Raw genomic sequence first — 106,460 nt, forward strand, 5'->3', positions numbered from 1 at the left:
CCCGATCTTACAGGCAGGTTGCCTACGTGTTACTCACCCGTCCGCCGCTAAGCTATCCCCGAAGGAATAACTCCGCTCGACTTGCATGTATTAGGCACGCCGCCAGCGTTCGTCCTGAGCCAGGATCAAACTCTCCATAAAAGTGGTCCGAAGACCTTTCATGAATTTGCTTGTTAGCTCATTCAAAAAACTAGCTTGTTTTAGACCTTTTGACAGGTCGCTCATTGTTCAGTTTTCAAGGAACAAATTTGTTTCATTTGTTCGCCCATGTCTCAGCGGCGACTTGATTAATATATCACATTCGGCCACTTTATTGCAAGCATTTTTTTAATTTGTTTTTGCAGCCCATAACCTTCTGTGACGCGAGATCTAATTTAACATATCCACTCCTGTAAGGTCAAGGCTTATCCTCAATTTGTTTAGTTGTAAAGTATTCCAGCTAAAACAACGTCATCTGCAACCCAAGTACGAGCATAATGCCTGGCAGGCCGAGCAACACAACGGTACCTATCGTTACAGGATTGAGAGGCACTTCCATACCGGATATCAGTCCTGAAAAGTTAAGCACATAAAGAACAAGAGCAGCCGCGATGAGATGAAGCGCGAACCGCCTTACCCATTGCAGCGGTAGCTTATTACGGAACATGACTACAATAAGAAGTATCGAGGATACAATTAGACTAACCAGCCATACCGTTTTCATCCGGATATCCCACCTTTCAGATTTGACCATTTCACTGGCATACGTTTGGCTTTGCGAATCAACATCTCATAACGCTTCTCTGCTGCAGCCATTGCAAATACTGCATAATCAATTTGATCCTTACCGAGCGCATATTCGAAATACCGCTGCGCATTATCCCATTCCTGCTTCGCCGTCTTAATCTCCGCAAACAGCTCGATCTGTTCCTCCACCTCGGTCTTCTTCAGTTTCAATGCCGCAGTCTGCTTCTTCGAACGCAGCCATAATCTCCACATGTCCAAACGCCCCTCTCTCCGATCGGATTGCCACACCAGCAAAAGGCATATAGTTGTATGTATGAGCAGACTGCAAAAATAGAACAAGCCCCTGCCAGATAAACCACTTCAAAAAGCAAATAACCCCGCAGGAGACCTTCCTCCTGCGGGGTTAGAGATTAATGTAATTAATTTAGTTCCCTGCGTCCTTCGAGCGCCTTAGAGAGCGTCACTTCATCCGCGTATTCCAAGTCTCCGCCTACAGGCAGACCGTGGGCAATTCGAGTCACTCGTATGCCGAAAGGCTTCACGAGACGCGATAGATACATCGCAGTCGCTTCACCTTCAATATTGGGATTCGTAGCGAGGATCATCTCTTGAACCGTCTCGTCACTAAGCCTTCGGAGCAGCTCTGCTATGCGAATCTCATCCGGACCAATCCCCTCCATCGGAGATATCGCCCCTTGGAGAACGTGGTATTGCCCTTGAAATTCCTTTGTCCTCTCCATTGCGACGAGGTCACGGGATTCCTGCACCACACAGATGACCGAGTTGTCTCTGCTTTTGTCTTGGCAAATCCGGCACGGGTCCGTGTCGGTAATGTTGCAGCAAACCGAGCAGTAATGCAGATTTCGTTTCACACTGACAAGCGCCTTCGCAAAATCAATGACGTCATCTTCTTTCATTTTCAAAGCATGAAATGCCAGTCTGGCTGCCGTCTTCGGACCGATGCCCGGCAAGCGGCTAAAGGCATCTATCAGTTTGGCTATCGGTTCGGGATAATACAAGGCGGAAGCTCCTCTACTAAATCACAATTAGAACAGGCCTGGAATTTTCATACCGCCTGTGAATTTACCCATATCTTTGTTCGCCAGTTCATCGGCTTTGTTCAGCGCATCGTTGATTGCAGTTAGCACAAGGTCTTGCAGCATTTCGATATCATCCGGATCTACTGCTTCCGGCTTGATTACGATGCTTTGTACATTCTTGTGGCCGTTAACTTGCACCGTAACTACGCCGCCGCCAGCAGAACCTTCAATCAGCTTCGTGCCTAGCTCCTCTTGCGCTTTCAGCATTTGCTCTTGCATCTTCTTCACTTGCTTCATCATTTGGTTCATGTTGTTCATGGTTAAAGTCACTCCTTATGTGTAGTTAAATTTATTGGGATACATTACTTGTCTTCAATTATAACGAGATCTTCGCCGAACATCCTCACTGCCTCTTCAACCCATTCCGGCTCCTTCGGTGCGCTGCCTTCCTCTTCTTGCTCAAACAGCAGCTCCCCTGCCGGCGCCGGACCTTTCTCCGCTGCGGTCTGCCATTCCTTCAGCATAACGGTTGCCAAGCGAACCTGTCGACTGAACACCTCATTGAACACCCGCTCGATGACTTCGCGGTTAGCCGGTTTCTCCGTGGTTTCACGGTGGATGGAGTTCTTGAATGCAACCAGGATCGTATTGTCCGCCGCGCTGACCGGATCTCCGTTCACGAACCAGGCGTGAGTGGAAATATTGTTCCCTTTCACACGCTGCAAAATGTCACTCCACTTCATCCGCACCTGACCAGTAGCCTGACTCTCGGCTGCTGCTAGGAACGGATCCAGCTTCACGCGTGCAATGACAGGCGAACCGCTGCCTCCCGCTGCGCCACCCTTGGCGCCGAAGCCCGAATTACGGTTGCCCCGCGCACCTCCGCCTGCTTGCTCAACTGAAGCAGCGCCTTGCCCGTCCGGACGCACGCCGGATTGGAGCAGTTGTTCGATCTTGCGCTCTAGCGTATCGATGCGCTGTTGCAGACGCTGTACTTCTCCGGCTGGCGCACCGCCACCGCCTCCAGCAGCGGAAGAAGAAGCAGAATCTGCTGTAGCTCCAGCCGCCGCGGTTGCTCCGCCACCAGTTTCCTGCATCGTACAAATCTTCATAAGCGCGATCTCGAAGATGGTCTGCGGCAGGGCAGCGTGCCGGATCTCCAACTGGTACTGATTGAGCACGTCAATCATCCGGAAGAGCAGCTCGCTGCTAAAGGAATTCGCCATCTCGCGGTACTTCTCCTGATCGACAATTCGTTCCGTCGACACCTTGCCGCCGGGAGCGAGCTTAAGCACGAGCAAATCCCGGAAGTAGAAGATTAAGTTCTCGAGACATTTGTCAGCGCTCTTGCCCGCCTGCATGAGGCCTTCAACAAGCGGCATCACCGCCGCCGCATCCCGATCTCTTATAGCATCGGCGAGCTGTTTGAACTGCTCCGTCGCAAGACCACCCGTAACATCAATTGCATCGCCTAGCGTGATCCGCTCTCCACCATATGCAGATACTTGCTCGAGCAAGCTGATTGCATCACGCATCCCGCCGTCGGACAATCTAGCTATATAAGCAAGCGCATCGTCCTCCGCTTGAATGCCTTCTTCGTCGCAAATCTGGCGAAGCCGCTCGGTCTGCTCCGGCATGGAAACTTGCCTGAAATCGAAGCGCTGACAGCGAGAAATAATCGTTGCCGGCAGCTTGTGCGGCTCTGTCGTCGCCAATATAAAGATGACGTGAGCCGGCGGCTCTTCGAGCGTCTTCAAGAGCGCATTGAACGCCTCGGAAGTCAGCATGTGCACTTCATCAATAATGTACACTTTGTAGCGTACTTCAGACGGCGCATAACGCACCTTGTCGCGTATATCCCGAATCTCGTCGATACCGCGATTGGATGCAGCATCAATCTCCACAACATCCATGATCGTGCCGGCGGTTATGCCTCGGCATGCATCACAGACGTTGCAGGGCTCAGGCGTCGGACCGCGCTCGCAGTTAATGGCTTTAGCCATAACTTTGGCTGCAGTCGTCTTCCCTGTTCCTCTCGGACCATTAAATAAATAGGCATGCGATACCCGTTGCTCGCGAATCGCATTCTGTAACGTTTGAATAATATGCTTCTGGCCGACCATATCCTGGAACGTCTGCGGACGCCAAGCACGGTATAAAGCGATATGTGACATACGATCCGTTCCTTTCCTTTCGGCTTAAGTAACTCTATTATACACGATGCAGACAGCCTAGCAAAACGGCTACATCGTCTAAAAAGAGATGAAATCCAGTTAAGCGCCAAGGAACGCGGGTGAATGAGAAAGCGTTCTCTAACAAGGAAGCATGACTGTGAACAGTGCTCCTTTCTCCCTTGTCGCCGCCGAGATCGTACCGCCGAAGTCATGCAAGATCCGCTGGCAGACGGATAGGCCGAGCCCGGTACCATTTTGCTTCGTCGTTACGAAAGGATCAAAGATCTTATTAAGGAGTTGAGACGGTATCCCCGGGCCCGTATCCTCAATGTCAATGACAAGCCTCGACGACTTGCCCGATTGGAGCACAGACCCGCGAACAGTCAGTGTCCCACCTTCCGTCATCGCCTCAATCCCGTTCTTGCATAAGTTTAAAAATACCTGCTTCAGCATCTCTCCATCTGCAAGAACACGCGGCAGCTCCATCTGATCGTCCCAGTTCACCATCACGTTATGCAGCAGCGCTTCACTCGAAATAACCGGCATAATATCTCGCAGCACGCTATCGACACCGATCCAGCTGGTCGTCATCTGCTTCGGCTTGCTGAGTAGTAGAAACTCCCCGACGAGATGATTAATCCGATCGAGCTCGCTGAGCATGATATCCGTGTATTCTTTCTCTTTGTTCATATTGTGTTCAATCATCGTTTTTCGGAACATCTGCAGGAAGCCGCGAATTGCTGTGAGCGGATTACGAATCTCATGCGCGGCGCCTGCTGCAATCTGCCCGATCATCGCCAGACGGTCGCTTCGCTGCACCTGCGTTTCGAGCGAGCGCAGATTCGTCACGTCTTTAAAGATAATATAGGCGCCTTCCCTGGCGAAGATTGCACTGTGCAGCAGCCCAACGTCCATGAGCAGCTCGCTTTGCTTATCTTCGTATCGCCAGGTCAGCGGGTAATTTCGAACCGTCTCGCCGCTCGCGAGCGCTTCACATATAATCGTATACTCCTTCTCCGCCTCGGCAAAGAAGGATGAAAGCTCCACATTCACAACAGCCGATTGTTCAACGCCGAGCAATTGGCATGCGAGCGGGCTTATATCTAATATTTTTAAGGATTCGGGTTGCAGGAGAATGACGCCGATATGCTCATCACGCAGCATCGTCTCTCCAAAGCGCTCAATGAGATTTCCGCTGCGCATACCGCTTTGACCGTACAGAAAAAGCAGACACCGAATGCCTTGCTCCGTCTGGACAATTATTGGCGAAGCAGTAGTAGAAATACGGTATCCCTCGACCGCAATCAACTGCAGGGGAAGCCCCTCATTCACCGGACGCTGCAGACGACTCGCAATTGTCTCGAACATCACGGCTGGGTCCGTCCATTGTACGGCTCCGTCCGTAATTTTGCTGAGCGGATGCTCAAGCAAATCCGACTCTGCATAGCTTGTTTCTTTTAAAAATCGTGCATTCACATGGACGATCTTCGTGGTCTCGTCCAGCATAACAATTATCGTATCTGCGAATTGGCCGCAATAGCTTTCAAGAGCTTGAAGGCTGAGACGTACAATGGATGCTGAAGGAATATCGGGCATGCTCTTGTCTCCTTTACGTAGATCCGATCCGATTCTATTCCATTTCGGCTACGAAAGTAGATAATCCTGCCAGAACAGAAAAAAACATCCTATTCATGGTTCACAATGAACCACAAAAGGATGTTAGCTTCAATAATAGGTGACCGTGCACCTACCTTCGATAAATGCGACATGAGCGGCACTTCCACTCCCAGCTCAGGCCAAGCACTCCTCCGGCACATGGGCAGACCTGCTTATGGCTGCTTCCTTCCGGACCTGACCCGTTCACAGGCGTCCATTGCGGAGGACCCAGCCGTCAACACTGTTCATGAACTCCAGCCCCACATCGGCATAACCTCAGAGTAGGGATTCAACCTCGCTACAGCGGATTGCGAGCTACAGGGCACCGCTACCTCCCCGTCTAGCACGGCAAAAGTAAGTATAGCTTGTTCTATCGCAAAGTGCAAGCGCCGATTATCTGGAAATCCGTGAAGCCTAGGGATACACCTTAAACCGCTTTATGCTTAGGTTACCTTCACATGGACGTTATAACGAGGCATGTTCTTCTTGAGCACCGCTGTAGCTTCCCGTTTCAAGCGCGCCTTGTTCACTCCCGGCTTAGGCGTTATGGTCACATCCATATCCGGTGTACGGAACATAATGTTAACCCGTTTAATTCCGCTGACCTGCTGCAGCAGCTGACGCTGCGCGAAATTCCCATCATCGTTCTGATTGAGAAAGTTGCCGTTGCGATTAGGCAAGTGCGGGTTGCTGTTGGACAAGCCCAAGTAGCCATCATGTCCGTACGAGTTCGCATTATAATGATTCGTGGCATCTTTGTTGCCGCCACACGCTGTCAGTGAAATGGCCGTCATTAACGTAATTGCACATAACAAGCTTCGCATAAAAAAACCTCCCTTTAACCAATAGGATGGCTGAGGGAGGTTCTTGTATTCTGCTAAATTCCGGCAGATTAGATACCGTATTTCTTTTTGAATTTGTCGACGCGACCGCCAGCATCCAGGAACTTCTGCTTACCCGTAAAGTGCGGGTGGCAAGCGGAGCAAATCTCAACGCGCAGGTTCTGTTTAATCGAACCAGACTCGAAGCTATTGCCGCAAGCGCAAGTTACTGTAGTGACGTGGTATGTCGGATGAATACCTTGTTTCATCTCGTTCACCTCTTTCCGCCCTGGATCAACATGCGGACCCAGAGTAATTACACACTAGGAGAGTATAGCATGGTCACTCTCGATAAAGCAATGCTTTTGTATGCTGCAAAGCTGGAAAGTTCAGTATGCGATCAACCTACAGCGGTTGCTTCAGCGGTGCTGGCGGCACATGCGTGTAGGAACCAATAACGACATCCGGAACTTCATCAGCGAAAATCTCCAGCATCTGCTTCATGCCATAAATCTCGCCTTGCGCCTTCGGAATGAGCTCCAAATAGCTCTCTGGATCGATATTCAGGTTACGCATCTGGATGAGCTTCAGCCCCGTCCGCTTAACGAAGCCGAGCATCGCTTCAATCTCTTCTTCACGGTCAGTGACGCCTGGGAAAATCAAATAGTTGATCGACGTGTAAACGCCTTTGTCTGCCGCGTAGCGGAGCGACTTCTCCACATTCGCAAGCGTGTAGCCCCGAGGCTTGTAGTACGCATTATAATGATCGTCCAATGCGCTAATCGTACTTACGCGCATCAGATCAAGTCCGGCATCCACGATGCCGCGTATGTGATCCGTCAAGCCTGCATTGGTATTGATATTAATGTAGCCGAGGTTGGTCCGCTTCCGCACTTCACGCATTGCATCGATGATGATCTTCGCTTGCGTCGACGGCTCGCCTTCACAGCCCTGGCCGAAGCTAATAATGGATTCCGGCGTCACGAGATGTTCCATCATGACGTCGATGATCTCTTCTACAGTCGGCTTGAAGTTCATCCGCGTCTGCGGTGCAGGGAAGCCGCTGTCATCGGGTTGTTCCGAGATGCAGCCATAGCAGCCGGCGTTGCAGGAGAACGATACCGGAACCGCACCTTCCCAGCGCTGAAGGAATGTATTGGACGCGGTCAAGCACTCGTAGCCGAGTGCGCAGTTGGACAGATGCTTGTACAGCCGGTTCTCCGGGTACTTTGCAAGCAGCCGCTCAACACCGACGTTCAACTCGTTCGTATCACAATTCATCGGATTCCAGCGTTCCGGATCGTCGCATTTCTGCGCCGCCACGTAGAAGCCGCCATCCTTCCATACGACGGCAGAGTAACCGAAGAGCGGCAGCTTCTGCGTCTTGTCCGACTTCATGTAGCCTGGAATGCATAGGCGAGTGTAGCCCTGCGGAAGCAGTGCCCCAACCGCTTGCACATTGCCTGGCAGCGGGCGCATCTCGCCGCTTTCGTTATGAATGCCGATTGGCCGTGTATGCGGCAAGCCTACCATCGTTGCCCCATCGGGCAGCGGAATAAGCTCGTCCTCCATCAGCTCGACAACCATATCGCCGCTGCGGCCAAGCCCTGTCCAATCGGGATGATCGAACAAATTGCCATGTTCATCTGCGTAAACGAGATTCATGATGTAACTAACCTCCTAAACATTTTGCTCGAGGCAAAATGTCACTTCGTAAAGCAATATCTAAGTCACGGTCGTCGAGCGTGTCGCTGGTCTTCTCGGTGCAGTCGAGCCGCTGCTTGAAGAACTGCTGCCCGTCCGAGCGCTTCCGCTTCCGCTTGAGCTCGGTCTGCTTCTTGGTGGCGGCACCACAGCAGACGTGTCGAGCGACATCAGGAACTCTTCGTTCGTCTTCGTCTCGCCAAGCTTCTTCAAGAAGCCATCCACGAACTCCATCGAATCATTCATGCTCTTGCGGATTGCCCAGACTTTATCAAGCTGCTCCTTCGACATGAGCATCTCTTCGCGGCGCGTGCCGGAGCGGCGAATATCGAGCGCCGGGAAAATACGGCGTTCCGCGAGCTTCCGATCAAGATGAAGCTCCATATTGCCTGTACCTTTAAATTCTTCATAAATAATATCATCCATACGCGAGCCTGTCTCGACAAGAGCCGTTGCCAAAATTGTCAAGCTGCCGCCTTCCTCCACATTACGAGCTGAACCGAAGAATCGTTTCGGACGATGGAACGCAGCAGGGTCGATACCACCGCTAAGCGTACGGCCGGACGCCGGCACAACAAGGTTGTATGCACGAGCCAGACGTGTAATGCTGTCGAGCAGAATAACGACATCTTTCTTGTGCTCTACAAGGCGCAGCGCTCGCTCAAGCACAAGCTCCGCAACTTTAATATGATTCTCCGGCAGCTCGTCGAATGTCGAAGCGACGACCTCGCCTTTCACGGAACGCGACATATCGGTTACTTCCTCAGGACGCTCATCAATGAGGAGTACAAACAGTTCGATCTCGGGATGATTGGTGGAAATGCTGTTTGCAATTTCTTTCAGAAGCAATGTCTTACCAGCCTTAGGCGGCGCAACAATCAAACCACGCTGACCGAGCCCGACAGGCGCAAGAATATCCATAATTCGTGTAGATAGCTTAGGAGTGGCGGTTTCGAGCACCAATCTCTTCTCGGGATAGAGTGGAGTAAGAGCAGGAAAATGAAGACGTTCAGCAGCGTGTTCGGGGCTTTCTCCATTAACGGCATTTACTTGAAGCAATCCGAAAAATCGTTCGTTTTCTTTAGGGGCGCGGCATTTACCGGAAACTAAATCACCTGTACGGAGGTCGAATTTGCGAATTTGCGAAGCGGAAATATAAATATCCTCCGGACTTGGCAAATAGTTAATCGGTCGTAAAAAACCGAAGCCTTCGGGCAAAATTTCGAGTACGCCTTGCATAAACATAAGTCCGCTCTGCTCAGCTTGCGCACGCAGAATCGCAAAAATCAGTTCTCTCTTCTTCAATTGGCCATAGCCCTGAATCTGGTGCTGTTTGGCCAGCTTATACAGCTCTGTGAGCTTCATCACTTCAAGATCGGCGATCTGAAGTTCTGACATAATATCACCATCTTTGTCAATGTTCCAAGCAAAGACGACTATGCCGTCTTTGTGCTGGCAAAACAGGAGAAATCTAAGCAAAGTATATCGCGAAAACTTATACTCTCTTAGATTTCAAAAAAGTCCAAGCCTCAACCATCATTGCCGGAATCGGCCCCCTCTATTCCAAGGCCGACCCGAAATGTACCGACTATTCACGCCAAACGTCGGCTCCAAGCAAACGCAAATTTTCAACGAGGTTATCATAACCGCGATCAATATATTCGACGCCTGTAATCTCAGTCACGCCGCCATCTACAGTCAGAGCTGCAACAACAAGCGCTGCTCCTGCCCGCAAATCCGCTGCGCGTACTTTAGCTGCATTGAGCTTTCCGCCGTCGACGATTGCAGAACGACCTTCCACACGAATGTTTGCGCCCATCCGCGTCAGCTCCGGCACATGCTTGAATCGATTGCTGTATACATAGTCACTCAAAATGCTGACGCCTGTCGCTTGAGTCAGCAAGCTGGTCATTGGGGATTGCAAATCTGTGGCAAAACCGGGGTATACGAGCGCCTTCACATCAATGGCTTCATAACGCGGCTGGCCCACGATACGAATGGACTCATCCATCTCGTACACATGTACGCCCATCTCTTGAAGCTTCGCTGTAACAGCTTCCATATGCTTCGGAATAACGTTATCAATTAATACATCGCCGCGCGTTGCCGCTGCAGCAATCATATACGTCCCTGCTTGAATGCGGTCGGGAATGATAGAATGGCGGCAGCCGTGCATCCGATCGACACCTTCGATTCGAATCGTCTCGGTACCGGCACCTTTAATTTTGGCGCCCATGGAATTAAGGAGTGTAGCTACATCTATGATTTCAGGCTCTTTTGCCGCATTTTCAATAATGGTGGACCCTTTGGCCCGAGAGGCCGCGAGCATAATGTTAATCGTCGCCCCAACACTGACGACATCCAAGTAAATTTTCGCCCCGCGCAGCTCTTTCGCCACAATCCGTACGGAGCCGTGGTCATTCGTCACTTGCGCGCCAAGCGCTTCAAACCCTTTAATATGCTGATCAATCGGACGAGGCTCGAAATTGCAGCCGCCCGGGAGACCGATTGTTGCTTCGCCGAACCGGCCAAGCAATGCACCCATCAAATAATACGATGCACGCAGCAGCTTCACTTTGCCATTAGGCATCGGAATCGATTGCATAGCAGCGGGATTAATGACGATGGATTCACCGCTCCATTCTACCGTGCCGCCAAGTTCTTCTAAAATTTCACTATACACCGCAACATCACTCAAATGCGGCAGGTTGTCCAGCGTTACCGTTGATTCTGCCAATATTGCAGCCGGAAGCAGCGCCACCGCACTATTCTTCGCGCCGCTAATCTGCACGGTGCCACGCAGCGGTTGTCCGCCACGGATCATCAGTTTTTCCATCTGTAGTCCATATCCTCCTATCCGAGAAGTGAACAGAAGAATCAAACGGCCGCGAGAGGCGCGCGGACTGCCCCTAGAGATACGGTTAAATGCCACAAAGCAAGCGCTCCATCTTTCAACAACTTCTTGAAGGACGAGAGCGCCTGCTTTCGATCGGCCCGCGCGCATGACGCGGCTGTTTGTTTGATTCTTAGTTTGCTCCGGAAGTTACGCTTGGTTGCTGCTGCCGAACAAACGGATTTTTTCTTGAACGACTGCTTTCATTGCAGAACGAGCTGGCACTAGGTATTTACGAGGATCGTAAACCGAAGCGTTTCCGCCCAATACTTCGCGGATTGCGTTCGTGCAAGCCACTTGGTTTTCTGTATTTACGTTGATTTTGCCTACGCCAGCTGCGATGGAAAGGCGAATTGCTTCGTCAGGCACACCGGAACCGCCGTGCAATACAACCGGAACTGGAATGGCATCGGATACTTTTTGGATGATATCGTAGTGGATCTTTGGCTCGCCTTTGTACATGCCGTGAGCAGTACCAACAGCAATTGCCAAGCAGTCAACGCCAGTTTCTTCGTAGAAACGGATCGCTTCTTCTGGCTTAGCAAGGGAAGCGTGCTCTTCGTCAACGCTGATGTCATCCTCAACGCCGCCGATTGTACCAAGTTCGCCCTCAACGGAAACGCCCATAGCACGCGCTGCTTTAACAACTTGCTTCGTCAGCTCGATATTCTCTTCAAGTCCATAGTGGGAACCGTCGAACATAACGGACGAGAAACCTGCACGGATACATTTCATCGCAACTTCGAAGCTGCTGCCGTGATCAAGGTGAAGCGCGATTGGCAAACCGGATTTCTTCGCAGCCGCTTCAGCGATTGCAACTGTGTACTCGATACCCATGTATTTCAGGGCACCCTCAGATACACCGAAGATAAACGGGGATTTTTCTTCCATAGCGGCTTCAGTGATCGCTTGCGCGAACTCCAGGTTGTTCATATTGAACTGGCCTACCGCGAATTTGTTAGCTTTTGCCTGTGGCAGAAATTCAGTCATTGAAACGAGTGGCATGGTTCTCTACTCCTCCTAAGGTGTTATGAAGCGTTTGGCCTCATAAGGTTGTCTTTGATAATAATCACGCATCTGATACGCACCAAATTAGTATACCACAATCATGTTTCGTTTGGTACAAGCGCCTGAAAATCGTCGTTTTCCCTTACATGCCCAAGCGACCGATTTCAACATAAAAAAAGTGAGATCCTCTGATTAGGATCCCACTGCGTACCAGCCGCTTGCGTCTCCGCCGCGCAGCTGAAGATTAACCGCCATTCGCATCTCATCGATATCAAACGGCTTTGTAAAATGCATCAGCGCCCCGTGATCGGTCGCTTCCTTAATCATGTCAAGCTCACCATAGGCCGTCATCATAATGACTTTAATATCCTTGTTAATCGCTTTGACATGCTTCAAAATCTCCAATCCGTCCATACCTGGAATCTTCATATCCAATAAAACCAGATCGGGGTTCTCGCTCTTTACGATTTCGAGCGCCAGCTTGCCGTTCGGGGCTTGAAAGGTTGTATACCCTTCGCTGCTGAACACTTCCATCAATAGGATACGAATGCCATTCTGATCATCGACAATCAAGACTTTCTTGTTTTCCAACTTGAAACCCTCCCAGAAATGCACGACAATCAATCGCCGAGATTGGATTAGAATTCCATAACCCTCGCTACTGTTTCGCGTCCGGCCATCCATATTCCTGCTTCTGTTGGAAAATTTCTTAAAAAATATTGTCTAATCGGCTTAGCGCTCCGCTTGCTCCAGTGCTGCGCGAACGAATCCGCGGAACAGCGCCTGCGGCCTGTTCGGACGCGAAGTGAATTCCGGATGGAATTGTACCGCAAGGAACCAAGGGTGCTCCGGGAGCTCAACCATCTCAACGAGGTGTCCATCTGGCGATGTGCCTGAGATTTTCAACCCTGCAGATTCAATCATTTCACGGTATTCATTGTTGAACTCGTACCGGTGACGGTGACGCTCATATACGAGCTCATCGTTGTACATACGTTCAGCAAGCGAGCCTGACTTCAGCTTGCAAGGGTAAAGACCAAGACGCATCGTGCCGCCCATGTCCTCGATATCCTTCTGGTCTGGCAGCAGGTCGATAACCGGATATGGCGTAAGCGGGTTGATCTCCGAGCTGTTCGCATCTTTAAGGCCTGTTACGTGACGAGCATATTCGATTACGGCTACTTGCATACCGAGGCAAATACCGAAGAACGGAACGTTGTTCTCGCGCGCATAGCGAATCGCTTGTACTTTTCCTTCGATGCCGCGATCGCCGAAGCCGCCCGGTACGAGAATACCATTAACGCCTTGCAAAATATCCGCAACGTTATCTTGTGTCAGCTCCTCCGCATTTACCCAGCGCAGCTTCACATCAGCGTCGGCATCAAAGCCGGCGTGGCTGAGCGATTCAACAATGCTGAGGTAAGCATCGTGCAAAGCAACGTATTTACCAACGATCGCGATCTCTGTCGTACGGCTAAGCTGCTTCACGCGGCGAACAAGATCTTCCCACTCCGTCATGTTCGGAGGTCCAACTGTCAGCTTCAGATGGTTGACGACGATTTCGTCCAAGCCTTGCTCACGCAGGTTCAGAGGAACTTCATACAATGTCGATGCATCGCGGCATTCAACAACTGCGCTTGCATCAATGTCGCAGAACAGCGCCATTTTGCGTTTCAGATCATCAGCGAGTTCGTACTCTGTACGGCATACGATGACATTCGGCTGGATGCCGATGCTTCTTAGTTCTTTCACGCTGTGCTGCGTCGGTTTCGTCTTCACTTCGCCAGCCGCTTTAATATAAGGAATGAGCGTAACATGAATGTACATGACATTGTCACGGCCGATATCGCTCTTAATTTGACGGATTGCCTCAAGGAATGGAAGACTCTCGATATCGCCGACCGTGCCGCCGATTTCCGTAATAACGACGTCTGCACCGGTTTCTTTGCCTGCGCGGAATACGCGATCCTTAATTTCATTCGTGATGTGAGGGATAACTTGAACCGTACCGCCCAAATATTCGCCGCGGCGCTCTTTGGAAATAACGGTCGAATAGATCTTGCCTGTTGTCACATTGCTGTTCTTCGACAGGTTGATGTCGATGAAACGCTCATAGTGGCCAAGGTCAAGGTCCGTCTCAGCGCCATCGTCCGTGACGAATACTTCGCCGTGCTGATACGGGCTCATCGTTCCTGGGTCAACGTTAATATAGGGATCGAATTTCTGGATTGTCACTTTCAATCCGCGATTCTTGAGCAAACGCCCGAGCGATGCTGCCGTGATACCTTTACCGAGCGACGATACGACACCGCCTGTTACAAAAATGTACTTAGTCACTGATGATACCCTCCACAGAATGTATGGTTAAAGAATAGTTTCCCCCATTTTTCGAAGAAAAATGGTTAAAAAAAAGAAAAAAGTGACACCCGTATAAACGGGGCACTTTCTGAATTTGTCTATTGCTTACATTGTCCGTACTTGAAGCCCAAACAATAGTTTACTCGCACGGAATCCCCATGTCAAGCGGACACAGGGATACCAGCACGAGCGTTTTTATTTGTCGTCTTCTTCGTCTTCATCGTCGAAGTCTTCCTCAGCATCCTCTTCGTCGTCAGCATCTTCTTCATCGACGACATCGACTTCAATGCCCTCTTCTTCGATCTCTTCATCGTCGATAACGACTTCTTCATCGACTTCGGCGTCGTCTTCCGATTCCTCGAAGCTCTCTGGATCTTCATCATAAGAATCGAAATCGTCCTCGGATGCGTAAGTATCCTCTTCCTCGTCGGCGTAAAGATCTTCGTCTTCCTCTTCATCGTTGATAATGCGCGAACGCTTCGCATTGCCAACCGGATCTTCATTACGCTCAACCGGGTACCAGCGCTTCAGTCCCCACATGTTGCTGCCGACGCACGCGAAACGTCCGTCGATATTAATTTCTGTATATACTTGCGCAATGACATCGTTGATTTGATCTTGGGACAAGCCCCGAACTTTTGCAATTTCCATCATTAGATCGCGATAGTAGAACGGCGTGTTCGCCGCTTTCAGCAATTCAAATGCGAGGTCGACCATGGGCATTTCTTTCACGCGCTCTGGATCGATCTTCAAGACAATCTCGCTGCTCATTTCGGACACTTCCTCTCATGTACAACTGCCGGGACCGGCACAAACATTTCGCCTGAAATCCAAGCAATCCATTATCAACCTATAGTAAAACCTATTTCTTTCGAAAAAGCAAGCTCCCCTATTGATAGCTGATGCCCAAAAGAAAAAGCGAAGGAGAACCCCTCGCTTTGACTGTATCCTTCCGGATAAAGCGCTGCCGCCTATTCCGGTAATAAGAGCCCGTAAATGACTCTTGGTTTATACTATGTGCCCGTACGGCGAATGACACGGTTTGCAGCCTAATTATGTGAAAAAAGGCAAGTTGCTCATACAGCTTGTTACGCTCGTTCATACAATACTGCAGCAAACGTTGTAACTGTTCACTTCCGATTCATTGCAGCTCAGTTAATAACAACGTCGCCATGGAGGGGAAGCCAAATTTGGACAAAACGACAATTCTCCGCCTGTTACACAGCGCGTTATCTCTTGGGGCCGCTAACGTTAAGCGGCGGATCGTCCGTTTCCGGCAGTTTGCCGATTACGAGCAGTTCCACAACGAATGGTCGAAAATCGACAACAGCGCGAAGCTCGTCCGCCATCTCCCATCCATTCATGGCTTCTCCCTGCCGATCGCACAAAATCTGCTCTCTTCCGCCGCCTGCTCCGACATCCGGGTCGAGAACGACCCGCTTCTGACGGTTCATTCTACCGCATTCAAATCCGTATCCCGTGAAAAAGGAATTCCGTGGGGCGTACAGGAGATTAAAGCGCCGCTCGCCTGGAGCATGACGACAGGCCACCGCGTCAAAGTCGGCGTCATCGACACCGGCGTTGACTTCAGCCATCCCGACCTGAAGCATTCGCTCGGCCGGGGCATCAATCTGCTTAGCCGCGGCATGCTACCGCATGATGATAATGGACACGGCACCCACATCGCCGGTACGATCGCCGCCGCTAACCAGCTGCACGGCATGATCGGCGTAGCGCCCCGCGCCACCGTCTATCCTGTGAAAGCATTCGATCAGAACGGGAGCGCCTTCGTCTCTGATATTGTACTCGGCATTGACTGGTGCGTGCGCAACAAGATGGACATCGTCAACATGAGCTTTGGTATGAAAACGCGAAGCAAATCGCTGCTGACCGCTGTCACGAATGCGTACAACGCCGGCGTTATCATTGTCGCTTCGTCCGGCAACGACGGCAAACGAAAAGCGATTGACTACCCGGCCCGTTATCCGCAGACCATTGCCGTCGGCGCGACGAACAGGCTGCGCCGCATTGCGCCGTTCAGCAATCGCGGCACTTATATTGATGTTTACGCGCCAGGCGACAAAATTCTGTCCTCATGGCTGCGCGGCAAATATCACGAAATGAGCGGCACTTCGATGGCCACCTCGCATGTCAGCGGCGCCATTGCTCTACTGCTTGCTCACCGACCGGGACTGTCGCCTGCCGATATTAAAACGGTCGTGAAACGATCGATGCTGCCTCTAAGAGGCACAAAAGCCCCCCGGATCGCCGGGGAGCTTGATGTGATGCGTATGCTGCAGACCGGGGACCGATGAACAGCGTCCGCGGTTTGTTTTGCTTTTGGTTGGCGCTAAGGGCGAAGGCCGCTAGGCAAGGCGAAGGCCGCTAGGCGCTAGGGGCGAAGGCCACTAGGCAAGGCGAAAGCCGCGAGGCGCTAGGGGCGAAGGCCGCTAGCCGCGGGTGGTTACATGCGCTCAGGCGCCGAAACGCCGACGAGGCGCAGCACGTTCGCGATCGCCGTACGCGTCGCGCCAAGCAGCGCGAAGCGCGCCTGGGTTTGAGCCGCGTCTTCCGTAATGACGCGGTCGGCTCTGTAGTAGCTGTGGAACAGCGACGCGAGCTCGTATACATAGCGGATGAGACGGTGCGGCGCGTATTGCGACGCAGCTTCCGCGATTTCTTGCGGCAGCTCGCCGATTCTGCGAAGCAGGTCGAATTCGTGCTCGGTTGTCAGCTTGCTCAGATCCACTTCAGCAAGCGGCAATACCGCAATGCCTTGCTCCTCCGCTTGGCGGAAGATGCTGCAAATCCGCGCGTGCGCGTACTGCACATAGAACACCGGATTCTCGTTGGATGTGGAAATCGCCAGATCCATATCGAAGTCCAGGTGTGAATCCATGCTGCGCATCGTGAAGAAGTAGCGAATGGCGTCGATGCCGACTTCGTCCATCAAGTCTACCATCGTGACGGCTTTGCCCGTACGCTTCGACATTTTTACTTTCTCGCCGTTCTGGAACAGGCTCACCATCTGAGCAATCAATACGACCAGTTTCTTCGAATCGTTGCCGAGCGCATCCATCGCTGCTTTCACACGCGGGATATAGCCGTGGTGGTCAGCGCCCCAAATGTTAATCATCTGGTCGAATCCGCGCGCATACTTGTCACGGTGGTATGCGATGTCCGGCGTCAAATAAGTGTATGAGCCGTCATTCTTCACGAGCACGCGATTCTTGTCGTCGCCGTACTCCATCGTGTTCAGCCAAGTCGCGCCTTCTTCTTCGAACACTTGGCCGCGCTCGCGCAACGCTTCAAGCGCCTGCTCTACTTGGCCGGTCTTATAAAGCGAAGTCTCGCTGTACCATACATCAAACGCTACGCGGAAATTGCCGAGATCGCGCTTGATCTTATTGAGCTCGCGCTCAAGTCCGTAGTCGCGGAAGAACGTGAAGCGCTCCTCATCCGGCAGCGACAGCAGGCGATCTCCTTCATTCGCGGCAAGCTCTTGCGCGAAGCCGATAATATCTTCGCCGTGGTAGCCGTCTTCCGGCATTTCAGCGTCTTGGCCGAGCGCTTGCTTGTAGCGCGCTTCAATGGAGTAAGCCAGGTTCGCAACCTGCTTGCCCGCATCGTTAATATAGTACTCTCTCGATACATCATAGCCGGCAAAATCAAGCACGTTGCAAAGCGCATCGCCTACTGCCGCGCCGCGAGCATGGCCAAGGTGAAGGCTGCCCGTCGGGTTCGCGCTGACGAACTCGACTTGTACGCGCTGGCCTGCCCCAGCATCAATGCGGCCATAATCATCGCCTTGTTCCAATACCTGAGCTACGACCGGATAGAGATAACTGCGGTCCATGCGGAAGTTAATGAAGCCCGGTCCGGCAATCTCAGCACTCTGGATTGAAGCTTTCTTCGTATCAAGTCCGGCAATAATCGCTTCAGCGATTTGGCGCGGGTTCTTCTTCGCCAGCTTCGTCAGCTGCATCGCAGCGTTCGTTGCAAGGTCGCCGTGCGCCTTATCCTTCGGCACCTCCAACACGAATACGGGCAGCTCTTCGCGAGTTGCAATCCCAGCGTTCACGACTGCATCTGCAATCGCTTCTTTCAGCTGATCGTGCAGCTGTTCAATAACGTTCGTTCTCATAAAAAATCCAATCCCCCTGGTTCGTAGATGTGAAAATTCAAACTGTAATGTGTCTCCCTGTAACAAGCTTACGAAGCTTCTTCTTCAGCCCGCAGCCGAATCCGAAATTCACCGGTCGGCTCGTCGTTAATGAGCAGCGTATACTGCCATTCCAGCAGCATCGGCAGCGTCGGCACGATCTGGTCAGAGGCATCCGCAGCCGTCTGCTGTTCCTGCTGCCCGGAGAAATCACCGAACTGCATCCAGAGCAGCTTCGTCTCTGTTTCCATATGGAAATTAGCATGAGCCGATGTATAATGGCCGGTGCGGCGGACTCCCGCAACAAAGATCTGCTGCGATTCCACGGCGCCATGACGCGACAAGCTCAGCTCGCCGTCGCGATAGCGAATCATCGTGCGCACCTCCGCGCTCGTGCCTGAGGCGCCCTCTACCGTCTCTTCATAGCGGATGAACACTGTGCCGCCCTTGCGAAACCATTCGCCGCTAAATGTGTTATGCTCGCGTTCCCCATCGACATCGCTTGTAAGCGTAATGGTTACTTTTGCTCTCTCCGTCATGTATCACGGTCTCCCGTCGCCTAATACTCCTGTCCTCACTATATACAGGAGCATCGTCAATTTCAATGCCCGCCGCATATGCCGCGTGAGCAGGCGGTGCTTAAATCTGTGTCGGCGTCTTGAGACCTAGCAGCGTTAGCCCTGAGCGCAAAAGATTGGCAACCGCAGCGGCTAGCAGCAGCTTCGCGGAGGTCTCCTCCTCGTTCTCCGTCAGAATGCGCTCCTGATGGTAGAAGCGGTTGAACCGCTTCGCTGCATCGAGCAGGAAGCGCGCGAGCACGGACGGCTCGTGCTGGCGAATCGCCTCCGCAATCGCTTCCGGGTAAGCCGCCAGCGCCTTCAAGCATTCCCATGCAGCTGCCCCGGTCAGATGCTGCCCGTAACGTCCTTCTACCGCGATAGCACCCGACTGGCTCAGCGCCTCCGCTTCCTCTAGGGACAGGCCGCCTTTTGCCAGCAGCTTGAACGCTCTTGCCGCTGTATATTGCACATACGGGCCGGTCTCCCCTTCGAAGCGCAGCGCTTCATCGAGCGAGAAGTCGACCTCCAGCATGCGGTGATGCTTCAAATCACCGAAGACGATCGCGCCAATTCCGACCGCTTCCGCTACGTCCTGCGCGCCTTCAAGCTCTGGATTCTTCTCCGTGATGATTGCCGAAGCTTTTGCTACCGCTTCATCGAGCACTTCATCGAGGAAGATGACCTGCCCTTTACGCGTGGACATTTTGCGACCGTCGAACTTCATGAGACCGAATGGCAGATGCAGACAGTCGTCTGCCACCTCTTCACCCATGCGCTTCAATACCGCGAACACTTGGGTAAAATGCAGCTTCTGCTCCGCGCCGACCACATACAGCAGCAGATCTCCGCCCATCTCTTTCTTGCGGTAGAGCGCCGTAGCGAGGTCACGCGTCGGGTAGATTGTCGTGCCGTCTGTCTTCAGAATGAGACATGGCGGCAGCCCTTCTTCTTCAAGACGCACGACCTGCGCGCCATTGCTCTCTTCCAGCAGTTTCAGCTCCGTCAGTCGCTCGACGACAGCGCCCATCTTATCGTTATAGAAGCTCTCCCCGAGCGTGTGATCGAACTTCACGCCGAGACGCGCGTAGACGCGGTCGAACTCCTCCATGCTGAAAGAGACAAAATACTGCCACAGTCGATGCGCTTCCTCATCGCCGTTCTCAAGCTTCCAGAACCAGCGGCGGGCTTCGTCTTCCAGCGTCGCATCATTCTCCACTTCCTCGTGAAAACGAACGTACAAGCTGAGACTCTCTTTGATCGGCGCTTCTTTCAGCTTCGCTTCATCGCCCCAACGGCGGTAAGCCTCCATCAGCTTGCCGAACTGCGTTCCCCAATCCCCGATATGATTGACGGTGACGACCTCATAACCAGACGCGCGGTACATCTGGGCGAGCGCATTGCCAATCATCGTCGAACGCAAATGGCCGACCCCGAACGGCTTCGCTATATTCGGAGAGGACAAATCTATGATGACGCGCTGCCTTGCACCTACCTGTGACTGGCCAAAATCACTTGCAAGCAGCGGGGCAAGCAGCTTTGGCGCCCATTCCTCGCGCTTCAGGAACAGGTTGAGGTACGGCCCTTTTGCCTCTGCACGGACGGGCTGACCATCTCCATTGATGCGCCCCGCAAGCTCTCCAGCGATTGCCGCCGGCGCAAGCTTCAACGAACGCGAAAGCGCAAAGCACGGGAACGCGACATCGCCAAGCTCTGGATTCGGCGGCAGCTCCAGCAGCCGAACAATCTCCTCATGCTCCAAAGTGACATACGACTGCAGCTGTACGGCTGCCCATTGCAATAACAGGCTCATCAAAAGATTCCTCCCCATTGTGATCTTCAGGAACATAAAAAACCCCCGTCTCAATAAAGAGACGGAGGTTGAAATTCCGCGGTACCACTCTTCTAGCCTTCCATCCCGGATGCCGCAGCAACGCGAGGAAAGAAGCCTCTCAAGGCACGATAACGGGGTGACCGGATGCGCCTACGGACGCCTCTTGTTCAAGCAGAAATCTGCTGCCAAGTCGCGTTTCGGTTCATCTACTCCTGGGTCCGCTTCCCTTACGTCGCTGCACCGGCTTCCACTATCCCGGCTCGCTGATAGCACCGAACTGCAAGGTACTGTCCCAATCATCGTATATTGCTGTTATTTCCCCTATTATATGCAACCTCGCTGAAATTGCAAGCGGCAATTGTTACTCCTACTACGCTTCTATTTCAGGAACGGTAGAATGACCCGCCATGCTTCAATTCGATCAGCCGTATTGCGCATATGCTTGGTCGGAATCGGGCTCGTTGACGGCAGCTTCAGCTTGGTTAAGCCATCGAAGATCGGATTATCGCGAAAATACTTCTTAAACGTGTCATGCGACTTCGTTCCGTTAAACACCAAGCAGCGTAAGCTCGGGTGCTTCTTCACAATACCGGGCAAGTCATTCGGCACCTCCGCGCGAATGTTGGCATCCAGGCTGCCCTCGCGTTCACATGACGCGATGACATCCCACATGGCAATGCCGTGTGAGGCGGCAAAAGCAAGCTTGTCCTCATATTCCTCATCCGGCTCGCGTCCAAACAAGCCATATAGCACCCGCCACATATGATTGCGCGGATTGCCATAGTACTGGTTCATCGCGATCGAGGCCTCGCCGGGCATGCTGCCAAGTATAAGCACTGTCGCGCCATCGTTCATGATCGGCGGAAAAGAGTGAACGCGCATCGTCATGTCGCCGTGCCACCTCCTTCTCCTCCGAGCTTAACCTGATGCGACTAGCTGATGCAAGCGAGTGAAATTAAGTCTGCGGCGAACCCGGCGGCTGACCGCTCAGCTTCTCCAGACGCTGACAAATTTCATGCTGCCATTCGACGTCCTGCACCATGGAGGCGGCAAGCGACAAATTGTGCAGATTGGCCAGCTGCCTAATATGCATCGCATTGACGGCAAGGCAATGCTCGAAGTCAGCCTGCTCGTCACCCGACAGCTGACGGCGAATACGGATCGTCCACAGCTCGGCGAGCCGTTCATGAATCGGTAAAATGTTCACTCGTCACCCCTCCTAATGATCAAACACTAGTAACTAGTATGACCAAAAAAGAGAAGGAGCAAAACAGTACAGGAAACATGATTAACGAATCCCCACTTCTCAGCCCGTTCTGCGTTCAGGGGAAAAGAAAAAAGCTGAGAGTGACGAATACCACTCTCAGCTTCGATAAAACAATTACTTGATGAAACCTAGCAGCATTTCGCGGATGACTTTCGCCGCGACGATCTGGGTTTGTTCCGTTGGGTCGTAAGCTGGCGCTACTTCCACGAGGTCGCAGCCGACGATGTTGATGCCTGCATTAACAATCGCATGAACCGCGTCGATCAGCTCCTTCGACGTGATGCCGCCAGCTTCCGCTGTACCTGTACCAGGCGCTGCGGAAGGGTCGAGCACGTCGATGTCGATCGTCAGGTAAACAGGACGACCAGCAAGCTCAGGCAGCACTTTTTTCAAAGGCTCGAGCACTTCGAACGGGTGGAAATTGATGTTCTCGCGAGCGAACTGCCATTCTTCACGGGAGCCGGAACGGATACCGAATTGGTAAATGTTCTTGCCGCCGATGAGGCCAGCTGCTTTGCGAAGCGGCGTGGAGTGCGAAAGCGGTTCGCCTTCGTAACTCTCGCGCAGGTCGGCATGAGCGTCAAAGTGGATGATCGCCATGTCCGGGTACTTCTTGTACACCTCTTGGAAAATCGGCCACGAGCACAGGTGCTCACCGCCAAGACCGACTGGCATTTTGCCGTCTTCAAGTACCCCTGCAACGAATTCGCCGATAATATCGAGCGAACGCGCCGCATTGCCGAAAGGCAGCAGCAGGTCGCCTGCATCGAAATAATCGATGTCTTCCAGGCTGCGGTCGAGGTACGGGCTGTACTCTTCAAGACCGATCGATACTTCGCGAATACGCGGAGGGCCGAAACGGGAGCCTGGGCGGAACGATACAGTGAAGTCCATCGGCATGCCGTAGATAACCGCCTTGGACGTATTATAGTCTTCCGAGCTTAGAATAAAGACGTTGCCGGAATATTTTTGATCGAGCTTCATAGGTCGCAGTAGTCTCCTCTTACTTTACCAGATCTTCTACAAACTTCGGCAGAACGAATGCCGCTTTGTGCAGACGAGGGGAGTAGTATTTTGTATCGATCTCAGGGATGCTGGACTCGTCCACTTCAAGTGGATCGTACTTTTTGCTGCCCATTGTGAATGTCCACAGACCGCTTGGGTACGTCGGAACGTTAGCCCAGAATACGCGCACGATCGGGAACACTTCCTTCACGTCACGGTTAACGTTCGTGATCAGTTCAGGCGTGAACCAAGGGTTGTCCGTCTGAGCAACGAAGATGCCGTCTTCCTTCAGCGCATCGTAGATGCCTTGGTAGAAGCCGCGCGTGAACAGGTTTACCGCAGGGCCAACCGGCTCTGTGGAGTCAACCATAACAACGTCATATTCATTCTTGTGGTCGTGGATATGCATGAAGCCGTCGTTCACGTGCACTTCAACGCGCGGATCGTCCAGACCGCAAGCGATTTGCGGAAGGTACTTCTTCGAGTACTCGATAACTTTGCCGTCGATATCAACAAGAACAGCCTTCTCAACGCTCGGGTGCTTTAGAATCTCGCGGATAACGCCGCCGTCGCCGCCGCCGACTACGAGAACTTTCTTCGGATTCGGGTGCGTGTACAGAACCGGGTGAGCGACCATTTCGTGATAAACCCACTCGTCCTTGTCCGTTGTCATAACCATACCGTCGAGCACGAGCATCGTGCCGAATTCTTCCGTCTCGATCATATCAAGCTGTTGGAAGTCCGTTTGCTCGCTAACATAAGTTTCTTTTACTTTCATCGTAATGCCGTACGTTGGCGTTTGCTTCTCGGTGTACCACAATTCCATCGTGTAATCCCTGCTTTCTTGTATGTAATGGTGCAATTGTTCATAAGGTCAAATGTTTCAATCTGTATTATAAGTTAACGAGGGGAAAAAGCAACCTTTTGCCATGGGTGCACAAAAATTTAACATCCCCATCCCATTCCTGAATAGTGCGCTCCAATGTTTTCCATACTAGTGGGAATAGCGTAAACAGCTGGAACCGTTCTCTATCGGCAAAAGCTAACATTAGATTGGACTACCAGGTTAGGAGTTAAAACAGATGAAACGATTCGTGTTCAGGCATGGCGGCAAAAACAGCGGCAGGAAGCTTCGAATACCGATCACCATACTATTAGAACGCTGGATGCCTCTCTTAAAACGACTGCAGCGGTGGCTGCTTTATACGGGAGCGTCGTTGCTGCTCTTGTTCGTAGCGGCGTTCTGCTTCCTCTATTATTTGCGGGTGCAGGCGCTGCCTGCTTCAGCGATTAGCCAAACGTCGCAGATGCTGGATGCGCAGGGCCATGTCATCGACACCTTCCATGCCGGCGAGAACCGGCAGTCGGTTCCGCTGAAGGAGATTTCGCCCTATCTCCTTGAGTCGACGCTGGCGATCGAGGATCAGCGCTTTTACGATCATTTGGGCTTCGATCTGAAAGGAATGGCGCGCGCCGCCTTCGTGAATGTGGAACATCTATCGCGCAAGCAAGGGGCGAGCACGTTGACGCAGCAGCTTGCTCGCAATCTATACCTGACACATGAGCGTACATGGTCTCGGAAGCTGAAGGAAGCGATGTATACCATTCAGCTGGAGATGCACTACTCCAAGGACGAGATTCTGGCGCTGTACTTGAATGAAATCTACTATGGCCACGGCGCCTATGGCGCGGAAGCGGCATCGGAGCTGTACTACGGAAAGCATGCTTCGGAGCTGACTTTGGCTGAGAGCGCAATGCTTGCGGGCATCCCGAAAGGGCCAAAGTATTACTCGCCGTATATGGATATGAAGAACGCGAAGGACCGTCAGCGGACAATCCTTCAGACGATGGCCGATCAGGGCATTATTCAGCAGACGGATGCGAAGGCAGCGGGTGCGGAGCTGCTAAAGTTCATCCCGCTTGGCACGAGCAAAGCGAGCGGATCTGCGCCTTATTTCCGCGATTACGTCCGTTACATCGCAGTCGACAAGCTCGGCATTGATGAGCGGAAGCTGAGCGAAGGCGGAATCCGGATCTTCACGACGCTGGATCCTGCCGCGCAGCGCGCCGCTGAGGAAGCCGTTGCGAATGGCATTCCCGAGGGTTCGCAGCAGCAGGCTGCTCTCGTCTCCGTTGACCCGCGCACTGGCTATATTAAAGCGATGGTCGGCGGACGCGAATACAAGACGAATCAATATAACCGCGTCTTCGCCAAGACGCGGCAGCCGGGCTCGTCTTTTAAGCCGATTCTCTATTTGACCGCCTTGCAGCAAGGTGTACTGACGCCTGTGTCGAAGTTCAAGAGCGCACCGACCATCTTCACCTACGATGAAGGGCGCAAAACCTACTCGCCAAGCAACTACAACAGCAAGTATGTCGGCGATTATATTGATTTGCGGCAGGCGATTGCGAGCTCTGACAACATCTATGCAGTGAACTCGATTATGGCTGTTGGACCGGAAAAGGTTATCGACATGGCGCGAAAGCTCGGCATCGAGAGCCCGATGAAGCCGGTGCCGTCGCTGGCACTCGGCACGTTCCCGATCAGCCCGATGGAGATGGCGTCCGCCTTCGGCACGCTCGCCAATGGCGGCGTTCGAATAGAGCCGACGGCGATCCTGCGGATTGAGGACAGCAAAGGCGAAGTGCTCTATGAAGCGAAGCCTGCTTCCTATACAGTCGTCGATGCAGCGCATGCGTATGTGCTGACGAGCCTGATGGAGAGCGTGTTCGATACCGGCGGCACAGCAGGCCGCGTATCGGCAATGATTAAGCGGCCGGTCGCCGGCAAGACCGGCACGACCGCGACCGATGCGTGGCTCGTCGGCTACACGCCGGAGCTTGCGACAGCGGTATGGGTCGGCTACGACAAGGACCGCAAGCTGTCGCAGACGGAAGCAAGGCGGGCAGCGCCGATCTTCGCTTCCTATACGGAAGCGGCGCTTTCGGCGATTCCGCCGAAGATCTTCCCGCTGCCTGACGGCGTCGTGTCCGTCTATATTGACCCAAGCAGCGGCAAGCTCGCCGGCAAGACGTGCCAAAACCGGCGGCTCGAGACGTTCGTGAGCGGCACGCAGCCGACCGAGGTATGCGGCGTTCACGGCGATATCCCTGTATCGCCGGATGGCAGCGCCGACGCGAAGTCGGAGCAGACACGCGCTTGGTGGAAAGTGTTTAAGCGCTGGTGGGCGAACTAATGCGCTAATGCGAGGGGCCCCTATACCGTGGCAGGCTGTGATGCTTGATGCTGCCGGGTATAGGGGCCCTTTTTTGCGTCCGTGCAGGAACGGTGGCGCGGCACGAATGCGCTAGCTGCCGATGGTCGATGTCTGCCGATGACATGACTACTCGAGGCTGCTCCGCTCATTTTGGCAAGGACGACACATGCTTCTAACGAACTCAGCTGCGCTTATTCGCCGCGAAATTGCTGTTTTCGAGCGCTAACGAATCACAGACACGTTATTCCCCCGTTTTCACGCCTAGGTCAGCCTTTTTAAGCCAAATAACGCTGCTGGGGTTCGTTAGCGCTTGTAAGGAGTGATTTTCGGGCAAATAAGGATATGCTGAGATTCGTTAGCCGTTCGCTGCTGCTTTTATAACGAAATATGTAATTCCGCTGCAACGCCGCGAATATAATCCGCCGCTTGCTGGTATTCCTCATTGGTGCGCAGATGCTCAATCATGAGCGGGGTATCGGGATGCAGCTTGTGCAGTTCCGTCAAGAATGCCCTGTAATCAAGCATCCCCTGACCTGGAATAACCTCGTCGAGGTGAACGGTTAAGTTGCTGCGCAGCAGAATGTCCTTGGCGTGACAATTGCGAATATAGGGTCCGAGTTTACTGAAGAAGTCGCGAATGATGTCACAGGTCCGGTAGTGCGTTCTCGGGCTGCTGATAATATTCACGGGATCGAAGTGAACGCCGAAGCCTTGACGGTCCACCGCTTTTATTAATGCAAGATACGTATCGGCTGAGTCCGGGAATACCCACGGCATCATTTCAAGCGCAAATACCGTCCGCTGCGGCTTCACCGCATCAATAATGTCACGCACCGTCTCTACGATTAACTCAAAGGTAGCCTCGCTGAAATTGTCCGGGTGCGGTCCATCCCATTGCTCGCCACGCGATCCAGCAATCGTGACGCACACGCCTGCTCCGATGCGCTCCGCGAGCGCAAGCCTCCTTCTGCAATAAGCAATGGCTTCCCGTCTAGTCTCCTCGTTCGGGCTGATCGGATTGCTCCAAGCTCCCACTTCGGAGATGACAATATCATTCTCGCTGGCTGCCTTCATGTAGAAGTCCAGCTCGGACAGCTGGTCTTCTCGATCAATTGGACACGTTGCCGCTCGGAAGCCTGCCTGCTTATGCGCCAGCGCCCAGCTCTCCGGATTTTTCTCATCTATAAATACTTGTCCGCCTAGCCGCATCGCTTCATCCCATCCCTTGAGAGCGTATTTATTAGCGCCAGTATATCATAATGCGGTAGTTATTTTTTCCTTTATTTGGCTTACAAGGAAAACTGCGCTTCGTGCCGAATAAGTGCAAGAAGACGTACTAGGCAAGGAGATTCCTCTGCCTCCAGCATGGAGTTCCAGCAAGAGATGATCTGATCTACTAATAATGAGATGGATGATGAGAGGATGGTTTCCCTAATGGCAGGATTACTCGGCAACAACTTCATCACGGCATGATATTGAAAAAGTAAGCCAGACTTACGCCGACTTCTTCGGCATCGACAAGCCGCCAATCATCATCACCGACACAGCAGATAAGGCACAGACCCAGTTTGGCGGAGAACCAAGCGGAGCACGGGCGAAGCTGGCATTCTTCAACATGGGCTCGCTCCAATTGGAGCTGATTGAGCCGGATGAGCATCCGAGCACTTGGCGGAATTATTTGAATGAGCATGGCGAGGGGCCGCATCATATTGCTTTTGTCATTGAGGGGATGAAGGAAAAGGTCGCGCTGCTCGAGAGCCGAGGCTTTCCCCTGGAGCAAAAGGGTGAATATACCGGCGGGCGTTATGCGTACATGAACACGATTCCTCAGTTGAAGGTGCTTGTCGAACTTCTCGAAAACGACAAATAAGGAGGCTCCTCGTTGATGTCGATGAACGCACTTATTACAGGCGCAAGCCGCGGACTTGGCTGCGAAATGGCAGCAGAGGCGCTGAAGCGCGGGCATTCCGTTATCGCAGGTGTGCGAGATGTCGAGATGCCTGGCAAGCTGGCTGCGTTGCGGGATACATATGGTGATGAGCGGATTCTGATTGTTCATCTGGACGTAACTGACGAAGCGAGCATCGCTGCTCTTGCGGACCGCTTGAAGCAAGAAGGGCGGACGCTTGGCGCCATCATCAACAACGCTGCCATTCTGAATGCGCGCGACACGCATATTGAAGAGCTCGATATGGACGACGTGTTGAAATCCTTCGATGTGAATGTATGGGCCGATGCGGGTCGTGAAGCATTTTCTGCCTTTGTTGACAGAGGAGAGTGCGGCGCTCATTAACGTATCGTCGGAAGCAGGCAGCCTGACCAACGCTTATCCCGGCGACTACCCGTACGCGATCTCGAAGACGGCGCTCAACATGTTCACGCTGCAGCTGCACAGCTACTTGAAAGATCGCGGCGTGCTTGTGCTCAGCATCCACCCTGGCTGGATGTTTACCGACATGGGCGGCAAGCAAGCGCCAACCGACCCGCGCGACAGCGCGCGCGGCATCTTCGATCTGATCGAGCGGCGCGTCGAAACGGACAGCCCGTGGCAGTTCGTTGATTATAGGGGCCAGGCGATGTTGATTTGAGTTGAAATGAGAAAAGCCTCGCATTCCGCTGGTTTCGGCGGAATGCGAGGCTTTTTGTTTGAGTGAGGGCAGGGATGGTTGTCCCTACCTCGATTTCGAAGCTGAGAGAGCAAATACTCTCTCAGAGGGCGAAACAGGCGATTTCGATTGTTGAGAGAGCATATATGCTCTCTCGGAGGCGAAAGCAGGCCACGATTTCGCTTATTGGATGCTGAGAGAGCAAATACGCTCTCTCAGCACATGAACTGTGCGTTTTGGGCTGTTGAGAGAGCATATATGCTCTCTCGGAAGCAAAAGCTCGCTGTGAGCCGGTGATTCCGCAGGTCGGTGGGTCAACCGCTACCCCTTCGCACGCTCATCCCCGCTCCAGAGCTCCTGGAACGTTGCGTTTGAGAGCAGCAGCTGTTCGGCGGTGCCCTCCGCTTCGATGCGGCCGTCCTTCATGACGATAATATGATCGGCATGCGTCAATGCCGCACGGCGGTGCGAGACGACGAGGCAGGTCGCATCGCCCCTGCTCTTGAACAGCCGCTCCCACAGCTTCTGCTCCGTCTCGACATCGAGCGCGCTCGACAGATCGTCGAACACATACAGCTGTGCATCTCGCACGAGCATGCGCGCTGCCGCCGTCCGCTGCATCTGGCCGCCGGACAGCTTCACCCCGCGTGGGCCGATCATCGTCTCCAGCCCATGCTGGAGATGCTCGATATCGTACTCCATCACCGCTGCGTGGATCGCTTGCTCGAGTGAACCATTCTCTTCCCGCTGCCCGAGCAAAATATTGTTGCGCAGCGTGTCGCTATACATCCGCGGAATTTGCGCGGAGTACGCGCTCTGCGCCGGCGTGAAGAACGTGGCCGGGTCTTCGACAACCTGGCCGTTCCACTTGATCGTCCCCTCATCCTTCGGCAGCAGGCCGAGCAGCGTACGGACGAGCGTCGTCTTGCCGGAGCCGATCGTGCCCGTCACAACCGTGAACGAGCCGCCCTTCAGCTGCAGCCTTATATCTTCAATACCTCGGCCCGTCTCCGGGAACCGGTACGACAAGCCGGACACTTCCAAAGCACGCAGCGGTGCAGCATCACTAGCTGCCGATTCAGCCGCAGCCGCAGCTGCTGTTGCTGTTGCAGACGAGCCACGCCCCTCGATCGACTCCCGTCCCTCCCGCAAATACAGCGTATCCTTCAGCGTCAGCAGCTTCGCCGGAGCACCTTGCAGCAGCGCCTTCAAACGATCAAGCGCGACGCCCATCTGCTTGAAGTGCGTAATAAACGTACCGACATTCGTAATAATGCTCGTAATGAACGTCAAATAGTAGACGAATAGCGAGAAATCGCCAATCGTAAACGAGCCGGACTGCATCTTCTGACCGGCGACCAGCAGAATAAGCCCCGTCCCCAAATTGACTGTGTTCGTAAATATAGCATCGAGCACACTGCCCATCATTTTATCCTTCAGCATCGTGCGGCGGCGGTCGTCATTGAACTTCCTGAACCGCTCGATAACGCGCTCCTCCGCGCCTGCCACTTGTATCGCCTGCACATTGCTGAACATCTCGCTAATGGCGCCGGTTACACGCGAGGTTGACTCTCGGCTGGCAGCCCGGTACTTCTGCAGACGCGAAGTCGACAGCTGCGCAACCGTCACCACAACGACAAGCGGCAGGAACACAAGCAGCGTCATCTGCAAATCAATGCCGACAAGAATATAGCTCGACACTGCCGCGAAGCAGGTTAAGCCGAACACGTCGACAGACCAGCTCGCCGCTTCCTCCGATTGATCGACATCGTCGCGGAAGTGGCTGATCGCCTCGCCCGGGGAGACAGGAATGGCGCGAGCGCCAGGCTGCTTCAGAATATGCTGCAGCAGATTGCGGCGAAGCATCATTCCCATGCGAAAGCGGAAATTCACGTCGGTGATGAAGCCGACGAAGAGCACCATTACGCGCGCGGCCGATGCACCCAGCAGCAGCGCAATAATCCCCCAAGTGCCAAGCTTCAGCGAATCGCTGCCGGTGAGCGAGTCGAAAAACTCTTTCGTAATAAGACCCGGCACGATCGGCACCAAATAAATAATCGTCCAAGCTAGCGCGTTAAACACATAGAGCGTCGTGCGGTATGTAATGAGCCGGATTAAATATTGAAAGGTCGTCATACGAGCACCTCCTCAAGCCCTGTCGCAAGCATCGTGCTGAAGCGCGACGTAGGATCGGTGGCGAGCGCCATCCGGCTGCCATATTCGACGACGCGGCCATTTTCCAAAATGAGTATCTTATCCGCGCGCTGCACAGTCGCAAGGCGGTGCGCGATAATGATGCAGGAGCGATTCGCGAGCAGCTTGCTGATCGCCTCTTCAATTCGCTGCTCCGTCAGCGGATCGAGCCGCGATGAAGCTTCATCCATAATAACGAGCCCGGGATCGGTCAGAAACACCCTGGCAAAAGCAAGCAGCTGCGCCTCCCCGGCTGACAACGAACCGCCGCCCGAAGCGAGCCGCGTATCTAGCCCCTCCGGCATCGACGCATACCAGCTCGCAAGACCGAGCTGCTCGAGCACTTCCACAATCCGCTCATCGCGAATGGTTTCATCGTAAAACGTCAAGTTATCCCTTATCGTTCCTTCAATAATCTCGATGTTCTGCGTGACGAGCGTCACTCGCTTGCGCAGCTGACTCAGCTTCAGCTCGCGAATGTCCGTATCCCCAAGCATAATCGCGCCTTCCTGCGGATCATAGAACCGAAGCAGCAGCCGGGCCAGCGTCGACTTCCCGCTTCCCGTCCGCCCGAGCAGCCCGAGCACTTCGCCCGGCTGGAGCTGGAGCGCCAAGCCATCCAGCGTTGGTTCCCCATCGCCATCTTCGTAGCGGAACGTGACATCGTCGAACTTCACGGCAAGAGATCCTGCCGGTAGTGTCGCACCTTGGCCGTCCACAATCGCGGAACGTGTCTCGAACAAGGCACGAATACGGGTAATGCTCGCATCGGCTTTTTGCAAATCCTCCATTTGAGTTCGGATCTTCTCAATTGGTTTGGCCAGCAGCTCCGTATAATAGAAGATCAAATAAACAGTACCAATTGTAATCGAACCCTGCTTCCACAAATACGCGCTAATCGCGAACGCCATCGCATTGCCGAATGCAAACACGACAATCGTCGTGCTCCACATGGAGGCAAAGCCGAGGAACGCTTTAATCCGAAGCGGCAGCATGACGCGCAGCATCGCATAGAAACGGCCCATCACATAACCTGAAGCGCCATTCGCACGGATATCTTCCGTCCCTTCCAGCTGCTCGCCGATAAAGCCGTACAGCTCCGCATTCGCCTGGCGCCACTTTGTCCAGAGCGGCGATGCGAGCCCCCGGATGCGCTGAATGACGAATATCGCAGCGATTACGAACAAGGTCATCCCCGTCCCGATCAGCCAGCTTTCCCGAAATAGCAGCACGAGAATGCCGATCATGAGCAGCGCATTCCCGAGAAGATTAATAATCATGCTTGAGAAAAAATTCGCCAACGCGTTCACATCGCCGTCGACCCGCTCGATAATGGCACCGGATGTATGGGACTTATGAAAGGGCATATCCAGCGACAAGCAATGTGCGGCCAGATCGCCGCGAAGCACATTCGTCGTCTTCCACCCGACGTTCTCGCTGAAATACGTCGCAACCACCGACACAATTCCTTGAATCACCGAGAAGCCAATAAACAAGCAAGCGGCCAGAAGCAGCGGCTGGAGGTCAGCTTCCGACTGTGCTTTATCAATGAAGAAGCGAATAATTTGCGGATTGACGAGCTGCAGCGCAGTGGAGAGAATAAGCAGCACGGTAAGCCCAATAAGCGTTCGTTTCTGCGGCAGCAGATAGCGCCTGAGCAGCTCGCCGTAATGCCCTCGCGAGACTGTGCGCTTCTCACTAATCAATTGAAGCCCTCCTTTTTAATAGAACAAAGACCGCCTCATCCTTCTCCTTAAAGAGACGATGAAGCGGCCTTATCATCATGACAGTTATACGCTAAGAGCTTCCTTCAGCTTATCCGGCGAGCGGTCCCACCACTCCGGATTGTTCGAGACAAGCAGGTTCTTAAGCGCCTGCTTCTCTTCCGCGCCAAGCTCATCGAGTACAAAACGGCGTTTGATCGCATAGTCGAGGTTGTTCACATGCTGCGCAAGAATCTTCCATCCTCTGCGCGCCTCGGTATCGATCAGCATCGGACAAGCTGTCGCCCCTGCGTAGCTTGCGCCTTCCTCGGTGCGATCAACAGCTACCCAAACGATCCAGCATAAGCGTCCATTCGGCACATCTTCCTTATTCGTGCTGAACTTGATGCCGCGTTCCACTTTGCTTTTGGCATGCATCGCACCTACATCAATGTACGCCTCGCCATTATCAATGATGACACAGGACACCGCACTCAGGTCGATTGTCCCCGCTCCAAATCCTTTATGCTCCTTGTTGCTCACCACGTTCAAAGAAAGGGATTTCTTCTCTTTCTTCTCAGGCGGCTGCTGCGTATTATCTTGTTCGCTCATGACACTTCTCAACTCCCTTTCAAGCCTGCCGCTACTTGCTCACAAGCCCCTAATTCCACGTCCGGCGCGGCCTCACGCGCCTGTCCGCACATTAATTCCATTTTAGCTAATAATCTCGGAAATGCAAACATATACATGCTGTAGATGCTTGTCAACGGGAGGGAATGTTTCAATGAATCTGGGTCGCGCCAAACGATTTCTACTCTTTGCCCTCGCCGCCGTGCTGATCGGGTTAACGGCACAGCAAGGGTTCGGGGATGCTTGGATCTCACACTATATATATGCCTCCGCTCCTGCTCCCGCCAAGAAAGAACCTCCGCCCAAGCCGGCAGCTCCGCCAGCTGTGCAAGAGCCCGATATTGTGATGCAGCCGAAGCCGGTTGCGCTCAGTAAACGGGTAACGGAATATCACATTGATGTGAACCTCCAGGAAGATACGCATATGCTCACCGGCGAGCAGACCGTCACTTGGACAAACCCTGGCAGGCTGCAGGTGTCCGAGCTGTACTTCCACTTGTATCCGAACGCCTTCCGCTCCAAAGACACGACGTTCATGCGGGAGTCCGGCGGTCAGCTCCGTAACGATAAAGCGACTGTGGACAGCGTCGGCTACATGAACCTGCTGTCGCTCGAAACAACCGAGGGGTATAGTCTGCTGCCGCGCCTTCACTATGTCCAGCCCGATGACGGCAATACGAATGACTTAACGCTGGCCAAGCTCCGCTTGCCCGCTGCGGTCGCTCCCGGCAAAAGCGTGACGCTGCGATTGAAGTTCGAGGTGAAGCTGCCCGAAGTGTTCGCGCGCATGGGGTATGCGGGCAACTTCGTGATGGCGGGGCAGTGGTTCCCGAAGCTCGCCGTATACGAAACAGCAGGCACGCGCGGACGAGCCGCCGATGGCTGGAATATTCATCAGTATCACGGCAACTCGGAGTTCTATAGCGATTTTGGCATCTACAGTGTCAAAATCAACGTGCCGAGCAGCTACAAGGTAGCAGCCACCGGCTTCCAGACCAAAGCATCCGTGGTCGCAGAGGGACGCAAGACGTATCAGTTCTACGCCGATGACGTGCATGACTTCGGCTGGTCGGCTTCGCCGGACTTCGTCTATGCCGAAGAGCCGTTCTCGACGGAGGGCGTGCCTGGCGTACGCATTAAGCTCTACCTGGATCCGCAGCATGCAAAGTTCAAAGACCGCTACATGCACGCAGCGAAGTCCGCGCTCGCCAAGTACGCGCAGTGGTACGGCGCTTACCCGTACTCCACCCTCTCGATCGTCGTACCGCCGAAGGGCGGCAACGGTGCTGGCGGCATGGAATATCCGACGCTGATCACCGCTTTCGCTGCGGAGAACGACAACCCGGGCTATGATCTGGAGCGTACCGTCGTCCATGAGATCGGGCATCAATATTGGTACGGCATGGTCGCCTCCAACGAATTCGAGGAAGCTTGGCTCGACGAAGGGTTCACGTCCTATTCAGAGGACAAAGTGATGGAGAGCGAATACGGAGTGGAGCCGAACCTGCCGGTGGAATCGAGCTACATGACCGATCCAGCGCCGCTGAAGCAGCTATCGTGGTCGTACCACAGCAACAATCACTATGCCGAAAATGTGTACATGCGCGCCAAACTCGTCCTCTATGGCATCGAGAAACAGGTTGGCACTCAGACGATGCGCAAAATCATGCGCGCCTACTTCCAGAAATATAAATTCAAGCACCCGTCGACCGCCGACTTCCAGAAGGTCGTCGAGACGGTCACGAAGAAAAAGTGGAACGATTACTTCAGCCACTTCGTCTACGGCAGCGATATGTCCGACTACGCCGTCGCTTCCATCCATGTACGTCCCGTCAAGCAGGATGGCAAGACGCAGTACGAATCGGTTGTGCTCATCAAGAAGACAGGCGGCAGCTTTGGCCCTGTGACAGTGGTGTTCCATTTTGCCGACGGTACCATCATGCCGAAAGTATGGGATGGTCAAGAGGACCATATCCAGTACAAACTGGTTCATTCCGCGAAGCTCGTCTGGGCGGCGGTGGACCCGCAGCATGACAACGTGCTCGACAATAAACATATCAACAACTTTATGAAAGCCGATCTGACCGAGAAGACCCGCACCCGTTGGAGCGTCGGAATCACCAAGCTGCTCGAGACGATATTCGCCGCACTCGCTTGGTAACGCCTTACTTATGAAGGAGGTGAGCAGGAGTGAAAGCACATATAAAGCAAGGCTGGCGCCTAGCAATCAAGCACTTCTATATTATTATCTTGCTGTTTCTGTACGAGCTGATCTGGGGCTTCTTCCTCTACCGCACCATCGAAGGGATTGTAGTGCCTGTCCTAAAGCGGTTTCCCGATACGTATAGCAGCGGAAGCCACGCGGTCCAGCTGTTCATGACCGAGGCTCAGTTTCAGCTGCTCAAGACGGATCTCGTCCAGCCATACGCCTGGCTATTCTGCGGACTGCTGGCCGGGCGGATGATCATCACCCCATTCCTTAACGCTGGTCTGTTCCATTCGTTGCATCATACGACAGATGAGGCCGGAACGAAGTTTCTAAGCGGCATTCGAAAAGTGTGGAAGCCAGTCGCCCTGCTCTATCTCATCGAAACTGCGCTCACCCTTCTCCCTGCCATCTGGCTGCTGCCGCGCGCGTTAACGAAGCTGCTCGCTAGCAATTCGCTGCTCGAATTCGCCCAGCACGCAGGACCGTGGGCGGCCGCCTGGCTGGCATGGGCGGTGCTCATCCACCTGCTCTTCCTCACCATGCAGTTCGGCGCCGCCAGCGGCACGGGCACACTCCGCTCGCTATGGGGCGGAATCGTAAACTTCCTGCCTTTTGCAGGCATCTCGCTGCTCATGTGGGGTATCGGCGCCTTGCTTAGCATGACGGTCGCTTCCGTATCCATGTTGTGGGCGGGACTGTTCGCACTCATCCTTCACCAAGGCTATCAGATGATGCGCACCATTATGAAGGTGTGGACGGTAGCCGCCCAGTACGATGTGTGGCAATCGAAGCAAGCTTGAGGCATAGCGGCAATCAATATGGAGTAAGGGACTGCGACCTATTGTCGCGGTCCTTTTTTGCATGTCACTGAAAGTGTTTGAACCGACACCTATCTAGCCATCCTCATATTTTTCTACAAGACAGTTCTCGCCATAAATTGCTCTAATTCGTTGCAGGAGGAATATATGCCTACTAACCGCTCAATCGCAGGCCCACCAACGAATTAGACGCCAAAAAGGTTGCATTCTAATAATTTTAATTTGTGAACAACTTGTGAACTTGGAAGGAGAAACGAGAAAATGATCGAATACTTTTTCCTCGAAAAGAAAATTTTGCCGAATTCCCTTTCTTGGGAAACGGGGGAACCATTCTGGGTGAATTGATCCCGACATCCGCAAGGCGCTTATCAAGACGCGGATGCCAGAGGTGATCATAGGGAGCCTTCAACCGAACCCCACAGCTAACCTCGTAGGCACCGGAAGGAGTTTCCTGTTTTGAAGAAAATTTCTGCACTACTGGTCGCTCTTGCGATGCTGCTATTATTCCAAGTTGGAAGCGTTTTTGCAGAATCCAAAATGGATGGTGTCATCAATGGTGTGATCGGCACCCCGTATTCGTACACGGGAACAACGACGAAAGGGTTCGACTGCTCTGGATTTACCATGTATGTGTACGGTAAACTAGGCGTCAGCATTCCACATGCATCCCGTTCGCAAGCACAGCTCGGCAAGAAAATCGCGAAAGCGGATTTGATTGCGGGCGATCTCGTATTTTTCAATACGACTGGCAAAGGAATCTCGCATGTCGGCATCTATGTTGGAGATGGCAAGTTTGCACACGCTTCCTCGAGCAAAGGTGTTACGATCAGTGCGCTAGGTGATTCCTACTATTCAAAACGCTATGTAACTGCACGCCGCGTTATGAGCCCGCAAACGTATGAGAAATACGCTGACGAGCCGTCAGATGAACCAGGCGATGGAGACTCCGATTAATTAGTACTTGCAAGCGTAAACGGCTGTCGCCGTCTTATCGGCAAAAGCTTGCGTTTCGCGGAGACATTATGTGAATTTATATAGGTGAAACCAATAAATTCAATAATGTCTAGCAAAAAAACGAGTTCACCTCAATTGAGGCGAGCTCGTTTTTTGTTTTTTGCTGCTTGATCCAAACATCGTGCTCGGCGATTAGCGTCCGGCAGCTTCTAGTTAGCGGCGTTGATAGCGGACCCACCAGAACGTGCGGCCGACCTGGACGTCGAGCGCGATGCCAAGCGGAGCGAAGAGATCATACAGCTCCACCGGTGTCGCGCAGCCCTCGCTCCTGCGATCTGCCATCACAACGGTTGCGCCGGTCGCAAGCCTCGAGTGCCAGTTCTGAAGGAACTGCGCCCGTTGCTGCGGCGATAGCTCCCCTAGGCAGAAACAAGCAAGTCCAGCGTCGAATGTCTCCGCGACAGCGGCTAGCTCCTCTTGCCGGATCGCCTTCGATACCGGCGTCGTGAGCCTTGGCGAACGCGGTCCTGCAACCCGCAGCACCCGCCTGCCGGCAAGCGTATCCGTCATTGCATACTCCAGCTTTCTCCACTCTGCTCTGCGCTTCTCTAAGCTGTCTCGCCATCCTGACATATGGCAGATACCTCCCGATCTTATTGGGCTGATAGCTACTTTTCTAAATCCTATGTCTAATAGCCCGGAAACTGACCGGATATTTTTTAGGTAGAGCGGCTTCGAAGCCGACTAAAGAGGAATCAATTGACAAAAGATGAATAGTAGGATGATAGAATGGAAGTAACAGGCTAGCGGTAAGATGAGCGAGTGATTTTAGAACAAGTGATTAAACGGCAAAGGAGCTTCGCGATGCTACCTCCCTTCGCTTCGGCAGGGTTTCACCATACATTAGCCGGCTGGTTCGCGCACAGCTTCGGCGAACCTACCCCCGTTCAGCTGGACGCATGGGCTTCGATTATGCAGGAGCAGCATACGCTGATCGCTGCTCCGACTGGCTCCGGTAAGACGCTTGCTGCCTTATTGCCGTGCATCAATCGGACTGCACTGGCGAAGGCAGATGCTGCTGATCGCAGAGTCAGCCTAACGCCAGGCGTACGAGTGCTCTATATTACGCCGCTTAAAGCGCTAAACAATGATATTCATCACCATCTCGTCGGTTTCATGGATGAAATTGAGCGCTTTGCTGGTGAACAAGGCCGCGAGTGGCCTTCCATTCGCTCCGCCGTTCGTACGGGTGACACTCCTTCCGGTGAACGGGTGCGCATGGCGAAGCGGCCGCCGGACGTCCTTGTGACGACGCCGGAGTCGCTCTATTTGCTGCTGACCTCGGACAAAGGACGAGCGATGCTCGGCACGGTCGAGACGGTAATTGTCGACGAGATACATAGCCTTGCCAGCGACAAGCGCGGCGCGCATCTGTCGCTGTCGCTTGAGCGGCTGACCGCGCTCGCGGCGAGGCCGGTGCAGCGCATCGGCGTATCGGCGACGCAGAAGCCGCTGTCGCGCGTAGCTCGGTTCTTGGGCGGCTGGGAGCCGCGGGAATCGGGCGCGGCTCGGGCGGCGACGCCAATGGGAGTGAAGCCCGATGAAACGTCGGGCTCCGAAGCACTTGGCACGGTGATCGGCGAAGCGGTGCCGAGCGGGCGAGAAGAGCAGCCTGCGCATTCGCTTAGCTATGCGCAGCGGCCTGTCGTCATCGTCGAGAGCGCGATGACGAAGCAGATGCAGGTCCGCGTTACGATGCCGGACCTGAGCCGCCCTGCGCGTACGCGCGACGGAGTGTGGCAGCCTATCATCGAGAGGATGATGGCGCTGATGGACGGCGCGCGCTCCGCGCTCTTGTTCGTGAATAGCCGCCGCATGTGCGAGCGGCTCGTGCTGCGGCTGAACGAGCATGCCGGCTATGAGATGGCGCGCGCCCATCACGGCAGCCTCGCGCGCGAGCGGCGGCTTGAAGTCGAGCGAATGCTGAAGGCGGGCGAGCTGCGCTGCCTCGTCGCCACCTCCTCGCTCGAGCTCGGCATTGACGTAGGACACGTCGACCTCGTTATTCAGGTCGACTCGCCAAAAGCCGCCGCGGCCGGCATTCAGCGCATCGGGCGAGCAGGCCATTCCGTCGGCGACGTCAGCCGCGGCTTTATCGTGGCGCGGCAGCGAAGCGAGCTGCCGGAAGCAGCGGTGCTCTGCCGCGACATTGCACGGCGCGACATAGAATCGATTGTCCTGCCGCATGAGCCGCTCGATGTGCTGTCGCAGCATATGATCTCGATGGTCGCCGCCGCCGATATGTCGGTGGGCGAGCTGCATAAGCTCATCTCTGGCAGCGAATGCTACCGGACTTTTCCGCGCGAACGGTTGGAAGCAGCGCTGAAGGTGCTGACGGGATTTTACCCTTTTGCCCGCCCGCTCATGGATTGGGACCGCAGCGCAGATCGGCTGCATAAACGCGCCAATACGTCGATGGCTGCCGTCACAGGCGCAGGCACGATACCGTCAACCTCTCACTATCCGGTTCATCATCTGGAGAGCCGCACGCTGCTGGGTGAGCTCGATGAAGAATATATTTCAGAAAGCCGCGTCGGCGACGTCTTTCAGCTCGGCACTAGCTCGTGGATGATCAGCCGTATCGACAATGACCGCGTTTATGTCAAGGAAGCACCGAACCGCTTCAGTGAAATTCCGTTCTGGAACGCGGAGGCGAGCAGCCGAAGCTATGAGATCGGCATCCAGCTAGGAGAGTTTCTGGAGGAACTGTCGACGATACGGCTTGCACTTTATTTGCCTGATGGGCAACAAGCTTGGGAACGTGAGCAGGCTACAATTGCTTGGCTCGACACGGAGTATGGGCTAGACTCTTACGCTGCTTCCGAGCTGATTGATCTCATTGGCGCGCAGCATCGGGCAATTGGCGTACCGACGTCACGGCGCATCATTATTGAACACTACCGGGATCTCATGAATCAGACCCGAATTATTATTCATAATCCGTATGGGCGGCGTTTGAACCGGACGTGGCTGCTGGCGATTCAGCGGCATTTTGAGCGCCTACTCCCCTACAGTGTTTACGGCAACGCCAAAGACAACGGCATTGAGCTGGTCGTGCCGGAATGGGACGCTTCATGGCTGCAGACGCTTTGGCAGATCACCTCGGGCAGCCTTGAGTCGCTGCTTACGGAGGCGATTACGGGCTCACCGCTGCTGGCAATTGCTTTTCGCCGGATTGCAGAGACATCGCTGCTGCTCTCGCGCAGCTTCACACGGACACCGATGTGGCAAAAGCGGTTTCGCTGCGAGGAGCTGCTGAAGCAGTCGCTTCCTTACGCAGATCAATTCCCCTACTTGCAGGAAGCGATGCGAGAATGCTTGCACGAGTATCTCGATACGAACGGCCTCAAGCACATGCTCGAAGGAATTGCTTCTGGAAATATTGAGGTTGTGGTCAAGGAATCGCAGTCCCCTTCGCCTTTTGCCTTACAGTTTATGGCTGACTATGCCAACTCCTTGCTGTATGAGGGTGACGGGCTTAGCGAGGCGACCCAGCTGCAGCTGCTTAGCGTCAGCAAATCGCTCGCGGGTCAGTTGTTCGGCGAGGACGCCGTACAGCGGGCGATCGATCCTGCAATTGCGCAGGCAGAGCAGGACCGACTCGAAGCCGGCCAGCTCATTCCGGCGAGCGCCGATGAGCTATATACGCTGATGAAGCGGCGGGGCGACATGAGCGTGGACGAGCTTGTCGCTATCGCGGGCGGCGGTGAGGTCGACGAGTGGCTGCAGCAGCTTGCGGCGAGCGATCGTGTTGCGCTGCTGCCGCTGGCCGCTGGCGTAGAGCGCTGGATTTGCGCCGAGGAACGCGAGCTGTACGCCGAGTTCCCTCAGAGCGAGCGCGCCATCGCCTTTGTGGCCGGTCGCTTCGCGGAGCACCGGATTTCGTTCACCGAAGCAGAGCTTCGGGAGCGGTATCCGCGTTTGTCTGCGAGCGATGCGGCGCATGTCGCCGACGTGCTGCTCGCGCTTGACCGGACTGAGCTTGCGCCATTCGCCGAGAGCGGCGAGGAGCGGATATGGACGAGCCGCCAAGTAGCGAGGCGGCTCATTCGGTTAACGCTGGAGCAGGCGCGCAAGCAAGCCGAGCCGGTTGATCCCATCCGCTGGTGCGCGCATATGTCCTCGCTCCAGCATGCCTTATCCGGCACGCAGCTTAGCGGCATTGACGGCTTGCGAATCGTCATTGAACGGCTGCAGGGCTTCTTCCTCCCTGCTTCGCACTGGGAATCGCTCATCTTTCCAGCCCGCGTAACAGGCTACCGCAAAGAAGATCTGGATCTGTTATGCGCGTCAGGCGAAGTGATCTGGCTCGGACGCAAGGAAGAATCGGAGAAAGAAGGCAAGATCGCCTTCTTCCTCACCGAATCGAAGCTGTTGTATGCGCCGATTATCGCGCAATCCATCGCTGCTTGGACGGCTTCCGGCACGAAGCACCCGAGGTTGCTCGGGCTGCTGCAGGATGGCGGCGCCAGCTTCCTGACGCGGCTTAGCCGCGACTATGGCAAGGTGCCTTCCGAGCTGCTGGAAGAGTTGCTTGAGCTCGTCTGGGAAGGCGCGGTCTCCAACGACCAGTTCGCGCCGCTGCGCCTGCAGCTGCTCACGAAGGGCAAGCAGCTCGCGCGGACCGGCTCCGGTCTCGGGCGCTGGTATTGGACCGGCTCGCTTGCCGATCCATCAGGCGAAGACGCAGCAATGGGCGGCGGCGCCCACCGCCCGACCACTGCCGCCGGCGGCACGCCACTCGGTGCCGCTGATGCTGCTTCTCGCCAAGTCGGCGGGGCTCACGCTAGTGACAACACCGACAACATTGCCGCCCACGCGCTGGGCACCGCAGAGCTGCGAGCTGTCGCCTCAGACCTGTCGGAGTCGGCGCTGCACTGGACGCAGCATCTGCTGGACAGCTTCGGCATCGTGTCCAAAGAGCTTGTGCAGCAGCTGTCCCCCTTCAGCTGGGATGAACTGCTCCAAGTGCTCAAGCAGCTCGAGCAATGGGGTGTCGTCACGCGCGGCTTGCTCGTGCAGGGCGTGCAGACGCTGCAATTCGCAAGGCGCGAGCATATTGACGCGGTCCGTCAGCCGATGATCAACCAGAAGAGCGACACCATTACGGTGCTTGCCTCGACCGATCCCGCCAATCCATTCGGCCTCGCCTCCGGTTGGCCTTCCGCTGTCAAAGCTACTAGCTTCGCTCGCAAAAGCGGTAACTTCCTCGTTCTCCAACATGGAAGCTGGCGCTATTGGCTGGAGAACAACGGACGAAATATTGTGGAGCTTCCGCAGGCCAGCAGCAGCGGCGATTCCGATTGGCCCGCAGCAGGCAACCCAGCTCCGCTGAAGGATATTTTCCGCACGCTGCTTCGCCAGCAGAAGCTGAGCAAGATTAGGGTCGAACGCTGGAACGGCGAGCCCATCATCGAATCCGCAGCCGCAGAGGCATTGCGGGCGCTGGGCGCCGAGCGCGACAACCGCTCACTTGTCCTGTGGCCGAGCAATCTTCAATAAATGAGAAGAACCCGCGCTGCGAAGTGCGGGTTCTTTTTGCAGCATATGCCAGCGCTAACGAACTTAGATAGCGTTATTGCGCCTAAATGCAGGTTGAAATTCTCTAACGAACCGGAGAGTCGTTTTTCGCTGCAAAAATGCATTATAAGGGACTAAATGACCGCAATAAGACCACTGGAGTTCGTTACAATTTGAAAAGCTCGTTTTCCCGCTCAATAAGCGCTTTACGATTCGTTAGAGGGGGAGGAGCGTGCAGCGATTGGTGGGGACTGTCGGCGGCTGATGAGAATCGTTCCGCGAGCGGCGGATACTGTTGGCGCTTGGTAGGCGCGGGCGGATACTTGCTAGGACTCTTTGACGGGCGGCGGAGACCGGGCGGTGACAGGCCGACACTGCAGGCGAACAACCGAGCGCCAACGACAACACCGCCTATTGCAGTCGTTGACCACTCTACCCTCTCAATAACTCTCTTCCCCTATCGTCCCCCATCCCCAATTATGTTATGGTGGAGACAGTCTGTTCCGAATCCAGAATTCCGGATTCCTGTCTTTCCTGTCTTTCCCGTCTTTCCACATTCCAGTAACCCCAGTGAGGAGAAATGAAATGTTACGGCTTGTCATCTTAGGCTGCATCGCCTATTTGATTACCGGGCTCGGCCAGCTCGTCATCGGCTCAGTCATGGAACCGATGGTCCATGCTTACGGCATTGAATACAGCGACGGCGGCCAGCTCGTTATGCATCAATTCCTTGGCGGCATGGTAGGCATACTGTTCGCGCCATGGCTCATTGCCAAACGAGGCAAAAAATTCGTATTGCTGCTTTCCATCGCTTTTATCATCATTCCTGAATTTCTCTACTCCCTGCTCCCGCCATGGGGCATTATGCTGACTATTGCTCCTTTTGCCGGGATAGGACTTGGCATGACGGAAGCGGTCGTCGGCTCGCTCATCATCGGCTACTCGGGGGAGAAAGCCAACACGGCGATGAGCCGCGTCGAAACATTCTTTGGCGTCGGCGCGCTGCTCATCCCGTTCGCTGGCGCAGCGCTGATTCAAGCTGGCCTGTGGAAGCTGTCCTTCACCTTCGTCGGCATCCTCTCCGCCATAACGTTCGTACTATGGCTTATCTGGTGGCCGAAGCTGCTCGACCGTCCAGCCGCAGGAGCAACGGCAGCGGCAGAGATAGCCGCCTCTGCGAGCCACGACATTCCTGCGGGCAGCAAAAAGACCTCGAAAGCGCAGATGCGCATCATTCTTATCTCCTGCGCGCTGTTCTTCTTCGTCTACGTTGGGCTTGAGATGAGCTATATCAACTACTTGCCTTCACTGCTAGTGAACACGAACGGCTTGCCTGAATCATCCGCGACGCTCGCCATCAGCTTGTTCTGGGGCGCTATGGTCATTGGGCGGCTAATCTCCGGTCAAATTGCGGACCGGATCGGCGGTTCGATGTACCTGATCGTCACCTGCCTCGTCTCGGCGATTCTGTTCGTGCTGATGACCGTATTTACAGGTGTCGTATCTGCGTTCATGCTTGCTTTTGCCGTCGGCTTCATGATGTCAGGCATGTTCGCGATTGCACTCGTCTTCGCCAACCGGGCGACGCCTGGCGTGACTGAGCGGACGACCAGCCTGCTCATGGCATGCGGCGGTATTGGCGGCGGGCTGCTGCCTAAAGGAGCCGGCTGGTTTCTCGACCAGCACGGACCGGATTCGGTGCGCTGGCTGTTCGCCGGTACAGCTCTGCTCTTGCTAGCAGTCATTCTATGGGCGTCTGCTTCTGCTCGCAAACATGCTTCCGCTGCAAGCAGCACACAATCAATCACCCAAACCTTTCACTAAGAACCAGGAGGCACACATACGATGACGATTAATCATGCTATTACACGCCGCGGACGCGAGCTTCAGCAGTATACGGCGGAGCTTACAATTGACTCTGCACAGCTTGATGCCTTCTGGGAAAGAGCGCTGCAAGCTTACGAGAACAAGCCGCTCTCCATTCAGCGCGAGCGGCAGGAGTCTCCTTTCCCCCATATTACAATCGATAAATTAACGTATAAAGGCTATGACGAGACGCCGATTCACGGCTGGTTCATGGTGCCGCACGCACCTGATGCCGAGAGCACATCCTCGTACCCGACCATTGTCACTTTCCCAGGCTACACCGACGATAAAGGCTACCCCGAGCGCTACGCGCAGTGGCTGCTGCTCGGCTATGCAGTGTTTGCTGTCGACGTGCGTGGTCAAGGAGGCGAGACAGGCAACTTTATGCCGGAGCAGACTGGCTCCATCAAAGGCTGGGTGTCCAGCAACCTGCTCGTGCCAGAGGGCTCCTACTATCATGCTCTTACGATGGACGCGGTGCGCGCAGTCGATGCGGCAGCGGCGCAGCCGGAAGTCGATATTACGAAGCTTGCTACTGTCGGTGGCAGCCAAGGCGGCGGTCTTGCGCTTATCTCAGCCGCGCTTAATCCGAAGGTAACCGCCATTATCGCGGACATTCCGAATATGTGCAACATGGACCATGGCGTGCTCCATTCGAGCAGTTCACTGGCAGAGATCGCCCAGCACCTGAAGCGTTACCCAGAGCGAACTGAAGCCGTGCTGCACACGCTCGCCCACTACGATATGCTGAACCTGGCTTCGCGCATCAGCGTGCCGGTGCTCATGTCGGTCGGCTGGAAAGATAGCATCTGTCTGCCGGAGACGATCTACGCGGTTTATAACCGGATTACGTCGGAGAAACTCATCTACGACTATCCGTTCAGCGGCCATGAAGTAAGCGAATATCAAAATAGGGAACGGATCGCCTTTCTCCGGAAGCATTTTAGCTAATTTTTGACAAACTAATTGGTGCATAACCTGCCTCCATCCGCTATAATCGAGATAAAAATAAGTTTCATAGATCGGTTATGAGAATCAATAAGAGCCTTTCGTTTACGCTGCCTGAAAACTGCCGGAAACAGAGGTTCTTTTGTTCTATTTGGCATAATAGACTCACTTTAGGGAGGCGGTATGTCCATGAAACAATCGATCGTCAAATGCCCAGGGTGCGGCTTGCTGCTCCCTAACCAGTACTTCGCCGAACCGGCGCGCTTCCATGCCTCAGGCGAGTGCAATGAGCTCTACAATCAGCTGTCGTTCTACACGACTTCGCACGGCAATCCGGAGTTTATCCATCAGCTCGCGCTAGACTGCTACGGCGCACAGCATTCCGGCGGTTACACAAAGCCGATTACGACCGCATTCTCGCTTATTGGACTTTACTTGGTAGAAGAGCACGGTTTCACCGGCAAACAGGTGCAGCAGGTACACATGTCGCTTGGCCGAAGCCAATCCTCATGGCCGGAGCTTACCCCGCCGAAGACGAGCGCGTCGATCACGGTGCAGGATGTGCTGAATGCAGAAGCAGGTGAAGCACGAGACGCTATGATTCGTACATGGGTAAGCGCAGTATGGGCCAGCTGGGCGCACGCCCATGACTGGGTCAAGGAAGCTGCGCAGCCACTCATTTAATAACAAAAGGTCACTTGCAGACAGCGATTAGCTGTCCGTAAGTGACCTCTTTTCTTCCTTGAAGAACAGCTTCATCATCGGCGGTGTCACAATGGTCGTTACGAGCACCACCACGACAATAACCGCGAACATGCTCTTCGAAATAAGCGCCTCTTCTAGGCCGATCGACGCGATGATGAGCGCCACTTCGCCGCGCGATACCATCGCAGCGCCTATGCCGAGCGCCGGCTTCCACCCGAATCCCGACAGCTTGGCGCCAACCGCAGAGCCGGCCAGCTTCGAGATAATCGCAATGAGGCTAAGTACGATAATAAGGACGTAGCTGCTGCCCGTCAGTCCGTGAAACTCGACCGCAACGCCAATCGACGTGAAGAAGACCGGCACGAAGATCGAATAGCTGATGCTCTCTACCTTTTCGAAGATTTCATGCTTGTAATGGGTCACGCTAATTGCAACGCCTGCAATATAAGCACCAATAATATCCGCAACACCGGTATACTCGGCAAAATAAGCATAGCTAAAGCATAGGACAAGCCCCGCGGAGATGACCGTTTCCGTGACACGCAGTGAAGAGAAGCGCTTCAAGAACCAAGGTACGGCCAGCCAGCTGAACAGCAGCGCGACCGCAAAGAATAGCCCTTTCTTCACGATAACCAGGCCGAGATTGACGTCCCCGCCGGTGAAGCTCATGACGAAGGCGAGCGCGATAATGACGACGACATCATCAATGACCGCCGCGCCTAGAATGGTCGATCCTTCCGGCGACTTCAGTTGGCCCATCTCCTTCAGTGCCTGCACCGATATACTGACACTCGTAGCGGAGAGCAGCAGACCTAGGAAAACCGCCTCGGCACTCGTCATATTGAGCATGGTTCCGGTTAAATAGCCAAGCCCGAACGGTACAATAATGCCGGAGAAGCCGACGTAGGCTGCAGACTTGCCGGTACGCTTGAACTCTGCCAAATCCGTCTCGAGGCCCGCTATAAACATGAGCAGGATGACACCGATTTTGCTAATTTCTTTCAGCACTTCCGTCTCATGAATAAGGCCAAGCATAGTCGGTCCGAGCACGATACCGATCAGCAGCTTGCCGAGCACGGAAGGCTGGCCAAGCCTAACGCTAAGATGGCCCGCCAGCTTGGAAGCAATTAGAATAATAACAAGTTGATAAGTGAGCATGCCTTATACTCAATCCTTTCCCATCAGATACAGGAGGTTACGCAAAATGGATTCCGAACAAATTATTGCCATGATCGCCGAGAAGCTTCGGAAGGTGCAGGGCATCGAAGCCGTCGTCCTTGGCGGCTCAAGAGCCAACGGCACGCATACTGCTGCTTCAGATATTGATATTGGTATTTATTATAGCAATTCGGAAGCGATTGACCTAATTGCCTTACGGGCGGCTGCATCGGAGATTCATGATGACGGGAATGCTGTCTTGACCGATATCGGCGGCTGGGGGCTCTCTGGGCTATCCGCGTATGCTGCCAAGCTGGAAGCATCGCTGCTGCAGCTTCATGCAATCATTCAAGAGACGCAGCATCTGATACAAGCAAACACATTTTAAACAATTATCACCACACTTCCTAAACACCTATTGCCTATAATTTGATTCAAAGAGATTGGATCAATGCCAAACAAAGGGGTTGCTTTCGATGTGGTTGTTAAACAATGTTTCATTAAAGAAAAAGCTTAGCGGTTTGCTTCTTATCCCGCTGGTGCTGTTTATAATCATCTGCCTTTATTTGATTCAAAGAAACAATGCGGATTTGAATGACATGAAAACCTCGATGTATGACGTCACGGACCAGTCGACATCGCTCATCCTGAATGCGGACCGTGATATGTATCAAGCGCTCGTCGCTTATCGGTCGATCGGCACCGGCCAGCTGACGGATGAAGAATTGAAGCAGCAACAGCAGGACCTAAGCGATAATATCGCACAGGCGGCCGAGCGTGTTGGCAAAGCTGGCCAAATTCTGTCGGACAATAACCTGCTGGCTCGCGAGCATCCGGAGTCGCATACCACCGTAAAGCAGAACCTGGACAAGTTCTCGGACAATTTCGCAGCTTGGTCGGGCAGCGCAGCAGGCCAGAAGAGCGATATTGCAAAGTTTGACGCGGCCCGCGAAAGCTTGAATGAGCTTGGCGAGTATCTGGACAATTATGCAATCTCGCAAGCGGAACTCATCCAGAAAGCAAACAAGGCGTCGAATCAGTTCATCTATATTCTCATCGCCTTGCTCGCGCTTGCCATTGGCCTCATCGGCTTCGGCGTCATTCGGCGCATTACGAGATCGGTTGATACGATTTTGAGCCGGACGAAGCGCTTCGCCGAAGGCGAGCTGCAAGGAAGCGCACAGACGGTTCATGACAAGGACGAGCTCGGCAGCATTGCACAAGCCATCGATACGATGGCGGATGGACTGCGCCAGCTCATCAGCCAGGTCATGTCCGCGGCGGACCGCGTAACGAATGCCGCATCGGAGATTTCCGCCACAACGGATGAAGTGGCACGCGGCAACATGTATCAGGCAGAATCAGCCCAGACCGCTGCCGAAGTCGTTACGCAGCTATCGCAAGGCGTGCAGCAGGCGCAGCTTCGTGCGCAAGAAGCGACTAAGTTGACGGTGGGCACGAACCAGGATGCGATCAACTGCAGCAAGACGGTCAGCGAGTCTCTCGCCAGCATGAACAATCTATCGCAGCGCATGTACGCGCTTGAACAGGATTCGAGCCAGATCGGCAGCATTATCGAGGTCATTGACGAGATTGCCGAGCAGACGAATCTGCTCGCGCTGAACGCAGCGATTGAGGCGGCACGGGCCGGCGAACAAGGACGCGGCTTCGCGGTCGTCGCTGATGAAGTGCGCAAGCTGGCGGAACGCAGTGGAAACGCGACAAAACAAATCTCGTCCATCATTACCGGCATGCAGCACAGCACGCAGGAGAGCGTGAAGGCCATGTCGACGACTGAAACGCTGTACCGCCAAGCGGGCGGCGCGCTGGAGAGCATCGTGCATCGCGTCGGCGAAGTCACACAGCAGACGAAGGAAATCGCCGCTTCGAGCGTTACGCAAGCCGCGCAGTCGGAGGAAGTGATGAAACAGATCGAAGCGATTGCTTCCATCAGTCAAGAAGCTGCAGCATCCGCCCAGGAGACGGCGAGCTCTTCCCAAACGCTCGGAACGCTTGCGAATCAGCTTACCGCTGTCGTACGGAAATTCCGCATCTAATTTATAAAGGCCGGACCCTATTCTTACGAGTAGGCTCCGGCCTTTCTTTATGATCTTCGCAGCAGCTCGGCTGCAAGCCGCCGCACCGCACGGAAGCGCGATTCGCGGCCATGCGCCGCAATATAGCTGTAATCCACAAGTGTCACACCGGCATCCTTCATCGCTGCATGCATATCATCATCAAGCATAAGCCGATACTCCCATACCCGCTTCTCCCAGTGCGGGATGGAAGCAACCATCGCCGGATCATCGATTCCCGGATGAATGTAGGTCTCGCTTATCCCTTCGGGCAGCTGGTACAGCTTGGCTATGATCTCCTGCTTGAAGGACTCGTATGTCTCCCCATCCACGATCTCGAACGGATGAGACAGCAAGTAATCCGGCAGCGCTACGCCGAGCGTTCCTGCCAGCGCGGACGCTTTGCTCGCCGCCCGCTCCACGCCGTCAATTGTCGCGAGCACGTCGTCCGCATGAACACGGCGAAATATCCGGAATGGCACCTTCCATTTCGCGCATCGCATCAGCACCTGCGGAATATGACTCCGCCCGGAAGCAATGCCGTATAAGCTGCCCATGTGATTGTCGGCATGCGTAATCGTAATGCCATGTCCCCGGACAAGCTCATACTGAGCATCCAGCTCCTTCATGACCGCTTTCGTATTCGCGCCGCGCTCGAACTCCAGCACCGACTTATACATATAGCCTTGTTCGTCATGCAGTGATTCATCGCCGGTCAGGCTCCTCCACCGAAGCGCGTCGAATTCGCTTGTCAGCGTGAGATGCAGCCCGATATTGGACTGCCCCCGCTTCCTGCACCATGCCGCCGCCTCTTCGAAGCCAGGCGCAGGCGCCATTAGCGTAGCGGATGATACTCGGCGCTCCTCGAGCAGATGCATAATCGCTGCGTTCATTGCCGGACTTTGGCCAAAATCATCGCAGTTGATGACCAGATACTTCATGACGCACTCCCCTTATCCCCGCCACCACGGTGCAGCCGGATATACGCCGCTGCCCGACACGACCGTCTCCCCGATGTGTGGCGCAGCTATGGTAACTCCTCGTTCCTTCGCAGCCTTCATCGCCCGTTCAATCGGATCGTACCAATCATGGAACGCGAGCGTGAACGCGCCCCAATGAACCGGAATGAGCAAGCGCCCCTGCACGTCCAGATGGGCTTGCACCGTCTCCTCCGGCATCATATGAATCGCGGCCCATCGCTCGTCATACTGCCCGCACTCCATGAGCGTCAGGTCGAATGGGCCGTACCGCTGCCCAATTTCCTTGAAATGCGGTCCATAACCGCTGTCTCCACTGTAGAACACCTTATGGCGTTCACCGGCAATGACCCATGAACTCCACAATGTCGAATTGCGGTCGAGCAAGCCTCTGCCCGAGAAATGCCGCGCTGGCGTACACGCGAGCTTCAGCTGAAACAGCTCCAGCTCCTCCCACCAATCATGCTCCGTAATCTGAGCCGGATCAATCCCCCAGCTGCGAAGTCTGCTGCCTACGCCGAGCGGCACGATGAAGCGGTTCGTTTTCTGTTGCAGCTTCAGAATGGAGCCTTTATGCAGATGATCGTAATGGTCATGGGATAGAACAATGGCGTCCAGTTGCGGAAAATCCTCCGGTTCGAGCGGCAGCGAGCCGCTATAGCGTTTGCCTCCGAAGATCGGAACAGGCGATGGCGATTTCGCAAACATCGGATCGAACAGCAGCCTCCGCCCTTCCAGCTCCAGCAGGAATGCGGAATGTCCGAACCAGGTTGCTTGAGGCTGATCAGCCTCTGTCCTTGCGGGGAATGCTGCCTGCTTGAACGGAATCGGCTGCGCCGGATTGCGCAACGAATTGCCTCGCACCGTATCGCGAAGCATGCTGACGATTGATTTAAAGCCCATCTCCATATTCGTCGGAATGCTGTTGATGTACTTGCCTCGCTCTTTCTTCGATGCCATGCGTACTCGTTCCCCTTCGCCGCTTATGTAATGGTCTATCGTTTTTTATCCCATTATAGTACAATTCGCTCCTTCAGAATAATAGGTCAGCCCCTGCAAGGGGCACAGGTATGCTACACTTAAAGGCAAACAGGCTGCAACAAGGAGAATCGACTACAGATGAAATTCGTATCATGGAATGTAAATGGGCTGCGCGCCTGTGTGACAAAAGGATTTTATGATTATTTTGCCGAGGTAGACGCGGATGTGTTCTGCTTGCAGGAGACGAAGCTGCAGGAAGGCCAGATCGAGATGGAGCTTGGAGAAGCGTACAAGACCTATTGGAACTATGCCGAGAAGAAGGGCTATTCGGGCACGGCCGTCTTCACCCGCGTGGAGCCGCTATCCGTGCGTTATGGCATGGAAGAGGATTATGAGCCGGAAGGCCGCTTGCTCACGCTCGAGTTCGAGGGCTTCTACCTCGTTAACGTCTACACGCCAAACGCCAAGCGCGATCTATCGCGGCTGGATTACCGGCTGGAATGGGAAGAACGATTCCGCCGCTATCTGGTGGAGCTAGACGCGAAGAAGCCTGTCATCCTATGCGGCGACCTGAACGTTGCGCATGAGGAAATCGACTTGAAGCATCCAAAGCCGAATCTCGGCAACTCCGGCTTTACATTGGAGGAGCGCGAGAAGATGACGCTGCTGCTCGGCGCCGGCTTTACCGACTCTTTCCGTTATTTCTACCCGGACCGTACAGATGTTTATTCATGGTGGTCGTATATGCCGAAGGTGCGTGAGCGGAATGTTGGGTGGCGGATTGACTATTTTGTCGTCTCCTCCAAACTCGAGCCCGCACTTGTGGACTCGCAGATCGACTGTCACGTTATGGGCAGCGATCATTGTCCCGTTGTACTCACGATAAATGAGGAAGCGTTATATACAAAATAACGATAAACCCTTAGCAAAAAAAGCCGGGTGTTCACTGTCACATAACGTTGACGAGGGTACTCCCGGCTTTTTGGCATACCGTGTTAGCTGTCCGTACCTTCCCATTCCAGCATGAAACGCGTAAGATATGCCTCCATATACTTGTGGCGCTCTTCCGCAATTTGCTTCGCAGCTGGCGTATTGATGCGATCCTTGAGCTTCAGCAGCTTCTCATAGAAATGATTAATCGCCGTATTTCTTCCTTCGCGGTACTCCTTCGGCGTCATTTCGTCACGAGGGGCAAGCGAGGGATCATACATGGAGTCACCCTTCCAGCCGGCATAGGTGAAGGTCCGCGCTACGGCAATCGCTCCAATCGCATCGAGCCGGTCCGCATCCTGCACGACTCGTCCTTCAATCGTCCGCATCGGCGGGTTCTTGCCCGCATTGTAGGACATAGTCGAGATAATCTCCATCACATGCGCATTGACCGCTTCGGTAATTGGCTGTCCGTTCAGCCAGCTGCTCACTTTAAGAAGCCCCGCCTCCTTCGACGGATTCAGCTTCTCATCTGCAACGTCATGGAGCAGCGCGGCGAGGACGCATAGAAACACATTCGCGCCTTCCTGCTTCGCGAGCCGCTCCGCCATCCGCGCGACACGGTGGACATGCCACCAATCATGGCCTGACGTATCTCCGCCAAGCTCAGCGCGGGCCAGCTGCTCCGCCGCTTCTAGAATATGTTGCTGCTCCATCAGCTCTGCCCCCTTGTCTGCAGGTCGCGCCATACTTTCTTATTGCTATACTCCTTCGCCGAGCTTATATCTTGCCCGAACCAGTCCGGCGGCGTAAACGCGAGCGCTTCCGCTTCGGACTTGAATTCAACCTCCAGCACCGTCAGCTGAATCTGGTCGTAAATGTCGATTTCAATCGTCGTCGTATCGTTCCAGCGCGCCGTAATGCGGTTCTTCGTCAGCGGAATGGCCTGAAGGGCTTGCATCACCTGCTCATAGAGACCTTGCGAAATATCGTATTCAATCTCTTCCCGAACGAGACCGCCTCCGGATTTAAACGTGTGCGTAAAATGCACGGTGTTCGTCGCCAAATCAACAATTCGGCGCACTCGCAGCTCCTGACCATCCGCAATGGCAAGATAGGTCTGTTCGATGCGCTGCTCTAACAGAATGACAAGCTCGCCTGATTGAACAAGCGCCTCCGGGTAGGCAGGCAGCAGAAATTTGCGTTCGACTTCAAGTGCCATCTTCTTCTCTCCTCTTAAGATACTTTTAGTCCAATGGAATATAGCTATTATAGCCCAAATTGATTCCCACTCCATATTCTGGCACACTAAAGAGGTGTCCAATTCTCCCTAAGGAGTCGATCGCTTGTGAAAATCACTTATCATGGTCATGCATGTATTCAAATTCATACCAGGGACAAATCTCTGATTATTGATCCCTTCTTGACTGGCAATCCAGCCGCTGTACTTACGGCAGATTCGATTAAGACTGACGCTATCCTGCTGACGCACGCACATGGCGATCATATCGGCGATGCCGCGCCAATCGCAACTGCAAACGATGCTCCAGTAGTGGCCATTGTCGAGCTTGCCACGTATATGTCCTGGCAAGGCGCGAAGACAATCGGCATGAACATGGGCGGAACCGTTGATCTCGGATTTGCTAAAGCGAAGATGGTCCAAGCCTTCCACAGCTCGGGCATTGTCGATGAGGCAAACAAGCAGATTCTGTACGCAGGCATGCCGGCAGGCTTCCTCGTATTTGCGGAAGGGCTGACCATTCTCCATGCCGGCGACACGTCGCTCTTTGGCGATATGAAGCTGATTGGCGACCGCCACAAGATTGATGTCGCCTTCGTTCCAATCGGGGACCACTATACAATGGGGCCGGAGGATGCGCTGCAAGCGGCAGAGTGGTACAACGCGAAGCTGGTCGTGCCGATCCATCACAGCACATTCCCGCCAATTAAGCAGGATGCCGAGCAATTCGTCAGCCAGCTCGAAGCACGCGGCCTACAAGGGAAAGTAATGGCTCCTGGCGATGAGCTTCATGTAGGAGGATAAGAAACCAATACCAATAACGTCCGTTCCGGCTGCCGATTCGGCTTCGAAACGGGCGTTTCTTTTTGTACCCAAGTATCTATCAAGTATCTATGCCAAACCGCCGTTCGCCTTATAATCGGTAATGCCATACATCGCTCTAAACTGCTCCATAGTCAGGCTAAGCTTACCGTCCTTGTTCAGCGGCAGCTTCACATCAAGCGTCAAGAAATTGCGAATCATCTGGTAGTTCTCATCAAGCAGATATAAGTACATATGACCAATGACGAATCCATTCACAACTTCGCCGCTAACCGCCGCACGTTCTCTCCGCACGTCCCCGCCGATCATTCCGTATCGTAATAGCCGCGGATGTAATCCTTGTGCGCATCGCCGTAGTATTTGACGCGAACGTCCTTCATCACGCCCTTCTCGACCACGGTCTGGTCGATCACATTCAGGTAGGACGGGTGCTCGGCTTCAATGGTATAGGTGCTAAGCTTCTCATCATGCCAGATGACCTCGGTTTGCTCTGCTTTCTTTACCTCGGCGTCCGTCAGCAGCTTCCCCTTCAAATCCGTTTGATACTTCTTCTCCTTCACCTGCTTGCAGGTATTAAAAATATAGTCATGAGTCTGCGCATCCGCAAGCGAAGTGGCAGGAACAATCATCTGGAAGGCACTGATGTCGAAATAGACAACGCCATTGATGAGCTGTACCGGTTCTGCGAGCGTCAACGTATGCTTCAGCATCGTGTACGACTTGCTGCCCACCTTGAAGGTGCCTGATGGTTCGCGTCCTTCAACACTTTATATGTACTGTTCTTTACTTTCTCGATAACCTTCACGCCGCCAGCTTGGAACATTTCGCCTAGAGGGACAAGCACTGTCTCGCCCTTCAAAATCGGTTCGTGTTTGAATACGACCCGTTTGTTGTCGATCATAATAATCGGCTTGCTCTTCGCTTCCTTCGCAAACGCCATGACCGGCATTACCAGCAGAAATACCATTACCGTTAATCCTAACTGCCACCATTTTTTCATCATGCTGCCTCCGCTGTTTGTATAATTAGGAACATACATCTGTTCATTATAGCGGAAACAAACCCCAGGTAAAATTATGTAAATGTTGGCAACTCTATTTTGTTATACTACTATTACAAAATGACCTGCACATGACTAGGAGTGACATCGCCGATGCCGGATTGGTCTTATCAAACGTTGTTCCGCCCCCTCTTGTTTCGCCTGCCGGGGCGGATGGCACGCACGCTTACACTTGGCGCGATCGGCACGCTCAGCCGCTTGCCGCTAGGCTCCTTCGTCATCCGTACGCTCGGACATATGGAGCCCTCGCCGCTGCTGCGCAGCAGCATTGGCGGGGTGGAGCTGCCCACTCCCGTCGGTCTCGCGGGCAGTGTCGATCCCGCCGGAACTGCTACCCTAGCGATGGCGCAGCTCGGCTTCGGCTTTATCGAGCTCGGCCCGATTATGGCCAAGCCTACGCTCGGCGCGGCCGGTGGGACAAGCGTTGCCGCTACGCCGATCATGCTCGATGCCGCGCGCGAGCGCATCGTCTATCCGGCGTACGCGGAGAACGCCGGCGCCGCTGCGGCAGCCGCCCGCCTCGCGAAGCCGGGGCACGCGCTTGCGCAGCTCGTGCGGCTGACGCCGCAGCCGGGAAGCACGCCGGAGCAGGCGCTCTCGCAGCTGCTGCCAATGATGCGACAGCTGCGGCAAGCAGGAGCTGCCGGCTTCTTCGTGGATGCGCTGCAGCAGCCGCTTGATCCGCAAGGGACCGTATGGCTGCTGGAGCAGCTTCGCGCCTCTGCGCGCGCGGATGACGATCTTCAAGGAGCGCTTCTGTTTCTATATATTCCTCATGACGCGGACGAAGCTCGCCTTGTCGAAATACTTGATGCTACCGAGTTAGCAGCATGGACAGGCGCGGTCATTGGCGAATCGCGAACGGTGGATTCAGGGGAGCTTGTGCTCGACCTGCATGACCGGCAATCCTGCCTTGCGAAGCTGAAGCTCCTTCGGGAGCTGGCGAGTCCTTACTCTGACTTCACACTAATCTCTGCGGCCGGCAACTATGAGCCGCAGGATGCTCTTGACGCAATAGCTGCAGGCGCCTCCTATGTCATCCTCCATGCCGGGCTTGTCTTTGCCGGTCCGGGATTGCCGAAGCGCATCAATGAAGCGCTTGTGCATGAGAAGACGAGGCTGCTTCCCGCTCCGCGGCCCGTGCCCTTCTGGCGGCATTGGGGCTGGATGTGCCTGCTCGGCATCGGCATGATCTTCGGCGGGCTGCTCGCATGGATAATCGCCGCCACCTCCGTGCTGCTTCCTTATGATGAGGCATTCCTCGGCCTGAAGCGTAGCGCGATCCATCCTATCAATCACCGTTTGCTGCATTTCATGTCGCATGACCGGATTACGCTGGCTGGCACGATGATCTCGATCGGCATCATCTATTATCAACTGGGCCGTTACGGGCTGCGGCACAGCTTGCATTGGGCGCGCATGGCGCTGCTAGTATCGGGCACAGTCGGCTTCTTAAGCTTCTTCCTCTATCTCGGCTATGGCTATTTCGACCCTCTGCACGCCGTGGTCGCACTATTGCTATTGCCTTTGTTTCTGCTTAGCATGCGCCGGAATCCCGACCAGCCGTTCCGGGGACCGGTCAATGTCAATAATGACGCCGTTTGGCGGCGAGCCATGCGGGGGCAGTGCTGCATGGTCGTGCTCGGCTTCGCGCTCGTCATTGGCAGCGTTACGATCTCGGGGTTCGGCATAACGACTGTATTCGTACCGCAGGACCTAGCTTATATGGACACAACCGCCGCTCAGCTGCAAGCGGTGAACCCACAACTCGTGCCGCTCATCGCCCATGACCGGGCCGGCTTCGGAGGTGCACTGTTCTCCGATGCGCTCGCACTGCTGATGATGTCTTTATGGGGACTCCAGCAAGGTCAGCGATGGTTGTGGTGGACCTATCTGCTCGGCGGCGCGCCGGCCTTCATCGCCGCGTTCTCGGTTCATATGCGTATCGGCTATACCGACTTCGTCCATCTGTCGCCAGCCGTCTTCGCTCTCGCGCTCTATATAGGCGGGCTTGTGCTGCTTTACCCTTATCTAATGCCTAGAAGAATGAGGCACCTGCATTGACTATTTTGCGATAGCTTACCACTGATCGCTGCATAGAGCGCTCCGTAACGGAGCGCTCTTGTGACAAGCGGTGTTGGAGGCAATCGCGCTCGTACCGGTAACTCAGCAAAGCGACGGCACCGTTGAAGGCGCAGCGTGACAACAGGCAACCAGAACGGGACGGTTACGCCAATACTCGCCAGCGATGAGATTCGTGTCGTCTTGACTTGGGGCGAGACCCCGACTGACCTTGACTCCCATGTTACAGGTCCAAGCGGGACCGCTGACAGATTCCATGTCTACTATCCTGCGTCCTACAAACATTTTACCGATGCAACATCAAGCGTCGTTCTCGATGTCGACGACACGACCAGCTATGGACCGGAAACGGTTACGATTACAAACATTCAAAGCGGCTCCTATCACTACTCCGTGCATGATTACACCAACAGATTCTCCGGCGATAGCGCTGCGCTGTCCAGCTCCGGAGCCAAAGTAACGGTGTACAAAGGCTCGAATGTGCTGAACACCTTCTTCGTTCCAACCAATACACAAGGAACACTCTGGCATGTATTTGATTTCGTAGACGGAGTCGTTGTTCCTGCGAACACGATGTCCTTCCAGGTCGACCCTTTCACCGTTCAGTAACGAGCGGCATGAAGAAGCCCCGCCTTTATCGAGAAGGCGGGGCTTCTTATCTTCGGTCGGACTGCCTCCCGGCTAACGGCACGTAAACACCTTATTGAGCCAAATATCGCGCTCAAAATATTGTAACGGACTCTAGAAGCGTTATTATCCACTTTCGCAGTCAAAAGAAGCTCATTTCTGCGGAATAGTGTCTCTGAGATTCGTTACATTCCAAAATCACGCCATTTGTGCCAAATGACACTCCTGGGTACCGTTAGCGACCGTTTGAGAGAAGCCCCGGCCCGACTTCACTAAGAAGGCGGGGCTTCAGGTTTACTTTACTCTACTCCAGGTACATCGCTTTCAGCTTCGCACGCTCTTCCTTCGTCACGCCTAGACCTTTCTCGATGAACGCGTCGATGGAGCCGTACTTCGCTTTCATTTCATCGAATGCAGCTTGCAGGAATTCCTTTTGAACGCCCATCAGAGCTGACATCGCCTTGATTACGTTCTCGTCAGGAATTTGCTTCTTCAGCGCTTCAATTGTTGCTTTGTTCGCATCCGCACGGTAGAAGTTAGATAGCAGGTAATCGTTCATAACCGTTTGCTCATCTACACCAAGCGTCATCAGGATGATCGCAGAGCCTAGGCCAGTACGATCCTTACCTGCTGTACAGTGTTGAAGAAGCGCGATGTTGTTCGGATCGTTCAGCAGCTCCATCAGCTGCACATAGAACTTCGGCGCATCTACCATTTGCTTGTTGAAGCCTGCAAGCATTTGAACGGCAGAAGCCTCATCCTTCAATACACCCGACTTGATCATCGTGTTCAGATCAGCCGTGCTTCCTGGGTTGCCTTCGTCCGTACGAACATACTTCATGCCAGCGACTACAGGATCCTTCATTGCGTTTACTTCAGCATCCGTACGGTAGTCAACGTCTGTCTTGATATTCATACGCTTCACATACTCGAGGTCCTTCGCGGTCAGATGACCAAGCTCTTCCCCACGATACAGCTTGCCCCACTTCACTGTCTTGCCGTCTGCCGTCTTGTAGCCGCCAAGATCGCGGAAGTTGAATGCGCCTTGCAGATCTACTTTACGCTCTGCAGTTGTAATAACCGCGCCGTTGCCGCCTTTCACCGCGAAGTACACACGGTAGCCTGGCTTCGGATCCGGTGTTACAAAGCCGTTAAAGCTTGTATAGGTTTGCGCCAATAGTTTGCCGTTCTTCTCGATGTTGCCAGGCGATGTGCTCCAGTAAATTTTGGCTGCGCCAAGGATAGCGTCTGTCTTCCAGTGAATAACCATGCTGCCTTTCGCGCTCCGCTCTACGCTTGCAGATACGAATTGGCCCGCCTTCTTGGAAAGCGTAGGTACCGCTACTGCTGCTGATACAGAAGATGTGATGACGGACAATGCAAGTGCTGCACCTAACACTGCAGTTGTAGCTTTAAAACCTTTAGACACGGGTATTCCTCCTAGTAATTTATAATCAATAACTTGCTTGTCCTAACGATACGGTGCGGTTGTTATGCAAGCGTTAACACCTCGTGAAGATATCGTAAATCGTGCAACCTTTGCAAAAAAGCCCCTTCTCGCTGCCCATGAGCGGGCATCAAAAAGAGGCATTGTCCGTCCTAAAGTCTTCCGCGTGCTTAGAGCTGCGCGCGCCCTTCGGCGTCCGCAATTGCCCTGCCGCTGTTTAATCGCTGGCCGAGCCGCTGGATCGGCACGCCGGACAGAATGAGCAGCGCCGCGACGCCGTCGATGGCGCTAAGCTGTTCCCCAAGCAGCAGCATAATATAGAGCAGCGTTATGAACGGCGTGAAGAAGGTAAAGCTGGCAACAAGCGATGCCGTGGAATGGCGCAGCGCTTGAAAGTAGAGGAAGAATCCAAGCACAATATTGCACATGCTGAGCCAGAACACACCTGCGAAGTCGGATAAGCGAGGGAGCGCCGGCTCCGAGAGGGCGAACATGCCGAATGCTGACAGGACGAAGGAGACGACCGTCATGTATAACGTGCTCAGGAGCATATCCTGCTTATTGATTTTCACCAGATTCGTGAATAGCCCCCAACTGACCGCGGCCAGCACCGCCAGCAGATCCCCCGTCAAATTCGTGAGCCGTAGCGTGGTGAAATCGCCCTTGGTCGTCAGCAGCACCGTCCCCATGAAGCCCATTAGAACGGCAATCAGCTTGTAGCGGTTCATCCGCTCTTTATGAAATGGAATCGCGAAAAGAACAATGAAGATCGGGAACAGATAATTCAGCATGGATGCCTCCACAGCCGGGACACGGGTGAGTGCCTCCAGATATAGAAAGTCGTACAGAAACACGAATAAGCCGCATGCCGTCAGGAGCAGCAGCTGCTTGCTCGTCCATGCCGCTAGCGCTTTTAGCTTCCCTTGGCGGAACAAGGCGATCGCGAGGAAGGACAGCACGCCGACGCCATTCATATAGAATAACAGCTGGTAGCTGTCGAGCTGCCCGAGCACCAGCTTGCTAACTGCAGCAACCGAGCCCCAGAGCAGCAGAAGGATCGGCATTAATACGTATGGATTCTGTGAAGCGCGCAGCTTCTGAGTAGGTTGTCGTTCGCTCATCGTTACCCCACATTCATTGGTATGTAATTCTCCTATTGTAAAGGATGGCTGATGAGCCGTCTACGGGCTCTAAATAACCCTTGTATTCCCTAAAACGGTAGGTTATGATGATAAAGCTGGATTAATTGATAATGATTATCAATATTAATTAGATTGATCCGAGGGGGAACCATCTTTGAAACAACCGAATATCGAGGAGCTCAAAGAGCGGTACGCAGCGTTCATGAACAGCCGCAAGTCGCTTGTAATCAGTTCGCAGGATGAACAAGGCTTGCCATTCATCAGCTACGCGCCGTATGTCCAGTCAGACGGCAAGCTGTACATTTATATTAGCCGCATTTCGGACCATTACCGTTATGTCGAGAACAATGCACACATTCATGTCATGCTCATCAACGATGAATCAGCTTCGCCGAATGTGTTCGCCCGTGAGCGTGCGCGCTGGGTGTGTGAGTCGCAGAATCTTGGCAACGAGGGTCACGAAGAGATTTTCGCCCAGTTCGATGAACGGTTCGGCGACAAAATGATGGGGATGCTGCGCGGACTCGACTTCTCGCTGTTCGAGCTTACGCCTTCAAGCGGCTGCTACGTCGTTGGATTCGGCCAAGCATTCGATGTCGATCTGTCCGGCGAGCGATTGGAGCCTGTCGTCGTTGACCGCAAAGATAAATAAAACATATGGAAGTGTATCTACGATGAGTTATGAAGCTGTACTGCCGATCTGGCGGGTTGTCCGCGATCGTCCGCAGCTGCCGATGCACATTTCACGGTAACGATGATCCAGCTCCCAAGCGACCTATGGGACGTCGAGATCACTTCGAAGATCGGGCCGTCAACGCCTTGTGAAGCGCTTGGACGCGCCATCTATCATACCGGTATCCATGCGGGCCAAATCGCACTCATCCGTAAACATGCGCCGCAAGCCGCGTCAGCAGTAAAACAGACGATCATTCAGTAAGCGTGGATTTAACTTTCTACAAAATGAGAACCAGGCCATCTATCGGCCTGGTTCTCGCGCTTTTCCTATGGCTATCTAGCGTCCTCTGCCTTCTGCATTGTCCTGCGGCGCAGGCGCGTTCTCCTGCGGAGCCGGCGCGTTATTGCCTCCTCCATTACCGCTGCTGTTGCCGCCTTGCTGTCCGCCTTTCTCTTGGCCGCCTTTTTCGCCGCCGCCTTGATTATCTTCCACGCCGCCACCTTGGCCTCCGCCTTTATTACCTTCAAAGCCTCCGCCTTGGTTGCCTTCTGCTCCGCCGCCTTGGCCTCCACCTTGACCGCCTCCCGCTCCGCCGCCTTGACCTGCGCCTTTACCGGCACCGCGGCCTCCGCCAGCGCCTTTACCACGACCGAGACCTTTCGCCTGTCCTCTGCTCTTCGCGCGCATTTGCACTTTGGCACCAGACTTCTTGCTCTCATAGGCGTAGACCATCGACTTCATCGTGCGCTTGTCGACGTTGCCCGTCACTGGCAAACCATGCGTCTTCTGATAATATTTGACGCCGCGAACAGTCGTTGCATTGTAGTGCCCGTTTATCGGCCCAGCGTAACTGCCAAGCGACTTCAACATCCCTTGGATGACGTACACATCCGGTCCACGTGCGCCTTTTCCAATCGCTGAGCCAATATCCGGCATGCTCACCATAACGGTAAGCGCAAGCACTACGATTCCTAACCATTTGGCAGCCGATGCAAGCGGATTTCTTCTTCTCGGCCCTAGAGTGCGGTAATTCTCCTCCATACAGTAAGCACCTTCCTTGATTGGATATAAAGCGTCATTTACTACCGCCATTACTATACCCAACAATGAAATTCCATTATGCTCACCGCAACCGATTACCCGCCACCCTAAAATATTCCAGTCATGCTGGCATAGATCATCAATATATTCGCCACCGTAAACACTCCCCATTCCGGTTCTCATCACTCATATTTATTGATAATGACTATCATTGTAAATTAATTCATGTGTAAAGTTGTGTCTATATGCCGAATACGCTTTAACGACAAAAGCTGCAGGCTCCCTTGTCGAGAAACTGCAGCTTAAGTGAGCTTGCTCGCGGTAATTCCAGCTTCACTGCTCGCCAATAAACTTGATCAGCAGCTGATTAAGCCTGTCATGCTCTTCTATGAAAGCGCCGTGCCCGCTAAATTCGAACGGAACGAACTGCGAATTCGGAATCATGCTATGCGTCTTCTCCCCTTGGCTGAAGGAGACGATTTTGTCATGCGTACCATGAACAATAAGTGTTGGAACATGGATTGCGCTTAGATCGCTTCCTACATTCTCATCCCGCAGCATCGCCATAATGGCCGCCGTCGAATAGCCCGCAGCAACAAGTCCGAGCTGGGAGAACCATTCCGTCATCGGTCCGCTCTGGTATTGGAAGAAGAACAAATCCGTGACGTCCCGGAGCATCTTCGGACGATCGTTCAGTGAATCCGTAATGAACTTATTCGCCACTTCCTTCGGCACGCTGTCCGGTGCAGCGGCGTCGAGAAGCACAAGCTTGCACACGCCATGGCCTTGATGCCGCGCCATGTACCGGATGGCAATCGCACCACCGGTCGAGTGCCCAACGAGTATCACATCTTTCAGCTGCAGCGCATCAACAACTGCCCGGACATCATCTGCCAGCCGGTCGAAATGATAGCCGTTGTAAGGTCGATCCGATTCGCCGAATCCCCGCCAGTCCAAGCCGACGCACCGAAAGCCAACACCCGGAAGCACGTTGTATTGGTACTCGTACTGATTATGGTTCAGCGGCCAGCCGTGAATGAACAGAATCGTCTTCTCGCCCTCCGGGTTAATGTCTTCTACGTATATGTTCACATTCTTCTCTGCTTTTACGAAAAATCCCATGCCCATATCTCCTTCGCAAGTGGTATCACACTAAGATACTCGCCTATGCGCCCAGAGGTGCTATTTGCTCAAATTCATAATCTCTATCGCATACTGCAATCCGCGAAGCTGCGAACCCGCTAGTCGCTGCTAGCCGCCGCTGCATTGCGCTCAAGCTGCCTGCGAATATCTTCACGGTCGATCTGGATCCAGTATTCGGCAATTTTGCCATCCTCGATGCGGTATACGGCGCTGGCAATTTCGATAATCGGCTTGCCGGTCGGCGCATAGCCGTCGACTTCTCCAACATGCGTCCCCGTCTGCTTCCACCTCACATAGACACGATCCTCAGAGGCGAGGAGCTCCCCGATCTGCAGATGGAACATGCCATACGCCTCGATCATCTCCCGGACATGGTCCGCATAATCGGACGGCGACCGCAGGACGGTCAGATGGAATTGACCAAAGGGGCAGTTACAAAGATATGCGCCAAACTGAAGTCCCGAGGCTGGATTGAGCGTGTTGGATGGTGTTATCGAAGGATCGCAGATGAAAAAAGATAGCTAGGATGCACCTCTGCAACGGAGGACGTGTCGTAGCTATCTTTTTTAAGTTGAGTTGCCTAGCACAACGCTACATATTCGCTGCCTATGATGCGGTCAATACAAGTACCCAATCGTTCCCTCGACCGCTAGTCGGAGGCTTGAACTTTACCGTTTCTTCTTCTTCGCTCAAAAACTCGCCAATAGCGCTGTACTCGCCGGTGCGAGGGTCAAACCAAGACGCCGATACGTGACTGCCCGCGAAGCTGCTAAGCGACGCACGGAACGGAATCCCGTTCGGGCTGTAGATGAGGCCGTAGTTCTCCCCTCGTGTCGCGACCATGTAGTTCGCGCCTTCGTAATTTTCGGCGATCAAGCTTTGGTCGGGCACACGATCCAAGTACGATCTTGATTCTATTAATGCGCGCAGATGCTGCATTTGCGTTGCACCCGGCCGATTCAGCGCATCCTGCCACGTCATGATGAAATACGGCCCAGGCTCCGTTGTCATCGACCAAATGCTGTGATGGCCGTAAGTCGTGCCGAACCCGCCTGCAAAGACGCCGTAATAAGCGCCCGTCCGTACATCTGCTTGATCGAAATAGCCGCGGGATGCGTTGAAATTGACCGGATGATCCTCATAAGCCGGCTCCGCATCCACTGTTGGCTTGACCGGCAGCCGATCATAATCGCCCTTCATGTGTTTATAATTTTCGCGTACCTGTTCATGGTGTCCGGATTGGATCATATTGAAATCGAGCCAATGCTCGTCATGCATATGACGAGAGGAAGAGGTGTTGCCGCTCGGATGGAACGTAATGAGCTGGGAATCTTGGATGGCTTCCCGCAGTCCGGCTGCAAGCCCATTGTTAACTTCGAAATGATTGCGTGTAATGAGCGACCGGTCTCCGCCAAGCACCCAGATGATGTTGGAGCGGCTGCCGTAACGTTCGCCCAGCCAGCGCCCGTATACTTTGGCATTCTCGCCGTTAAAGATTTCCGGTCCTTTGCCGAACGCAGCCTGATGATACTTGTCTCCCCACGTTGGGAGCAGCGCCACATACAGCCCGTAAGATGCCGCAAGATCAATGATGTGATCGACATGCGCCCAATAGTGATCATCGCCATCCGTATCGGGCATTGTCGGATCATATTCGCCCCCGGCATTTCGCTTTAATGGCTGCCTGCCATATGCAGAGCTTGTTGCGACGCCGTCAAACTCGGCCAGCGCGACCGCCTGCACGACGTTAAATTTCAGTAGTGCCCGATTTCGCAAATACAGCTCCGCTTCTTCACGGTTTAATTTGTGAAACAGCTCCCAGGCGGTATCGCCGAGCCAAAAGAATGTAGTGCCGTCCTCATGAATCAGAAATCGTTTATTGCTGCTTGCTTTCAAACGCTGCAACGTCGACATGCTTTACGTTCACGCTCCCGATCGATATGAATATTGAAATGATAAATACAGACGGCACTATCCACTTCGATGATACCGCTTTGCCGTAATTTCAGGCTATCACATCGACTGTTAGTGCACAATATGTATACAATTAATATACCGTTAAAAAGATAGAATAATAGCCGGGTCATTGCCTCTCTCAAAGGCATTGTCCGGCTTATGCAGCGTGCTTATAAAGCTGCTTCTGGAAGAGCTCCAGTTGCTGCTTAGAATTCGCTATCAGTATGGCATGTTGCTATGCTATGCTGATCGCATATAGCGTCCACACACCATTATTTGGAGGTGCTTGCTCATGATTCACAATCGTTCTGTCCCGGTCGATACCATCTTGCCACACCTGTTCTATGAGAATGTCGCCGCTGCCTCATCGTGGCTGCAAACCGCCTTCGGCTTAGCGGAGCACTTCCGCTTCGAGCTCCCTGACGGCAGCCTGCATGGCGCGATGATGTATCGCGGCAACGCTTGGGTGATGCTCAAGAGCCCCGGCAAATCTGCCACGAGCCCTTCTAAGCTAGGCGGTCAGTCACAGTCGGTTATGCTGTTCGTCGATGACATCGAAGCGCATTACGAGGCAGCGCGCGCTGCACAAGCTGTAATTATTGAACAGCTGGGCTTTACAGAGTACGGGGAACAGCAATATGTCGCGGAAGACCCGGAAGGCCACCAGTGGATCTTTGCGAAGCATGTTCGCGACGTTCATCCAGAATCTTGGGGCGCGAAGCTCTCCACGATTAAAGAGGCGGAGTAACGGCGGTGGAGCCGCGTCCGCGTCCCTGTCCGCCGCGCTTCTTGCGCAGTACGGTCCGAACGCTGAGATAGCCGAGCAGAGTCGCTTGAAGCATGAAGAAAACGCCCCAGAAACCGGCGGGCAGCCCGGTCTTGTTAGCCAATCCCGCTGCATCTCCGGCACCGGCTGGCGTGTACAAGCTGAGCGATAGAATCGTGAAGCTGCTCGATACCGACTCTGCCAGCACGAAGGCGAATAAGCCGATCGAGAGCGCAGCAGCCCAGTTGCCCTTGCGCCATAGCGCGAAGGCGAGCAGCCCGATGAAGAGCACCAGCCAAATGACGCCGAATGGATTGCGCACCCAGAGCAGCACATTAACGGAGGCTAGAATGACGAATAGCCAAAGCGTCACGATATGCTTGCCTCTGGAACAGAGAAGCGCTAATCCGTATGCGGCAAGCGATGAACCTACGTAGCCAGCCGCACTTGTCGCCATTGAGGCCAGATACGACGAGGACATCGTATAGGTCACGCCTTCCGTATTCGCGAAGAGTCGAATCTGCAGCACCTGCCCTTGCAGAATGAGCGATACAATCGCATGCGCTGACTCGTGGATGAGCGTATTCGCGATGCGAAAGAATAGCCCGACAAAAGGAATATGAATAACAATAAACGCGAGTACGAAATAACCAACATACTTCCAGTTCATATGAAGCCCGCCCCCTTGAATGGCGATAATTGTTCTTCTATTGTAGCACAGGCGGGCGGTGCAGCTTGCTAGTACACGCTATTGGCCAAAATGATCTCTCAGCGTCAGAACGAAGCGCAAATTGGACTGAGAGAACGTATATGATCTCTCGGGTGCGAAATGCTGGACCGATGGTAAGCAATCGGAGCTGAGAGAACGTATATGATCTCTCAGGTGCGAAATGCTGAACTGATGGTAAGAAACCCGAGCTGAGAGATTCGGCGCTTTCTCCACAGTATAGAGCCGTGCAGCCTGAGGCCGCACGGCTCTATGATAATGATCGGCTACATGAATGGCTGCTTAGGACCTCTTGCTAACCGCAGTCTCCCCGGCACGGGCGCGTCTCCATCTCGTCGCTGGGCGCGCGCACACCCGCCCGACATACTGGTCGAACAGCTCTGCCAGCACATCGTGCTGGAACTGCGTCTTCGCCCGCTTGTAGCCGCTGCGTACCAGCTGCTCTCGCAGCGCGGGATTTTGGGCAAGGCGGACGATCATATCCGCAATTGCAGCAGGTGAATGCGGGTCGACAACCATACCGGTCTCCCCGTCCAGTACCGCTTCCACTGCACCGCCAGAGCGGCCGGCAATGACGGGCACACCTGCGGATGCCGCCTCCAAATAGACGATGCCGAACCCTTCCGCATCGCCTTTCTCCAGCTCCCGGCATGCCATAATAAACTGGTCCGCCAGATTGAAGTATTCATTGAGCAGCTCGCCTCCGCCCACGCTGCCGATGAACCGCACAGCGTCCGACACGCCTAACGTACGGGCGAGGGTTTCCAATCGCTCACGGTCCGGGCCGTCGCCGACGATGACATACACCGCGTTCGGGATTTGCTCAAGAATAGCAGGCATCGCTTCGATCGTCCGGTCATTGCCCTTGCGCGTTACGAGACGACCGACAGATAGAATGACATACTTGCCTTCCAGTCCGTGCTGCTGCACAAGCTCCTTGTTTACGGCCTTCTTCTCATAGATCTTCTCCACACCGGGATTGACGATACCGATCCGATCAGGATGAACCCCATATTGCCGTACCAGACGTCTCGTATACTCACTGTTCGTCAGAACGCCATCCGCTTTTCGTAGAATGAGCTTCACAATTTGGTTCAGCCCTATATACCGCCGGAACATGAGCATATCCATTCCATGCGTCGAAATGACGTATCGCCTGCCGCTAAACACCCGCAGCAGCAGCCCGATGAAGCCGATCAGCACATAGCCATAGATCGTCACATCTGGCTCTTCGCTGCGCATCGTGCGCCGCACTTGGCGAAACAGCCTGCCCCAGCTCGTCACATCGACTTGCTCTCCACGCATAAAGGACCCCCGGACAATCGTGAACGACTGATTGCTATCGAATTCAGTACTCCCCTCATATTCCGGCGCAATGACGGTCATGCCATGCTTGGTATGCTTCGATAAATTGTAATAATAGTTCTGCATGCCGCCGATGCCAGGAGGGAAAACCCCTGTAACGAGAACGATTTTTCTACGTTTCATAGACCTTCACCTTTCTCTTCAGGTAAGTAAGCGATTGGATCACAGCCCAGAATGCAACCTCCGCCATGATGTTCCACAGCCGTGCAATCACGGAAATATGCAGCGCCACATCTGCCCCAAGCTTGAGTGATAGAAAATAAACGAGAAACCCTTCGCGGACACCAAGCCCGCCCGGGAGCGGACTGAACAAGCCAAGCAGCCATGACGTCGCGAACGTCCCTGCTGCATAGAATAGGCCGATATGCTCGCCGCTGAAGCTGCTCGTCAGCCTCCAGAAGGCGATGCCCATAATGAAATGACTACCGAGAAAGCACGCCAAATAACCGAAAAATTGATTGCGCGTGAGTACTGCTTTCGCCCCGCTTAGGTGTGCATCGCCAAACGGCCCCGAGAACCTCGCAATCGCCTTTTGCAGCAGCTTCCACTTGGAAGCCCGCTCAAACAGTCTGCCCGTCCACGCTGTAACGCGCGGGTAATAGAAGTAAACGAAGGCACCGCCGACCATCACGCCAATCAGAATGAGCTGTGGCGGAGTGCCCAATGACACAGCCAGCATCAACGCGTAGATTAGCGCAGCCGAGACAAGGAGGACATTCTCATAAATAATTGCGGAGAACTGTGCATTCAGCGGCACACCTGCACGCGATGCGAGCACGATGCGCCCGGCGTAATTCCAGAAGCCTCCTGGAATGTATTTCGCAAATTGCGAGTTAATAAAAATTTGCAGACCAGGCAGCAGCCGCAGCAAGCCGTCCCTTTCACCCGAATGCCGGCCTTCTCTGCCGACTGCATTCACGATTAACACCCAGATGCCCGCCTGCAGCATCAGGAAGAATGCAAACAGCGCCATTGAGCCGTAGAACTCCATATTCGCTTTCAAGAGAAACGAAGTAATATCCGATAGCTTGAGCGGAATATTCCGCACGATGAAGAAGACGATGACCGCCAAGAATACGGCCTTAAGCACAGCTGGCGCTAATCTTCGCAGCACCGCCACCCGTTTCACTTCCTTTCCCTATCGGTAGAAGCCATCTCTTAATTGTAAGCGGCAATTGTTAAGCTTTATGCCGTCCTTCTTACAGATATTATTAAGATTACATTGCCCGGAATACTTGCAAAATAAAAAAAGAGCACGGTACTCGGTAAGTACCGTGCTCTACTATGAACCTCTACTTGCCTGATTGCTGCTCTGCCGTAATGCTCCACGTCACGCCAAACCGGTCGACAAGCTCCCCGTAATAGATGCCGAATGGCTGCATCGCGATCGGATAACGGACATTGCCGCCAGCCGACAGCTTCACGAATACTTCACTTGCTTCTGCTTCCGTTGGATAGGACATGCTGAGTGTGATAGCTGTCCCATACTCGATCGCCTCCATCCGGTCCGACATGAAGATGGAGTTCCCACCGGCCACAACCATGCTAAGATGCATCACTTTATCTTTAAACGAATGCTGTGCGCCCATAAGCTGCTCATGGGTCATGACAGACAGAATCTCGCCTCCGAGCGCCTCAACATAAAATGCAGCGTGAGCCCGTGCGTCCTCCGACTGTATATAAGGAGTTAAGCTTCCCACCGTTCAACATCCTCTCTGCTCATAATGATATCTCTCATGATCTTTCAGTAGTATAGCCCAGTGCCGCTTGCAAGTAAGCCTTGATCAGCGGATGAACTTCATTTCGCAGCGCCGACCTCTCTGGTTGAAACAGCGCCCCGATATAGAACGGATGTGACGTGAGCTCCATAATCCGGGCGATACCGTCCGTATCAACGCCAACGACAGGCATTCCGCTGCGATCGAATCTGGAGAGGAATGCTGCGTTCAGTCCATAGCTGCATGTGCCGTATTGCTCTGTTATCTCATGCCGCCCATAGGCATTGGCCACGAGCGAGCTCGGTGTAAGGATGAACGTATCTGTTGTTTCACGCAGCGTGCAGGTAAGCGGCGTAACTAAGAGCAGTGAAGCGTCTGGATTCACTTCTTGATGGTCCGCCTCTGCAAGGCCAAGCACATTTCGCGCATATTCGATGACCATATGCTGAAACCCGCCGCAGGTGCCCAGCAGCGGAATGTCATGCTCCCGTGCGAAACGAATGCCGTTCAGCGCGCCTTGCATGCTTGCGTATGGACTTGCCGGTACCGACCATAGCGCGTTATACGAGGCAAGCTTATTCTCCCAATCCTCGTCCAGCTCCGTAGTCGGAATCCATTCATACCGCACCTCGCAGCCAACGGCCGCCGCCGCAAGCTCTAACGCGAGCGGAATCGCCACATGAGCTTTCACCTCCGGCTTGTAATCGCCTATGAGTCCAATTCTAACTAGCCGTTCAACCTCCTGCATGACAAGAAGCGTCCCCCTCTCCCATCTTGGAAAATCAGAAAGCCTGAAGCACCTTACGTCTGATAACAGCCGCCCCGCCCGGACATACTTACAACTGTTGGAATACTTACCAGCACTACAGAATCTATGGATGGAGCTGATCTTATGCATGAGAAAGGATTATCTTGGCAGCAGCTATCGTTGATTGGCGTCGGGTCCATTATCGGAGCTGGCTTCTTCCTCGGAACCGGTCTGTCCATCCGAACTGCTGGCCCCTCGGTGCTCATCGGCTACATCATCGCCGGGATCACTACGTTCATCGTCTTCGCATCGCTTGCCCAAATGACGGCGAATGATCCGCAATCCGGCTCGTTCCGAGCCTATGCAAGAATAGCGTTCGGACGCTCTGCAGGCTTCCTGTCCGGTTGGGTATACTGGCTGTCTGGCGTTCTCATTATGTCCAGCGAGATTGTCGCTCTATCGACCTTCACGGAGTACTGGTTCCCTAGCGTACCGCTCGGCGTATTCTCCGTCGCCTATGCGGCGCTCGGCTTCTGCATCAACTTTCTAGGCGTCCGCAACTTCAGCCAAGTGGAATCCATCTTCGCGATCGTCAAGCTGGCGATTCTGGTCGGCTTCATTCTATTCGGCGCGCTCTTCATCTTCGGCGCTATTCATCCGGCAGCAACCGTCGCGTCAGCTGCACCTAGCGTACAGCCTTGGTTCCCACATGGGGTCAAAGGCCTCTGGTCAGCGATGGTTATCATCTTCTTCTCCTTCGGCGGCATCGAAGTTGTCGGCGTTACCGCTTCAGAGCTAAGACGCAAAGAAGATATCATAAAGTCCGGTATAGCACTGCTCATCTCGCTTGTGCTCATCTATGTATTGGCACTATACCTGGTGCTGCGAATGGCGGATTGGCGCGGCCTCAGCGAAGCGACCAGTCCGTTCGTAACCGCACTGTCGGCCTTCTCCATTCCGTATCTCGATTCTCTGTTCAATCTCGTCATCATAAGCGCGGCCTTCTCCACCATGGTCGGCGCACTCTTCTCCATCAGCCGCATCGTCGTCTCCCTCGCCGAAGACGGCGACGCGCCGCGCGGGCTTGCCAAGCTGAACCGAAGAGGCGTCGCATGGAAGTCGCTGCTGCTGACCGCAGCCGCCCTAGCCGTGTCCATCGGCTGCTCTTATGTGCTGCCCAACACGATGTACGAATACGTCACAACGGCAGCAGGCGTCATGCTCATCCTGAACTGGATTCTCATTCTGGCTTCCTACTTGAGGCTGCAAGCCAAGCAACATCCAGCTCAAAAGCCACGCCGCACAATCGCGCATCCATACGCCGCATACGCAGGCATCGGCTTCATCCTGATCGCCATCTCGGGCGCACTGCTGCACCGCAATGAGCGTATCGGCCTTGGTCTAAGCGCAGCCCTCATCGTCATCGTGCTGCTCGCCTCTCTTCTAGTCGCCGCGAGACACAAGCACTAGAGGTCAGTCCGTGCAGTCCGTGTAGTCCGCGCTGCGCTCGAATCAGCGCGAAGCCTCTCGCTTCCAATCCTCGTGAAGCTGCCAAACCACCACGCTAGCCTCATCAATCGGCTGCGGCCTGCCAGCAACGATATCGATCGTCTGCCATGCAATGCGCGACACATGTGCCCGGTGCAGCTCATCAAGAAACGGCTTTGTTGGAGCCTGTGGACCCTCAATGCCGAGACGCTTTAAGTACTGCAACACCTGCTCTTCATCCATCAGTCTCATTGCAGGCTCTCACCACTTATTTTCTAATTTATTCCACAATAATACCAGAACGTATGATCCCCTGTAAATCGATTTCTTTCATCCACTCGAACTGATCTTCCACGATCCCGTACTGAATGCCCGTCAACGTGTCATACAGCCGCTTAGACAGCTCGCCTGTGCGACCAGCACCAATAATGAGCCTCTCGCCTTGCCAGCACAGCTCCCCGATTGGCGATACAACTGCCGCCGTTCCGGTGCCGAACGCCTCCTCCAATAACCCAGCTCGACCTGCCTCGTATACTTCTTCAATCGAGATTGCCCGCTCCTCCACCGTTATCCCCCAGCTTTCCAGAAGCTGAATGACGGAGCTCCGCGTAATCCCCGCAAGAATGCTGCCCGATAAGGCAGGCGTACTTATTTTGCCGCCTATGCAGAAGAACACGTTCATGCTGCCGACTTCTTCAATGAACCGATGCTGCGCCGCATCCAGCCACATGACTTGCGTGTAGCCCGCTTCCTTCGCAGCCCGCTGGGACATGAACGTAGCCGCATAGTTGCCCGCTGTTTTCGCTTCGCCCACCCCGCCAACGGAGGCACGGACATGGTCAGATTCAACGAAGATACGGACCGGATTAATGCCTTCGGGATAGTACGCGCCTACTGGCGACATGATGATGGCGAACTGATACTGCTCGGACGAAGCAACGCCCAGCACCGGCTGTGTTGCAATGACGAACGGTCGAATATAGAGCGAAGTGCCCGGCTCGGACGGAATCCATGCCTCATCGAATTCTATTAGCCGCTCTAGCGCGGCAAGGAATAGCTCACTGTCCAATTGCGGCACACTCATACGCGCATTTGAACGATTCATCCGTGCGATATTCGCTTCCGGGCGGAACAGCCGAATGCAGCCATCGCTGCCTCGGTATGCTTTTAACCCTTCAAAGATCGTCTGCCCGTAATGAAATACTTTGGCTGCCGGGTCCAGTGTGAGCGGCTGGTACGGAACGATACGCGCATCATGCCAGCCCTGCGACACATCGTAATCGAGCATAAACATATGGTCGGTAAAATACTTCCCGAAACCGAGCTCCCCTTCCTGCGGCTTCACTTTCAAATTCGCGCTTTGTTCGATTCGGATCATTTTGCTTGTCATGCTTCCATTTCTCCCCTCACTGTAGATTTGTGATTGCATCCTACCATTGCAAGAGGTATATATAAAATATCTATTAGGTCGATCATCCATACCTTCAAAGTATGCGATAGAGGGGGCAGCAAATGTGGATATTAGACAGCTCAAATATTTCCTGACGATTGCCCAGGAGAAGCAAATTACGCGGGCAGCCAAGCTGCTTCATATGGAGCAGCCACCGTTAAGCCGCCAGCTCATGCTGATGGAAGAGGAGCTCGGGGCGAAGCTTTTTGAACGGGGACATAAGGAACTAACGCTTACCGCGGCGGGTGAATTGCTGAAGGGTAAGGCGGAGGCGCTGCTGCTGCAGCTCGATGAAACGGTGAACGAAGTGAAGGAGCTCGAGGCTGGCGTAAGGGGAACGCTCTCGATTGGCGCTGTCGTCTCCTGCGTATCGATTCTGCCAAGGCCGATTCAGCTGTTTAGAGGGAAGTATCCTTCCGTTACGTACAAAATCGCAGAGGGCGACCATTACGCACTCGGGGAAATGCTGAGCAATCGCGCGATTGAGCTGGTCGTGTCGCGGCTGCCCTTTGAATCGGATATTTTGCCGACACGGCTGGCGGTGCATTCGCTCCCGTCTGACCCTTATGTCGCGCTTCTGCCTGCCGCTTGGGCGCCCGCTTCCAGCGATCATGCGATTAGCATCGAAGAGCTGGCCAAGTTCGACTTCATCACCTTGAAGACGGACAAGACGATTCGTATGCACGAGCACATCGTTCAAGAATTTAAGCGCAAAGGGCTTGAACCGAATTTAATCGGCGAATGCTCCAGCGTTGCGATTATTATGTCGCTTGTCGCGGCAGGGATTGGCGTCACCGTGTTCCCGAAGTCCGTTATCGCTTCCTTCCCGTCGGACCAAGTGACCGTGCTGGAGCTGCGAGATGCGCATTTTGAATCGGAGGTCGGCATCGTATGGCTGAAGGATCAGAAGCTCTCGCGCCGAGCGGAGCACTTCATTGCGTGCTTTGAATCGGAACAAGAAAAAGCTGACTCTTTGTGAAAAGAGCCAGCCCAATGCGCCTTAGCAAAAGCATAATTGCAAATATCCACTTATTCTTCCAACAATGTCGCTTTGCAAAAAAATAACTGCAATTATCCACCTATTGATCGAGCTTTCAGCTTAATTAGGCAAATCCTGACTTAATAAGTGGTTGATTGCACTTATTTAGCTTGAAACGTGCCAATGTCAGCAATATAAGTGGAATTTTGCAGTTATCCTCATCCGCCACCGCCACTACTACTACTACTACTTAGTACTGCTTCGCATAATCAACGACATTACGCATGCTTCCGAGCTCGCCCGCCAAGTAATGCTGCAGGTTTGAGATGAACAGCTTCACGAGCCGCTCTGCATTTCGCACGGTGTGGCCGCCGGAATTATGCGGGGTCAGAATGACGTTCGGCAGCGACCAGAGCGGATGACCGACCGGCAGCGGCTCCTGCTCGAACACATCGAGGCCTGCGCCCACAATGATGCCCTGCTGGAGCGCCTCCACCAGATCCTCGGTGCGCACCGTACCGCCGCGCCCGACGTTGATGAAGTACGCGCTTTGCTTCATCGCAGCGAACCTCTCCGCATGGAACAGATGCGCGGTCTCCTCTGTCAGCGGCAAAATGTTCACGACATAGTCCGCCTCCCGCAGCGCATCGTCAAGGCGGCCCGTATCGTACACCACATCGGCCTCCGGCATCGCGCCGCCCGAGCGCCGAACCGCAATGACGCGCATATCGAATGCGCGCGCAAGCCGCGCGACCTCGCGGCCGATCTCGCCCGCACCGACAATCGCGACGGTGCCGCCGTTCATCTCAGCCAGCGTATGCGGACTCTCCCATACGCTGCTCTGTTGATTGCGGACGGCCGCAGCGATGCCGCGCGAGAGGCCGAGCATCATGGCGAGGGCCGTCTCCGACACGCTCCTCGCATGAACGCCGCTGGCATCGCTGAGCATGACGCCGCGCGCCGCAAGCTGCTGAAGCGGCATCTTATCGATGCCGGACGACCAGCCCTGCACCCAGCGCAGCTTCGTCCCTTCCTGCAGCGCGATGCCTTTCACTTTCGCATCCCAGCCGAAGATGATCTCCGCTTCCTGGTAATGCACATCATCGGTTTCGGCTCCAGGCTGCCCGAATACGATCTCCGCATCCGGAGCAGCGAGCCGTATAGCCGCCTGCTGCTCTTCCGTCAAACCATCCAGGCACAACAGCTTTACACCGCTCATCGCGCTCATCGCGCTCCTTTCGCTGGCAAGGTCAGCTTGCTCGCCGATCCCTCGTCCAGAATAACCGTTACATTCGGATGGAGCTGCAGCAGCGACGCCGGAATACGAGTCGTCACCGGACCCTGAAACGCCTCCGCGACAATATCCGCTTTGTTCGCGCCGGCTGCGACGAGCACGATTGAGCGTGCCTTCATAACTGCTTCGAGACCGATCGTAATCGTTCGGCTTGGCACCTCTTCAAGTGTTTGAAAGTGAACAGAGCCCGAGGGCCGATTCTGTTCATAGATATCCGCTACATATGTGGTCACAGGAATGGCATCCGCAGGCTCAATGAAAGCGATATGCCCGTTCAGGCCAAGCCCCATCAGCTGCCAGTCGACGAATTGCAGGTCCCGCAGCACTTGGTCGAACCGCTTGCATTCCTCATCTAGATCCGCCGCTGAACCGTCCGGAATATGGGCGGCTTTGCGCTTCGTCCGCAGATGCTGGAATAGATGCTCCTGCATGAAGGTGCGGTAGCTCTCTGGATGATCTGCCGGGATGTCGATCAGTTCATCGGGATTGACGAAGGTCGCCTCTGCAAAATCCAGCTCCCCCGCTTCCTCCCTGCGAATCCACTCCTGGAAGATCCCGTATTTGATCGGTGAGGAGCCTGTCGTCATGCCCAGTACAGAATCCGGCTTCCCCTTCAGCTGCGCCGCGAGCGAATCAGCGATTCGAGCCGCGATCTCCGTTGTCGTCATTACTTCAAACTTCATCGTTCATGACCACTCCTTCACGAATTCTCGTATTCTCGCATTCACGCCTTCTCGTCTATACCTGCTGCAATCGGAATACCGCTTTGTTGGCGCCAACGATGCGGTTGTTATCATTAATGACCTTCTGCACGGCCAGCTGCAGCATGCTGTCGATTGTCTCCTGCTTGCGGTACCCGATCTGCTGCAAAATGCTCGCTACGATAAGCGGCCACTCGTCCTGGGAGCCGTCGCTCACCTTCAGCGCGAATCCGAGACGTTCCTCCTTAAGGCCGAAGCAGTACACACCCATCGCCCCGCCTTTGGCTACGATATTCGAGTCGCGCAGCAGCGTGGAGCAGATTTGGTTCGAGCCGCCGATCATCTGAGGCGCTGCATTCATCGCTTCCGTCAGACGCTGAACCGCAGCACGCAGGCTTGCGTCCTCGATCAGATCCGGGCAGGCGAGCTTCATGTACGCCGTCGCGATATTTTTGAGCGGAAGCGCAAAGACCGGAACACCGCAGCCGTCCACACCAAGCTGAATATGCTCAATCGGGTAGTCCGCAAGCAAAGAAACGGTTTGCAGAATCTCCTGCTGCGCAGGATGCTCCTTCTCCCAATAGTCATCCGTGCCAACGCCTAACATTTTGCACAACGCCATAATGCCGAAATGTTTGCCCGAGCAGTTGTGGTAAATGCGCCGCTTCGGATTGTCGTCCTTGAAGAGGCTGTCGCGCACCTCCGGGCTCAGCGGATAAGCCGGCAAGCAGACCAGGTTGTCCTCCACGAGGCCGATCTTGCGCGATAACGACTCCAGCGCCTCGATGTGAAACGACTCGCCGCGGTGCGATGCCGCCATAAGCGCAAGCTCCGCATCCGTCAGCCCGAATTGCTCCTGCACGCCGCGCGCGACGGCAGGCAGCGCCTGCAGCGGCTTCGCCGACGAACGGAAGAAGGTCGGCTGCTGTATATCGCCAACCATATAAACAACCTCACCTTTATCATTCACACCGCAAATCCGCCCGCGATGCACATTTTCCACGACTTCGCCTCTGTATTCTTCCACTAGCACGTCTGACATTTTTATTCCCCACTCCCATCGAATAGATGAATTCCCTTTTTTATTCTACCATTCTAGCATTTAAGCCTGCTGCATGCCGCATGGATCGATAAGATTTTTTTGTTCCGTAACGCCCTGCTAGGCATCTGCATAGAATGCTCCATGATCATAAACGGAGGTATCAAGCTATGAACTCCCAAGCTTCGGCAAACCAAGAAAATAAGCCGCACCACCATGAGCATAAATCGAACAACGCGTCAAAATCCCAGCATGAGCATAAATCCCATCACAGCCATAAGCCGATCTATCAATGCGATGGAAAGGTTCATAAAACGATGATGGCTGTTAAGGACCATCTCCATCAGCTGTGCGCGGAGCACGTCCATCGGCTTGTGAAAGTGGAAACTTGCGACGGCGATGTGTTCGAGGGGCATATCGTGTCCTGCCACCGCGGCATTCTGTTCATCTGTCTATCGAACGAAGGCTGCGACCGCGCCTTCTTCCCAGGCGGACCGCCAATCCATTACAACAACGTGCTGCCGCTCGTACTGTTTAACCTTCTTGCCATCTCGCTGCTGTAAGCGGCAGCCTTGATAACTAACCAGACAGTCTAATAAGGAGTGAAACAATAATGGCATTTACCCCGCCGTTTGGACCCCAAGGCGCGCAGCAAGCGCCAGCAGGACCGCCGCCGTCAACCGTCCCAATCAGGCCGCTCACATCGACGCTGGCCATTGATCCGGGAGCCATCTCCCGCTGTATGTTCCGCTATACGTATATTTGGCCGCGCAATGGAGCAGGCTTCTGGTTTTACCCGATCTTCGTCGGTCGGACCTCGGTATCGGGCTTTCGCTGGAACGGCTTCTTCTGGATGTTCTCCGGCTTCGACCTGTCCCGTATCGACGCATTTACCTGCGTATAACCTTAGTTGTAAAAAAAAACCTGTATGTCCGGGAGCGCTCAACTGAGCACGGAGCCGGACATACGGGTTTTTTGTTCATGCGACATTGGACAAGGCCGCTTGCCATACACTTTCATGGAGACATGATTCAAGGAGGCCTGGTGCTGCCCATGACAACCAAGCAGGAATTTGTCGTCGTCGTTGTTCCGATGTCTGAAATTAAGAAGTTCATCGTCATTGATATTATCGGCGGTACCGCGCTGTACTATATGATCAAGCTGCCTCTGCATTCCGTCATGGTAGGCATGTTTGGCAGCATGATCGGTCCCATGCTTATCCGTAGATCTCTTCGAGGAAGACGCTCCCGCAAGGCGCATACCGTCCTATTCTAGCGAAGCCGGTGGATGCAGCTGCAGTTGAGCCGCCGCTTGCAGCAGTGCAATCGCCGCCCGCTCCCGCCGCTCGGCATCCCCGCTTTGCATCGCTTCTTTTAGAATCGCGACCGCTTCCGAGATCGTCTCGGCGTCGATCCAGCTCGCAGCAGCAAGAGCAGCCGGCTTTATTAGCAATTGGTCCAGCTGCTCACGGCTCAGCGGGCGATGAAACTGGCCGATCTCTCCATCTTGCTCCAGGAAAGCCGTCAGCTCCGGATGAACATTGCCCGCTTCCACCTGCTGAAGCCATGTGACACCTCGCCGGTGGCCGCTGTCTTCCTCTTCCGTATCACACTCTTCGACATAGTAATAGTCGCCGAGATCGCCTAAGTACGTATGCTCGCCATCGCTGACGAGAATATAGTCACCATCTTGCATAACATGCGCGAACAACATATGCATAGCCGTCTGCTGCTGCACCTCCGTTAGCGGGCATGATTCCGCCAGCTTCGCAGCCAGCTCAGCGTAATCGGCTATACAGCCAAGGTCGCCAAGGCGCTGCCTGCCGAAGCGAACATAATGATTTTGGGCATATTCAGACAACCGATGCTTGCCTTCTGCTTGAACCTTCATGCGAAACAATTGCAACGCTAGTTCCTCCCTGCCAGAAGCTTTTATATACAGCACATCCGCTTTTGCTATAATAGAGTAGCCTTAGTAATAAATTACAACACAAGCTGGTGACCTCATCATGCCTATTTTATTCGATATGAAGACGATTACAATAGCTCTTGGCATTGGCTATCTATTAACCTTGCTGCTTATCGCCGCGTATTGGCGGGATAAACAGAAGATGGATACGATCAAGATCTTATTTCTCGCGTCAAAAGCAACCCAAACCGCAGGCTGGTTCCTATCGGTGTTTCGCGGCGATATTCCGGACTTGCTGTCGGTCTCGATCGCCAATTCGCTCATGATGCTCGGCCTGGCACTAGAGATCATCGCCCTGCTGCGTATCCAGTATGCTCCTAATCCATCGCTGGTAAAGCTATATCTATTCATAACCGCGCTTTGCATTGCTAGCTTCCAATACCTGTACCTCTTCCATAACGAGGAGCATTATCGCATCGTCTGCGCTTCGCTCGCTCTTGGCCTTCTAATGCTCCCGACCTGCCGCATTGCCATGCAGCAAGGCGCCAGCATCTTAATGCGAATCATCGGCGGTATTTATACGATTGTTATGGCGGCTTTCTTCTACAGAGGGATATCCGCTTGGCATGATACTAACTGGACAAGCCTGTACGATCCAAGCTCGTTCCAGCTCATCTACATCATGACCATTTATATTGCCCTCATTCTTGGCAGTACCGGCTTTGTCCTGCTCCTGAAGGAGCAAGCCAGCCACGAGCTTGTCCGTTTGGCGAGCTATGACAGTTTGACGAATACATTCAACCGCAGAGCCTTCACAGACTATGCAGATCATGCGATTCTTCATGCAGCAAAGCAGGGCAATCCGGTTTCCTATCTCTTATTTGATATCGACCAATTCAAACAAATTAACGATACGCATGGGCATCACGCAGGCGATCAGGTGCTGCAAGACTTGGTGAGGCAGATTGAGCCGTGTCTCAGCGAGGCTGATCTGTTCGTGCGCTATGGCGGCGATGAATTCGGAATTCTGCTGCCGGGTCATAACGAGGCGGAGTCCGACAGGCTTGCCTCAGCTATTATGCAGAGAATCCGCCAATCGTCACCGCTAGGCGCAGTTTCCCTCACCTACACGATCAGTTTGGGAATCATCACCGTCGTTCCGAGTCCGAAAACACGGATCGAGCATCTCTACACCAGCTGCGACATGGCGCTATACCACGCCAAACGAAACGGACGCAATCGTATATCCCGCAGTCAGCTGCACGTCGAACAGAAGGCCGAGCTCCTCGGATGAGGAGCCCGGCCTTCTTTGTTTCTACCAAATCGTCGGCTTCATCACCATAAATGCGAGCATGATGAGCAGAAGCGCCAGATAGATCCAGAGCGCGCGGTTCAGCAGCCGGATAATCCGTTCCTTATCCTGTCCCGGCTCTTGAAATTTGCGAATCTTCGGCGAGAATGCCCTTGCCAAGAAGAGCAGCGACCCGACCAGAAGCACAATGGTCATGACAATCCATGACGTTGACCAGGCCCACGAGCCGACAATAACGAGCAGCAGCCCGGATACGACGAGCAGATGTCCTGCGTGTTTAGCAAGACGAATAGCTGACCGAAACGTATTCAGATAGGCGTTCTGTTCCAGCACTTCCGCAGACCGCAGCCTCTTAATGACCGGTATAAAGATAAAGAAAGGTCCAATCGACATAATCGCGCTTAAAATGTGGATGTATAGCAGCAGTGAATACCAGCTAATCACCTAGCCGCTAGTCCTGCACCGGGCGAAACTCATGTACCCACACGCGCATATGCGGCAGCCACGGCATCCCTTTGTGGTAGGATAGAATCGTTTGCTTGTAATCTTCCACGTTCTCGAACCCCTCGTGCTTTGCATGCTCATCCGTCAGCTCGCCGAGAGATTGCGAATATACCTTCTCCACGACAAAACGATGCCCTTCCAGCTCCATCACTTCGCCGACATCGGCATAACGCCCGTTGCGCCGCTGCGAGGTTTTGACACCTGCAAGGACTTTCTCTACATCCGGCTTCACCGTGACCAATCGCTCAATAGAGCAGGTCTTAGGAGGAAGCTCGGTCTGCTCGACCGTATCATTCGACATCGTACTTTCCCTCCATCATGATGCAATCTCTTTATTTAACCTCAGTAGAATGCCTAATTGAATGGAGTAATATGCACGCGTCGCCCAATTTGACGCGGAATTCTTACGGCCTGCGCTTAACCGGAATCCAGATCTCGCTGCGGAAGGTCGGCGAAGTCGTATCTTTATCCGCGTTCCAGAGCATCTCCGGTCCTATCACCTGTTCATAGCTCGAAGTCGGAAACCACTCGGAATAGATGCGGCCCCATACATCCTGAAGCGTGCTTGGAAAAGGTCCCACCGCCTCGAACACAGCCCATGTCGACGCGCCGACCTCAAGCGCTGTGAGTGGCGAAGGACACGGAAGCGTCGTTGCGGCGCCGATATAATGGTCGAGCTCGCCCTGTTCCTGCATTCGTCCGTCGGAGAAATTGGTAGACGCACTAACGATGCCGCCAGGCTCCGTATTAGACAGTTCCTTCATCGTCTGAATCGTTGCGGAGTCCAAGCTCTGCCACATCTCGGCGACCTCCGGGTTCACGCCGCCGAACACAATCGGTACTCTTCGCATAATGCCTGCGATGCGGAACGCTTCTTTCTCTACAATGCGATATTGCATTTCGCTGCCTCCTCGAACGGATAGTTGAAAGGTCACCGACGAATACGCCCTCAGCGCATGACCGCCCGCTCTCGCTTCCGAGGGCGAAATGCCATGCATCGATTGGAACGCTCTCGCGAAGGAGTCTGGCGAGCCGTAGCCGTACTTGACCGCGATGTCGATCACTTTGGCGCTGCTGCCTGTAAGCTCAAGCGCAGCCAGCGTCATCCGTCTGCGGCGAACGTATTCGGACAGCGACACGCCTGCGAGGAACGAGAACATCCGCTGAAAATGATACTCCGAACAAAGCGCCAGTCTAGCGGCTGTCTTTACATCCAGCTCATCCGTCGCCAAATTCGCTTCAATATAAGCGAGGGCACTGTTCATTCCTCTGAGTGCATCCATTACGTCATGACCTCCGTGTCTTGAGAATAGCAGCGATGCTGATGGAGAACCCGACTATTCGCGTTCGGATTTTATAGTGTAGTCGCTGTTGTTATCTCAAGCGGCGGCAGCCGCTCGGCCTTCGCATGGAGGGTAAGGAACAGTTTCTCGAAATCGACGGAAGGGAAGATTTGAACTCCAATGCTAAAGCAATAATTGTTTCCGTACATGCGCTTCACTCTTCTCGAAATTGACCTCTGTGCACCGTGATCACTTGCCCAAATGCTGAGCCAGAGCACATTCGCTTTCCAATGAAACTCCGCCCGCTCAATATCCGTCCAAGCCACAACCTCATGCCCATACAGCCACCGGTATTCGATATGCGAATCGGTAAGGACGAGGTATGGTTTTCTAATCAACATGAGAAGCCAGAAGAATCCCACTACAACGGCACTCACTAAAAATATAAGGTTCGCCACTGCTTTAGCTGGATCGTCACGAAGAACCAGAATGGCTGTGATAAAGAAAGCGATAATAAGCCCAAAGCTAAAATGTGCGTACCACTTATAAATAGCCTTAGCCCGCATCGGCAGCTCGTACAGGCTCTTGTCTTCTTGATTCATCCGGATAAGCTCCTTTATGCAACGCATTCTCGCTGTTTACGTATCTTATTTTACCAGTTATCATCATACCAAGCTCATATCAGGACAACCACAGCCATACAATGAACCAAAACCTATGTAATCGGGAGGAAACCATTCATGCTCACTCGTCCACAAATCCGCGCGCAAGCAAGGCAGAGCTTATCCGGGAAATGGAAGCCGGCCGTCCTGCACTTCTTGCTATTCATGGTTGTCAGCAGCCTCATCAACATGGTCACACGCAATATCGACTACATCGGCTGGTGGATCGGAATTCTTCTTGAAGCGCCGCTTGGATACGGAATTTATAATCACTATTTGGACTATGCCCGCGGGCAGCAGCCAGATGCGAACGGTCTGTTCCGCGGCTATAAGCGGTACAAAGAGACGTTCATTCTCTACATTCTCTCGATGATATTCACCGTGCTCTGGACGCTCCTATTCATTATTCCCGGCATTATCGCAGCACTGCGGTATTCGCAAGCACAGTTCCTGCTTAGAGACAATCCGAGCCTCTCACCGCTTGAAGCCATAAGCCAAAGCAAACAACTGATGATTGGCCACAAATGGCGGCTGTTTGTACTGAACCTCTCCTTCATCGGCTGGGGGCTGCTGTGTATCCCGACGCTCGGCATCGGCTTCCTCTGGCTCGGACCGTATTACTACACGTCCATCGCGCACTTCTACGAAGAACTGCGTGCTGGGCACAATGCTAGCGGCAATAACGGCTATCTTAGCCAAGTCTAGCCGCCAAACCAAACAAAGACAGAGCACTGGCGTTCATCACGCTGTGCTCTGTCTTTGTATTTATGCACTGCAATTGCTAAAGTGGTTTGGCGATTTCCCAGTGATGGCCGAATGGATCGGCAATGCGCCCCACGCGCCAGCCGTGCGCCTCTTCCATCGGCACGACAACCGCAGCGCCGGCCGCCACTGCTTGATCGAACAGCGCGTCCGGATCTTCAACCGTCAGAATCATTCGCGCTAGTCCACGGCCAGCCGTAGCCGCAGCAGCCGGATCAAATTCGGCATCCTCTTGAATCCAGAACTCCGCGCCTTGGACGGCTAACTGCGCAAGCTCCAGCTTCCCGCCATCGCCCTCAAGCCGGTGCAATTCAACTGTGCTAAAAGCCGCTTTATAGTAAGCTGCTGCCTCTTCCGCGTGTTGGACGAGCAGCCATGGTGCAATCATCGCCTTTGCTTCTGCTGCTGACATTCGACAACTCCTTCGCCTGTTGGATTATAACCGCTGCCGTATCAATACGACATCCGCCGTCCGAATTCCTCTCCAGCTTAGCGTGATTCCGTACTCGTCTTCGAAGCTGTCAGCCGGCCATCGCCACGTGACAATCTGAACTGCGGAAGCTGCGGTATGATCATCCCCGTCAGCATGAGCAAGCAGCCGACGATGCCGCGCATGCCAAGCAGCTCATCCAGAATGAGATAGCCGCCAATGACCGCAAACACCGTCTCCATGCTCATAATGATTGCCGCCTGCGTCGGCTGCGCATTCTTCTGCCCCACTACCTGCAGCGTATACGCGATTCCTACGGAGACGATACCGCCGAATAGAATCGGAACAAGCGCTTGCGACAGGCCGTCCAGCGTGATGGTCTCCGTCCCGAATGCAGCGATGAAGCTTAATACAGAGCAAGTAACGACCTGGAAGAAGGATAGCTTAATGACGTCCGTCTTACTCGAGAAATGATCAATTAGCAAAATGTGCGCCGACCAGAAGAAAGCGCCGACGAGCTCATAAATGTCGCCCTTGCTAAGCGACAGATCGTTCGTCATGCAGAGCAGATATAAGCCGACCAAAGCTAGCGCTGCACCAACCCCGCTGTTCATATTCAGCCGCTGCCTAAGGAAGAGCCCGAGGAAGGGCACGATAACGATGTATAAACCGGTAACGAAGGCGGCTTTGCCTGCTGTCGTGTAGACAAGGCCGATTTGCTGCAGCGTTGCGCCGCAGAAGAGGACCATTCCTGTGATAAGGCCGGACCTCGCCGCGGTTCGGTACGATGATTTTGACCCCGACGATTTCGTCTCAGGCGATTTTGGCGTCCGCGCTGCTTTTCTATCCAGTATCAGCATTAGCGGCACGAGCGATAACGCCCCTAGCGCGAAACGGACTGCATTGAAGGTGAATGGACCGATATGCTCCATGCCCTGACGCTGGGCAACGAAGGCGAATCCCCAGATAAACGCAGTAATTAGCAGTAACAGACTGGATTGAAGCTGTTTTTGTTTGTTCATAGATGCCGCTCCCGACTAGCTCATTTTTATAAAATATCTATTCACTATAACAAAAATACCGGACTCCTTAAATAAGAAGTTCCGGTATTTGTCCAGCATCGCCGCTGATTAAATCCGCACGCTGCGGAAAAACTTCTTCCGAAGCGCCATATAGAAAAGCACATCGAGCAGCACGAATGCCCCGTACATAAGACCGACTCGCCCAAGCAGAAACCAAGCCATATTGACGCCCGACCACGCGAACGATAGGAAGTAAATGCCGAGAATGCCGCCAATCACTAGCGGAGCGAAGAAGACGACGGCTAGATGTGTCTGCAGATAGGACTTGCACTCCGCCACCGTCAGACCGATTCGCTTCAGCAATGCGACCTGCTCCTTCTCCTCATCAACGTCAGTAATCATCTTATAGTACAGCACGACGCTGGAGGACAGCAGGAAGAGCATGCCTAAGAAACCAAGGGAGAAGAAGAGCAGACCGTTGATCTTGAACGCGATATCATATCGTTCCTTCTTATAGATCGGACGCAGCGCTTCTGCTTGATCCTTATTGCCGAACTGCGTATCCGTGCTCACCCACAAGCTGCTATCCGCGTGGTTGCTCGCTCGAAGCGCATCCAGAATGCTCGCGAACACCTTCTCCCCATCGCCACGCTTCAAGTTAAACTGATGCGCGGTGTACTCCGGCACATGAGGCGCAAGCTTCGCATAGACGGAATCGTCCACGACATTCGCCATGACGCCTTCAAACTCAACGTCGCCATACGAATTGATGAAATGCTCGACCATCGTATGCGTCTTTTCCCGCTGAAACTGCAGCTTAATCGCAGATGACTTGCCCAGCGACTGGAGAAACGCCTCTTTGCTCGTCTGGTTCACCTCGAAAGCATTAGCTCGTTCAGAGCCTTGCCTCCACGGCTCGATCGTCATTATCGTATTATAATCGACGGATGTCTCCGCGTATGAATTCTGATTGTAGACGAGCAGCAGCTCATCCGGCTTTACATTAATGGACAGTCCGGTGTGCCGGTTGAAATTGGACTCGCTTATAACGATGGCGTCCGTGTAGTCATGATCGAACCTCGTGCCGTAATCCCTATAGTTCTCATCATAGATATACGGAAGCGAGCTGTAATCGCTCAGTTCCCCACCGCTGCTCGCCACGATCCGCTTCACCTCATCATCGCTCACCTTGTTTATGCCGCCGCCGGATTCGATCATGAAGTCGTACGGAAGATTTTGTCCGATCGTCTTATGCGTATAGCTGTAGAACGACAGGCCGAAGCCCATGCTCATAATGGCGCAGCAGATTAGAAGCGATACGATGTACAGCGACACATTGTAGGCGACGAAGCGATGCTTCAAATTTGTCATGATTAATAAATTGCGGTTGTACAGCGAAGGGAACATCCTCATGACCAATCGAACGACATCCATACAGGTCGGAATGACAAAATATAACGCCACAAAGACCGTGAAGATCGAACCGACAATAAGAGGCGAACGGTATTGCCCCTCAATCGCGTATCCGAACAGGGTGTCTCCGGTTGAGATCGCATCGAACGTGTACATCGCCACAACAGTTGCGATAATCGACAAGAAGCCAATGATCGGCCGCGACTTCGATAGCCCTTTGGTGCTGCCCGCCTTCCCAATCTGAATGATCGAGAGCCTGCGGATGAATACGCTCGTAAACAGCATGTTGCACAGGAAGACGGCTCCGAATACGCCAAGGCTAAGCAGATAGGTTTTGCCGCTGATGAAGTAGATATTGGTCGATAGCCCGAGTATTCGGCCCAAAATCAAATAAAAGAGCTTGGAGAGCAGCAGCCCGAGGGCGATGCCGCTCACCGCGGAGCCTGCCACGATAACGAGACTCTCGACGTAGATCATCCGAATGAGATCGCGGCGGGTCATGCCAAGGGTCAGATAGACGCTGAACTCCTTGCCCCTTGATTTTACGAAGTAAATGCCCGTATAGGCGACGAACACCACGCTAAACAGAATAATGGCATATGTACAAATGCCGATATAGTCCATCATTATTTTCGTTGAAGAATCCTCAGCCAGCACTTTGTTATACAGCAGACTGCCATACATGAACAGCACCGCCACGACGAAGCCATTGACGAACAGGTAGGAGATGAAACGTTTGAAGTTAAATTTCAAATTCTGATTCACAATATGCCGGAACGTCAGATTCATTAAGCTTCGCCTCGCATTACGCTCAAGATTTCAAGAATTTTGTCGAAGAACGCCTTACGGTCGCCGGAGCTTTGAATTTGCAAATTGATTTGGCCGTCCTTGATAAAAATAATTCTTTTGCAATAAGAGGCTGCGAACGGGTCATGCGTCACCATGAGAATAGTGCTTGCCCGCTCCTCGTTCATCTGTGTCAGCATGCCCATAATGTCGGTGGCGGACTTGGAATCGAGGTTGCCTGTCGGCTCATCGGCGAAGCAGACTGCCGGATTCGTCACAATCGCCCGCGCTGCCGCGGCACGCTGCTTCTGGCCGCCGGATACATGGTACGGATACTTGCTCGCCAAATCCGCAATACCGAAGAACGCCATCAATTCATCGACGCGACCCTCGATCTCTTGCGGTTGAATCCGGTCAAGGATAAGCGGCAGGGCGATATTCTCCTTCAAGGTCAGGCTGTCGAGCAAGTTAAAGTCTTGAAACACATAACCGATATTCCGTCTGCGGAACAATGCCAGCTCGTCTCGCTTCAGCTTGTCCATCGCGTTCCCAGCTATCGTCACCTCGCCGGATGTCGGATGATCAACGCCTGAAAGCATATTCAGCAGAGTCGTCTTGCCGCTGCCGCTCGGTCCCATAATGCCGATAAACTCCCCCGCTGCCGCAGTGAAGCTAATCTGGTCCAGCGCCTTCACTTCCTTCGCTCCTTTGAAAGAGCGGTATACTTTGGTCAGGTTCTCCACCTGGATCATGTCGTTCATAGTTATCGACCTCCATTATGCCTTTATCATAGAAAAAAAGCCGAATCACAGAAATGGATTCGACTTACGGTAAGCTTGCATTTTTGTAAGAAAAGAAATCGTGACGCACGTGCCCTCGCCTACGATTGATGTCAGGCTAACCTCATGCCCCAGCCGCTTGGCGATATGTTTGACCATAGCAAGCCCAATGCCGGTCGCATTCGAATTAGCGCGCCCGTTCCGTCCTGTGAAGAATAGCTCGAACACCCGAGGTAAATCCTCCGGCGCGATCCCTTCGCCTTCATCGCGAATGCGGAGGCTAGCATCGATGCCCTCCATGCCTTCTGTTATCCCGAAGTATACGTTCTTTCCACGCTCGCTATACTTGATGGCATTCGTGATGATCTGGTCCAGCATATAGGCGCACCACTTGCGGTCGGTATAGACGTAGACGGTTCCGCCGCTAAGCTTCGGATAAATCCCGGCATAAATAAACTCGCGGCGCTTCTCATTAATGACGGCATTCACCAGCGCATAGAGATCAAGCGATTCCGGCACATAATCGTTCGAGAATTCATCGAGCCGCAGCAGGTTCAGAGATTGCTCGAGGCTCGCTTTCAGCTTCTCGTTCTCCGCCGCAATGTCAGGAAGGACATCTGCGGACTGCTTCGCAGCCGCAAGTTCGATGACGGCGACTGATGTCTTCATGTTATGGATGAAGCGCGAGAACAGCGCATTGCGCCCGTCCAGCTTATCGTTCATCTCGGTCAGCCTGTCCCGGTACGCCGCGTGAATCTCGTCAATCGTATCCAGCACGCGCTGCTCCTTCTTGCTGTCTGCGTCCGATTCGCCGCCTGCTTCGATGCGGAACTTCGCATCTTGCAGCGTTTCTTCGAAGCGGTATAAGGCGAAGGCTCGCTGAGCGAAGAAAATGAGCAGAATCGTCATGCTGATGCAGAGTGGATATGCAATGCTAACCGAAGTCAGCAGCAGATTATAGATAAAGATAAGTGCGACTGTATTGATGAGATAGAAGGTCAGCGATTTCCGCTCGCTGTTAAGCGTCCGGCCCAGAAGTCTGATCCAGAACATAGCCTACGCCTCTTTTCGTATTAATGACGCTGCCAAGCCCAAGCTCAGCCAGCTTCTTCTTCACCCGGGTCACGTTCACCGTCAGCGTATTATCATCGACGAAGCTGGTGTCGTCCCATAGCTCCTCCAGCAGCTGCTCGCGCGTCACGATTTGACCGGCGCTCTTCATGAGCAGCCGCAGCACGCGGAACTCGTTGCGGGTCAGCTCCGCCGACGAATCGCGGTACTTTGCCCGCATCGTATCCGTGCATAGGGAGAGCGCTCCGAAGTTGAGCTCCGTGCCGGAGGCTAAAGGCTGGCTGGATTGTTCCGTGCGGCGTAGAATCGCGTTGATCTTGGCCACGAGAATTCCAATTGCAAAAGGCTTCGTCACATAATCGTCCGCCCCAATCTCAATGCCGCGAATCTGTTCGCTCTCTTCGCTGCGGGCAGAGAGGACGATGATCGGAGTCGAATAGCGCGTCCGAATAAGCTTCAGAAAGTAGAAGCCATCGAACTTCGGCAAGTTAATGTCGAGCAAGATCAGCTTAGGCGCAAGTGCGGCTACGGTATCCAGCACCGTGTCGTAGTCTTGCAGGACATGTGCTTGGAAACCGTAGGCGCTCAAGTATTCGGTTATATATTTCTGAAGCTGCTCATTGTCTTCGATGAGAAGAATGTTGGTCATAGGTTTTGCCCGCTTTCTGCTAACCGCTTACCGCGTCAAATGACTTGGCTACCTTTATGATGGCATTTTTTGCCTGGGCGGCGCAAGGTGTACTAGGCAGCTATACAGTCAAATGGTTATTCACCTACGTACGATAACATACGATTTGCCAGCGGTTCACACCTGCTTTTCTAAAAGGAGCGATCATATGCCTCAGTTCGGATTTCCTCAGCCCATGCGGCAACCGCCGACCTCCCCTCCCCCAGCCTACGTTCCCCCGAAGCCTCAGGTTTCTTATATCATCGACTGTATCCATGAATACACCTATGTTTGGCTAAGAAATGGCGAAAGCTTCTGGTTCTATCCGACGATGGTCGATTTCAACGGCACGACGGGCTATAGATGGAGCGGATCCTATTGGTATTATTACGGGCTTGATTCCAGATTCATTGAAGCTTCCACATGTCCGCCGATCCCTACGTTGTTCTAAGGGGCAATGATTATCTGCAGCTGCCGAAAAGCCCCGAGAAATCGGGGCTTTCATCGCAATCTGATGCGGCGGGGTTGTGGCGCTTCTGTGGTTCGCATACAATAAAAGTTAATTTATTAAACAAATTAACATAAAACAAGCAGGTGAGCGCAGCATGTTGGTCATTAACGGTGACGAAGTATCCGAATTATTAACGATGGAAGCTTGCATTACGCTTATGGAAACCGCGCTCCAAGACTTGTCCGCCGGACAAGCGGAGCAGCAGCTGCGATCCGTCGTTCCCGTCCGGGAAGGCGGACTCATGGGGCTCATGCCGGCCTACCTGATTCGCCAGGAAATCGTCGGCGCGAAGCTGATCAGCGTCTTCCCGCATAATCACGACCGCGGGCTGCCGTCGCATCAAGGGATCATTACGCTGTTCGACGCGTCCACTGGCTCCGTGAACGCGGTCGTTGATGGGCGGCGCGTGACCGCCATCCGCACAGCCGCGGTCAGCGCAGCCGCGACGAAGCTGCTCGCGAAGCCGGGCGCGAGCACGCTTGCGCTCATCGGCACGGGCGAGCAAGCGCGCAGCCATCTCGAAGCGCTGCTGCTCGTGCGGCCGATCGAGCGCGTCCGCGTGTGGAGCCGCAGCGCGGAGCACGCGCAGCGGTTCGCGGACGAGATGAGCGCGCGGTACGGCGAGCGGCTCGAGATCGTCGCTTGCGGCTCCGCCCAGCAGGCAGTCGCGGACGCCGACATCATCTGTACGCTAACGTCCTCGACCACGCCGGTCTTGGAAGATGCTTGGGTTGCCGAAGGCGCGCACATTAACGCCGTGGGCGCCTGCCGGGCGAAAGACCGCGAGCTCGCTACCGCGATTGTGCAGCGGTCGAGGCTATACGTCGACCGCCGCGAGTCCGCGGAAGGCGAAGCCGGCGACTACTTGATCCCGCTGCAAGAAGGCGCGATCGGGCACGATCACATCGTCGGCGAGATCGGAGAAGCGCTGCTCGGACGCGTGGAAGGCCGCACGTCGGACAAGCAGATTACGCTGTTCAAGTCGCTTGGCCTCGCGGTTGAGGATTTGGCGGCGGCAGCTTATATTTTTGAACAAGCGAAGAAGCACGGTAAAGGAACATCCATTTCAATCTAGCTTAGTCTAGTCGAGGAGCGAGACATCATGAGTGAACATGCAGGGTTGTATGATTTTGGACTCACTGCGGAGCAAGAACAACGCGCGCGTGACATTCATGAGCGCAGCATCGTCATTGATCTTCTTTTTCAAGGGCCTCTTTCCCCTAGCGTTATTCCAGCCGTTGTGTCCGAACAGATTAAAGCGGAATGCGAGCCGCTGAAGGAGGATCCAATGGCGTACGCCATGCTTCCGAGCAAGCGGCTGCGCCAAATGTCCGCCCGCGGCGAGCTCGCCGCCTTCAAGAACGAGTGGTACCGCTCCGGCATTACAGCCGGCAACCGCGAGCTAGATATGTCCAGCCACGATGGCATCATGACGAGCATGGGCGAGGTGCAGGAGCAGTTCGACCGCACCGATTGGCTCATCAAGGCGCTGACTGCTGCCGACATTCGGAAGGCGAAAGCGGAAGGACTCAAAGCCGGCATCGTTACGACCCAAGACCCGACCGGGCTCGGCAAGAACCTCGATCTCCTCGAGGCGCTGCATAGCTTCGGCCTGCGCGTCGTTCAACTGACGTATAACAACCAGAACGCCATCGCTTCGGGCTGTATGGAGCTTGCGAACGGCGGCGTATCCAACTTTGGCATGACGTTTATTCGCAGGCTGAACGAGCTTCGCATCGTCGTGGACACGAGCCATTGCGGCAAACAGACAACGCTCGACGCTTGCCGCTTGTCTGAGCAGCCGGTCATCGCCTCTCACACAGGCGTAGAAGCGATCTACCCGCACCGCCGCTGCAAGAGCGATGAAGAGCTTGGGGCCATCGCTGCAACGGGCGGCGTCATCGGCGTGTTCGCGATGCCATGGTTCGTCCACGAGGACCCGAAGGCGACGACAATCGACCATGTGCTCGATCATATCGATTACATCGTGAAGCTCGTCGGGGTCGACCACGTCGGCATCGGCACCGACTGGCCGATGAGCGACGTCGACTGGTCGCTCGTCTTCTTCAAGGAGCATATCGCGCCGAAGCTCGGTTTTGCCAAAGGCGATGGCCCATCGACGGAGCTTGTCAAAGGACTGGAGCAATACGGCTTGTTCATCAACTTCACCCGGGGCCTCGTCGCTCGCGGCTATTCGGACGAAGAGGTCGGCAAAATCATCGGCGGCAACTGGCTGCGCGTATTCGAACAGGTATGGGGGAGCTAAGCGATGACGAAGACAATGGCGAAGACCTATAACTTTTACTGTGCCGGTGTATACGAGGGACGTATCCGGTTCACAGATGACGGCAAAGTCATGCATGCCAAAGTGAACGCCAGACAGCGTACGCAAATGCAGGAGAACGTGCTGGATGACCGGGCGAAGTATGCCCTTCCGCTCCAGCAGATCCGCGAAGCGATGCCGCTCTACCTGAAGACGGAGTGGGCGGGCGACCGCGTGAAGGTGGAGAATGGCGAGATCTACCATCGCCATCTGACTTACAAGGACGAGCAAGGTCGCGTCTCTCAAGTGTGGGCGAAGCGCGGCGGCACGGCGGTCGACATCGTCACTCTGGACGGCGAAATGATCGCCTTCCTGACGCCAAACCGCTACGGCATGGAGATCATCGTGGAGGAAGGGTTCGAGAAGCTGACGCCACTCGTCGTGTACGATGATCCACTCTTGTCGAGACCGGAATACGGTGTGAACGATCTCGGCACCTTCCTCATCCCGATGCGTGATGGCGTGAAGCTGGCAACGGACGTTTACTTGCCGGAAGGCATCGCGCCTGGCGCCAAGCTGCCGGCCATTCTCGTTCGGACCTGCTACGACCGCAATGGGCGCAAGGAGAATTTCATGCACTGGGTTAGCAAGGGCTACGCCGTCGTCAATCAGGATGTGCGCGGACGCGCCGATTCCGAAGGCGAGCTTGTGCCGTTCTATCATGAGCGCGAGGACGGCTCGGATACGATCGACTGGATCATCGCCCAGCCGTGGTCGAATGGCGATGTCGGCATGTGGGGCGCATCGTATCTTGGCTACGTGGTCATGGCCGCATCCACGAGCGGGCATCCGAATCTCAAAGCCGTCGTCAACGAAGTGAACGTCGGCACCCCGTTCGTCGATACCGTGCGCCGGGGGGGCACGGTCTGCTCGTGGCCGTTGCTTTGCTGGACGCTGGCGCAGTCGGTCGGCACGCGGACGGATTTTCAAATCTTCGCCGGCATTACGGTCGATCCGGCCAAAGCGGTGGACGCGCGCCCGATCAAAGAAATTCCGCAGCAAATGATCGGCCGCAGCTCCGGTCCTTGGGACATGTGGAGCGAGCATCCGGAATACGATGAATACTGGCAGAACTGTAATCACGCGGAGCGCGCCCACCAGATCAAGGCGCCGATGTTCGTCATCTCCGGCTGGTACGACGGCGACAGCCCCGGCGTATCCGAGACGTGGCGGCTGCTCACCGAGCATGACGTGCCGAATCGCAAAATCTGGCTCGGCCCATGGGAGCACGGCCCGAACCGGGCGCGCGATCTGAAAGGCATTGCCTTCGGCGAAGACGCCGTCGTCTACGACTACGACGTGAACGTGCTGCGCTGGTTCGACCGCTATCTCAAAGGGATCGAGAACGGCATCGATGCGGAACCTAGAGCGAGCTACTACGTGGTCGGCGAGAACCAGTGGCGCACGTCCGCAGACTGGACGCCGGCTGAATCGACCGTTACCCCTTTCTATCTCGGCAGCGGCGGGCGGGCGAATTCGGCGTTTGGCGATGGCAAATTGCAGCTACAGACGGCATCGAGCGCATCTCAAGCAGCGCCGGATAAATACGTCTATAACCCATCCGATCCGGTCGCCGATTCCGGCGAGCGCGAGCCGGAGAACCGCCGCACGATCGAGCTTCGTCAGGATGTTCTCTGCTATACAAGCGAGCGGCTGACCGAAGAGCTGACAATTGCAGGCGAGCTCTCCGCCGTCCTGTACGCGGCAAGCTCCGCGGTCGACACCGACTGGGTCGTCTCGCTAAGCGATGTGGACGAAGCCGGCAACTCGATTCTGCTCTCGAGCTACATCGTCCGCGCAAAATATCGTGGCGGCTACGACAAGCCGGAGCTGCTAACACCGGGCAAGTTGGAGCGGTATGACATCTTCATGCCGAACATCGCGCATCGTTTTGCCGCTAACCACCGTGTTCGCTTCTCGGTTACATCATCGAGCAAGTTCGTCGCATTCCCGAACTCGAACACAGGTCTTAACCCGTACGACGATCCGAAGCCGATTGCGGCGACGCAGACGATCCATCACTCGGAGCAATATCCGAGCCATGTGCTGCTGCCGGTGCTCGGCTAGAGCAAATGAACAAAGCGCCCCGATGTCCTTTTGAGACATCGGGGCGCTTTGTCGTGCCGTAAATTGGCCAATGAAGCGGCTCTCAAATGCGCCACGCAAAACTCCAACGGTTGCAACAAGCGCTATTGGGCGATATCGACATCGAAATCATCCGATTTGAATCAAATAGCCTCACAGGTATCCGTTAGATTTTGACAGAGGGCTGTTTTTGTGCGAATAAGCCTTGTGGCAACCGTTAAAATACGGAGGCACTCCCTATGCTACCATCGGTCCAGCATAGAACGCGAAAAGCACCCTGATAGGGGGTGCTTTTCGTCGAACTATTGCATTCTCGCGTACAAAATATAGTCCAGCGCTTGCGGCGTTCCCCCGGCTTCCTTCAAAGCCCGGTTAATCTGCCCACGATGATACTGCCCATGTAGAACGACCTGCGACAAAATATCCCGAACCGACGTGCTGAACATGACTCCGCTCTGATTCGCATAAGCGATCATTTCGTCCAGCTTCTCTTCGGTCAAGCTGTCCATGTATGCGCGGTAGTCCGCCTCGTTGCTCGCTAGCAGCTCCGTGAGCGAGTCGAGGTCTGCGTCACCAGACCATAACTGCAGATGCGCGCTGCTCTCGCCATTCAGCCGCGTGATCCAGACCTGCTCTGCGGTTGCAAGGTGGCGCATCAGCTTCACCGCGTCTGCTGGGTTTCCCCCGTTTGCACTCAGTGCGGCGGCTAGCTCCCGATCCGCCCAAATTTGATGCTCAATCATGCGCTTTATCGTTTGCATCGTCCCTAAGTCCCCTCCGATAAAAAGCCTATCTTACTAGCTTCATTATACGGCTGCCGTTACCGATTGCGAAGCGTCTCCAGCAGCTTCACCAGTCTGCCGAACGACTCGTTCATACCGCCTTCCATACCGGATTGCAGCATGCCGTCGCGGTCTGCGACCGAGCGAAACACCGATTCCATCTTTACAACGGTCCGCTCTCCTGGCAGCTCCTCGAACACCGCAGTCTCTAGCGTCACATGTCCACGTTCGGGCAGACCAAGGAATTCGAACGTCTGCACGATCCGCTGTGGAGCTGTCACTTCATGAAACACGCCGCAAAATGCATACTCGCCGCCACTCGGGTCCTTGGAGACATACTTCCACGCTCCGCCGTCCCGCGCATCGAACTTCTCCAGCTGCATCGTCAGCTGGCTCGGTCCCATCCACTGCACGAACAGGTCTGCATCGGTGAACGCCTCGAATACGAGCTCGCGCGGCGCGTTAAACTCTCTCTCGATTAGAATCACTTGCTTGCCCGGCTCAGCTGTTAGCTTCGTTTCATTCAACACTGTCATTGTTCTTCATCCCTCTCACTCGTTTGAGTACGCGGCATGTTCTGCTGCTGCTCCATCCGCGCCTGCAATAAACCGTCCAGCTTCTCGAAGCGCTCGCTCCACAGCTGTCTATACCGCTTCGCCCATGCCTCCACCTCGAATATTGCCTGCTCATTCATGCGATAGATCCGCAGTTGGGCTTTCTTCTCCACAGTGACCACGTTCGCCTCACGAAGCACCTTGAGATGCTGCGAGATTGCCTGTGGACTGATGGTGAAATAGCCGCATATATCGGTAGCGGTCAGGCTGCCTTTCTCGGCAAGTAATTCAACAATGCGGCGTCTATTGGAGTCTGAAATTGCTGCAAAAGTATCCATGGGTTTATTATAAACCAATTACTTAATTAAGTATACACTTAAATAAATATATAAAAAACAGCCGAGCCTTCACGTCCGCTCAGCTGCCCACGCACTTACTCTAGCTTTCTCTAGTCTTTTCTAACTTACTCCGGCTTGCTCTTCGGCAGCGGCTTCGTAATCGAAATCAATACAAGTCCGACGATCAGCACAACAATCCAGCCCATTAGAGAAGGCCAGCCCTCCGGGAGCCATCCTAAGAAACGATAGATAATCGGCTTGCCGAGTAGCGCGCGCACCAACGGCTGTACAAGCAGAGCCAGTGAGAGAAGACTAAGGATGATTCCGAGTACGTGCAGCCAGTCATTCTGAAACTTTTTCAACAAAGGGTCACTCCACTTCGTACGTTAATGAAGACTGTCCGCGCATTCCACTCAACGATCTCGAAGCCAAGGCGAGGCGTACCCGGCAAACGCCCTTTCACGAGACGCTCGATGACCTGCACAGAGCCGTTCTGATTCGCCTGCGACAATACCGGACCTAAGATCGCGCCTGGCAAAATCGTCGTAAACGATGTGCTCCCGGCATGCTCATTCATGAACTGCCAAGCAGCCATCTCGGACAACACTTTTGATTTACGGTATGCGTCCAGTTTATTATCTTTGGAATCGCTCCACAAGGTCTCGTCAATGATCGCGAGCATTGTCATCGCCAAGCGGCGAAGCGACATGAAGCACGTAATCGCAGCCAGACGCTGCTTCCTCCCATCCCTCATCCGATGTTAAATCAGCCGCATAGAACGACGACAGCCGGTCGCCCGGATCAACCTCCGCTGCAATGTTCGCCCGAACAGCCTGCTCCCTAGACAAGCTTCGCACCGTTGCGCGAACCGCACAGCCACGTTTCAGCAGCTCTGCAATGCACCAGCCCCCGACATATCCTGTACCACCCGTGACCAATACGGCCTCTTCGGCTTGATCCGACTTCTATTGCCTCCTAAACTCCCACTTGGACGATTCGATTTGATTCGTTATAGACTCAATATAAACAAAAATGACCGTCGGTCAATAATAATTTGACCAATGGTCATTTTTGAAGACTATGCTATAATACGTGAGGATAAGGAGGCTTGTATGAGTCGAGAAGAGAAGAAACAAGCTACGTTGCAGCGCATAACCGAGGCCGCATTCCAGTTGTTCTCTGAGAAAGGGTTCGAGGAAACGAGTGTAGCGGAGATTACGCAGGCAGCCGGAGTGGCGAAGGGGACCTTCTTTAATTATTTTGCGACGAAGGAAGAGCTGCTCTTCACCTTTCAGAAGGACTTCTATCTCCATGAGCTGTTCAGCCTGAACGATAGATCTGGCCCTTATGCGCCGCTCATTCTCGCCTTTCTGAAAGAGCTGGGCGATTCGACGAGCGCCAATCCCGCTCTGCTGCGCTCGGCGCTTCAGCGGTTTCTGGCTGCAAGCTCCGCCGATAAAGTCAAAGCAGGTCACGAGGTAAAACCGCTGCCCTTTGTCGAGCTATTCGACAAAGGGCAGCAGGCAGGCGAATTCACACGCTCGATTGCTGCGGAAGAACTGGCGTCAACCGCCTTGCAGCTTTATTTTGGAACACTAGTGACGTGGAGCACCGGTATGGGCTGCCAAACAGGGCTCGGTGAGCAGCTGCAAACCGCGTATCGCGTGTTTCTAAGCGGCATTACGCTTGAGCAAAATTAATGGAGGTTGTTAGACTGTGACTTGGACGATTCGAGAACTGCAAACGAGGGATAACGCTGCAATAGAGCGCATTATACGGGAATGTTTAATCGAATTCGGAGGCAACCGAGCGGGGCTGGCTTGGGAAGACGCGAGCCTCGGCAGGCTTGCCGAATTCTATGAGGCAGAAGGGCATGCCTATTGGGTCATTGAGCAGGACGGCGAAGTCGTGGGCGGCTGCGGGATTGCTCCCTTTGCCGAATCCACTGAAGTGTGCGAGCTTCAGAAAATGTATCTGCTTCCGCACGCCCGCGGCACCGGAGTGGCTGCATCCCTGCTGGATACGGCGATGGCGTTCGCCCGGCAGCACTATAAGCAGTGCTACCTGGAGACACTGTCGAATATGACCGCAGCGAACCGTTTCTACGTGAAGCACGGCTTCGAGCAGCTTAGCGCGCCGCTTGCCGGATCGGAGCATTTCGCATGCGATGCTTGGTATATGAAGTCGCTTAGCTAATGAAACAGCCGAAGCGCGCTCCCGATCTCGGGCTGGCGGCTTCGGCTTTATTTTATCTGAGCTGTCCGCTTATTAAACTAAGAACTCCTTTCCCGCATTAATTGCATATGATACGTTAGGAAATTTTCGCTGATCATCTAAGCGGGAAGGAAATGACCAATGGATGAAAATTTAAACGAATTAATAAAGACTGCTAGAGAAATTCAAATTGCAAAAATTGAATTTATAGCTGCGTCAATTGTTGCAATTGGAGATGGTTTATCAGTAGTCGCTGCCGGTCTTGCCCTAGAAGCTTTGGAAAATTCCATTGATCAAATGCAACAAAAACAATCGAATCGCTCAAAACAGTTGGACTCTATACAACATAATTTGGATTTCTACATTAACGAATTGATACAAATCAGAAATCGCATTTGATTAGATTACGTTCTACTCTGGCGGCTGGCGCGCTAACGACGGCTAGCTGCCGCTCATCAACGTCCACAGCTGCTTGCCGATCAGCAGAACGGTAACGAAGACGAACAGCAGCTTCACGTACTTCGTCCCCTGCCGAATGGCAAGCCGCGAGCCAGCTAACGAACCGAGTACCATTGCTGCGCCCATCAGAAGCCCAAGGCGGAAATCAACCCACCCGAGAGATAGAAACACAATCAAGCTCGCCATGTTGCTCGTGAAATTAAGCAGCTTCGCATTGCCTGCCGCTTGAACGAAGTCATACCCCAGCATGATGAAGATAAAGATGAGGAACGAGCCTGTTCCCGGACCGAAGAAGCCGTCATACGCGCCGAGCACGAACGCCGCCGCAATTGCTCCGAGCTGCGCAGCCGTTGTCAGCTTGCGATACGACCCTTCCATCCCCCAATTACGCTTCAACAGCGTGTAAATCGTGACGCCGATCAGCATGACAACAATTGCTGGCCGCAGCCAATCCGACGGAATGAGCTGAAGCAGCAGCGCCCCTCCCGCCGCGCCGACCGCTGTGAACGGGACAAGCTTGCCCGTGCTGCGCAGATTGATTTTGCCGGAACGCCAGAACGTGATCGTGCTGGTTACGGACGAGAACGATGCCGACAGCTTATTCGTCCCAAGCGCCAGATGCGGCGGCAGCCCTGCTGCCAGCAAGACCGGCACGGAGATTAAGCCTCCCCCGCCTACCGATGAATCAATAAAAGCAGCAAGAAATCCGCCGCCCACCATTAATGCGATTATTCCCCATGTTAGTTCCATAGCTGCTTATCATTTAACCCCTTTCTACTTACGCGCAAAACAAGAAGCAGGCCGCCCAAGCGACCGCATTGTCTAGAATCTCAGCTTTCGGCATGAAAATCAATACGGCACCGGGGTAAATTCCAGCATTTACATATAGCCACCGCTTTAGTTTCCCCTTATCCTTAGGCATTGCACTGCCCAATCACAACACTAAGGAGCACAAGGAAATGAATAGATGGCTAAAATGGGCGCTCATCCTCCCGCCCGCGTTCGGCTTCGGCATGTGGCTTGGGGCGCATAACATATCCTCGGAGCAGGAATGGCTTGTATTGCTTGGCGTGTTCGTTCTTGTCTTCGCACTGTTCTACGTTCCGCGATTGCATATTCTGTTATGGACGCAAAATATGGGCAAGGTCAAGTCCTTCCTCGAGCGGACACAAGTGAAATATCCGCAAAATGGCTTGCTGCTCGATGCGGCTAAGGGCGACTTTGATGCGGTAGAGCGGACTATTCCTCTCATTCGGAACAAGCAGGCACAGACCGCGGCCCGTATCTCGCTGCATCTTGAACGGCAGGAGCTTGCCGAGGCGACTCAGCTCGTGAGCGAGATTCGATCGGCCTCGCACCGCAGCTATTCGCAAGCTTTGATCGCGGTGCTTACGAACGATCTTGTCCGCGCGGACACCTACAAAGCAGCTATTCGAAGCAAGGCGCTCCGGCATGTCGTTGATGCGGAGATCGCTTTCAGGAAAGGCAACTATGAAGCGGCGGATCAAGCGGGACAGCTCGCCTTGGCGAAGGCCGGTGGCGTGCTGAAGTTCATGCTGACCAAATCGCTGGAACGTCAGAAGAACGAAGCTATGCGGCGAACGTATTTCTAACTAAAAAAATGACCGATCCTCATCCTCTACAGGGATGAGATCGGCCATTTTTTTATTTTCGACGACTAAGATAGGGTCACTCGCTTCCGCCAAAATGTCTCCAATTCGGCAAACGATCCAGCGTCATGCAAGACGGATGGTCGTAAATCTTGCGCAGCTGCTCGTCCGTCGTCGACTTTCCCTCCAGCACGAAGCCTTCGCCCCATGTCATATACCAGAGCCACGGCGTGCTGGTTGCCACCAGTTGATCCGGATCGGGAATCGCGCCGTTCTCGCCGAACGCAATCATCTTCTTGCCGCCCGCAAGCGCGTCTGTGAGTTCAAAATGTTTGCGAACGGGGCCATAATTGCCCGATGGCGCGTAGATATCGCAGCTGTCGATGTCGGACTCGCCTTCACCCGGATACCATTCTTGAACCGAGGAGTTCCATACCCAGATCAGGTTGTTCAGCTGATGCATATTCGTGAACCGGTCGTACATGAGGCGCCATAGCTGCTTGCAAGGCTCAGCCCCGAATGCCCCCCACCAGAACCAAGCGCCGTCCGCTTCGTGCAGCGGCCGCCACAGCACCGGTACATTGTGATCGCGCAGCTTCTTCAGCTGTTCGGCAACGCAATCCATATCAGCGATGAGCAGCTCATGCTCGATCGTTCCCGGCGTAAGCGCAAGCGGAAGATTGAAGTCCGTATTCTTCGTATAGAAGGTTTTGTCCTTGCCGCCCGTCGGCGCATACCAGTGCCAGGTTAGCGTTACGATGCCGTTATGAACGGTCGTCCACTCGATAGCCGATTCGATTGAACCCTTGTTCTCCTCGATCTCGAGCAGCTTATGCGGCGTAGGCTCGGCCGTCTCCGTTGCAAGCGTATAGCTAAGCAGGTCGAAGCCGCGAATCGCAGGCTGCTTGCCCGTTACGGCGCGGATATACTCGAACTCTTTAGCAGGCGTAAACGAGGCCGCCGTGTGCTGACCCGTAAGCGTGGCGTTCCCGAATAGGCTGTTCAAGTAGTTCCAGAGCGAGAGCGTTGCTGCCGACGCGTTCGGATTAATCAGAGTACGCGGCGAGCGGTCAAGCGCCGGAGCTTCTGTCCGTGTGAACATGAAGCAGTCCACGTCAGCGCCGTTATCCCAAGCTTTCAAAATTGATACCGTATGAACACCTTCCGCGAGCCGTACGGTGCACTGACGCTCCGTAATAAACCCTTCCGTCGGGGAGGAGATAATATATCCGTAGAAGTCGCCGTCGATACAAATCGCGTTCGTTCTTCGGCCATCCGGAATCGCATAACGGATACTAAGATCATAGTGGCCGGCTTCCGCGATGTGCACGTCCACCTCGAACCAATCTCCATCCTTATGCGTGCCTTTTACATAGCCTGTACCGGTAAAATCCGACGTCTCCGAAGCGATCTCTACGCCGTGCAAGCGGCCGCTCTCGGCCGGAACAATAATGGTGTTGTTATTCGAAACGCTGATGTTCACAGATAGCCCTCCATCAATTCCAAGTTTGTTTTGTTTATACAATACCTGAAATGAGATTGGGCGGATATGTACAAATTCCAAACAGCAAAACAAGCCTTCCATCCTTAACAGAGCTAAGGCGAAAGGCTTGTTCCCGCTTAAAAATCAAAGTTGTCCGGATCGGGACCCACGCGAAGATTCTGGTTCAGCCCGTCAATACGCGCCATCTCCTCGGCTGTCAGTTCGAAGTCGAATACGGATGCGTTCTCGGCAATACGATGTGCTTTTGTCGACTTCGGTATCGTCACAACGCCATGCTGCAAATCCCAACGCAGGATGATTTGGGCAATCGACTTGCCGTGCTTCGCCGCGATTTCTTGCAAAGTTGCATCGTCCAGCAGCTGTCCTTGCGCAAGCGGCGACCATGCTTCGATCTGGATGCGATTATCCGTGCAGAACTTGATCAGCTCGCCCTGCGACAGACGCGGGTGGAGCTCCACTTGGTTGACCATCGGCACGATTTCGGCATCCGCCAACAGGTCCTGCAGATGATGGACGTGGAAGTTGCTGACGCCGATTGCGCGGACGCGGCCCGCTTTGTAGAGCTGCTCCAGCGCACGCCAAGCATCCTTGTATTTGCCTTTAACCGGCCAGTGGATCAGATACAGATCGAGGTAGTCGAGTCCCAGCTTCTCGAGGCTCGTCTCGAAAGCAGCCAGTGTCGATTCGTAGCCGAGATCCGCATTCCACACTTTGGACGTAATGAACAGCTCTTCCCGGCTTACTGGCGTTTCCTTAAGCGCCTCGGCAATTGCCTGCCCGACGCCTCGCTCGTTGTTATAAATCGCGGCTGTGTCGATGCTCCGATAGCCGAAACGGATGGATTCCTTCACAGCGTCGATCAGCTCTTTCCCTTCCTCGACTTTGAAGACGCCGAGCCCTAGCCAAGGCATAGCTACCCCGTTATTCAAAATCGTCGTATCCTGCAGATGCTTTGCTGTTGTATTCATTATTTAATATCCTCCTTATTTTCATACCCTTTTATTGTTGCTGCTCTTCCTACTCTTGCTGCTTTGCTCAGGCGGTCATCAGCTGACGCTCTTTGTCCGCATCTGACATCTGATCCCGCTTCTCCATCACGCTACTCCACTTTGTCAGCACGGCAGCAGCGGCTACCATCAAGGCGCCAACCCATGCTGTATGCACAAGGCCCACTTGCTCGGCCACGATGCCGCCCACATAGGCGCCAATCGCAATACCGGCATTGAACGCGGCAATGTTAAGCGCCGACGCTACATCCTTCATCTTCGGCGCGAACCGTTCCGCCAGGATGACTACATATGTCTGCAAGCCTGGCACGTTCATGAAGGCAAGCAGCCCCATTAAGAAAATAACGAGCAGCGCCGGTCCCTTGAACGGAGCGGCAAAAGCGAGCAATAGCAGCACGACGGCCTGCGCAGCAAACATGTACAGCAGCGCCTTTAGCGGCTTCCGGTTCGCCGCCCGTCCGCCAATCAGATTGCCAATCGCAATGGCAATTCCATAGCCGAACAGAATCGCAGCGATCGTCTTCGCGCCAAATCCAGTCACTTCATGAAGCAGCGGCGATAAGTATGTGAAGACAACGAATGTGCCTCCATAGCCAAGAGCGGTTATGGTGAAAGCGAGCAGTAGACGGCTGTTCGAGAGCAGCTTGGTATGGTCACTCATTCGTGTACGCGTTCCGCTGCTTAATTCGCGAGTGACGAGCAGCACATTCGCGACTAGCGCCACGAGGCCAATCAACACAATCGCGATGAAAGAGCTCCGCCAGCCCCATTGCTGACCGAGCAGTGTGCCCAGCGGCACGCCCGTTACCGTCGCAATCGTCAGTCCTGAGAACATAATAGAGATCGCGCTCGCCCGGCGATTCTCCGGCACAAGGCTAGCCGCAATCGTTGAGCCGATGGACATAAAGACGCCGTGCGCGAAAGCCGAGATGACGCGCGCCGTCAGCAGCAGCGTAATTCCATGAGCCATCGCAGCTATGCTGTTCCCGGCAATGAAGACCGCCATGATCCAGAGCAGCAGCGTCTTGCGCGGCACGGACCCCGTCAATGAAGTCAGAATCGGCGCGCCGATCGTGACGCCGAGGGCGTATATCGTGACCGTTAGTCCAGCTGTACGTACTGTTATATGCAGGTCATCAGCGATGAGCGGCAGCAGCCCGACGCTAATAAACTCGGTTGTTCCAATGGCAAATGCGCTTATCGCTAGCGCGATGAGCGCGAGCATGCTTTTTCGATTCGTATGCATCAATCGTTCCACTCCTTACAGCTTGGTATTCACCGGCCGGTAGTGCTATTATAGTGGAGACTATCTACAGCGAATAGTACGCACTCTTAAGTGCTATAGGCACTAAAAAGTACCCTACTCGCATTTTCATACAATAAGGGGTCCTGCGAATATGGAAAAGAAAAAATATAACATTTCAGTCGAAGCGACGTTAGAGGTCATCGGCGGCAAATGGAAATGCGTCATTCTATGCCATCTGACGCATGGCAAGAAGCGGACAAGCGATTTGAAACGGCTCATGCCCGGCATTACGCAGAAGATGCTCACTCAGCAGCTGCGCGAGCTGGAGAACGACGGAATCATTAATCGGATCGTCTACAATGAAGTACCCCCGAAGGTGGAATACGAGCTCACCGCGTACGGCTGGACACTGAAGCCGACTCTAGATTCATTATGCTCATGGGGCGAGCATCATATCGTGAAGGAGTACGGGGATAAATTCGCCGTGCTGGAGGATAGTATTCTTAATCGATAGGCAAATAGCAAAAAGGCCGGGAGCCTTACCGCAATGGTAGGGCGTCCCGGCCTTTTCAATTATCATGGTCTAAGAAATATCGACAACCGTAGTCGTGCAGCTAGTAATGGCACCCGTTCACTTTTTAGAATCGCCTCGTTTGTACCACTGTTTCTATCGGGACTGACCCCCGTTTGTGAGACAGGGATCAAAACACCTTTCAAGTTAAGCAGCCAGTCGTCGGAATTCAACCGGCGACTGGTTATTTAGTTTCGTCTGAATACGAATTGAGTTATAGTAGTGAATATATTCTCGAACGGTCTGCTCAACGATTGCCGTCGTTGTGCAGGTTAAACCTTCGAGATAGAACGTTTCAGACTTTAGAGTGGAATGGAACGATTCGATGGGGGCATTATCAGCGGGCGTACCCTTACGGGACATGCTCATGGTAATGCCTCTTCCTTTTAC

The 106,460-nt window shown here is 54.0% G+C and carries 107 protein-coding genes, 1 rRNA gene, 1 other RNA gene, 2 pseudogenes and 1 riboswitch; of the genes and pseudogenes, 36 read left to right on the forward strand and 75 right to left on the reverse strand.

The genetic code is table 11. The features are described 5' to 3' along the window. The 17 genes from AC0LWF_RS23545 to rpoE all read right to left on the reverse strand — a co-directional run. A 16S ribosomal RNA gene (locus AC0LWF_RS23545) occupies positions 1 to 141 on the reverse strand; the annotation flags it as partial. 298 nt (positions 142 to 439) lie between these two features. Next, positions 440 to 703 carry a pro-sigmaK processing inhibitor BofA family protein gene (locus AC0LWF_RS23550; RefSeq protein WP_474653981.1) on the reverse strand — a complete coding sequence of 88 codons (264 nt, stop codon included), beginning with the start codon at positions 701 to 703 and terminating at the stop codon, positions 440 to 442. Continuing rightward, the gene (locus tag AC0LWF_RS23555; RefSeq protein WP_474653982.1) at positions 700 to 978 is read right to left on the reverse strand and encodes a DUF2508 family protein; all 279 of its coding nucleotides are present in this window, start codon (positions 976 to 978) and stop codon (positions 700 to 702) included. Before AC0LWF_RS23555 ends, AC0LWF_RS23550 begins: the two co-directional genes overlap by 4 nt. Positions 979 to 1,145: 167 nt before the next feature. Next, complete coding sequence (gene recR, locus AC0LWF_RS23560) at positions 1,146 to 1,745, reverse strand: recombination mediator RecR (protein ID WP_474653983.1); 600 nt, start codon at positions 1,743 to 1,745, stop codon at positions 1,146 to 1,148. Positions 1,746 to 1,772: 27 nt separating this feature from the next. After that, positions 1,773 to 2,084, reverse strand: a complete 312-nt coding sequence (locus AC0LWF_RS23565) for a YbaB/EbfC family nucleoid-associated protein (RefSeq protein ID WP_090582045.1) — start codon at positions 2,082 to 2,084, stop codon at positions 1,773 to 1,775. A gap of 44 nt (positions 2,085 to 2,128) precedes the next feature. Then, complete coding sequence (gene dnaX, locus AC0LWF_RS23570; RefSeq protein WP_474653984.1) at positions 2,129 to 3,940, reverse strand: DNA polymerase III subunit gamma/tau; 1,812 nt, start codon at positions 3,938 to 3,940, stop codon at positions 2,129 to 2,131. A gap of 138 nt (positions 3,941 to 4,078) precedes the next feature. Beyond that, positions 4,079 to 5,536 carry an ATP-binding protein gene (locus AC0LWF_RS23575; RefSeq protein WP_474653985.1) on the reverse strand — a complete coding sequence of 486 codons (1,458 nt, stop codon included), beginning with the start codon at positions 5,534 to 5,536 and terminating at the stop codon, positions 4,079 to 4,081. Between the two features lie 143 nt (positions 5,537 to 5,679). Continuing rightward, positions 5,680 to 5,945: signal recognition particle sRNA large type (ffs, locus tag AC0LWF_RS23580), an RNA gene on the reverse strand. Between the two features lie 94 nt (positions 5,946 to 6,039). Beyond that, a complete protein-coding gene (locus AC0LWF_RS23585) occupies positions 6,040 to 6,420 on the reverse strand; it encodes a hypothetical protein (protein WP_474653986.1) in 381 nt (126 codons plus the stop codon). A gap of 68 nt (positions 6,421 to 6,488) precedes the next feature. Beyond that, positions 6,489 to 6,686, reverse strand: coding sequence for a 50S ribosomal protein L31 (gene rpmE, locus AC0LWF_RS23590; RefSeq protein WP_116192437.1), 198 nt, complete (start codon positions 6,684 to 6,686; stop codon positions 6,489 to 6,491). Between the two features lie 136 nt (positions 6,687 to 6,822). Next, the gene (locus AC0LWF_RS23595) at positions 6,823 to 8,082 is read right to left on the reverse strand and encodes a radical SAM family protein (RefSeq protein WP_474653987.1); all 1,260 of its coding nucleotides are present in this window, start codon (positions 8,080 to 8,082) and stop codon (positions 6,823 to 6,825) included. A gap of 60 nt (positions 8,083 to 8,142) precedes the next feature. Continuing rightward, positions 8,143 to 9,519 carry a transcription termination factor Rho gene (gene rho / locus AC0LWF_RS23600; RefSeq protein WP_474653988.1) on the reverse strand — a complete coding sequence of 459 codons (1,377 nt, stop codon included), beginning with the start codon at positions 9,517 to 9,519 and terminating at the stop codon, positions 8,143 to 8,145. Positions 9,520 to 9,709: 190 nt separating this feature from the next. Beyond that, positions 9,710 to 10,957, reverse strand: coding sequence for a UDP-N-acetylglucosamine 1-carboxyvinyltransferase (murA, locus tag AC0LWF_RS23605; protein ID WP_474653989.1), 1,248 nt, complete (start codon positions 10,955 to 10,957; stop codon positions 9,710 to 9,712). Positions 10,958 to 11,164: 207 nt separating this feature from the next. Next, the gene (gene fba / locus AC0LWF_RS23610; protein WP_474653990.1) at positions 11,165 to 12,019 is read right to left on the reverse strand and encodes a class II fructose-1,6-bisphosphate aldolase; all 855 of its coding nucleotides are present in this window, start codon (positions 12,017 to 12,019) and stop codon (positions 11,165 to 11,167) included. 195 nt (positions 12,020 to 12,214) lie between these two features. Continuing rightward, positions 12,215 to 12,613 (reverse strand): response regulator, encoded by a 399-nt coding sequence (locus AC0LWF_RS23615; RefSeq protein ID WP_090582030.1) that lies wholly within the window; start codon positions 12,611 to 12,613, stop codon positions 12,215 to 12,217. Positions 12,614 to 12,754: 141 nt separating this feature from the next. Continuing rightward, complete coding sequence (gene pyrG / locus AC0LWF_RS23620; protein WP_474653991.1) at positions 12,755 to 14,359, reverse strand: CTP synthase; 1,605 nt, start codon at positions 14,357 to 14,359, stop codon at positions 12,755 to 12,757. A gap of 216 nt (positions 14,360 to 14,575) precedes the next feature. Then, positions 14,576 to 15,151, reverse strand: coding sequence for a DNA-directed RNA polymerase subunit delta (gene rpoE, locus AC0LWF_RS23625; protein WP_474653992.1), 576 nt, complete (start codon positions 15,149 to 15,151; stop codon positions 14,576 to 14,578). 419 nt (positions 15,152 to 15,570) lie between these two features. Here rpoE and AC0LWF_RS23630 point away from each other — a divergent pair, with 419 nt between their 5' ends. Further along, positions 15,571 to 16,695 (forward strand): S8 family peptidase, encoded by a 1,125-nt coding sequence (locus AC0LWF_RS23630; protein ID WP_474653993.1) that lies wholly within the window; start codon positions 15,571 to 15,573, stop codon positions 16,693 to 16,695. A 149-nt stretch (positions 16,696 to 16,844) separates the two neighbouring features. Here the strand turns inward: AC0LWF_RS23630 and argS (AC0LWF_RS23635) are convergent, their stop codons facing one another. The 7 genes from argS (AC0LWF_RS23635) to speE all read right to left on the reverse strand — a co-directional run bounded on the left by argS (AC0LWF_RS23635) (position 16,845) and on the right by speE (position 24,031). After that, positions 16,845 to 18,524 (reverse strand): arginine--tRNA ligase, encoded by a 1,680-nt coding sequence (gene argS / locus AC0LWF_RS23635; RefSeq protein ID WP_474653994.1) that lies wholly within the window; start codon positions 18,522 to 18,524, stop codon positions 16,845 to 16,847. 68 nt (positions 18,525 to 18,592) lie between these two features. Further along, positions 18,593 to 19,081: a YwiB family protein gene (locus AC0LWF_RS23640; RefSeq protein WP_474653995.1), complete on the reverse strand. Its 489-nt coding sequence runs from the start codon at positions 19,079 to 19,081 to the stop codon at positions 18,593 to 18,595. Between the two features lie 100 nt (positions 19,082 to 19,181). Continuing rightward, on the reverse strand, positions 19,182 to 20,906 hold the full coding sequence (gene argS, locus AC0LWF_RS23645) for an arginine--tRNA ligase (RefSeq protein ID WP_474654079.1): 1,725 nt from the start codon (positions 20,904 to 20,906) through the stop codon (positions 19,182 to 19,184). Between the two features lie 405 nt (positions 20,907 to 21,311). Further along, entirely contained in the window at positions 21,312 to 21,821 is a 510-nt protein-coding gene (locus AC0LWF_RS23650) for a DNA-deoxyinosine glycosylase (protein ID WP_474653996.1), read from the reverse strand. Between the two features lie 67 nt (positions 21,822 to 21,888). Then, a complete protein-coding gene (locus AC0LWF_RS23655) occupies positions 21,889 to 22,140 on the reverse strand; it encodes a DUF7667 family protein (protein WP_474653997.1) in 252 nt (83 codons plus the stop codon). 174 nt (positions 22,141 to 22,314) lie between these two features. Continuing rightward, the gene (gene speB / locus AC0LWF_RS23660; RefSeq protein WP_474653998.1) at positions 22,315 to 23,184 is read right to left on the reverse strand and encodes an agmatinase; all 870 of its coding nucleotides are present in this window, start codon (positions 23,182 to 23,184) and stop codon (positions 22,315 to 22,317) included. A 19-nt stretch (positions 23,185 to 23,203) separates the two neighbouring features. Further along, positions 23,204 to 24,031 carry a polyamine aminopropyltransferase gene (gene speE, locus AC0LWF_RS23665; protein ID WP_090582011.1) on the reverse strand — a complete coding sequence of 276 codons (828 nt, stop codon included), beginning with the start codon at positions 24,029 to 24,031 and terminating at the stop codon, positions 23,204 to 23,206. 256 nt (positions 24,032 to 24,287) lie between these two features. Here speE and AC0LWF_RS23670 point away from each other — a divergent pair, with 256 nt between their 5' ends. Continuing rightward, a complete protein-coding gene (locus AC0LWF_RS23670; RefSeq protein ID WP_474653999.1) occupies positions 24,288 to 26,402 on the forward strand; it encodes a transglycosylase domain-containing protein in 2,115 nt (704 codons plus the stop codon). Between the two features lie 396 nt (positions 26,403 to 26,798). On the opposite strand, the gene AC0LWF_RS23675 is transcribed toward AC0LWF_RS23670, so the two are convergent. Continuing rightward, positions 26,799 to 27,632 (reverse strand): sugar phosphate isomerase/epimerase family protein, encoded by an 834-nt coding sequence (locus AC0LWF_RS23675; protein WP_474654000.1) that lies wholly within the window; start codon positions 27,630 to 27,632, stop codon positions 26,799 to 26,801. Between the two features lie 265 nt (positions 27,633 to 27,897). Here AC0LWF_RS23675 and AC0LWF_RS23680 point away from each other — a divergent pair, with 265 nt between their 5' ends. Together AC0LWF_RS23680 and AC0LWF_RS23685 are read left to right on the forward strand one after the other, a co-directional pair. Continuing rightward, positions 27,898 to 28,293, forward strand: coding sequence for a VOC family protein (locus tag AC0LWF_RS23680; protein WP_474654080.1), 396 nt, complete (start codon positions 27,898 to 27,900; stop codon positions 28,291 to 28,293). Positions 28,294 to 28,359: 66 nt separating this feature from the next. Beyond that, a pseudogene (locus tag AC0LWF_RS23685) lies at positions 28,360 to 29,011 on the forward strand (SDR family oxidoreductase). A 339-nt stretch (positions 29,012 to 29,350) separates the two neighbouring features. Here AC0LWF_RS23685 and AC0LWF_RS23690 read toward each other — a convergent pair. From AC0LWF_RS23690 to AC0LWF_RS23700, 3 genes are all read right to left on the reverse strand, one after another. Then, positions 29,351 to 31,165: an ABC transporter ATP-binding protein gene (locus AC0LWF_RS23690; protein WP_474654001.1), complete on the reverse strand. Its 1,815-nt coding sequence runs from the start codon at positions 31,163 to 31,165 to the stop codon at positions 29,351 to 29,353. Continuing rightward, positions 31,162 to 32,925, reverse strand: coding sequence for an ABC transporter ATP-binding protein (locus AC0LWF_RS23695; RefSeq protein ID WP_474654081.1), 1,764 nt, complete (start codon positions 32,923 to 32,925; stop codon positions 31,162 to 31,164). The genes AC0LWF_RS23690 and AC0LWF_RS23695 overlap by 4 nt, the downstream gene beginning before the upstream one ends. Before the next feature lie 87 nt (positions 32,926 to 33,012). Continuing rightward, on the reverse strand, positions 33,013 to 33,537 hold the full coding sequence (locus AC0LWF_RS23700; RefSeq protein ID WP_474654002.1) for a YwhD family protein: 525 nt from the start codon (positions 33,535 to 33,537) through the stop codon (positions 33,013 to 33,015). 172 nt (positions 33,538 to 33,709) lie between these two features. Here AC0LWF_RS23700 and AC0LWF_RS23705 point away from each other — a divergent pair, with 172 nt between their 5' ends. The 3 genes from AC0LWF_RS23705 to AC0LWF_RS23715 all read left to right on the forward strand — a co-directional run bounded on the left by AC0LWF_RS23705 (position 33,710) and on the right by AC0LWF_RS23715 (position 37,536). Continuing rightward, positions 33,710 to 35,716, forward strand: a complete 2,007-nt coding sequence (locus tag AC0LWF_RS23705; RefSeq protein ID WP_474654003.1) for a M1 family metallopeptidase — start codon at positions 33,710 to 33,712, stop codon at positions 35,714 to 35,716. Between the two features lie 29 nt (positions 35,717 to 35,745). After that, positions 35,746 to 36,564: a hypothetical protein gene (locus AC0LWF_RS23710; RefSeq protein ID WP_474654004.1), complete on the forward strand. Its 819-nt coding sequence runs from the start codon at positions 35,746 to 35,748 to the stop codon at positions 36,562 to 36,564. A gap of 303 nt (positions 36,565 to 36,867) precedes the next feature. After that, a riboswitch (cyclic di-AMP (ydaO/yuaA leader) is annotated at positions 36,868 to 37,034 on the forward strand. A 4-nt stretch (positions 37,035 to 37,038) separates the two neighbouring features. Continuing rightward, a complete protein-coding gene (locus AC0LWF_RS23715; RefSeq protein ID WP_474654005.1) occupies positions 37,039 to 37,536 on the forward strand; it encodes a C40 family peptidase in 498 nt (165 codons plus the stop codon). Between the two features lie 213 nt (positions 37,537 to 37,749). On the opposite strand, the gene AC0LWF_RS23720 is transcribed toward AC0LWF_RS23715, so the two are convergent. Then, a complete protein-coding gene (locus tag AC0LWF_RS23720; RefSeq protein WP_474654006.1) occupies positions 37,750 to 38,169 on the reverse strand; it encodes a hypothetical protein in 420 nt (139 codons plus the stop codon). A 231-nt stretch (positions 38,170 to 38,400) separates the two neighbouring features. On the opposite strand from AC0LWF_RS23720, the gene AC0LWF_RS23725 reads away from it, so the two are divergent. From AC0LWF_RS23725 to AC0LWF_RS23740, 4 genes are all read left to right on the forward strand, one after another. After that, positions 38,401 to 43,098: a DEAD/DEAH box helicase gene (locus AC0LWF_RS23725; protein ID WP_474654007.1), complete on the forward strand. Its 4,698-nt coding sequence runs from the start codon at positions 38,401 to 38,403 to the stop codon at positions 43,096 to 43,098. 603 nt (positions 43,099 to 43,701) lie between these two features. Next, positions 43,702 to 44,940, forward strand: coding sequence for an MFS transporter (locus AC0LWF_RS23730; protein ID WP_474654008.1), 1,239 nt, complete (start codon positions 43,702 to 43,704; stop codon positions 44,938 to 44,940). A gap of 21 nt (positions 44,941 to 44,961) precedes the next feature. Beyond that, positions 44,962 to 45,933 carry an acetylxylan esterase gene (locus AC0LWF_RS23735; protein ID WP_474654009.1) on the forward strand — a complete coding sequence of 324 codons (972 nt, stop codon included), beginning with the start codon at positions 44,962 to 44,964 and terminating at the stop codon, positions 45,931 to 45,933. A 186-nt stretch (positions 45,934 to 46,119) separates the two neighbouring features. Continuing rightward, positions 46,120 to 46,614 carry a DUF5946 family protein gene (locus tag AC0LWF_RS23740; protein WP_474654010.1) on the forward strand — a complete coding sequence of 165 codons (495 nt, stop codon included), beginning with the start codon at positions 46,120 to 46,122 and terminating at the stop codon, positions 46,612 to 46,614. Between the two features lie 27 nt (positions 46,615 to 46,641). Here AC0LWF_RS23740 and AC0LWF_RS23745 read toward each other — a convergent pair whose 3' ends face one another. Beyond that, on the reverse strand, positions 46,642 to 47,793 hold the full coding sequence (locus tag AC0LWF_RS23745) for a cation:proton antiporter (RefSeq protein WP_474654011.1): 1,152 nt from the start codon (positions 47,791 to 47,793) through the stop codon (positions 46,642 to 46,644). Positions 47,794 to 47,839: 46 nt separating this feature from the next. Between AC0LWF_RS23745 and AC0LWF_RS23750 the strand changes: the two genes are divergently transcribed. Together AC0LWF_RS23750 and AC0LWF_RS23755 are read left to right on the forward strand one after the other, a co-directional pair. Then, positions 47,840 to 48,181 (forward strand): nucleotidyltransferase domain-containing protein, encoded by a 342-nt coding sequence (locus AC0LWF_RS23750; protein WP_474654012.1) that lies wholly within the window; start codon positions 47,840 to 47,842, stop codon positions 48,179 to 48,181. An 88-nt stretch (positions 48,182 to 48,269) separates the two neighbouring features. Continuing rightward, a complete protein-coding gene (locus AC0LWF_RS23755; RefSeq protein WP_474654013.1) occupies positions 48,270 to 49,850 on the forward strand; it encodes a methyl-accepting chemotaxis protein in 1,581 nt (526 codons plus the stop codon). A gap of 47 nt (positions 49,851 to 49,897) precedes the next feature. Here the strand turns inward: AC0LWF_RS23755 and AC0LWF_RS23760 are convergent, their stop codons facing one another. Further along, positions 49,898 to 50,809 (reverse strand): polysaccharide deacetylase family protein, encoded by a 912-nt coding sequence (locus AC0LWF_RS23760; protein WP_474654014.1) that lies wholly within the window; start codon positions 50,807 to 50,809, stop codon positions 49,898 to 49,900. 12 nt (positions 50,810 to 50,821) lie between these two features. Next, positions 50,822 to 51,805 carry an MBL fold metallo-hydrolase gene (locus AC0LWF_RS23765; protein WP_474654015.1) on the reverse strand — a complete coding sequence of 328 codons (984 nt, stop codon included), beginning with the start codon at positions 51,803 to 51,805 and terminating at the stop codon, positions 50,822 to 50,824. 159 nt (positions 51,806 to 51,964) lie between these two features. Between AC0LWF_RS23765 and AC0LWF_RS23770 the strand changes: the two genes are divergently transcribed. Further along, a complete protein-coding gene (locus tag AC0LWF_RS23770) occupies positions 51,965 to 52,738 on the forward strand; it encodes an exodeoxyribonuclease III (protein WP_474654016.1) in 774 nt (257 codons plus the stop codon). A gap of 83 nt (positions 52,739 to 52,821) precedes the next feature. On the opposite strand, the gene AC0LWF_RS23775 is transcribed toward AC0LWF_RS23770, so the two are convergent. Continuing rightward, positions 52,822 to 53,472: an HD domain-containing protein gene (locus AC0LWF_RS23775; protein ID WP_474654017.1), complete on the reverse strand. Its 651-nt coding sequence runs from the start codon at positions 53,470 to 53,472 to the stop codon at positions 52,822 to 52,824. Next, the gene (locus tag AC0LWF_RS23780; RefSeq protein WP_474654018.1) at positions 53,472 to 53,978 is read right to left on the reverse strand and encodes a CYTH domain-containing protein; all 507 of its coding nucleotides are present in this window, start codon (positions 53,976 to 53,978) and stop codon (positions 53,472 to 53,474) included. The genes AC0LWF_RS23775 and AC0LWF_RS23780 overlap by 1 nt, the downstream gene beginning before the upstream one ends. Before the next feature lie 126 nt (positions 53,979 to 54,104). Between AC0LWF_RS23780 and AC0LWF_RS23785 the strand changes: the two genes are divergently transcribed. Further along, on the forward strand, positions 54,105 to 54,800 hold the full coding sequence (locus tag AC0LWF_RS23785; RefSeq protein WP_474654019.1) for a metal-dependent hydrolase: 696 nt from the start codon (positions 54,105 to 54,107) through the stop codon (positions 54,798 to 54,800). Between the two features lie 87 nt (positions 54,801 to 54,887). Here the strand turns inward: AC0LWF_RS23785 and AC0LWF_RS23790 are convergent, their stop codons facing one another. Genes AC0LWF_RS23790 through AC0LWF_RS23800 form a run of 3 tightly spaced genes read right to left on the reverse strand, consistent with a single transcriptional unit; the run spans position 54,888 to position 55,821 of the window. Next, positions 54,888 to 55,112 carry a hypothetical protein gene (locus AC0LWF_RS23790; RefSeq protein ID WP_474654020.1) on the reverse strand — a complete coding sequence of 75 codons (225 nt, stop codon included), beginning with the start codon at positions 55,110 to 55,112 and terminating at the stop codon, positions 54,888 to 54,890. Between the two features lie 11 nt (positions 55,113 to 55,123). Beyond that, positions 55,124 to 55,549: a hypothetical protein gene (locus AC0LWF_RS23795; protein ID WP_474654021.1), complete on the reverse strand. Its 426-nt coding sequence runs from the start codon at positions 55,547 to 55,549 to the stop codon at positions 55,124 to 55,126. After that, entirely contained in the window at positions 55,522 to 55,821 is a 300-nt protein-coding gene (locus AC0LWF_RS23800) for a hypothetical protein (protein ID WP_474654022.1), read from the reverse strand. Before AC0LWF_RS23800 ends, AC0LWF_RS23795 begins: the two co-directional genes overlap by 28 nt. A gap of 150 nt (positions 55,822 to 55,971) precedes the next feature. On the opposite strand from AC0LWF_RS23800, the gene AC0LWF_RS23805 reads away from it, so the two are divergent. Both AC0LWF_RS23805 and AC0LWF_RS23810 read left to right on the forward strand, forming a co-directional pair. Further along, positions 55,972 to 57,942 carry a dihydroorotate dehydrogenase gene (locus AC0LWF_RS23805; RefSeq protein WP_474654023.1) on the forward strand — a complete coding sequence of 657 codons (1,971 nt, stop codon included), beginning with the start codon at positions 55,972 to 55,974 and terminating at the stop codon, positions 57,940 to 57,942. A gap of 135 nt (positions 57,943 to 58,077) precedes the next feature. Further along, positions 58,078 to 58,569: a YfaP family protein gene (locus AC0LWF_RS23810; RefSeq protein WP_474654024.1), complete on the forward strand. Its 492-nt coding sequence runs from the start codon at positions 58,078 to 58,080 to the stop codon at positions 58,567 to 58,569. Between the two features lie 322 nt (positions 58,570 to 58,891). On the opposite strand, the gene AC0LWF_RS23815 is transcribed toward AC0LWF_RS23810, so the two are convergent. Then, entirely contained in the window at positions 58,892 to 60,016 is a 1,125-nt protein-coding gene (locus AC0LWF_RS23815) for a tyrosine-protein phosphatase (protein WP_474654025.1), read from the reverse strand. Between the two features lie 188 nt (positions 60,017 to 60,204). Next, on the reverse strand, positions 60,205 to 61,155 hold the full coding sequence (locus AC0LWF_RS23820; protein ID WP_474654026.1) for a DMT family transporter: 951 nt from the start codon (positions 61,153 to 61,155) through the stop codon (positions 60,205 to 60,207). A gap of 175 nt (positions 61,156 to 61,330) precedes the next feature. Between AC0LWF_RS23820 and AC0LWF_RS23825 the strand changes: the two genes are divergently transcribed. Both AC0LWF_RS23825 and AC0LWF_RS23830 read left to right on the forward strand, forming a co-directional pair. After that, positions 61,331 to 61,828, forward strand: coding sequence for a HugZ family pyridoxamine 5'-phosphate oxidase (locus AC0LWF_RS23825; RefSeq protein ID WP_474654027.1), 498 nt, complete (start codon positions 61,331 to 61,333; stop codon positions 61,826 to 61,828). Between the two features lie 102 nt (positions 61,829 to 61,930). Next, positions 61,931 to 62,113 (forward strand): hypothetical protein, encoded by a 183-nt coding sequence (locus tag AC0LWF_RS23830; protein ID WP_474654028.1) that lies wholly within the window; start codon positions 61,931 to 61,933, stop codon positions 62,111 to 62,113. A 75-nt stretch (positions 62,114 to 62,188) separates the two neighbouring features. Here the strand turns inward: AC0LWF_RS23830 and AC0LWF_RS23835 are convergent, their stop codons facing one another. The 4 genes and pseudogenes from AC0LWF_RS23835 to AC0LWF_RS23850 form a co-directional block, all read right to left on the reverse strand. Continuing rightward, entirely contained in the window at positions 62,189 to 62,893 is a 705-nt protein-coding gene (locus AC0LWF_RS23835) for a peptidoglycan-binding domain-containing protein (RefSeq protein WP_474654029.1), read from the reverse strand. Positions 62,894 to 63,226: 333 nt separating this feature from the next. After that, positions 63,227 to 64,015 carry an alpha/beta fold hydrolase gene (locus AC0LWF_RS23840; protein WP_474654030.1) on the reverse strand — a complete coding sequence of 263 codons (789 nt, stop codon included), beginning with the start codon at positions 64,013 to 64,015 and terminating at the stop codon, positions 63,227 to 63,229. Positions 64,016 to 64,134: 119 nt separating this feature from the next. After that, positions 64,135 to 64,443, reverse strand: a pseudogene (locus AC0LWF_RS23845) (ester cyclase); the annotation flags it as partial. 199 nt (positions 64,444 to 64,642) lie between these two features. After that, a complete protein-coding gene (locus AC0LWF_RS23850) occupies positions 64,643 to 65,950 on the reverse strand; it encodes a glycoside hydrolase family 140 protein (RefSeq protein ID WP_474654031.1) in 1,308 nt (435 codons plus the stop codon). A gap of 334 nt (positions 65,951 to 66,284) precedes the next feature. On the opposite strand from AC0LWF_RS23850, the gene AC0LWF_RS23855 reads away from it, so the two are divergent. Then, a complete protein-coding gene (locus AC0LWF_RS23855; protein WP_474654032.1) occupies positions 66,285 to 66,740 on the forward strand; it encodes a VOC family protein in 456 nt (151 codons plus the stop codon). On the opposite strand, the gene AC0LWF_RS23860 is transcribed toward AC0LWF_RS23855, so the two are convergent. From AC0LWF_RS23860 to AC0LWF_RS23880, 5 genes are all read right to left on the reverse strand, one after another. After that, the gene (locus AC0LWF_RS23860; protein WP_474654033.1) at positions 66,724 to 67,428 is read right to left on the reverse strand and encodes a M50 family metallopeptidase; all 705 of its coding nucleotides are present in this window, start codon (positions 67,426 to 67,428) and stop codon (positions 66,724 to 66,726) included. The two genes, AC0LWF_RS23855 and AC0LWF_RS23860, sit on opposite strands and share 17 nt — an antisense overlap. Before the next feature lie 339 nt (positions 67,429 to 67,767). Then, positions 67,768 to 68,973, reverse strand: a complete 1,206-nt coding sequence (locus tag AC0LWF_RS23865; protein WP_474654034.1) for a glycosyltransferase family 4 protein — start codon at positions 68,971 to 68,973, stop codon at positions 67,768 to 67,770. Continuing rightward, on the reverse strand, positions 68,963 to 69,970 hold the full coding sequence (locus AC0LWF_RS23870) for a lysylphosphatidylglycerol synthase domain-containing protein (protein WP_474654035.1): 1,008 nt from the start codon (positions 69,968 to 69,970) through the stop codon (positions 68,963 to 68,965). The genes AC0LWF_RS23865 and AC0LWF_RS23870 overlap by 11 nt, the downstream gene beginning before the upstream one ends. A gap of 172 nt (positions 69,971 to 70,142) precedes the next feature. Continuing rightward, a complete protein-coding gene (locus tag AC0LWF_RS23875) occupies positions 70,143 to 70,550 on the reverse strand; it encodes a VOC family protein (RefSeq protein ID WP_474654036.1) in 408 nt (135 codons plus the stop codon). A 34-nt stretch (positions 70,551 to 70,584) separates the two neighbouring features. Then, positions 70,585 to 71,316 carry a CTP synthase C-terminal region-related (seleno)protein gene (locus AC0LWF_RS23880; RefSeq protein ID WP_474654037.1) on the reverse strand — a complete coding sequence of 244 codons (732 nt, stop codon included), beginning with the start codon at positions 71,314 to 71,316 and terminating at the stop codon, positions 70,585 to 70,587. Between the two features lie 144 nt (positions 71,317 to 71,460). On the opposite strand from AC0LWF_RS23880, the gene AC0LWF_RS23885 reads away from it, so the two are divergent. Beyond that, complete coding sequence (locus AC0LWF_RS23885; RefSeq protein ID WP_474654038.1) at positions 71,461 to 72,786, forward strand: amino acid permease; 1,326 nt, start codon at positions 71,461 to 71,463, stop codon at positions 72,784 to 72,786. 42 nt (positions 72,787 to 72,828) lie between these two features. Here AC0LWF_RS23885 and AC0LWF_RS23890 read toward each other — a convergent pair whose 3' ends face one another. Next, entirely contained in the window at positions 72,829 to 73,056 is a 228-nt protein-coding gene (locus AC0LWF_RS23890) for an arylamine N-acetyltransferase family protein (RefSeq protein ID WP_474654039.1), read from the reverse strand. Between the two features lie 28 nt (positions 73,057 to 73,084). Further along, positions 73,085 to 74,194, reverse strand: coding sequence for a branched-chain amino acid aminotransferase (locus AC0LWF_RS23895; RefSeq protein WP_474654040.1), 1,110 nt, complete (start codon positions 74,192 to 74,194; stop codon positions 73,085 to 73,087). Between the two features lie 124 nt (positions 74,195 to 74,318). Here AC0LWF_RS23895 and AC0LWF_RS23900 point away from each other — a divergent pair, with 124 nt between their 5' ends. Further along, positions 74,319 to 75,233: a LysR family transcriptional regulator gene (locus tag AC0LWF_RS23900; RefSeq protein WP_474654041.1), complete on the forward strand. Its 915-nt coding sequence runs from the start codon at positions 74,319 to 74,321 to the stop codon at positions 75,231 to 75,233. Between the two features lie 250 nt (positions 75,234 to 75,483). Here AC0LWF_RS23900 and AC0LWF_RS23905 read toward each other — a convergent pair whose 3' ends face one another. The 3 genes from AC0LWF_RS23905 to AC0LWF_RS23915 are packed head-to-tail and all read right to left on the reverse strand — an operon-like array spanning position 75,484 to position 78,270. Further along, entirely contained in the window at positions 75,484 to 76,452 is a 969-nt protein-coding gene (locus AC0LWF_RS23905) for a D-2-hydroxyacid dehydrogenase (protein ID WP_474654042.1), read from the reverse strand. Between the two features lie 5 nt (positions 76,453 to 76,457). After that, the gene (locus AC0LWF_RS23910) at positions 76,458 to 77,210 is read right to left on the reverse strand and encodes a 6-phosphogluconolactonase (protein WP_474654043.1); all 753 of its coding nucleotides are present in this window, start codon (positions 77,208 to 77,210) and stop codon (positions 76,458 to 76,460) included. A gap of 55 nt (positions 77,211 to 77,265) precedes the next feature. Further along, entirely contained in the window at positions 77,266 to 78,270 is a 1,005-nt protein-coding gene (locus tag AC0LWF_RS23915; protein ID WP_474654044.1) for an asparaginase, read from the reverse strand. A 167-nt stretch (positions 78,271 to 78,437) separates the two neighbouring features. Between AC0LWF_RS23915 and AC0LWF_RS23920 the strand changes: the two genes are divergently transcribed. The 3 genes from AC0LWF_RS23920 (at position 78,438) to AC0LWF_RS23930 (ending at position 79,542) form a co-directional block, all read left to right on the forward strand. Next, positions 78,438 to 78,830 carry a hypothetical protein gene (locus AC0LWF_RS23920; RefSeq protein WP_474654045.1) on the forward strand — a complete coding sequence of 131 codons (393 nt, stop codon included), beginning with the start codon at positions 78,438 to 78,440 and terminating at the stop codon, positions 78,828 to 78,830. A gap of 50 nt (positions 78,831 to 78,880) precedes the next feature. Next, positions 78,881 to 79,171: a transporter gene (locus AC0LWF_RS23925; RefSeq protein ID WP_474654046.1), complete on the forward strand. Its 291-nt coding sequence runs from the start codon at positions 78,881 to 78,883 to the stop codon at positions 79,169 to 79,171. Positions 79,172 to 79,320: 149 nt separating this feature from the next. Next, complete coding sequence (locus tag AC0LWF_RS23930; RefSeq protein ID WP_474654047.1) at positions 79,321 to 79,542, forward strand: hypothetical protein; 222 nt, start codon at positions 79,321 to 79,323, stop codon at positions 79,540 to 79,542. On the opposite strand, the gene AC0LWF_RS23935 is transcribed toward AC0LWF_RS23930, so the two are convergent. Next, positions 79,534 to 80,172: a hypothetical protein gene (locus AC0LWF_RS23935; protein WP_474654048.1), complete on the reverse strand. Its 639-nt coding sequence runs from the start codon at positions 80,170 to 80,172 to the stop codon at positions 79,534 to 79,536. The genes AC0LWF_RS23930 and AC0LWF_RS23935 overlap by 9 nt on opposite strands. 103 nt (positions 80,173 to 80,275) lie before the next feature. On the opposite strand from AC0LWF_RS23935, the gene AC0LWF_RS23940 reads away from it, so the two are divergent. Beyond that, on the forward strand, positions 80,276 to 81,469 hold the full coding sequence (locus tag AC0LWF_RS23940; RefSeq protein ID WP_474654049.1) for a GGDEF domain-containing protein: 1,194 nt from the start codon (positions 80,276 to 80,278) through the stop codon (positions 81,467 to 81,469). 21 nt (positions 81,470 to 81,490) lie between these two features. On the opposite strand, the gene AC0LWF_RS23945 is transcribed toward AC0LWF_RS23940, so the two are convergent. From AC0LWF_RS23945 to AC0LWF_RS23960, 4 genes are all read right to left on the reverse strand, one after another. After that, positions 81,491 to 81,880 (reverse strand): hypothetical protein, encoded by a 390-nt coding sequence (locus tag AC0LWF_RS23945; protein WP_474654082.1) that lies wholly within the window; start codon positions 81,878 to 81,880, stop codon positions 81,491 to 81,493. Between the two features lie 58 nt (positions 81,881 to 81,938). Next, positions 81,939 to 82,292, reverse strand: coding sequence for an ASCH domain-containing protein (locus AC0LWF_RS23950; RefSeq protein WP_474654050.1), 354 nt, complete (start codon positions 82,290 to 82,292; stop codon positions 81,939 to 81,941). A gap of 103 nt (positions 82,293 to 82,395) precedes the next feature. Next, complete coding sequence (locus AC0LWF_RS23955; protein ID WP_474654051.1) at positions 82,396 to 83,274, reverse strand: AraC family transcriptional regulator; 879 nt, start codon at positions 83,272 to 83,274, stop codon at positions 82,396 to 82,398. A 71-nt stretch (positions 83,275 to 83,345) separates the two neighbouring features. After that, positions 83,346 to 83,876: a hypothetical protein gene (locus AC0LWF_RS23960; protein ID WP_474654052.1), complete on the reverse strand. Its 531-nt coding sequence runs from the start codon at positions 83,874 to 83,876 to the stop codon at positions 83,346 to 83,348. 138 nt (positions 83,877 to 84,014) lie between these two features. Here AC0LWF_RS23960 and AC0LWF_RS23965 point away from each other — a divergent pair, with 138 nt between their 5' ends. Then, positions 84,015 to 84,641 (forward strand): DUF975 family protein, encoded by a 627-nt coding sequence (locus tag AC0LWF_RS23965; protein WP_474654053.1) that lies wholly within the window; start codon positions 84,015 to 84,017, stop codon positions 84,639 to 84,641. A gap of 76 nt (positions 84,642 to 84,717) precedes the next feature. On the opposite strand, the gene AC0LWF_RS23970 is transcribed toward AC0LWF_RS23965, so the two are convergent. The 6 genes from AC0LWF_RS23970 to AC0LWF_RS23995 form a co-directional block, all read right to left on the reverse strand. Next, positions 84,718 to 85,110: a VOC family protein gene (locus AC0LWF_RS23970; RefSeq protein ID WP_474654054.1), complete on the reverse strand. Its 393-nt coding sequence runs from the start codon at positions 85,108 to 85,110 to the stop codon at positions 84,718 to 84,720. Between the two features lie 77 nt (positions 85,111 to 85,187). Continuing rightward, complete coding sequence (locus tag AC0LWF_RS23975; protein WP_474654055.1) at positions 85,188 to 86,150, reverse strand: DMT family transporter; 963 nt, start codon at positions 86,148 to 86,150, stop codon at positions 85,188 to 85,190. A 108-nt stretch (positions 86,151 to 86,258) separates the two neighbouring features. Then, positions 86,259 to 88,352, reverse strand: a complete 2,094-nt coding sequence (locus AC0LWF_RS23980) for an FtsX-like permease family protein (protein ID WP_474654056.1) — start codon at positions 88,350 to 88,352, stop codon at positions 86,259 to 86,261. Further along, a complete protein-coding gene (locus tag AC0LWF_RS23985) occupies positions 88,352 to 89,110 on the reverse strand; it encodes an ABC transporter ATP-binding protein (protein WP_474654057.1) in 759 nt (252 codons plus the stop codon). Before AC0LWF_RS23985 ends, AC0LWF_RS23980 begins: the two co-directional genes overlap by 1 nt. 45 nt (positions 89,111 to 89,155) lie before the next feature. Further along, the gene (locus AC0LWF_RS23990) at positions 89,156 to 90,181 is read right to left on the reverse strand and encodes a sensor histidine kinase (protein WP_474654058.1); all 1,026 of its coding nucleotides are present in this window, start codon (positions 90,179 to 90,181) and stop codon (positions 89,156 to 89,158) included. Further along, entirely contained in the window at positions 90,147 to 90,848 is a 702-nt protein-coding gene (locus AC0LWF_RS23995; protein WP_474654059.1) for a response regulator transcription factor, read from the reverse strand. The genes AC0LWF_RS23990 and AC0LWF_RS23995 overlap by 35 nt, the downstream gene beginning before the upstream one ends. Before the next feature lie 187 nt (positions 90,849 to 91,035). Between AC0LWF_RS23995 and AC0LWF_RS24000 the strand changes: the two genes are divergently transcribed. The 4 genes from AC0LWF_RS24000 to AC0LWF_RS24015 all read left to right on the forward strand — a co-directional run bounded on the left by AC0LWF_RS24000 (position 91,036) and on the right by AC0LWF_RS24015 (position 95,767). Next, positions 91,036 to 91,317: a transporter gene (locus tag AC0LWF_RS24000; protein WP_474654060.1), complete on the forward strand. Its 282-nt coding sequence runs from the start codon at positions 91,036 to 91,038 to the stop codon at positions 91,315 to 91,317. Between the two features lie 154 nt (positions 91,318 to 91,471). Beyond that, a complete protein-coding gene (locus AC0LWF_RS24005; protein WP_474654061.1) occupies positions 91,472 to 92,452 on the forward strand; it encodes an ornithine cyclodeaminase family protein in 981 nt (326 codons plus the stop codon). A gap of 27 nt (positions 92,453 to 92,479) precedes the next feature. Continuing rightward, entirely contained in the window at positions 92,480 to 93,643 is a 1,164-nt protein-coding gene (locus tag AC0LWF_RS24010) for a dipeptidase (RefSeq protein ID WP_474654062.1), read from the forward strand. 3 nt (positions 93,644 to 93,646) lie between these two features. Next, positions 93,647 to 95,767: a CocE/NonD family hydrolase gene (locus AC0LWF_RS24015; protein WP_474654063.1), complete on the forward strand. Its 2,121-nt coding sequence runs from the start codon at positions 93,647 to 93,649 to the stop codon at positions 95,765 to 95,767. Between the two features lie 320 nt (positions 95,768 to 96,087). Here the strand turns inward: AC0LWF_RS24015 and AC0LWF_RS24020 are convergent, their stop codons facing one another. The 6 genes from AC0LWF_RS24020 to AC0LWF_RS24045 all read right to left on the reverse strand — a co-directional run bounded on the left by AC0LWF_RS24020 (position 96,088) and on the right by AC0LWF_RS24045 (position 98,397). After that, positions 96,088 to 96,546, reverse strand: a complete 459-nt coding sequence (locus tag AC0LWF_RS24020; RefSeq protein ID WP_474654064.1) for a DinB family protein — start codon at positions 96,544 to 96,546, stop codon at positions 96,088 to 96,090. Positions 96,547 to 96,605: 59 nt separating this feature from the next. Continuing rightward, complete coding sequence (locus AC0LWF_RS24025) at positions 96,606 to 97,103, reverse strand: SRPBCC family protein (protein WP_474654065.1); 498 nt, start codon at positions 97,101 to 97,103, stop codon at positions 96,606 to 96,608. Further along, the gene (locus AC0LWF_RS24030) at positions 97,100 to 97,459 is read right to left on the reverse strand and encodes an ArsR/SmtB family transcription factor (protein WP_474654066.1); all 360 of its coding nucleotides are present in this window, start codon (positions 97,457 to 97,459) and stop codon (positions 97,100 to 97,102) included. The genes AC0LWF_RS24025 and AC0LWF_RS24030 overlap by 4 nt, the downstream gene beginning before the upstream one ends. Before the next feature lie 125 nt (positions 97,460 to 97,584). After that, on the reverse strand, positions 97,585 to 97,821 hold the full coding sequence (locus AC0LWF_RS24035; protein ID WP_474654067.1) for a hypothetical protein: 237 nt from the start codon (positions 97,819 to 97,821) through the stop codon (positions 97,585 to 97,587). Next, positions 97,818 to 98,141, reverse strand: coding sequence for a Rossmann-fold NAD(P)-binding domain-containing protein (locus AC0LWF_RS24040; protein ID WP_474654068.1), 324 nt, complete (start codon positions 98,139 to 98,141; stop codon positions 97,818 to 97,820). Before AC0LWF_RS24040 ends, AC0LWF_RS24035 begins: the two co-directional genes overlap by 4 nt. After that, a complete protein-coding gene (locus AC0LWF_RS24045; protein WP_474654069.1) occupies positions 98,125 to 98,397 on the reverse strand; it encodes an NAD-dependent epimerase/dehydratase family protein in 273 nt (90 codons plus the stop codon). The genes AC0LWF_RS24040 and AC0LWF_RS24045 overlap by 17 nt, the downstream gene beginning before the upstream one ends. Positions 98,398 to 98,571: 174 nt before the next feature. Between AC0LWF_RS24045 and AC0LWF_RS24050 the strand changes: the two genes are divergently transcribed. The 3 genes from AC0LWF_RS24050 (at position 98,572) to AC0LWF_RS24060 (ending at position 100,072) form a co-directional block, all read left to right on the forward strand. Continuing rightward, positions 98,572 to 99,159, forward strand: a complete 588-nt coding sequence (locus AC0LWF_RS24050; protein WP_474654070.1) for a TetR/AcrR family transcriptional regulator — start codon at positions 98,572 to 98,574, stop codon at positions 99,157 to 99,159. 16 nt (positions 99,160 to 99,175) lie between these two features. Further along, positions 99,176 to 99,655 carry a GNAT family N-acetyltransferase gene (locus tag AC0LWF_RS24055; protein WP_474654071.1) on the forward strand — a complete coding sequence of 160 codons (480 nt, stop codon included), beginning with the start codon at positions 99,176 to 99,178 and terminating at the stop codon, positions 99,653 to 99,655. 159 nt (positions 99,656 to 99,814) lie between these two features. Beyond that, positions 99,815 to 100,072 (forward strand): translation initiation factor 2, encoded by a 258-nt coding sequence (locus AC0LWF_RS24060; protein ID WP_474654072.1) that lies wholly within the window; start codon positions 99,815 to 99,817, stop codon positions 100,070 to 100,072. Positions 100,073 to 100,114: 42 nt separating this feature from the next. Here the strand turns inward: AC0LWF_RS24060 and AC0LWF_RS24065 are convergent, their stop codons facing one another. Further along, on the reverse strand, positions 100,115 to 100,882 hold the full coding sequence (locus AC0LWF_RS24065) for a TSUP family transporter (RefSeq protein WP_474654073.1): 768 nt from the start codon (positions 100,880 to 100,882) through the stop codon (positions 100,115 to 100,117). A 209-nt stretch (positions 100,883 to 101,091) separates the two neighbouring features. On the opposite strand from AC0LWF_RS24065, the gene AC0LWF_RS24070 reads away from it, so the two are divergent. After that, complete coding sequence (locus tag AC0LWF_RS24070; protein ID WP_474654074.1) at positions 101,092 to 101,745, forward strand: hypothetical protein; 654 nt, start codon at positions 101,092 to 101,094, stop codon at positions 101,743 to 101,745. A 76-nt stretch (positions 101,746 to 101,821) separates the two neighbouring features. Here the strand turns inward: AC0LWF_RS24070 and AC0LWF_RS24075 are convergent, their stop codons facing one another. The 3 genes from AC0LWF_RS24075 to AC0LWF_RS24085 form a co-directional block, all read right to left on the reverse strand. Further along, entirely contained in the window at positions 101,822 to 103,225 is a 1,404-nt protein-coding gene (locus tag AC0LWF_RS24075; protein ID WP_474654075.1) for a glycosyl hydrolase, read from the reverse strand. 137 nt (positions 103,226 to 103,362) lie between these two features. Then, positions 103,363 to 104,214 (reverse strand): aldo/keto reductase, encoded by an 852-nt coding sequence (locus AC0LWF_RS24080; RefSeq protein WP_474654076.1) that lies wholly within the window; start codon positions 104,212 to 104,214, stop codon positions 103,363 to 103,365. Between the two features lie 67 nt (positions 104,215 to 104,281). Continuing rightward, entirely contained in the window at positions 104,282 to 105,499 is a 1,218-nt protein-coding gene (locus AC0LWF_RS24085) for an MFS transporter (RefSeq protein WP_474654077.1), read from the reverse strand. Positions 105,500 to 105,650: 151 nt separating this feature from the next. Here AC0LWF_RS24085 and AC0LWF_RS24090 point away from each other — a divergent pair, with 151 nt between their 5' ends. Next, positions 105,651 to 106,013: a winged helix-turn-helix transcriptional regulator gene (locus AC0LWF_RS24090; protein WP_090581862.1), complete on the forward strand. Its 363-nt coding sequence runs from the start codon at positions 105,651 to 105,653 to the stop codon at positions 106,011 to 106,013. 204 nt (positions 106,014 to 106,217) lie between these two features. On the opposite strand, the gene AC0LWF_RS24095 is transcribed toward AC0LWF_RS24090, so the two are convergent. Further along, positions 106,218 to 106,460: IS3 family transposase (locus AC0LWF_RS24095; protein ID WP_474654078.1), on the reverse strand; the 243-nt coding region annotated here is incomplete at its 5' end.

The organism is Paenibacillus sp. sgz302114 (genome assembly GCF_056120345.1).

Coding starts and splice junctions, on each gene's coding strand:
- AC0LWF_RS23550 (WP_474653981.1), bottom strand. CDS start 703: ATGAAAACGGTATGGCTGGTTAGTCTAATTGTATCCTCGATACTTCTT.
- AC0LWF_RS23555 (WP_474653982.1), bottom strand. CDS start 978: ATGTGGAGATTATGGCTGCGTTCGAAGAAGCAGACTGCGGCATTGAAA.
- AC0LWF_RS23565 (WP_090582045.1), bottom strand. CDS start 2,084: ATGAACAACATGAACCAAATGATGAAGCAAGTGAAGAAGATGCAAGAG.
- dnaX (WP_474653984.1), bottom strand. CDS start 3,940: ATGTCACATATCGCTTTATACCGTGCTTGGCGTCCGCAGACGTTCCAG.
- AC0LWF_RS23575 (WP_474653985.1), bottom strand. CDS start 5,536: ATGCCCGATATTCCTTCAGCATCCATTGTACGTCTCAGCCTTCAAGCT.
- AC0LWF_RS23585 (WP_474653986.1), bottom strand. CDS start 6,420: ATGCGAAGCTTGTTATGTGCAATTACGTTAATGACGGCCATTTCACTG.
- rpmE (WP_116192437.1), bottom strand. CDS start 6,686: ATGAAACAAGGTATTCATCCGACATACCACGTCACTACAGTAACTTGC.
- AC0LWF_RS23595 (WP_474653987.1), bottom strand. CDS start 8,082: ATGAATCTCGTTTACGCAGATGAACATGGCAATTTGTTCGATCATCCC.
- rho (WP_474653988.1), bottom strand. CDS start 9,519: ATGTCAGAACTTCAGATCGCCGATCTTGAAGTGATGAAGCTCACAGAG.
- murA (WP_474653989.1), bottom strand. CDS start 10,957: ATGGAAAAACTGATGATCCGTGGCGGACAACCGCTGCGTGGCACCGTG.
- fba (WP_474653990.1), bottom strand. CDS start 12,019: ATGCCACTCGTTTCAATGACTGAATTTCTGCCACAGGCAAAAGCTAAC.
- rpoE (WP_474653992.1), bottom strand. CDS start 15,151: ATGAGCAGCGAGATTGTCTTGAAGATCGATCCAGAGCGCGTGAAAGAA.
- argS (WP_474653994.1), bottom strand. CDS start 18,524: ATGAGAACGAACGTTATTGAACAGCTGCACGATCAGCTGAAAGAAGCG.
- AC0LWF_RS23640 (WP_474653995.1), bottom strand. CDS start 19,081: ATGACGGAGAGAGCAAAAGTAACCATTACGCTTACAAGCGATGTCGAT.
- AC0LWF_RS23650 (WP_474653996.1), bottom strand. CDS start 21,821: ATGACGATGCGCGTTCACTCTTTTCCGCCGATCATGAACGATGGCGCG.
- speB (WP_474653998.1), bottom strand. CDS start 23,184: ATGAAGCTCGATCAAAAATATTCCGGCAACGTCTTTATTCTAAGCTCG.
- speE (WP_090582011.1), bottom strand. CDS start 24,031: ATGGAATTGTGGTACACCGAGAAGCAAACGCCAACGTACGGCATTACG.
- AC0LWF_RS23670 (WP_474653999.1), top strand. CDS start 24,288: ATGAAACGATTCGTGTTCAGGCATGGCGGCAAAAACAGCGGCAGGAAG.
- AC0LWF_RS23675 (WP_474654000.1), bottom strand. CDS start 27,632: ATGCGGCTAGGCGGACAAGTATTTATAGATGAGAAAAATCCGGAGAGC.
- AC0LWF_RS23690 (WP_474654001.1), bottom strand. CDS start 31,165: ATGACGACCTTTCAATATTTAATCCGGCTCATTACATACCGCACGACG.
- AC0LWF_RS23700 (WP_474654002.1), bottom strand. CDS start 33,537: ATGAGCGAACAAGATAATACGCAGCAGCCGCCTGAGAAGAAAGAGAAG.
- AC0LWF_RS23705 (WP_474654003.1), top strand. CDS start 33,710: ATGAATCTGGGTCGCGCCAAACGATTTCTACTCTTTGCCCTCGCCGCC.
- AC0LWF_RS23720 (WP_474654006.1), bottom strand. CDS start 38,169: ATGTCAGGATGGCGAGACAGCTTAGAGAAGCGCAGAGCAGAGTGGAGA.
- AC0LWF_RS23725 (WP_474654007.1), top strand. CDS start 38,401: ATGCTACCTCCCTTCGCTTCGGCAGGGTTTCACCATACATTAGCCGGC.
- AC0LWF_RS23730 (WP_474654008.1), top strand. CDS start 43,702: ATGTTACGGCTTGTCATCTTAGGCTGCATCGCCTATTTGATTACCGGG.
- AC0LWF_RS23735 (WP_474654009.1), top strand. CDS start 44,962: ATGACGATTAATCATGCTATTACACGCCGCGGACGCGAGCTTCAGCAG.
- AC0LWF_RS23740 (WP_474654010.1), top strand. CDS start 46,120: ATGAAACAATCGATCGTCAAATGCCCAGGGTGCGGCTTGCTGCTCCCT.
- AC0LWF_RS23745 (WP_474654011.1), bottom strand. CDS start 47,793: ATGCTCACTTATCAACTTGTTATTATTCTAATTGCTTCCAAGCTGGCG.
- AC0LWF_RS23750 (WP_474654012.1), top strand. CDS start 47,840: ATGGATTCCGAACAAATTATTGCCATGATCGCCGAGAAGCTTCGGAAG.
- AC0LWF_RS23755 (WP_474654013.1), top strand. CDS start 48,270: ATGTGGTTGTTAAACAATGTTTCATTAAAGAAAAAGCTTAGCGGTTTG.
- AC0LWF_RS23760 (WP_474654014.1), bottom strand. CDS start 50,809: ATGAAGTATCTGGTCATCAACTGCGATGATTTTGGCCAAAGTCCGGCA.
- AC0LWF_RS23765 (WP_474654015.1), bottom strand. CDS start 51,805: ATGGCATCGAAGAAAGAGCGAGGCAAGTACATCAACAGCATTCCGACG.
- AC0LWF_RS23770 (WP_474654016.1), top strand. CDS start 51,965: ATGAAATTCGTATCATGGAATGTAAATGGGCTGCGCGCCTGTGTGACA.
- AC0LWF_RS23775 (WP_474654017.1), bottom strand. CDS start 53,472: ATGGAGCAGCAACATATTCTAGAAGCGGCGGAGCAGCTGGCCCGCGCT.
- AC0LWF_RS23780 (WP_474654018.1), bottom strand. CDS start 53,978: ATGGCACTTGAAGTCGAACGCAAATTTCTGCTGCCTGCCTACCCGGAG.
- AC0LWF_RS23800 (WP_474654022.1), bottom strand. CDS start 55,821: ATGATGAAAAAATGGTGGCAGTTAGGATTAACGGTAATGGTATTTCTG.
- AC0LWF_RS23805 (WP_474654023.1), top strand. CDS start 55,972: ATGCCGGATTGGTCTTATCAAACGTTGTTCCGCCCCCTCTTGTTTCGC.
- AC0LWF_RS23820 (WP_474654026.1), bottom strand. CDS start 61,155: ATGAGCGAACGACAACCTACTCAGAAGCTGCGCGCTTCACAGAATCCA.
- AC0LWF_RS23830 (WP_474654028.1), top strand. CDS start 61,931: ATGATCCAGCTCCCAAGCGACCTATGGGACGTCGAGATCACTTCGAAG.
- AC0LWF_RS23835 (WP_474654029.1), bottom strand. CDS start 62,893: ATGGAGGAGAATTACCGCACTCTAGGGCCGAGAAGAAGAAATCCGCTT.
- AC0LWF_RS23840 (WP_474654030.1), bottom strand. CDS start 64,015: ATGGGATTTTTCGTAAAAGCAGAGAAGAATGTGAACATATACGTAGAA.
- AC0LWF_RS23850 (WP_474654031.1), bottom strand. CDS start 65,950: ATGTCGACGTTGCAGCGTTTGAAAGCAAGCAGCAATAAACGATTTCTG.
- AC0LWF_RS23855 (WP_474654032.1), top strand. CDS start 66,285: ATGATTCACAATCGTTCTGTCCCGGTCGATACCATCTTGCCACACCTG.
- AC0LWF_RS23860 (WP_474654033.1), bottom strand. CDS start 67,428: ATGAACTGGAAGTATGTTGGTTATTTCGTACTCGCGTTTATTGTTATT.
- AC0LWF_RS23865 (WP_474654034.1), bottom strand. CDS start 68,973: ATGAAACGTAGAAAAATCGTTCTCGTTACAGGGGTTTTCCCTCCTGGC.
- AC0LWF_RS23880 (WP_474654037.1), bottom strand. CDS start 71,316: ATGCAGGAGGTTGAACGGCTAGTTAGAATTGGACTCATAGGCGATTAC.
- AC0LWF_RS23885 (WP_474654038.1), top strand. CDS start 71,461: ATGCATGAGAAAGGATTATCTTGGCAGCAGCTATCGTTGATTGGCGTC.
- AC0LWF_RS23890 (WP_474654039.1), bottom strand. CDS start 73,056: ATGAGACTGATGGATGAAGAGCAGGTGTTGCAGTACTTAAAGCGTCTC.
- AC0LWF_RS23895 (WP_474654040.1), bottom strand. CDS start 74,194: ATGACAAGCAAAATGATCCGAATCGAACAAAGCGCGAATTTGAAAGTG.
- AC0LWF_RS23905 (WP_474654042.1), bottom strand. CDS start 76,452: ATGAGCGGTGTAAAGCTGTTGTGCCTGGATGGTTTGACGGAAGAGCAG.
- AC0LWF_RS23910 (WP_474654043.1), bottom strand. CDS start 77,210: ATGAAGTTTGAAGTAATGACGACAACGGAGATCGCGGCTCGAATCGCT.
- AC0LWF_RS23915 (WP_474654044.1), bottom strand. CDS start 78,270: ATGTCAGACGTGCTAGTGGAAGAATACAGAGGCGAAGTCGTGGAAAAT.
- AC0LWF_RS23920 (WP_474654045.1), top strand. CDS start 78,438: ATGAACTCCCAAGCTTCGGCAAACCAAGAAAATAAGCCGCACCACCAT.
- AC0LWF_RS23925 (WP_474654046.1), top strand. CDS start 78,881: ATGGCATTTACCCCGCCGTTTGGACCCCAAGGCGCGCAGCAAGCGCCA.
- AC0LWF_RS23930 (WP_474654047.1), top strand. CDS start 79,321: ATGACAACCAAGCAGGAATTTGTCGTCGTCGTTGTTCCGATGTCTGAA.
- AC0LWF_RS23940 (WP_474654049.1), top strand. CDS start 80,276: ATGCCTATTTTATTCGATATGAAGACGATTACAATAGCTCTTGGCATT.
- AC0LWF_RS23945 (WP_474654082.1), bottom strand. CDS start 81,880: ATGTCGATTGGACCTTTCTTTATCTTTATACCGGTCATTAAGAGGCTG.
- AC0LWF_RS23950 (WP_474654050.1), bottom strand. CDS start 82,292: ATGTCGAATGATACGGTCGAGCAGACCGAGCTTCCTCCTAAGACCTGC.
- AC0LWF_RS23955 (WP_474654051.1), bottom strand. CDS start 83,274: ATGGATGCACTCAGAGGAATGAACAGTGCCCTCGCTTATATTGAAGCG.
- AC0LWF_RS23960 (WP_474654052.1), bottom strand. CDS start 83,876: ATGAATCAAGAAGACAAGAGCCTGTACGAGCTGCCGATGCGGGCTAAG.
- AC0LWF_RS23965 (WP_474654053.1), top strand. CDS start 84,015: ATGCTCACTCGTCCACAAATCCGCGCGCAAGCAAGGCAGAGCTTATCC.
- AC0LWF_RS23970 (WP_474654054.1), bottom strand. CDS start 85,110: ATGTCAGCAGCAGAAGCAAAGGCGATGATTGCACCATGGCTGCTCGTC.
- AC0LWF_RS23975 (WP_474654055.1), bottom strand. CDS start 86,150: ATGAACAAACAAAAACAGCTTCAATCCAGTCTGTTACTGCTAATTACT.
- AC0LWF_RS23980 (WP_474654056.1), bottom strand. CDS start 88,352: ATGAATCTGACGTTCCGGCATATTGTGAATCAGAATTTGAAATTTAAC.
- AC0LWF_RS23985 (WP_474654057.1), bottom strand. CDS start 89,110: ATGAACGACATGATCCAGGTGGAGAACCTGACCAAAGTATACCGCTCT.
- AC0LWF_RS23990 (WP_474654058.1), bottom strand. CDS start 90,181: ATGTTCTGGATCAGACTTCTGGGCCGGACGCTTAACAGCGAGCGGAAA.
- AC0LWF_RS23995 (WP_474654059.1), bottom strand. CDS start 90,848: ATGACCAACATTCTTCTCATCGAAGACAATGAGCAGCTTCAGAAATAT.
- AC0LWF_RS24000 (WP_474654060.1), top strand. CDS start 91,036: ATGCCTCAGTTCGGATTTCCTCAGCCCATGCGGCAACCGCCGACCTCC.
- AC0LWF_RS24005 (WP_474654061.1), top strand. CDS start 91,472: ATGTTGGTCATTAACGGTGACGAAGTATCCGAATTATTAACGATGGAA.
- AC0LWF_RS24010 (WP_474654062.1), top strand. CDS start 92,480: ATGAGTGAACATGCAGGGTTGTATGATTTTGGACTCACTGCGGAGCAA.
- AC0LWF_RS24015 (WP_474654063.1), top strand. CDS start 93,647: ATGACGAAGACAATGGCGAAGACCTATAACTTTTACTGTGCCGGTGTA.
- AC0LWF_RS24020 (WP_474654064.1), bottom strand. CDS start 96,546: ATGCAAACGATAAAGCGCATGATTGAGCATCAAATTTGGGCGGATCGG.
- AC0LWF_RS24025 (WP_474654065.1), bottom strand. CDS start 97,103: ATGACAGTGTTGAATGAAACGAAGCTAACAGCTGAGCCGGGCAAGCAA.
- AC0LWF_RS24030 (WP_474654066.1), bottom strand. CDS start 97,459: ATGGATACTTTTGCAGCAATTTCAGACTCCAATAGACGCCGCATTGTT.
- AC0LWF_RS24040 (WP_474654068.1), bottom strand. CDS start 98,141: ATGCTCGCGATCATTGACGAGACCTTGTGGAGCGATTCCAAAGATAAT.
- AC0LWF_RS24050 (WP_474654070.1), top strand. CDS start 98,572: ATGAGTCGAGAAGAGAAGAAACAAGCTACGTTGCAGCGCATAACCGAG.
- AC0LWF_RS24060 (WP_474654072.1), top strand. CDS start 99,815: ATGGATGAAAATTTAAACGAATTAATAAAGACTGCTAGAGAAATTCAA.
- AC0LWF_RS24065 (WP_474654073.1), bottom strand. CDS start 100,882: ATGGAACTAACATGGGGAATAATCGCATTAATGGTGGGCGGCGGATTT.
- AC0LWF_RS24070 (WP_474654074.1), top strand. CDS start 101,092: ATGAATAGATGGCTAAAATGGGCGCTCATCCTCCCGCCCGCGTTCGGC.
- AC0LWF_RS24080 (WP_474654076.1), bottom strand. CDS start 104,214: ATGAATACAACAGCAAAGCATCTGCAGGATACGACGATTTTGAATAAC.
- AC0LWF_RS24085 (WP_474654077.1), bottom strand. CDS start 105,499: ATGCATACGAATCGAAAAAGCATGCTCGCGCTCATCGCGCTAGCGATA.
- AC0LWF_RS24090 (WP_090581862.1), top strand. CDS start 105,651: ATGGAAAAGAAAAAATATAACATTTCAGTCGAAGCGACGTTAGAGGTC.